Source organism: Celerinatantimonas sediminis (assembly GCF_046054195.1).
Lineage (GTDB): Bacteria > Pseudomonadota > Gammaproteobacteria > Enterobacterales > Celerinatantimonadaceae > Celerinatantimonas.
Genome location: NZ_JBEQCS010000020.1, coordinates 1 through 92,114, shown reverse-complemented (window position 1 = coordinate 92,114; position 92,114 = coordinate 1). Strand labels below are relative to the sequence as shown.

At 44.7% G+C, this 92,114-nt stretch carries 86 protein-coding genes; 45 read left to right on the top strand and 41 right to left on the bottom strand.

The window, feature by feature from the left end:
• From ABTQ23_RS18330 to argH, 12 genes are all read left to right on the top strand, one after another.
• On the top strand, nt 1-1,827 hold a 1,827-nt coding region (locus tag ABTQ23_RS18330; protein ID WP_408617208.1), incomplete at its 5' end, for a beta strand repeat-containing protein.
• 154 nt (nt 1,828-1,981) lie between these two features.
• Complete coding sequence (locus ABTQ23_RS18325; protein ID WP_408617207.1) at nt 1,982-2,224, top strand: hypothetical protein; 243 nt, start codon at nt 1,982-1,984, stop codon at nt 2,222-2,224.
• A gap of 630 nt (nt 2,225-2,854) precedes the next feature.
• Nucleotides 2,855-3,073, top strand: a complete 219-nt coding sequence (locus ABTQ23_RS18320; RefSeq protein WP_408617206.1) for a hypothetical protein — start codon at nt 2,855-2,857, stop codon at nt 3,071-3,073.
• A 302-nt stretch (nt 3,074-3,375) separates the two neighbouring features.
• A complete protein-coding gene (locus ABTQ23_RS18315) occupies nt 3,376-4,323 on the top strand; it encodes a zinc-binding dehydrogenase (protein WP_408617205.1) in 948 nt (315 codons plus the stop codon).
• 119 nt (nt 4,324-4,442) lie between these two features.
• Nucleotides 4,443-4,757 carry a hypothetical protein gene (locus ABTQ23_RS18310; RefSeq protein ID WP_408617204.1) on the top strand — a complete coding sequence of 105 codons (315 nt, stop codon included), beginning with the start codon at nt 4,443-4,445 and terminating at the stop codon, nt 4,755-4,757.
• A 416-nt stretch (nt 4,758-5,173) separates the two neighbouring features.
• On the top strand, nt 5,174-6,055 hold the full coding sequence (locus ABTQ23_RS18305) for an amino acid ABC transporter permease (protein ID WP_408617203.1): 882 nt from the start codon (nt 5,174-5,176) through the stop codon (nt 6,053-6,055).
• Between the two features lie 2 nt (nt 6,056-6,057).
• The gene (locus tag ABTQ23_RS18300; protein ID WP_408617202.1) at nt 6,058-6,819 is read left to right on the top strand and encodes an amino acid ABC transporter ATP-binding protein; all 762 of its coding nucleotides are present in this window, start codon (nt 6,058-6,060) and stop codon (nt 6,817-6,819) included.
• A 21-nt stretch (nt 6,820-6,840) separates the two neighbouring features.
• Nucleotides 6,841-7,677, top strand: a complete 837-nt coding sequence (locus ABTQ23_RS18295) for an ABC transporter substrate-binding protein (protein WP_408617201.1) — start codon at nt 6,841-6,843, stop codon at nt 7,675-7,677.
• Nucleotides 7,678-7,731: 54 nt separating this feature from the next.
• Entirely contained in the window at nt 7,732-8,580 is an 849-nt protein-coding gene (locus tag ABTQ23_RS18290) for a polysaccharide deacetylase family protein (protein ID WP_408617214.1), read from the top strand.
• The gene (locus ABTQ23_RS18285) at nt 8,570-9,463 is read left to right on the top strand and encodes a polysaccharide deacetylase family protein (protein ID WP_408617200.1); all 894 of its coding nucleotides are present in this window, start codon (nt 8,570-8,572) and stop codon (nt 9,461-9,463) included. The genes ABTQ23_RS18290 and ABTQ23_RS18285 overlap by 11 nt, the downstream gene beginning before the upstream one ends.
• A complete protein-coding gene (locus ABTQ23_RS18280; RefSeq protein WP_408617199.1) occupies nt 9,450-10,832 on the top strand; it encodes an MmgE/PrpD family protein in 1,383 nt (460 codons plus the stop codon). Before ABTQ23_RS18285 ends, ABTQ23_RS18280 begins: the two co-directional genes overlap by 14 nt.
• Nucleotides 10,833-10,853: 21 nt before the next feature.
• Complete coding sequence (gene argH / locus ABTQ23_RS18275) at nt 10,854-12,254, top strand: argininosuccinate lyase (protein WP_408617198.1); 1,401 nt, start codon at nt 10,854-10,856, stop codon at nt 12,252-12,254.
• Here the strand turns inward: argH and ABTQ23_RS18270 are convergent.
• Complete coding sequence (locus ABTQ23_RS18270; RefSeq protein WP_408617197.1) at nt 12,249-13,220, bottom strand: LysR substrate-binding domain-containing protein; 972 nt, start codon at nt 13,218-13,220, stop codon at nt 12,249-12,251. The two genes, argH and ABTQ23_RS18270, sit on opposite strands and share 6 nt — an antisense overlap.
• A 450-nt stretch (nt 13,221-13,670) precedes the next feature.
• Between ABTQ23_RS18270 and ABTQ23_RS18265 the strand changes: the two genes are divergently transcribed.
• Together ABTQ23_RS18265 and ABTQ23_RS18260 are read left to right on the top strand one after the other, a co-directional pair.
• Nucleotides 13,671-14,312, top strand: a complete 642-nt coding sequence (locus ABTQ23_RS18265) for a glutathione S-transferase family protein (RefSeq protein WP_408617196.1) — start codon at nt 13,671-13,673, stop codon at nt 14,310-14,312.
• Nucleotides 14,313-14,356: 44 nt separating this feature from the next.
• On the top strand, nt 14,357-14,710 hold the full coding sequence (locus ABTQ23_RS18260; protein WP_408617195.1) for a DHCW motif cupin fold protein: 354 nt from the start codon (nt 14,357-14,359) through the stop codon (nt 14,708-14,710).
• A gap of 97 nt (nt 14,711-14,807) precedes the next feature.
• On the opposite strand, the gene ABTQ23_RS18255 is transcribed toward ABTQ23_RS18260, so the two are convergent.
• The gene (locus tag ABTQ23_RS18255) at nt 14,808-15,458 is read right to left on the bottom strand and encodes a glutathione S-transferase family protein (RefSeq protein WP_408617194.1); all 651 of its coding nucleotides are present in this window, start codon (nt 15,456-15,458) and stop codon (nt 14,808-14,810) included.
• Nucleotides 15,459-15,855: 397 nt separating this feature from the next.
• Between ABTQ23_RS18255 and rbsK the strand changes: the two genes are divergently transcribed.
• From rbsK to ABTQ23_RS18235, 4 genes are all read left to right on the top strand, one after another.
• Nucleotides 15,856-17,085 (top strand): ribokinase, encoded by a 1,230-nt coding sequence (gene rbsK, locus ABTQ23_RS18250; RefSeq protein WP_408617193.1) that lies wholly within the window; start codon nt 15,856-15,858, stop codon nt 17,083-17,085.
• 23 nt (nt 17,086-17,108) lie between these two features.
• The gene (locus tag ABTQ23_RS18245) at nt 17,109-18,041 is read left to right on the top strand and encodes a dihydrodipicolinate synthase family protein (RefSeq protein ID WP_408617192.1); all 933 of its coding nucleotides are present in this window, start codon (nt 17,109-17,111) and stop codon (nt 18,039-18,041) included.
• A 106-nt stretch (nt 18,042-18,147) separates the two neighbouring features.
• The gene (locus tag ABTQ23_RS18240; protein ID WP_408617191.1) at nt 18,148-19,437 is read left to right on the top strand and encodes an MFS transporter; all 1,290 of its coding nucleotides are present in this window, start codon (nt 18,148-18,150) and stop codon (nt 19,435-19,437) included.
• Nucleotides 19,438-19,569: 132 nt separating this feature from the next.
• A complete protein-coding gene (locus tag ABTQ23_RS18235; protein WP_408617190.1) occupies nt 19,570-20,403 on the top strand; it encodes a LysR family transcriptional regulator in 834 nt (277 codons plus the stop codon).
• A gap of 184 nt (nt 20,404-20,587) precedes the next feature.
• On the opposite strand, the gene hydA is transcribed toward ABTQ23_RS18235, so the two are convergent.
• The 10 genes from hydA to ABTQ23_RS18185 form a co-directional block, all read right to left on the bottom strand.
• A complete protein-coding gene (gene hydA, locus ABTQ23_RS18230) occupies nt 20,588-21,955 on the bottom strand; it encodes a dihydropyrimidinase (RefSeq protein ID WP_408617189.1) in 1,368 nt (455 codons plus the stop codon).
• 9 nt (nt 21,956-21,964) lie between these two features.
• The gene (locus ABTQ23_RS18225) at nt 21,965-23,227 is read right to left on the bottom strand and encodes a Zn-dependent hydrolase (RefSeq protein WP_408617188.1); all 1,263 of its coding nucleotides are present in this window, start codon (nt 23,225-23,227) and stop codon (nt 21,965-21,967) included.
• A 178-nt stretch (nt 23,228-23,405) separates the two neighbouring features.
• The gene (preA, locus tag ABTQ23_RS18220) at nt 23,406-24,731 is read right to left on the bottom strand and encodes an NAD-dependent dihydropyrimidine dehydrogenase subunit PreA (RefSeq protein ID WP_408617187.1); all 1,326 of its coding nucleotides are present in this window, start codon (nt 24,729-24,731) and stop codon (nt 23,406-23,408) included.
• Nucleotides 24,724-26,115 (bottom strand): NAD(P)-dependent oxidoreductase, encoded by a 1,392-nt coding sequence (locus tag ABTQ23_RS18215; RefSeq protein WP_408617186.1) that lies wholly within the window; start codon nt 26,113-26,115, stop codon nt 24,724-24,726. Before ABTQ23_RS18215 ends, preA begins: the two co-directional genes overlap by 8 nt.
• Before the next feature lie 249 nt (nt 26,116-26,364).
• The gene (locus ABTQ23_RS18210) at nt 26,365-27,051 is read right to left on the bottom strand and encodes a TetR family transcriptional regulator C-terminal domain-containing protein (protein ID WP_408617185.1); all 687 of its coding nucleotides are present in this window, start codon (nt 27,049-27,051) and stop codon (nt 26,365-26,367) included.
• Between the two features lie 174 nt (nt 27,052-27,225).
• Entirely contained in the window at nt 27,226-28,245 is a 1,020-nt protein-coding gene (locus ABTQ23_RS18205) for an ABC transporter substrate-binding protein (protein WP_408617184.1), read from the bottom strand.
• Between the two features lie 117 nt (nt 28,246-28,362).
• Nucleotides 28,363-29,475 carry an ABC transporter permease gene (locus tag ABTQ23_RS18200; RefSeq protein WP_408617183.1) on the bottom strand — a complete coding sequence of 371 codons (1,113 nt, stop codon included), beginning with the start codon at nt 29,473-29,475 and terminating at the stop codon, nt 28,363-28,365.
• Entirely contained in the window at nt 29,472-30,350 is an 879-nt protein-coding gene (locus ABTQ23_RS18195) for an ABC transporter permease (RefSeq protein ID WP_408617182.1), read from the bottom strand. Before ABTQ23_RS18195 ends, ABTQ23_RS18200 begins: the two co-directional genes overlap by 4 nt.
• Nucleotides 30,340-31,191 carry an ABC transporter ATP-binding protein gene (locus ABTQ23_RS18190; protein ID WP_408617181.1) on the bottom strand — a complete coding sequence of 284 codons (852 nt, stop codon included), beginning with the start codon at nt 31,189-31,191 and terminating at the stop codon, nt 30,340-30,342. Before ABTQ23_RS18190 ends, ABTQ23_RS18195 begins: the two co-directional genes overlap by 11 nt.
• 291 nt (nt 31,192-31,482) lie before the next feature.
• Nucleotides 31,483-32,364, bottom strand: coding sequence for a LysR family transcriptional regulator (locus tag ABTQ23_RS18185; RefSeq protein ID WP_408617180.1), 882 nt, complete (start codon nt 32,362-32,364; stop codon nt 31,483-31,485).
• A 95-nt stretch (nt 32,365-32,459) separates the two neighbouring features.
• Between ABTQ23_RS18185 and ABTQ23_RS18180 the strand changes: the two genes are divergently transcribed.
• Nucleotides 32,460-33,431: an NAD-dependent epimerase/dehydratase family protein gene (locus tag ABTQ23_RS18180; protein WP_408617179.1), complete on the top strand. Its 972-nt coding sequence runs from the start codon at nt 32,460-32,462 to the stop codon at nt 33,429-33,431.
• A gap of 206 nt (nt 33,432-33,637) precedes the next feature.
• Here the strand turns inward: ABTQ23_RS18180 and ABTQ23_RS18175 are convergent, their stop codons facing one another.
• Both ABTQ23_RS18175 and ABTQ23_RS18170 read right to left on the bottom strand, forming a co-directional pair.
• Nucleotides 33,638-34,696, bottom strand: coding sequence for an SDR family oxidoreductase (locus ABTQ23_RS18175; RefSeq protein WP_408617178.1), 1,059 nt, complete (start codon nt 34,694-34,696; stop codon nt 33,638-33,640).
• An 81-nt stretch (nt 34,697-34,777) separates the two neighbouring features.
• Nucleotides 34,778-35,533, bottom strand: coding sequence for an SDR family oxidoreductase (locus ABTQ23_RS18170; protein WP_408617177.1), 756 nt, complete (start codon nt 35,531-35,533; stop codon nt 34,778-34,780).
• Between the two features lie 98 nt (nt 35,534-35,631).
• Between ABTQ23_RS18170 and ABTQ23_RS18165 the strand changes: the two genes are divergently transcribed.
• The 12 genes from ABTQ23_RS18165 (at nt 35,632) to ABTQ23_RS18110 (ending at nt 47,320) form a co-directional block, all read left to right on the top strand.
• Nucleotides 35,632-36,525 (top strand): LysR family transcriptional regulator, encoded by an 894-nt coding sequence (locus ABTQ23_RS18165; RefSeq protein ID WP_408617176.1) that lies wholly within the window; start codon nt 35,632-35,634, stop codon nt 36,523-36,525.
• Nucleotides 36,526-36,637: 112 nt separating this feature from the next.
• Complete coding sequence (treA, locus tag ABTQ23_RS18160; RefSeq protein ID WP_408617175.1) at nt 36,638-38,308, top strand: alpha,alpha-trehalase TreA; 1,671 nt, start codon at nt 36,638-36,640, stop codon at nt 38,306-38,308.
• Nucleotides 38,309-38,443: 135 nt separating this feature from the next.
• The gene (locus ABTQ23_RS18155) at nt 38,444-39,250 is read left to right on the top strand and encodes a PhzF family phenazine biosynthesis protein (RefSeq protein ID WP_408617174.1); all 807 of its coding nucleotides are present in this window, start codon (nt 38,444-38,446) and stop codon (nt 39,248-39,250) included.
• Between the two features lie 185 nt (nt 39,251-39,435).
• Nucleotides 39,436-40,257 (top strand): XAC2610-related protein, encoded by an 822-nt coding sequence (locus ABTQ23_RS18150; protein ID WP_408617173.1) that lies wholly within the window; start codon nt 39,436-39,438, stop codon nt 40,255-40,257.
• A 287-nt stretch (nt 40,258-40,544) separates the two neighbouring features.
• Nucleotides 40,545-40,895, top strand: a complete 351-nt coding sequence (locus ABTQ23_RS18145) for a DsrE family protein (RefSeq protein WP_408617172.1) — start codon at nt 40,545-40,547, stop codon at nt 40,893-40,895.
• Between the two features lie 197 nt (nt 40,896-41,092).
• Nucleotides 41,093-41,683, top strand: a complete 591-nt coding sequence (locus tag ABTQ23_RS18140; protein ID WP_408617171.1) for a thermostable hemolysin — start codon at nt 41,093-41,095, stop codon at nt 41,681-41,683.
• A complete protein-coding gene (locus tag ABTQ23_RS18135) occupies nt 41,676-43,139 on the top strand; it encodes an AMP-binding protein (RefSeq protein WP_408617170.1) in 1,464 nt (487 codons plus the stop codon). The genes ABTQ23_RS18140 and ABTQ23_RS18135 overlap by 8 nt, the downstream gene beginning before the upstream one ends.
• Nucleotides 43,123-43,803, top strand: coding sequence for an iron-containing redox enzyme family protein (locus ABTQ23_RS18130; protein WP_408617169.1), 681 nt, complete (start codon nt 43,123-43,125; stop codon nt 43,801-43,803). Before ABTQ23_RS18135 ends, ABTQ23_RS18130 begins: the two co-directional genes overlap by 17 nt.
• Nucleotides 43,804-43,813: 10 nt before the next feature.
• A complete protein-coding gene (locus tag ABTQ23_RS18125; protein ID WP_408617168.1) occupies nt 43,814-44,617 on the top strand; it encodes an SDR family oxidoreductase in 804 nt (267 codons plus the stop codon).
• Between the two features lie 17 nt (nt 44,618-44,634).
• Entirely contained in the window at nt 44,635-45,237 is a 603-nt protein-coding gene (locus ABTQ23_RS18120; RefSeq protein WP_408617213.1) for a hypothetical protein, read from the top strand.
• A gap of 6 nt (nt 45,238-45,243) precedes the next feature.
• Entirely contained in the window at nt 45,244-45,909 is a 666-nt protein-coding gene (locus tag ABTQ23_RS18115; RefSeq protein ID WP_408617167.1) for a response regulator, read from the top strand.
• Entirely contained in the window at nt 45,884-47,320 is a 1,437-nt protein-coding gene (locus ABTQ23_RS18110) for a sensor histidine kinase (protein ID WP_408617166.1), read from the top strand. The genes ABTQ23_RS18115 and ABTQ23_RS18110 overlap by 26 nt, the downstream gene beginning before the upstream one ends.
• Nucleotides 47,321-47,335: 15 nt before the next feature.
• On the opposite strand, the gene ABTQ23_RS18105 is transcribed toward ABTQ23_RS18110, so the two are convergent.
• Both ABTQ23_RS18105 and nfsA read right to left on the bottom strand, forming a co-directional pair.
• Complete coding sequence (locus ABTQ23_RS18105) at nt 47,336-48,280, bottom strand: AEC family transporter (RefSeq protein WP_408617165.1); 945 nt, start codon at nt 48,278-48,280, stop codon at nt 47,336-47,338.
• 172 nt (nt 48,281-48,452) lie between these two features.
• Nucleotides 48,453-49,181 (bottom strand): oxygen-insensitive NADPH nitroreductase, encoded by a 729-nt coding sequence (nfsA, locus tag ABTQ23_RS18100; RefSeq protein WP_408617164.1) that lies wholly within the window; start codon nt 49,179-49,181, stop codon nt 48,453-48,455.
• Nucleotides 49,182-49,472: 291 nt separating this feature from the next.
• Here nfsA and ABTQ23_RS18095 point away from each other — a divergent pair, with 291 nt between their 5' ends.
• Together ABTQ23_RS18095 and ABTQ23_RS18090 are read left to right on the top strand one after the other, a co-directional pair.
• Nucleotides 49,473-50,801, top strand: coding sequence for an MFS transporter (locus ABTQ23_RS18095; RefSeq protein ID WP_408617163.1), 1,329 nt, complete (start codon nt 49,473-49,475; stop codon nt 50,799-50,801).
• Between the two features lie 208 nt (nt 50,802-51,009).
• The gene (locus ABTQ23_RS18090; RefSeq protein WP_408617162.1) at nt 51,010-51,387 is read left to right on the top strand and encodes a hypothetical protein; all 378 of its coding nucleotides are present in this window, start codon (nt 51,010-51,012) and stop codon (nt 51,385-51,387) included.
• Between the two features lie 12 nt (nt 51,388-51,399).
• On the opposite strand, the gene hutC is transcribed toward ABTQ23_RS18090, so the two are convergent.
• Nucleotides 51,400-52,161 (bottom strand): histidine utilization transcriptional repressor HutC, encoded by a 762-nt coding sequence (gene hutC, locus ABTQ23_RS18085; protein ID WP_408617161.1) that lies wholly within the window; start codon nt 52,159-52,161, stop codon nt 51,400-51,402.
• Nucleotides 52,162-52,399: 238 nt separating this feature from the next.
• On the opposite strand from hutC, the gene ABTQ23_RS18080 reads away from it, so the two are divergent.
• The gene (locus ABTQ23_RS18080; protein WP_408617160.1) at nt 52,400-53,536 is read left to right on the top strand and encodes an alpha-hydroxy acid oxidase; all 1,137 of its coding nucleotides are present in this window, start codon (nt 52,400-52,402) and stop codon (nt 53,534-53,536) included.
• 136 nt (nt 53,537-53,672) lie between these two features.
• Here ABTQ23_RS18080 and ABTQ23_RS18075 read toward each other — a convergent pair whose 3' ends face one another.
• From ABTQ23_RS18075 to ABTQ23_RS18000, 16 genes are all read right to left on the bottom strand, one after another.
• Nucleotides 53,673-54,425 (bottom strand): SDR family NAD(P)-dependent oxidoreductase, encoded by a 753-nt coding sequence (locus ABTQ23_RS18075; protein WP_408617159.1) that lies wholly within the window; start codon nt 54,423-54,425, stop codon nt 53,673-53,675.
• Between the two features lie 17 nt (nt 54,426-54,442).
• A complete protein-coding gene (locus ABTQ23_RS18070) occupies nt 54,443-55,423 on the bottom strand; it encodes a zinc-dependent alcohol dehydrogenase (protein WP_408617158.1) in 981 nt (326 codons plus the stop codon).
• Between the two features lie 16 nt (nt 55,424-55,439).
• A complete protein-coding gene (locus tag ABTQ23_RS18065; RefSeq protein ID WP_408617157.1) occupies nt 55,440-56,723 on the bottom strand; it encodes a hypothetical protein in 1,284 nt (427 codons plus the stop codon).
• Nucleotides 56,713-58,038, bottom strand: a complete 1,326-nt coding sequence (gene hisD / locus ABTQ23_RS18060; protein WP_408617156.1) for a histidinol dehydrogenase — start codon at nt 58,036-58,038, stop codon at nt 56,713-56,715. Before hisD ends, ABTQ23_RS18065 begins: the two co-directional genes overlap by 11 nt.
• A gap of 20 nt (nt 58,039-58,058) precedes the next feature.
• The gene (locus ABTQ23_RS18055; RefSeq protein WP_408617212.1) at nt 58,059-58,823 is read right to left on the bottom strand and encodes an ABC transporter ATP-binding protein; all 765 of its coding nucleotides are present in this window, start codon (nt 58,821-58,823) and stop codon (nt 58,059-58,061) included.
• Between the two features lie 2 nt (nt 58,824-58,825).
• A complete protein-coding gene (locus ABTQ23_RS18050) occupies nt 58,826-59,650 on the bottom strand; it encodes an ABC transporter permease (protein ID WP_408617211.1) in 825 nt (274 codons plus the stop codon).
• Nucleotides 59,651-59,695: 45 nt separating this feature from the next.
• Entirely contained in the window at nt 59,696-60,682 is a 987-nt protein-coding gene (locus ABTQ23_RS18045; RefSeq protein WP_408617155.1) for an ABC transporter substrate-binding protein, read from the bottom strand.
• A gap of 347 nt (nt 60,683-61,029) precedes the next feature.
• On the bottom strand, nt 61,030-62,154 hold the full coding sequence (hisC, locus tag ABTQ23_RS18040) for a histidinol-phosphate transaminase (protein WP_408617154.1): 1,125 nt from the start codon (nt 62,152-62,154) through the stop codon (nt 61,030-61,032).
• 123 nt (nt 62,155-62,277) lie between these two features.
• Nucleotides 62,278-62,748, bottom strand: a complete 471-nt coding sequence (locus ABTQ23_RS18035) for a GNAT family N-acetyltransferase (RefSeq protein WP_408617153.1) — start codon at nt 62,746-62,748, stop codon at nt 62,278-62,280.
• A 34-nt stretch (nt 62,749-62,782) separates the two neighbouring features.
• The gene (locus tag ABTQ23_RS18030; RefSeq protein WP_408617152.1) at nt 62,783-63,160 is read right to left on the bottom strand and encodes a hypothetical protein; all 378 of its coding nucleotides are present in this window, start codon (nt 63,158-63,160) and stop codon (nt 62,783-62,785) included.
• A 275-nt stretch (nt 63,161-63,435) separates the two neighbouring features.
• A complete protein-coding gene (locus ABTQ23_RS18025) occupies nt 63,436-64,884 on the bottom strand; it encodes an ABC transporter substrate-binding protein (protein ID WP_408617210.1) in 1,449 nt (482 codons plus the stop codon).
• 69 nt (nt 64,885-64,953) lie between these two features.
• Nucleotides 64,954-65,946, bottom strand: coding sequence for an ABC transporter ATP-binding protein (locus ABTQ23_RS18020; RefSeq protein ID WP_408617151.1), 993 nt, complete (start codon nt 65,944-65,946; stop codon nt 64,954-64,956).
• Nucleotides 65,939-66,931: an ABC transporter ATP-binding protein gene (locus ABTQ23_RS18015; protein ID WP_408617150.1), complete on the bottom strand. Its 993-nt coding sequence runs from the start codon at nt 66,929-66,931 to the stop codon at nt 65,939-65,941. Before ABTQ23_RS18015 ends, ABTQ23_RS18020 begins: the two co-directional genes overlap by 8 nt.
• A 5-nt stretch (nt 66,932-66,936) precedes the next feature.
• Nucleotides 66,937-67,815: an ABC transporter permease gene (locus ABTQ23_RS18010; RefSeq protein ID WP_408617149.1), complete on the bottom strand. Its 879-nt coding sequence runs from the start codon at nt 67,813-67,815 to the stop codon at nt 66,937-66,939.
• Nucleotides 67,812-68,750, bottom strand: a complete 939-nt coding sequence (locus ABTQ23_RS18005; protein ID WP_408617148.1) for an ABC transporter permease — start codon at nt 68,748-68,750, stop codon at nt 67,812-67,814. Before ABTQ23_RS18005 ends, ABTQ23_RS18010 begins: the two co-directional genes overlap by 4 nt.
• Nucleotides 68,751-68,760: 10 nt before the next feature.
• Nucleotides 68,761-69,663: a proline iminopeptidase-family hydrolase gene (locus tag ABTQ23_RS18000; RefSeq protein ID WP_408617147.1), complete on the bottom strand. Its 903-nt coding sequence runs from the start codon at nt 69,661-69,663 to the stop codon at nt 68,761-68,763.
• 269 nt (nt 69,664-69,932) lie between these two features.
• On the opposite strand from ABTQ23_RS18000, the gene ABTQ23_RS17995 reads away from it, so the two are divergent.
• The 4 genes from ABTQ23_RS17995 (at nt 69,933) to ABTQ23_RS17980 (ending at nt 73,310) form a co-directional block, all read left to right on the top strand.
• Nucleotides 69,933-70,667, top strand: a complete 735-nt coding sequence (locus ABTQ23_RS17995; protein ID WP_408617146.1) for a LuxR family transcriptional regulator — start codon at nt 69,933-69,935, stop codon at nt 70,665-70,667.
• 111 nt (nt 70,668-70,778) lie between these two features.
• Nucleotides 70,779-71,678: a proline iminopeptidase-family hydrolase gene (locus tag ABTQ23_RS17990; protein WP_408617145.1), complete on the top strand. Its 900-nt coding sequence runs from the start codon at nt 70,779-70,781 to the stop codon at nt 71,676-71,678.
• A gap of 119 nt (nt 71,679-71,797) precedes the next feature.
• Nucleotides 71,798-72,859, top strand: a complete 1,062-nt coding sequence (locus ABTQ23_RS17985) for an FAD:protein FMN transferase (RefSeq protein ID WP_408617144.1) — start codon at nt 71,798-71,800, stop codon at nt 72,857-72,859.
• 160 nt (nt 72,860-73,019) lie between these two features.
• Nucleotides 73,020-73,310 (top strand): encapsulin-associated ferritin-like protein, encoded by a 291-nt coding sequence (locus ABTQ23_RS17980; protein ID WP_408617143.1) that lies wholly within the window; start codon nt 73,020-73,022, stop codon nt 73,308-73,310.
• A 190-nt stretch (nt 73,311-73,500) separates the two neighbouring features.
• Here ABTQ23_RS17980 and ABTQ23_RS17975 read toward each other — a convergent pair whose 3' ends face one another.
• From ABTQ23_RS17975 to ABTQ23_RS17965, 3 genes are read right to left on the bottom strand one after another with little or no spacing between them, the layout of a single operon-like run.
• Nucleotides 73,501-74,472, bottom strand: a complete 972-nt coding sequence (locus ABTQ23_RS17975) for a TRAP transporter substrate-binding protein (protein WP_408617142.1) — start codon at nt 74,470-74,472, stop codon at nt 73,501-73,503.
• Nucleotides 74,473-74,491: 19 nt separating this feature from the next.
• A complete protein-coding gene (locus ABTQ23_RS17970) occupies nt 74,492-75,850 on the bottom strand; it encodes a TRAP transporter large permease (protein WP_408617141.1) in 1,359 nt (452 codons plus the stop codon).
• The gene (locus ABTQ23_RS17965) at nt 75,850-76,386 is read right to left on the bottom strand and encodes a TRAP transporter small permease (protein WP_408617140.1); all 537 of its coding nucleotides are present in this window, start codon (nt 76,384-76,386) and stop codon (nt 75,850-75,852) included. Before ABTQ23_RS17965 ends, ABTQ23_RS17970 begins: the two co-directional genes overlap by 1 nt.
• Nucleotides 76,387-76,887: 501 nt before the next feature.
• Between ABTQ23_RS17965 and ABTQ23_RS17960 the strand changes: the two genes are divergently transcribed.
• Together ABTQ23_RS17960 and ABTQ23_RS17955 are read left to right on the top strand one after the other, a co-directional pair.
• Nucleotides 76,888-78,318, top strand: a complete 1,431-nt coding sequence (locus tag ABTQ23_RS17960; RefSeq protein ID WP_408617139.1) for a glycoside-pentoside-hexuronide (GPH):cation symporter — start codon at nt 76,888-76,890, stop codon at nt 78,316-78,318.
• Between the two features lie 12 nt (nt 78,319-78,330).
• Nucleotides 78,331-79,923: a glycoside hydrolase family 43 protein gene (locus ABTQ23_RS17955; RefSeq protein ID WP_408617138.1), complete on the top strand. Its 1,593-nt coding sequence runs from the start codon at nt 78,331-78,333 to the stop codon at nt 79,921-79,923.
• On the opposite strand, the gene ABTQ23_RS17950 is transcribed toward ABTQ23_RS17955, so the two are convergent.
• The 5 genes from ABTQ23_RS17950 to ABTQ23_RS17930 form a co-directional block, all read right to left on the bottom strand.
• Complete coding sequence (locus ABTQ23_RS17950) at nt 79,901-80,626, bottom strand: phosphatase PAP2 family protein (protein ID WP_408617137.1); 726 nt, start codon at nt 80,624-80,626, stop codon at nt 79,901-79,903. The two genes, ABTQ23_RS17955 and ABTQ23_RS17950, sit on opposite strands and share 23 nt — an antisense overlap.
• On the bottom strand, nt 80,607-82,097 hold the full coding sequence (locus tag ABTQ23_RS17945; RefSeq protein WP_408617136.1) for an ArnT family glycosyltransferase: 1,491 nt from the start codon (nt 82,095-82,097) through the stop codon (nt 80,607-80,609). The genes ABTQ23_RS17950 and ABTQ23_RS17945 overlap by 20 nt, the downstream gene beginning before the upstream one ends.
• 350 nt (nt 82,098-82,447) lie before the next feature.
• Nucleotides 82,448-84,067: a glycoside hydrolase family 43 protein gene (locus ABTQ23_RS17940; RefSeq protein WP_408617135.1), complete on the bottom strand. Its 1,620-nt coding sequence runs from the start codon at nt 84,065-84,067 to the stop codon at nt 82,448-82,450.
• A 10-nt stretch (nt 84,068-84,077) separates the two neighbouring features.
• Nucleotides 84,078-85,538, bottom strand: coding sequence for an MFS transporter (locus ABTQ23_RS17935; RefSeq protein WP_408617134.1), 1,461 nt, complete (start codon nt 85,536-85,538; stop codon nt 84,078-84,080).
• Nucleotides 85,539-85,841: 303 nt separating this feature from the next.
• Nucleotides 85,842-86,717 carry an NAD(P)-dependent oxidoreductase gene (locus ABTQ23_RS17930; RefSeq protein ID WP_408617133.1) on the bottom strand — a complete coding sequence of 292 codons (876 nt, stop codon included), beginning with the start codon at nt 86,715-86,717 and terminating at the stop codon, nt 85,842-85,844.
• Between the two features lie 201 nt (nt 86,718-86,918).
• On the opposite strand from ABTQ23_RS17930, the gene ABTQ23_RS17925 reads away from it, so the two are divergent.
• The 5 genes from ABTQ23_RS17925 (at nt 86,919) to fos (ending at nt 92,014) form a co-directional block, all read left to right on the top strand.
• Complete coding sequence (locus ABTQ23_RS17925) at nt 86,919-88,100, top strand: M20 aminoacylase family protein (RefSeq protein WP_408617132.1); 1,182 nt, start codon at nt 86,919-86,921, stop codon at nt 88,098-88,100.
• A gap of 31 nt (nt 88,101-88,131) precedes the next feature.
• Entirely contained in the window at nt 88,132-88,905 is a 774-nt protein-coding gene (locus ABTQ23_RS17920; RefSeq protein ID WP_408617131.1) for a transporter substrate-binding domain-containing protein, read from the top strand.
• Between the two features lie 162 nt (nt 88,906-89,067).
• Nucleotides 89,068-89,979: a lactate/malate family dehydrogenase gene (locus tag ABTQ23_RS17915; RefSeq protein WP_408617130.1), complete on the top strand. Its 912-nt coding sequence runs from the start codon at nt 89,068-89,070 to the stop codon at nt 89,977-89,979.
• 171 nt (nt 89,980-90,150) lie between these two features.
• Entirely contained in the window at nt 90,151-91,380 is a 1,230-nt protein-coding gene (locus ABTQ23_RS17910) for a putative acyl-CoA thioester hydrolase (RefSeq protein ID WP_408617129.1), read from the top strand.
• A 235-nt stretch (nt 91,381-91,615) separates the two neighbouring features.
• Nucleotides 91,616-92,014 (top strand): fosfomycin resistance glutathione transferase, encoded by a 399-nt coding sequence (gene fos / locus ABTQ23_RS17905; protein WP_408617209.1) that lies wholly within the window; start codon nt 91,616-91,618, stop codon nt 92,012-92,014.
• Nucleotides 92,015-92,114 lie beyond the last annotated feature (100 nt).

The following is a 92,114-nucleotide window of genomic DNA, read 5'->3' as shown; positions in this document are numbered from 1 at the left end:
GAGTATACAGATTCGGTCACGGTTGATTATAACACCCCTGAAATTATTGACGTAGACACGACTAGTTCAACGTTTACCGCGACCGTCAGTAGTGATGTTGCGATTACAGCAGTATATGCTGTGAGTTCGAGTAAGGTAAGCGACCCAGACTCCATCACAACACTGGCTGAGTTGACGGCTGTAACGACCAACTATAAAGACGAAAGCTGGGTAACAGACAATGAAGACGGCACTTATTCGTTGACGTGGACCGGTGTATCATCAGGCACATGGTATATATGGGCGGTGGATGCAGATGGTAATATCACTGGCTATGCGACTGTGACGCCTGGAAGCGATAGTACAGCCCCTGAGATATCATCTGTCTCGGTGACCGATGACAGTATTACAGTGACGACAGATACGGATGAGAGTAGTTATACCCTGTATATTGTGGACGCCAGTTCAGGTTCAACGGCATATACAAGTGAGAGCGATATTGCTGCTGCGGCTGAGGCATCAGTTATAGTGAATGATGGTACAGGGACGATTAGCGGGTTAGATGAAGGCAGTACCTACGATGTGTATGTGGTGGATGCAGCGGGGAATGTGACGGAGTATACAGATTCGGTCACGATCAGTGCTCCTGACATTATTGATGTAGACACGACTAGTTCAACGTTTACCGCGACCGTCAGTAGTGATGTTGCGATTACAGCAGTATATGCTGCGAGTTCGAGTAGTGTAAGCGACCCAGACTCCATCACAACACTGGCTGAGTTGACGGCTGTAACGACTAACTACAAAAGCAATGTAACAGACAATGCCGACGGCACTTATTCGTTGACGTGGACCGGTGTATCATCAGGCTCATGGTATATATGGGCGGTGGATGAAGATGGTAGCATCACTGGCTATGCTATCGTGACACCAGGAAGCGATAGTACAGCCCCTGAGATATCAGATGTTACTGTGACCGATGACAGTATTACAGTGACGACAGATACGGATAACAGTAGTTATACCCTGTATATTGTGGACGCCAGTTCAGGTTCAACGGCATATACAAGTGAGAGCGATATTGCTGCTGCGGCTGAGGCATCAGTTATAGTGAATGATGGTACAGGGACGATTAGCGGGTTAGCTGATGGGACCTACGATGTGTATGTGGTGGATGCAGCGGGGAATGTGACGGAGTATACAGATTCGGTCACAGTTAGTAATTCATCTAATGGGGCATTAGTATCTGAATCTTCAGTGTTGGAATTGACCACCGTTGTTGATGACTTGACCGCCCCATCAGAAATCGTCGATGTCAGTGATAACGATGTGACGGTAACAAGTGATGAAGCAGGCACTGTCTATGTGGTGGTGTCAGGGACTGATATTGACAGCTCTACTGACTTTACCGATGGCAGTGTAGAATTAATAGGTAGTGATACGGTTAGCGAAAACGGTAGTACAACGCTGAGCGATATTGCTGATGGTAGTTATGATGTTTATACGGTTGATGCATCGGGTAATATCAGTTCTGCTACAACCGTAACCATTAACTCAGATGATAGTCCAAGTTCAGCGGTTTCTGTCTCTGATAATGATGTGTCAGTAACCAGTGATGAAGATGGTGATGTGTATATTATTTCTTCATCCACTACGGTTACCTCCAGCACTGTTTTATCAGATGTTGCAGCAGAAAGTGCTGAGCTAACAGCTGATACAACAACTACAGTGGGCGTGGATAATCTTAGTGATGGCTCTTACGATATTTATGTCGCGGATGATGATAATAATGTCACAGAAGTTGCAACGATCACCATTGATGATGATACAACTACGATGAACGGTTAGTTGCTGATTGATAAATAATTTAAAGCGGGCTTATTTAATGCCCGCTTTTTTATTGATTTGCCAATGTCATAATTTAAATAATATTTATAGTGATTTCATCATTGAGTGATAGCTAATAGTTTATAAATAACTGTTAGATCAAATGTGTATTATTATGAAGTTATTTTATCTTTTAGCGATTTTATCGTTGCCGGTTATGGCTAGTTGGCATGTTACTGTGCTTGGGGATGGCACGAAAGGCTCAATCGTTAAACATGATGTGGTTGCATCTTCACTTCACCAGGCTAGAAAGTTAGCTTTAAAAGACTGTAAACATAAAGAGCGATTTTCTAACCATTCTTGCTTTATTAAGAAAGTTAAATGTATCGCAGATGGTGATCCTTGCCTGATTCCTTAATCAATTAAAATAGATCAATAGATTGGTGTGATTAACAGATGAGTTAAGTATGAAAAAAGAGCGAAGGCAAGGGTAAGTTGGCTAATCGAAAAACTCCCTGTAAGCCTTCGCTATTAATATCATATAAAATGTCAGAACATATACAATTATTATATATATTATATAGATTAAGAAAGAGGTTAATAATTTTTATATTGATAGATTGTTCTCATTAAATTGGCTATATAAATAGAGGTGCCTATTAACATAATGGCTAATAATTGTCGGCTGCACAGAGGTTGATGGTTTATTAGTTATTATTAAAATAGGTTTTTTCTAAACCAATAAGTGGGAGGTGCTAACTAATTAGTTTGAATCACGTCTCTATCCCATTTTTCTGGCACAGCCATGAATGTTGTGCCAGCTTTTTATTTAAGATATAAGTTTTATTTTTTATCCTCTAGATTGCCTTGCTAAATACAACATGTATTATACATATGCTTGTTATTTATTTACTTGTTCTCCCGTGACAAGAGCCAGCGTTATTTTAACGCTGGTTTTATTTTATTTACGGTTATTAAAATATGTATTTAATTTAATACGATTGGCTTTGTATCTATTATGCGAAAAATAGTTTTAATGATATTATTCTTGAGCTTTTCTTATTCGGCTTGCGCCAGTTGGCATATGGTCGCGATATCAAGAAATATTTCCGATCATTATGCGCGTGGTGATGGTTATTCTGTTTCGCATACTCAAGCAATTCAATCGGCGATGCAGCAGTGTCAAAAAGAGGAAGATGCACCAGGAATGCTATGCTATTTAGTCGGCGAAGAGTGTTTGCATAACGGGACGCCTTGTTTACATTAATTTGTGAGTCTCACCGATATTTAAATTCTTATGAAATAGTTCTTCATCGACATCTCGTTAAATTCCCCCGCTGTTAGTAAGAGCTATAATCATCACATTTTATATTTTAACCCGATCTCTAATAGCACATGGCTGTTCGTTCATGGCGCTAAAAAACCAGCTAGATATGCGAGTGGCTTCATAAGTCAAAACTTGGCGCAGTGGTATGCTGGTTTTTAGGCATCAATATTGGTGGTTACTTACCGGGTGTATTGCCTTGCCCTTTTGATGCTAAAGCAGAATCAGCGTAAGGAGGTGGTTTGATGAAAGGTTGGCTATTTACCAAAACCCATGTGGCGCCCAAGTTAATCGAAAAAGAAGACCCTAAAGCGGCTCCCGATGAAGTCATTTTAGATATTAAAGCCGCAGGGCTTTGTCACTCTGATGTTGGTGCGTTAGAAGACCCAATCTGGATGCCATATTATCCAAAGCCTGTGATCTTTGGTCATGAATGTGCCGGTGTTATTCGTGAAGTCGGCGCCGCTGTAACGGGATTTAAAGTCGGCGATCGAGTTGGTGTTTGTCCTATTAATACCCAAACGAACATGACGATTGGGTATGGTCGTGATGGCGGCTATGCCAACAAACTTGCCGTTCCGGCCATTCAGCTCATCGCACTGCCCGATGAGGTCAGCTATATTCAAGGCGCTGCGGCAACCGATGCCGGGATGACTTCTTATCATGCACTGTTTAGCGAAGGTGGCGCTAAAAAAGGGATGAAAGTTGGGATCATTGGTATTGGTGGGTTAGGGCAGTTCGCCACCCAGATGGCTTTAATTGAAGGCTGCGAAGTTTATGCGGTTGATTTAAATCCAGACGCTCGGGCGTTGGCAAAAGAGCTGGGGTGTAAAAAGGTGTACGAAAACGTTCTTGATTTAAAAGCAGATGCCCCAGAGGTGATTGTCGATTACGCAGGGTTTGGCCAAACAACTGCCGATGCTATAGAAGCTGTCGCATTTAAAGGGAAAGTGATTCTCGTTGGAATGGGCAAATTAGAAACAACCTTGAATGTGATGACGATGATCCAAAAACAGGTAACGATCAAGGGCAGCAATGGTGGGACCAATGCGGATATCGCAGGTGTTTATGAATACTTTCGCACTGGGCGCTTAAACCCAACTTTATCGACCATTAAGTTTGATGAGATAGCACAAGGATTAGAGCGTTTGAAAAGTGGCAAAGTCAAAGGCCGATTAGTCGCTGAGCTTTAACTTTGGATTTGGTGCGCTGATGAGCATGCTTTATCTTTCCTTAAAAGCCTGCGTGATGACGATTTGGCTAAATTGTGTAAAATTAATTGTCATCACTATTTATTGAAAAGGATTTCATCATGACTGCTGAAGAGTTTGTATTGGAGTTTAAAGAGTTGAAAAACTCTTTAGAGCATCTTTATTTTTCTGAAAAATCATCCGTTTCACGCATTCCCGAGATGATTCAAAGTGGCATGAATCAACAGCAGATTAATCTCGTTCAAGCGATTTTGTCTGATGCTTTGACTGACTCGATGTACACCATTTTATTGGGGCTTGCTGGCGAAGGGGCGATTGGTACTCAGCAAGTGAGTTATCAGTTGGCCGATGAAAACGGCAAATCGTTAAATGGTGATATTGAATCGGTGGCCTGGGAGCAATTCCATGGTGAGTAGTTGATTTATTTATCAATAATGCAAATTTAGCATAGAAGGGTTATTGGCTTTTGCTGATTATGTGAGTGACGAATTAACTATAAATAATTAACTTTCAATTATAACCCTAGATTATCAAGTTTTATCAAAATGCATAATTGTTAGTTATTTAAGTATTTTGTGCAGATAAGTAATAGAAGATAGTCAAATCAATTTTTAAAGTACTCAATTAAATACTATACTGTCGTTTCACCCAGCAGTTTTTAATAAAAATTGTACAGCCTGCATAGTTAATTCATTTAATTAATTAACTATTCATCGTTTCATGCGTGTTTTGCATGGAAGCCATGTTTATAATTCGTTTGTCGCCTATTTATTCCCTCCATATGATGAATTAATCGATCTGAATTTATCAGCTAAGTGGAATAGTGCAGCCAATGAGTGGTCTTTCTTCATCAGAATTTATCTATGTAAAACCCTCCCATAATGGACAAAAAGTAACAGCTGTTTGTCTTATCCTCGCGTTACTCTATGTGGCTCATGCATTTTGGAAAGGGCAGATTGCATGGGAATATGTTGAAGACAACTTATTTACTTCTAGCGTATTAAACGGCGTCCTTAATATGATTATTATGACGTTCCTTTCAATGGTTTTAGGGATTGCCCTTGGGACAATAACGGCCGTTGTAAGAATGTCTGATAATAAAGTGCTCCGCGCTGCCGCTGGTTTTTATATTTGGTTGTTCCGCGGAACCCCTGCGCTTTTGCAGTTATTACTGTGGTTTAACTTAGCACTTATCTTCCCCACGATTAGCCTCTTTGGTTTTTTCCCGATTCAAACCGTTGATGTGATGACGCCATTTGTGGCCGCGTTGGTCGGCTTAGGTGTACAGCAAGGCGCCTACACAGCCGAAGTGGTTCGTGCGGGTATTTTATCTATCGATAAAGGTCAGCTTGAAGCTGCGCAGTCAATCGGAATGACGCGCTCTCGGGCAATGTTACGCATTATTTTGCCACAGGCGATGCGGGTGATTGTGCCACCGATTGGTAATGAAACCATCGGCATGGTGAAGTTAACTTCGCTGGCCAGTGTGATTCAGTATGCTGAAGTGCTGCGCAGTGTTGAAAATATTTACTACGCCAACTCGCGAGTCATCGAACTGTTGATAGTGGCGGCAATCTGGTACTTGGTGGTGGTCACGGTTCTTAATATTGGTCAGTTTTATCTCGAACGTTATTTCTCCCGAGGTTGGGGGATCCGCAAGGTCAAAGTCTCAGCGCCCAAGACAGCCAGCACCGAATTAGTTAAAGAGGATTGATCATGGCGGTAATTATCTCTGCTGAAAAAGTGAATAAATATTTCGATACGCTGCATGTACTTAAAGATATCTCCATCGATATTCACGAAGGGGAAGTGGTGTGTGTAATTGGGCCTTCAGGTTCTGGCAAAAGCACCTTTTTGCGCTGCATTAACCAGTTAGAAAGTACCTCAAGCGGTGTGATTCGAATTAACGATGAGATCATCGGTTTTCGCCAGCAAGGCAATAAGCTGCATCCATTAAAAGATAAACAGATTGCCAAACAGCGCTCTAAAGTCGGCATGGTCTTTCAGCGCTTTAATCTATTCCCGCATAAAACGGTTCTGGAAAACATCATTGAAGGACCGGTTTATGTGCAAAAACGCCCTGCTGCGGAGCTCAAAAAAGAAGCAATGGAGCTACTTAAAAAAGTAGGTTTGGCAGAAAAAGCCAATAGCTATCCTAATGAGCTCTCTGGTGGACAGCAGCAGCGTGTCGCGATTGCCCGAACATTGGCAATGCGGCCACAGGCGATTTTATTTGATGAGCCAACCTCGGCACTTGACCCGGAACTAGTTGGGGATGTGCTAGCGGTCATGAAAGAGCTGGCTCAATCAGGAATGACCATGATTGTGGTGACTCACGAAATTGGTTTTTGCCGCGAAGTGGCAGACAAAGTTCTATTCATGGAGTCGGGGGCCATCGTTGCCAGCGATACGCCCGATAACATGCTAATTAACCCTAAACACCCGCGTGTGCGTGAGTTTATATCAGCCGTTCTCTAGATTTTAAGACAAGGATATTCTATGAAATTTAAACATATTGCGTTATGTCTTGCGTTAGCCGAGTTTGTTCCGGTGCTCTCGCATGCTGCGACTAATGATCTGAACCTTATCAGCGCATCAAAGATGCATTTTCTGATGAACCCAATCTATCCGCCAATGGAATATCACGATGCCAAAACGGGCAAAATCGTGGGTTTCGATGTGGATATCAGTCAAGAGATTGCTCATCGTTTAGGTAAAAAACCAATGTATGTGAGCACGGCTTTTAGCCAGTTGCAAAGCAGCTTGCTGACCCATCGTGGCGATCTGATTATCTCTGGGATGAGCGATAATCCAAAACGTGAAAAAACCATGGATTTCGTTGACTACGTGACCAGTGGTCCGGTGTTCTTCACGCTGAAAAAGAATGCGGGTAAATATGCCAGCGAGTTAGCCTTGTGTGGCAAAACTGTTGCCGCCAGCCGCTCAACCACATTTGGCCAAAGCATCATGACTTGGAGCAAAGCTAACTGTGATGCAAACGGCAAAACAGCGATTCATTTTGAAGGAACTGAAGACTCAAGCGCTGCACGTCTTGGCATGAAACAGGGCCGTTATGACGCGGTTGTGCAGGGTATTGAAACGATGGCTTATCAGATGAAACTTGAGCCAAACGAATACAAAATGATCGGCAAGCCAATGAAATCAAACGATATCTATGGCATCGGTATTCCTAAAAACAACCCAGAATTGCGTGCTGCAGTGGTTAAAACGCTGAATGCGATGATTGCCGACGGCACTTATACCAAAATCCTCGACAAATGGGGACTGACTACTAACGGCGTTAAAACTGCTCAAGTAAACGGCGCCGGCAAATAAGCTCGCAACAGCGAGCATGAAATCTCTCAAGGAACATTTGTGTCTGATTTAACTATGGCGCGCCACCTGTCGGCGCGCCCCGCTTGGCCTGAAGGGTATCAAAGTGCGGTGGCATTAGCCTTTGATTTAGATGGGCCAACCGGTGATGCCATGCTCAATAAATCCCTCAAAGATAACATGCGTTATTTCACCGAAGGCTCTTATGGCCCGTTTCGGGCATTGCCTCGATTGTTGGATTTATTAAAAAAATATCAACTGAGCGCGACGTTTTTCATTCCGACTTGGGTGCTAGAACATTGGCCTGAGCGCTGTGAGCGGATCATCGAAGACGGCCACGAGGTTGCTTATCACGGCCATCGCCACGAAGTGTTTATTAACTGTAATAGCGAGCAACAGCTTGAGATTATGGAACACTCCAAAGCGATTTTTAAACAGCGTCTCGGCGTGCAACCGGTTGGATTTCGTACGCCATCAGGGGATTGGAATAGCGACACAGCCAAGCTGTTATTTGAGTTTGGGGTGCAATATTCAAGCTCCATGCGCGGTGACGATCGCCCCTATTTCCACCTCAATGAAGGCAAAGTTGGCTTAGTTGAGATCCCAGGTCGCTGGGACATTGATGATTATTCTGCATTGGCGTTATTTGAGTTACCAAGTTTCCCATCAGGAGGCGATCGCATCTCGCCTTATCAGCAGGTCGCCTCAAATTGGTGTCATGAATTTGAAGGCTATCACCAACAAGGACTTTGCTGGACAACCATTTTGCACCCGAAAGTGAGTGCTAAACCGGGACGGTTGAAGATTTTAGACACGCTCTTTAAACAGATTCGCTCGCACGATGATGTCTGGGTGAGTCATTGTTCGCAGATTGCTAAGTGGTGGCGGAGTAACTATGACAACTAATTCATATCAATGGCCAAAAGGCAAACGCTGCGCCGTGATGTTGTCGATTATCTACGATGATGGCCGAGATGCCTTGGCAATCGCCCCTGATTTGGCGCAGCGCAGTAAGAGTCGCTCCGTATGGGAATATGGCACGACCCGTGGTGTTGAGCGTTTATGCGAGCAGCTTTTTGCCCGAGATCTGCCAACGACTTGGTTTGTCCCAGCAGCTGTCGCTAGTGAGCGAGCCTCTTTTATCGCCGAGCTCAGTGCCAAAGGCCATGAGATTGCCGGTCGCGGCATCAACTTTGAACAATACTGCGAGCAGTCTGATGCGCAAAATATTGATTGCCTCAAACGCACTCGTGAGACTCTTGCAACGATTACCGGACAAGCGCCGAAAGGTTTTCGTCTGCCAAGCGGACTGTGGCCAAATGGCTTTGATAGCTTATTAAAAGCGCAGGGCTTTGAGTGGTCATCGACGCTTAACGGTGATGATTTTCCCTATCAGCATCAAAGTGGCTTGATTGAGCTGCCAGTGCAGGTAGAGCTTGAAGATCGCCCTTATTTTCAATTTAACTTTACGCCAGCCTTTCCCAAAGGGCATAGCCGCATGGCCGGTTATGATGCCGTCTTAGATAACTGGCGTAGTGAATTTGCAGCCTACCATGAATATGGTTTGTGCTTTAATTTGCAGCTTCGCCCGGAGATCATTGCTACTCCCGGGCGCTCTTTTATTGTCGATGAACTGCTTGATTATATCGCTCAGTTTGATGATGTTTGGTTCGCAACTGGCTCACAGTTAGCCGCTTGGCACCAGCAAAGTAATCAGCAAAATGAAGCGGAACATCCGGTTGCAGTTTTCGCTGAGTATTTGCAGGAGTTCGCCGATGGCCGCCAGTGAATTTTATGCCGAGCGTCTGGCAAAGTTAGTGACCAGTACGCGTTTTAGCGATTTTGATTTAGCAACACTTGATAAAACCCGCATTCATATTCTCGACACCCTCGGGGTGATGCTAGCTGGCGCTGATTCTGACGAAACGACTCTGGCGCTGCGTGCGATGGCGGGGGAGCTGAGTATCGGTCAAGCGCTCATCGTCGGCCATGACCGTTATTGCAGTGGTCGTGATGCGGCCATGATCAATGGTATTTCCGCTCATGCGCTGGAGTTGGATGATTCTGGCGGCTGCGATCACTCAGGCGCGGTGGTGTTGCCAGCGGTGCTCGCTGCACTGGCGAAAGTTGAGAGCGCTGTTAATGGTAAGCTGTTTTTACAGGCCGTAATTTTAGGCTACGAAGTCGGGCGCCGCGTGCTTGAAGCAACCGGCGGCTATGAATCGCATAATGCTCAAGGCTGGCATTCAACGGGAACCTGCGGCGTGTTCGGGGCAGCCGTTGCCTGCGCCGTTCTCCTCGAGTTGGACACCAAGCAAGTGCAAGCGGCATTGGGCATCGCAGCCTCTTTTGCCGGTGGTACTTGGTCGTTTATCCATGATGGCAGCCAGACCAAAAAACTACACGCCGGAAGAGCGGCTGAAGGTGGTTATATGGCGGCACATCTCGCTAAAGCTGGGATGAGCGGCCCAAATCAAATCTTTGAAAATGACTCGTGGGGCAGTTTTTTAAGCTCATTTAATCAAAGCGAGCATCACGCAGATGACCTGATTACGGAATTTGGTCAGTACTGGCGCGTGAATCGCTGCTCGATTAAACCGTATGCAACCTGTCGCGGAACTCATTCTGCCATTGATTCATTGCGCTATATCCAAAGCGAACACGGCATTAAAACCTCAGAAATTGCTGATATTACTGTGGTGATTTGCCCGTTCCAGGCGGGTATGTGTGCCGGTACACAGATTAACTCACGCGCTCAAGCGCAGATGAGTATTGCTTATGCGCTGTGCAGCTGGCTTGAGTTTAATGAAGTTGGCCTGAGCCAGCTTGAAGCTCAAACCTGGCAGGGAGATTGGTGGAGCCACTGGATGGCGAAGGTTAGTTTTCAGCTGGATGATTCAATGGCTGATAACGAAGAGCCCGTTATTCAGGTCACCGACATTCACGGCAATGTCTTTAGCCACTCACAGCGGCCATTAGGCAGCCCGCAAAATCCACTGTCGATGGCTCAAATTATTGAAAAATTTCAAAGTGTCACGTCGCATTGTTTAGATGCGTCACTAAGCCAACAACTGATTGATTGCGTTCGCTCAATTGAGCAAGCAGATGATGTCCACTCGCTATTGCCATTGGTTGCAAAGCGCTCTGAACGCACTTAATTGACTGATTTAGGAAATAAAATGGAAAACAAACCACAACAAACCTGGTCGCCACTGTTTGCTCAAGCAACGTCAGTGGACTTTCAACGGTTTCATACCTGCATCGGCTCTGACAAAAACTTTGCTGAGTATGACATTATCGGCTCTAAAGCACATGCCGCAATGCTAACCAAAGCAAATATTCTGACTCAAGAAGAGCATGACCTTATTGTTAAAGGGCTGACTCAGATTGATGAAGAGATGAAAAACGGCCAGTTTGATTGGCGCGTTGAGTTTGAAGATGTGCATATGAACGTTGAGCACCGTCTGGTTGAAATTATCGGTAGTGTCGGTAAAAAACTGCATACCGCTCGCTCTCGTAATGACCAGGTTGCTACTGACCTGCGGTTATATTCGCGCGCTGAATTGACTAAGTTGAGCACGGCTCTAACGCAACTGATTGAAGCATTGGCTAAACTTGCCAGCGAGCACGTTGATACCATCATGCCAGGTTTCACTCATCTGCAGATTGCTCAGCCGGTTACCTTTGGCCACCATCTGATGGCGTACGTTGAGATGTTCCTGCGTGACTTGCAGCGTGCCCATCAAGCAAAAGAGCGCTTAAGCGTTTTGCCGTTAGGCTGCGCGGCGCTAGCCGGGACTAGTTTCCCAATTTTGCCAGAGTACACCGCAGAACTTCTTGGTTTTGAAAAATTGTGTGCAAACTCACTCGACGCCGTCTCTGATCGTGATTTCGTTGTGGATGTTTGCCATGTTGGTGCACTTATTATGGCGCACATGTCACGCTTTTCTGAAGAGCTGATCTTATGGTGTACGCCGATGGTTGGTTTTGTTGAGTTAGGCGATCAGTTCTGTACTGGTTCTTCTATTATGCCGCAGAAGAAAAACCCTGATTTGGCTGAATTGCTGCGTGGCCGTGCCGCTCGCATCCAAGGAAACTTGTCATTTGCCGTCAGCTTGCTTAAAGGCCTGCCGCTTGCCTATAACAAAGACTTGATGGAGTCTAAACCGCCGCTCATCGATACGTTCCAAAACGTTTTGGCAGCTGTTCAGGTTTGCACCGCGATGGTTCCAACTATTCAAGTGAAAAAAGACAAAATGCGTGAAGCTGCATCACTTGGTTACTCAACTGCAACTGACTTAGCCGATTATTTGGTTCGTCAGGGTGAAGCGTTTCGTGATGCGCACCACCATGTTGCAGCGATGGTTCGCTATGCCAAAGAACACGATATTGTGCATTTGTCAGAGCTGCCACTTGATGTGATGCAAAGCTTTAGTGACTCAATTAAAGAAGATGTTTATGAAGTACTAACGCTGGAAGGCTCGGTTGGTTGCCGTACCAATCCAGGCGGTACCTCACCTGTGCAAGTTAAAAAAGCAATTGCAGCGCTTGGCGAGCGTCTAGCCGCTTTAAACTCATAACACCGCTCGGCGCAAAAACCCCGGGGCTGGCCATGTTGTTTGGCTAGCCCTTTTTGGTATTGGCGCAATGGCTGAGTGCTTTTTCTGCACCGGTTCTGCCGTTATCCAGTTAATAAAGGTTTTTACTTTAGGGATATTGACCGAGTTGGTTGGAAATATTGCGTAGTAGCCATAACCTGTCTCAATCGTATGTTCAAATGGACAGATTAATTTGTTACTTTCAAGCTCTGGCTTAATGAGCGCTAAATCGCCCATGGCAATGCCATAGCCGCACTCGGCAGCGGTAAGCGCATAATCCTGCGTATCAAAAATTTGATTTTTATAGGTCGTGGCTTGGTGCAGTTGTTGATCCTCAAGCCATAATGACCAGTCAGAATGTTCCCGATTGTTATGCAATAAAACGGCTCGGCGGAGAATTTCTTCTTGGCTTAGGTTTTGTTTTAGCAGTGGGTAGCGCGGCGAGCACACGGGGGTAATTGACTCTTTAAGTAGCGGGACCACTTGCATTCCCGGCCAATGGCCATGACCATAACTGATGACCACATCGACCTCTCCGAGCGCAAATTGCGGCTCTAAAAACCAAGCAGTATCGACATTCACATCAAGCTCTGGCAGTACTTCTAAAAGCTCAGGCAACTGCGGAAGGAACCAGCGCCGGGCAAGCGTTGGTGCCATTCGAACCGTGATTTGATGATCGTTGGCCAGTGAGCTTTCCAAAGAGTTTTTAAATGATGCGACCGCTTTTTCTATCTGAGGCAGCAGAGCTTCACCATGCGCGGTTAATGTGAGCTTTCGTGAGCTACGATTGAATAGATTTTTACCCAAGTAATGTTCGAGCTGTTGGATCTGGCGGCTGACCGCACTTTGACTTAAATGCAGCTCTTTACTGGCCGCAGTAAAACTATTCGACGCGGCAACCACTGAAAAGGTTTGGAGAATTTGTAGGGGCGGTAATTTTTTACTCATATTCAATCTGTACTCAAGGCGGCTCACAAAATATTCTGCTAGAAGAATGGTTATGCAAAGAATAAGCCGATTGTTTTGAATACAACCGCTGAATAAGTATGCATAAGAAAATCCATTTCAATAATATTAATGCACTACTACTGCATACAATATACATAAAAGTTATAGAACTACAAGCTTTTGCCCAATAATTGCCCCAATAGAGTGCATTAAGTCACTTGTAACAACCTACCAAGGAACAATTTGTCCAAAGCTGTCATTGCTACAGATATTATTTGATCGCCGATTATTTATATAAAACAGATAGATAAACTGAATATTGCTTATCTGGCAGTTGAAGATAGCGTGATTAATAAATACGTTTTTTGACCATTATTGCCAGGGGGAAAATGATATGATCAACGCTTGTTAATCGGTTTTGTGTGTCAGATGACTTAGAAGGAAAATAGCGTGAAGTTATATGGTCGAACCACCTCATTTAATGTGCAAAAAGTCTTGTGGTTATTAGAAGAGCTCAATATCGATTATCAACATATTCAGCTCGGTGGCCGCTTTAAGGGTTTGGATGACCCTGAATTTGTTAAATTAAATCCAATGCGCAAAGTTCCTGTATTAGTCGATGGCGAAAAAGCAATTTGGGAATCACACTCGATTTTGCGTTACTTAGTGGCAAGTTTCGCCGATGAAAGCTGGTATAGCGAAGACCCATATCAGCGCTCACTTTATGAACGTTGGATGGATTGGTCACAGCTTATTTTTCAAAACGCGTTTATGGGAACATTCTGGGGTTATTACCGGATGAGTGCGGCAAAGCGCGATATGAAAACGGTGAATGCAGAACTTGAAAAATGCGTTCAGTGCTTAAGTGTTCTGGATAAACAGCTCTCGTTAAGCGACTATCTTGCTGGTGAGTCCATCACGCTAGCTGACATCTGTGCGGGGGCGATTATCTATCGGCTCACAACTCAAGGGCTGAGTATTTCGCTGCCTATCCATGTTGCGCGTTGGTATGAAAAATTAAAAACGCGTCCTGGCTATCAAAAATGGGTGATGAGCGATTACAGCGAGCTTAAAGCGCGCGAAGACTACTAGCCCCAGCCATTAAAGTCCTTTTATAACTGCTTTGGAGAGCACTCATGGATGACAAAAATATTCCATTTCAAACGATTGATTGGTCACAAATACCTCGCAGTGAACATACCGGCGAAACGGGTATTGCCTATTGGCAGACCATGCAGTTTCCTGGACTACGGGTGCGTGTCGTTGAGTATTCAGCAGGTTATGTGGCCGATCACTGGTGTGAAAAAGGCCATATTGTTTATTGTTTAGAAGGTGAGGTGATTAATGAGCTTAAAGATGGCACGCAGAATTGTTTAACACCGGGAATGTCATACATCGTCTCTGATCAATTAAGCTCACATCGCTCGATTACCAAGACAGGCGTGAAGCTGTTAATTATCGATGGCGACTTTCTTAAGTTGAAAGAATAATGATTGATTGTCAGATAAATATCACCTCCAATGGAGGTGATATTCGTTGAGTTGATGCCATGTAATGGCCTGTAGAAGATAACCGTTTTAGTGCTGATTAGTTTAATGGCTCGCCTAATTCATCTTCGATAATGATATCGCTCTCTTGTTGTGATTGCTTTAACCAAAGTTGTAACGCCGGACTGTTAAGCTGTTTCTCTATATATTGTTGAGCCGTCGTGTTTAGAGTCATTCCATAGCTCTGAAGTCTTAACACCACTGGTGCGTACATCGCATCGGCAATTGACCACTGACCAAATAGCCATCCTGTGGGATATTGATTCATCTGCTCAGTGAACATGCTCTCAATTCGAGCCAGATCTTTGTGGCCTTGTTCGCTGAGCTGTATTTTGCGCTTTGCTCTAATATTCATCGGCATTTCAGCGCGAAGGGCGGAAAATCCCGAGTGCATTTCAGCGGCGAGCGCACGGGCTTTGGCTTTTTGAACTTGATCGCTAGGCCACGCTTTAGCATCTAAATAGGCTTCATTGATATATTCTAAAATGGCTAGAGATTCCCAAACCGTCACCGGGCCATCCACCAATACCGGAACTTTCGCTGTTGGGGTGATAGGCTCAAGGGTTTGATAAAACTCATCAGAGAACAGCTTAAGCTTGGTGATTTGTGCTTCTAGATTGAACTGCTTGATAATTAGCCAAGCTCTAAGTGACCAAGTTGAGTAGTTTTGATTCCCAATATACAGTTGCATCGTTTGTCCCATCCGCGTCAGTTGTGATGAATTGAGCTTAAGTGATCTCATTGAGCTTAACTAACGAATAGTTTCGATAATACCTATTAACAATACCGATGAATTAATTTGAGTTGTTAACTATTGCATTAATTATTGCCAATGAAAATTTATTATTAATATGAATAAGTTAAAATAAAAAACTCGCAGGAGGTATTTAAATTTATTACCTGAGTAAAGTATTTTATTCATCGATCACCCTACCAATTTTATATTTAGCTATTTTTCATTTATTCAACTTGCCGCTTAATTTTAGTTCTTTCCGTTTGTTTCCGTTTGGCTAGAGAAACTCCGAGCTGCATCACTAAAAAATTTTGTCAGAAATTTAATCTGTATACAGTCAGATTGAGAGGGGCCTATGTTTACAGAAGAACGACGCCGATTAATTTTGGAATTTTTGAATCAGCACGATAGAGCAACGGTTAATGAATTAGCAGAGATGTTTCATGTTTCTACTAAGACTATCCGCAATGACTTTAATTTCTTTTCTAAAAATAACGTAGTTTCTCGTTGTTATGGTGGCGCTATTTTAATCCGACGCAAAATGCAGGATCAGGTTATTAAACGATATGGCAGCGAAATTAATTCGATATTTAAAACAAATATAGAGCCAAAACCAAATCAAAGCAGAGGAGCTGTTATGACCGGCAATGTGTGTGTAATGGGGTCATTTAACGTTGATATCGTCGCGAAGGTACAGCGATTCCCGCAAAAAGGGGAAACTTTAAAGGCCTTAGATAGTATTTTAGGCCCTGGTGGTAAAGGTGCTAATCAAGCTTTGGCTGCAAGTAAAGCTGGTGCCAAAGTCCATTTTGTGGCGAAAGTTGGCAAAGATCATTTTAGCAATGTGGCGTTCGAGCATTTAGAAAATTCTGGGATCCATTCATTCACATTATATCAATCAGATAGTGATCCAACGGGCAATGCGCTGATTTATGTCTCGCAGAACGATGGCGAAAATATGATTGCTATCTGCCCAGGAGCGAATCAGACCATCACTGATGAAGAAGTTCAGGCCATTAAACCACAATTGGCAGAAGCTGATGTGCTGGTGGTGCAACTAGAAAACAATATCTCAGCAACGTTAACGATACTCAAACTAGCAAAACAGCTTGGTGTGTTTACCATTTTAAATCCAGCGCCGTATTCACGCGAAGTTGAGTTGTGTCTGCCTTATGTCGATTTAATTACTCCCAATGAAACGGAAGCCAGTGAAATCTCTGGTATCACGATTACCGATAAAACCTCTGCCATTGCAGCATCCGAGCAGATTTTGGCTAAAGGTGTTTCTCAGGCTGTGATTACCTTAGGTGCGAACGGTGTTGTCAGTAATGACAACGGCAAAACTCAGTACTGGCCAGCATTTAAGGCCGTCAGTGTGGATACTACAGGTGCTGGTGATTCTTTTAATGGCGCGTTAGCAGCAGCTTTAAGCGCCGGGCAACGGTTGTCGCAAGCAGTTAAATTCGCAGCAGCTTTTGCATCCCTTGCGGTTGAACAAGAAGGGGCTTCGGCCATGCCTGATAAAGAGCAGGCGCTGAGTCGAATGAATTCTCAAAATCCAACTATTTCTGCTGCATTTGCTTAATACATGTTTTTAAAGAGGTTGTTATGAAATCTATTGAAGGTGTGATTCCAGTGATGCTGACGCCATTTGCAAGTGACGGCAGTGTGGATTATGCAGCGCTAAAACGGCTCGTCAATTGGTATATCGACCATCAGGTTGATGGCCTGTTTGCCGTGTGCCAATCCAGTGAGATGCAGTATTTAACGCTACAAGAGCGTGTGAACATTACTCGCTGTGTGGTTGATGAAGTTGCTGGACGTGTTCCGGTGATGACCTCGGGCCATATCAGTGATGATCTTGATGCTCAGGTTAACGAACTACAGTCGATGGCTGAAACTGGTGCGGATGTATTGGTTTTAGTCACCAATCATCTGGATCCCAAACAACAGGGGAGCGCTACGTTTTATGAGTCACTCAATACTATTTTAGCAAGCTTGCCTGAATCTTTGGCCTTGGGGCTTTATGAATGTCCAGCTCCTTATCGGCGCTTACTCAGTGATGATGAGTTGCAGTACTGCGCCAATAGCGGGCGATTTGTGGCTTTAAAAGATGTGAGCTGTGACTTGGCTACGGTGACGCATCGGGTCAAATTGGTTGCCAATACACCGCTGCATATCATTAATGCTAATGCGGCTATTGCCTATCCAGCGATGCAAGCCGGCTCTACCGGATTTTGTGGCGTATTTACCAATTTCCATCCAGAGCTCTATCACTGGTTATATCACCAGCGTGATGAAGACTTATCACTGGCTGATGAATTATCGATTTTTCTTTCATTAAGTGCGGTTGTGGAAAATTTAGGATATCCCAAAAATGCCAAAATTTATCATCAACTGCTAAATAACCATAATTTTGAAAGTGATTATTGCCGTGTGATTAAAGATGATGTGGTTGCTAAATACTGGGCCCTCGATGTGTTATTAAAACAGATTAAAGATGGCACTGAACTTTATCTAAATAAAATTAAGAATATTTAAAGAATTTTAATACTTACTAGGGCGATTAAATATCGCCCCATGCTATCGCTATGTCTCAAGCATGCTTCGGAGTGCACTTTGCGTTTAATTTAAAAAAGGCTTTGTTATGAAAACATCTGCATCTCTACAAGATATTAATACAATAGAAAATAATTATTCAAAAACTAGCAGTAATTTTCGATGGGGGATTGTTACTTTAATTTTAATCGCGGCCGTTATTAACTATTTTGATCGAGCCAATTTAAGTATTGCTAATTCAACTATTGCTAAAGAGTTTGGATTAAGTTCGACTCAAATGGGCTTTTTGTTATCGGCTTTTCTCTGGCCTTATGCAATTGCGAATTTGCCTGCTGGATGGCTCGTTGACCGATTCGGACCGAAGAAAATATTTTCAATTGGTTTAACGCTTTGGTCTGCGGTTACCGTTATTGCTGGTTTCACCTCTGGGTATGGCACGTTGTATGCGCTGCGTGTGTTGCTTGGCGTTGCTGAATCACCATTTTTTACCACGGGTATTAAAGTCACCGATATGTGGTTCTCAGATAAAGAGCGCGGCTTGCCAACTTCAATTATCAACACTGGCTCGCAGATAGCGAATGCCGTTGCCCCACCACTGTTAACTATTTTGCTGCTGACTCTGGGGTGGCGTGGCATGTTTGTGGTGATTGGCGTGATGAGTATTCCGGTTATCTTGGTTTGGCTTAAATTTTTCCGCGCGCCAAATCGAGCCGAGTACGCAGCAATTCATCGCGAAGATAATGCACAGATCCATCAGCAAAGTTCAGATTCAGTCAAAGTCGATTGGGGCTCATTATTTAAACGTCGTTCGACTTGGTTCATGATTATTGGCAATTTTTCGATTATGTTCACCATTTGGGTATATCTGACTTGGTTGCCGAGTTATCTAGAAAACAGCATGGGAATGAGCATTAAAGAAACCGGCTGGGTGGCATCACTTCCCTTTATCGCAGGGATTTTAGGTGTACTTTGTGGTGGTAGTTTATCTGATTTTCTGGTGCGCAAAGGCGTTAATGCGGTAACTTCTAGAAAAGTGCCAATTGTAGCAGGTGCGGCATTTGCAGCTTGTGCTGTAGCCCCAGTTGCTTTTGTTCATAGTTATGGTTTGAGTATTGCTCTGTTGAGTCTTGGCTATTTCTTCTCACAATTACCTCAAGGCGCTATTTGGACATTAGCATCAGATATTGCCCCAAGTGATCAGGTGTCATCATTAGGCTCAATTCAAAACTTTGGTGGCTTCTTGGGCGCGGCTTGTGCCCCGATTGTGGCCGGTATGGTGCTTGATGCAACAGGCAACTTTACGGATGTCTTCATGCTTGGTGCTGGATTGCTGCTTATTGGCGCGATTAGTTATGCCTTTTTTGTCCGCAAAGATTAATTTCCTTTAAGGCCAGCCTCTGCTGGCCTTCCCCTTATCCAAACTAGTTCGCTCAATGGCAAATGATTGCTTTGGTGCCGATTAATCGATAGTTTTAAAGCACTCTGATTTTAATTGTACGAGCGATTCACCATGGACATGGATGCCTTAAAAGGGTTTCTGGCGTTTGTAGATACGGGCAGTTTTACCCGAGCGGCGAAACAAATTCACCGAACTCAATCAGCATTTAGTGCCCAGATGCATAAATTAGAAAGTGAACTGAATGTGCAGCTATTTGAAAAACAGGGCCGAAATCTCGTTTTAAGTGAAGCTGGATTAGCGCTTCGCAGTTATGCACAGCAGTTGACGGGGCTGCATAATCAGGCGCTCAAACAGGTGCGTCGCTACGAGAATAAACGGCCTCTCAATTTGGGTTGCCCTGATGATTATAATCAGGTGATTTTACCGCAGTTGGTTGCACTTTTGCGTCGCATGCAACCAACCTGTTCGATTCAAGTGTTTTGCCATCCAAGTGCCACATTAAGAACTTGGCTTGATGATGGAAAGCTTGATGCGGCGATTGTCACTCGAGCCAGTGATTCTGATGAAGGTTATTATCTCGCTCGCGACCAAGGCGTGTGGGTAAGTGCACCAGAGTTTCAGTGCAATGATAATGAACCGCTGCCTTTGGCGTTATTTCAAAACGATTGTAAATATCATGCATCGGCTATCGATAGCCTGACAAAACAAGGGCGAGCTTATCAGTTGGTCACTTGTTGCGATAGCGCTTCTGCGCAGTGTGCAATTGTTCGCCAAGGCTTGGCCATTAGTGCTATGGGCCAGCTTAGTGTGAGTACCGATTTAAAAATATTAACGGATATGCCAGTGCTGCCATCTGTTGAGATTGCCCTGGTTTTGGGGGCCGCTTCTCATCCACTGTTCGATGAGAAGCTGTTAAGCGAGCTTATCCATTGTGTAAAAATATAAGGTGGCCTCTGGACTGCTTGAAAAGCTTTGAGAGTAGCGCATGAAAACGTTATTGCATTATTGAGCAGTTTTTCAATTGTGATTAAATTTCAATGAAAGCTGAAATAAATAAACCCTCTGAGTCAAAAATGAATCAGAGGGTTTAATGGCTGGCGTTATTCATACTTGGGATTAAGTGGTGCGGTTATGCGCGTTTTTCTCGTTTCACAAAGTTACCCCAACCCGGTTGGCCAACAAAATCACCGTGGTCGTAAACTAAGCGGCCCCGTGAATAGGTTTGTACCGGATACCCTTTGACCTGAATGCCTTCCCAGATGGTATGGTCGTAGTCTGAGTGCATGTTATCAACAGAGATGGTGAAATCGATACTCGGGTCATAAATCACGATATCTGCATCTTTTCCTACTGCGATACTGCCTTTATCGGCACAGCCAAAAATTTTCGCTGGATTGCTCGCGCATAACGCAACGACTTGATTATAAGAAAGCTTACCTTGGTTGGCAGCCGATAACATATAAGGGTAGAGGTTTTCGATACCGGCGCAGCCATTGGGAATTTTCGTGAAGTCATTGATGCCCCAATCTTTTTCATGTGATTGGAACGGACAGTGGTCGGTTGCCACAACATCAATGCCGCCATTTTTGATGGCCTTCCACAATGCATCCTGACTTTCCTGGCCTTTTATCGGTGGTGAACAAACGAAGTTTCGACCATCGTCGCGTTTATACACGTCACTGGTAAATTCTAAATATTGTGGGCATGTTTCAATATAGATATTGCTGTTTTCTTTTTTCGCTTCAATCGCCGCTTCAAGGCCTTCTTTATCAGCCATATGCACCAAATATAGCGGCGCTTCTAAATGTTTTGCCCAATGCACGGCCCGTTTATCCGCTTCGGCTTCGACATATTCTGGGCGGCTTAAGTAATGGTACCAAGCTGAGGTTTTTCCTTCGGCTAAAAACTTCTCAACGTTGTAATCAATCAGATCGGGGTTTTCCGCATGTAGATTGAGCATCGCGCCTACTTCTTTGGCCTTGAGAAGTAGCCTTGCAAAGACGCCATCATCCACCATCATGCCTTCTTTTTTATAGACAAAAAAGCATTTAAAACTGGTGATCCCAGATGCTACTGCTGATTCCATCTCATCTAAAATCGCACCATCATTTAAGTCAGTAATAATGCAGTGATAGGCATAATCAATACAGGCTTCTTTTTCACAGATGGCCTTTTTCGAATCAATCACCTGTTTGATAGTCATGCCTTTGCGCTGCATGGGATAATCAAAAACTGTCGTTACCCCGCCGCAGGCCGCCGCTCGAGTCCCTGCAAAATAGCCATCAGCAGAGGTTGTGCCGCCAAACGGCATCGCCAAATGGGTATGCACATCAAGCGCGCCTGGCAGGACTAATTTACCAGCTGCATCAACGACTTTGGCACCATCAAGCGGCAAATCAGCACCTATTGCGACAATCTTGCCATCACGAACGGCGACATCGGCTTTGACGGTATCAGTGGCGGTGACCACAGTCCCGTTTTTAATGATTAAATCCATGAGATCTCCTTATTCGGCATCGGCTTTTAATACGGCGTTTAACAGAACTGTTGCACCACAAGTGCACTGCTCTGGTGAGGAGTATTCCTGTTCACAATGAGATAAACCGTCTTTTGATTGCACAAAAATCATCGTGGTCGGCATCATATAAGCGGCAAACTGAGCATCGTGTCCGGCGCCTGAGTGCAACACCTGATGCGATACCCCGGTTTCTTCTGCCGCGGCTTTGACAAAACTGACTAAGGTGTCATTCCAGTAGACTGTATCGCGGTTCCACATTTTATCGACTTTGCAGCTGCATCCAGCCCACTGTTTTTCACTACAGGATTGAACGACAGCCAACACTTTGGCGCGAACTTCGGCACTCTCATGGCGGACATCAATACTAAAATCAACTTCATCGGGCACGCAGGTATGGACGTTCGGATGACATTCAATTTCACCAGTTGTATAGACCAAATCGCTGTAACCCAACTTGTCGATTTCATCATGCAGATAACACAATGCCTGTGATGCTGCGTAGAGCGCATCGCGCCGTTTCGGCATAGGGAAGGTTCCGGCATGCACTGTTTGTCCATAAAACCGTAAGCGGTAATTAAACATTCCCAGAACACAGTCAACCACGCCGATGTCATTGCCTGCATCTTCTAAAATCGGGCCTTGCTCGATGTGAATTTCAAACATGCATTTGTAGTTATCAGGGCTGAGTCGGTTGGCAACATCGCCTTTAAACTCAGATGCGTCGAGTGCTTGGCCAAACGTGGTCTGTTTATCCAACACACTTTTTGATTGCATCATGTCTTCGTATTTAAATTTACCTCTGACATCTTCTGGTAAATAGTCGTAACACACCACTCCTGAGATCATCATCGCTGGTGGATAAAGAGAGCCTTCTTCATTGGTCCAAATCATCGCGGTCAGTGGATGCTTGTGGGCAATATTGTTCTGGGCGACGGTTTCTAAAACTTCCATCGCGGACATAACGCCTAAAATGCCATCGTAATTTCCGCCATTTTTAACCGAATCAGAGTGAGATCCCATGACGATCCGTTTGGCACTAGCATCACTGCCGGGCAGCGTCGCGTAAATATTGGCAACATCATCGATTTCGATGGTTGCACCAATCGCTTGCATTCTTTTGATAAACTCGTTTCTGGCCAAAACATCTTCGCCAGAGAGCGTATAGCGAGTAATTCCGCCATGTCCGGCATCACCAAATTGACTAAACGTATTTATCTTATTGGTCATTCTCTCTAAGCTACATTCGTACATTTTGCACCTCCAATCCGTCTATAAAGTTCCATCAGCCGCCGTAAACCCACTCTGACTTGCCGTCACCACAGTGCGTTTTATTGGACTGTTCCGTTTGAAGTATCGATTGCCTGATAATTGGTAGTCGGTACTGACTAAAGCTTTTCCTTTCACTGATTGTGTTTTCATAACCCAATCCTTATTCAACAACCGGTGTGGCAGGTTCAGTGCTGGCCAGCGGGTTGTTGGGATGTTGCGTCCAGTTGGCATAATCGGCGCGAACGACTTCACCGGTGCGCTGATCCACTTCCCCTGGCGCAAGAGCGCGCATCGTGATGCAGTTTTCAATCGGACAGATAGAGACGCACAAATTACAGCCCACACAATCTTGTTCTTTGACCTGATAATGCCGCTTCCCATCAAGGGTATGCGTGATGGCTTGATGTGAGGTGTCTTCACAGGCAATGTGGCATTTACCGCATTTGATACAAAGGTTCTGATCAATCACCGCTTTATTCACATGATTTAAATTCAAATAGCGCCAGTCGGTGACAGAGGGCAGTGCTTTGCCTCGAAAATCTTCGATGGTGTTATAACCCGCTTCATCCATAAAGTTAGACAGGCCGCTTATCATATCTTCCACAATGCGAAAGCCATGCACCATCACTGCGGTACAAACCTGCACATTGGAGCAGCCAAGGGCGATAAATTCGGCGGCATCTTTCCACGTTGAAATACCACCAATCCCTGAAATTAAAAGATCACTTGTTTCGGGCGCGCGGCCAATTTCACTGACCATATTTAAGGCAATAGGTTTGACAGCTGGGCCGCAATAGCCACCGTGTGAACCTTTATTTTCGGTATGTGGAGTCATCAACATCTGGTCGAGATCGACTCCCATCACAGAGTTAATGGTGTTTATCAGTGACACCGCGTCAGCACCGCCTCGTTTGGCTGCTTGGGCTGGGTAGCGAATATCGGTGATGTTAGGGGTTAATTTGACGATAACGGGAATTGAGCAATACATCTTGCACCAGCGGGTGACCATCTCGATATATTCTGGAACTTGCCCAACAGCGGCGCCCATGCCACGCTCACTCATGCCATGAGGGCATCCAAAATTAAGCTCAATGCCATCTGCGCCAGTTTGTTCAACCAATGGCAAAATGAATTTCCAAGACTCTTCATCGCACGGCACCATAATGGAAACTACAAGCGCGCGATCCGGCCAGTTGCGTTTAACGCGGGCAATCTCTTCTAAGTTTATATCGAGGGTGCGGTCAGTAATCAGCTCAATGTTGTTAAGCCCAATTATCTTTCTGTTCGATGAGCGAAACGTGCTATAACGAGGCCCTTTGACGTTGACGACATGTGGGTCGAGCCCGAGTGTTTTCCAAACAACTCCGCCCCAGCCAGCTTCATAAGCTCGTACTACGTTATATTCTTTATCGGTTGGCGGAGCCGAAGCCAGCCAAAACGGATTAGGGCTATGGATGCCCAAAAAGTTCGATGTTAAATCAGCCATTGGACACCTCTTTTTCTAAAATTGGGCTCATCTGAGCATTCAAGCGCATCGCTCTATCCATCGATTGTGCAGCAAGTTTGCCAAGGCGTACGGCATCAACAGTTAGATCTTGGCCACCATTAACACAGTCACCACCGGCCCAAACCCCAGCGATTGATGTGCGGCATTCATCGTCAATGGCGATTCGGCCATTTTTAAGTGTTGGTTGCAGCGTTTCTGACCATGGTTGATAACGTTGGCCAATCGCTTTAAGCAACATGTCTGTTGCAATCGTAAAATGTTCATCAGTCTCTACCAGACGACCATGCTGAGTGGCTGTTTTAACAAAGCTCACCGCGGTTAAGCCATCCTCGTTATGAATCGCTTCGGGTTTAGCCCAACATTGGATGGTGACGCCATTTTCGCGAGCCCAATTAATTTCGTGTGCTGAGGCTTTAAAATCCGCTTCGCCGCGCCGATAGGCCATCGTAACCTCAGTTGCACCAAGCTTTTTAGCTTGTACAGCAGCATCAACAGCGGTCATCCCGCCACCAATGACGAGCACTTTATTACCCACGTGCACTGTGCTTAGGTCATCTGCTTGGCGAAGCTGCGAGATAAACTCAACTGCTTCTCGGATCTCAGGTAGAGCCGGCTCTTCAATACCGAGCGAATTGACCGATCCGAGCCCGAGTCCTAAGAAAACGGCATCGTATTGAGCCGTTAAATCGCCAAGTTGAAAGTCTTGGCCTAACTTACTATTGGTACGTACTTCAATGCCGCCAATTGACAACAGCCTGTTGATCTCTTGCTGGGCAAATTCACTCGAAGTTTTATAGCGCGCTAACCCATATTCATTGAGACCGCCCAATTTAGAATTAGCATCAAAGAGCACCACATCATGGCCTTGGCGCGCTAAACGATGCGCCACCGTTAACCCTGCAGGACCCGCGCCAACTACAGCCGCTTTACAGCCACTATTTGGCGCGCGTTTAAATAATGGCTTGCCTGGATTGGCAAAGTACTGATCGGTTGCAAAGCGCTGCAGGCGACCGATTTCCACGGGTTTAGCTTCTTGCGCTTGGCGCACGCAAGCTTGTTCGCAGAGCACTTCAGTTGGGCAAACTCGGGCACACATGCCGCCCAGTTCATTTGCGCTAAGAATCGTTTCAGCTGCGCCGCGAATGTTGTGCTCTGCTATTCGATGAATAAATTGCGGAACATTAATCTCAGCAGGACATGCTTTCATGCATGGCGCGTCATAGCAGTAGTAACAGCGATCAGTTTCGGCCATCGCCGCAACGGCAGAAAGTGGTGCAGGAAAATCGCAAAATGCGGATTTGCAACCTCCTGACGTTGGATATTGCTCCGTCACCTTCGGCGAAGGAGGATTTCGATGAGTCATACATTGCCCCTTGGTCATTATTTGGCACAAAATCCTGACCAATTGGTTAGGATTGTTTATTAAGAAAGCGATTTATGTGCCAACTTGACCAGTTGGTCAGAAATGTTTAAAAAACCAGCTATTATGGGGAAATTAGTGATAAATCAGAGATCAAGAAATTGTGGAAAGTCACAAGAATGCACAAATACTGTGCTTTTTTGCTTAGATAATGTGCAATAACCACACTTTGGCTATGGAAAAGATAAAGGCTTAGTCATCTAAGCCACAGCTGCGAAAAACCATTGTCAGTACGTGTTCAATTGCGCGTTCTTGCTGATCGTGTTGGTGGATAGATTGACCAAGGACGGCATTAATCTGCACGTCGAAATCTGCATAGGTTTGGGTCATTGCCCACATCGAGAAAAAGAGTTGAACGCTATCGATAGGTTTTATCTTCCCTTCGCTAATCCATTGTTCAATCACCGCTGATTTTTGAGCGACTAGCTGTTTTAAGGTGGTGTGTAATAGGCCATTGACAACTTTTGCACCTTGGAGCAGCTCATTGGCAAACAATTTTGATGCTTGGGGGCGATCAAATACCAAGTGCATTTTTTGCCGGACATAGGCTTCTAACGCGATTTTTGGGTCAGCATCGGGATGGATCTCCGACATGGGATCTAACCACTGCGTCAAAATACGGTTGAGTAGATGCAGATATAGGTTCTTTTTACTGGAAAAGTAATAGTGTAGGTTGGCTTTCGGTAGGCCTGCTTCTTCGGCTATTTGCGCCATCGTCGTGCCTTTAAATCCATATTGGGAAAAGGCGCGTTCGGCTGCAGCTAAAATTAGATTTTCATTACTTTTGCGGATCCGTCCTTTATTCATTGCGCTGTTTTCCCCTTCAGCTTGCAAATGCAATAGATTAGCCACGTCATCTGGCTTGAAAATACCACTCATGATTTGATTTAGCCTATTTGAATAAAACAATGATTAGAGGTTGGCCCACAGTATAGTGATCGTTGTGATATTTGACAAAGTGCCTGTTTTCATGCTGGTTTAAGCAGAAAATTACGGCCCACTTTATTCATTGAGTGAGCCGTTTTTTAACACAACGAGTTTAAAGCTAACTGACTATTTCTTCATCGCTTGTTCCCAGACAACATGTGTCATAGCACTGTCGCCAGGGTCTTTTTTGATGACGGCTTGTTGGCCGCTGTTGAGTAGCATTTTTATGGTGCGGTGATACGCATCAGGTTCAAGGTAACCCATCTTATCGGTATTGGCATAAGTGATAAGTTTGGCAACGTTTTGCATCTGTCGGGTTTGCACTTTGAGTGTTGCCGCACCTGACATATCTTGTGCAACAACAATTTTGGCTGCTTCTTTAGGATGTTTCACCGCATAGTTCCAACCTTCGAATGTTCCGGCTAAAAATTTCGCCATTTTGGCGACAAACGCAGGGTCTTTAAGGTTAGGCGATAACACATATAAACCATCTTCTAAGGTTGAAACACCTTCATCTTCATATGGGAATGAGATCAGTTGATCTTTTTTCATCCCGGCATCGATGAGCTGCCAGTACTCGTTGTAGTTCATCGCAGAGATACAATCAGCCTGACCATTGAGGAGCGGATCAACGTTGAAGCCTTGTTTTAGAACATGAATATCTTTGCCCGGTGTTAAATGAAGTTTAGCCATCCAGTTAAAAAATGGATATTCATTCCCGCCGTACCAAACCCCTAATGTTTTACCTTTCAGATCGCTCGGGGTTTTAATTCCAGAAGACTTTTTACAAGTGAGCATCATGCCTGAACGGTTATAGATCTGAGCTACGTTTACCAGCGGTACGCCAGATTCGCGAGCGGCGAGGGCATCTGGCATCCAGTCCACAATCACATCCGCTGAATGGCCTGCGATAACCTGAACAGGGGATATATCTGTGCCACCGGGTTTAATGGTGACATCAACGCCATGGTCTTTATAAAACCCTTTTTCTTTGGCAACGTAGTAGCCAGCAAATTGCGCTTGAGGCACCCATTTTAGCTGCAGAGTGACCTTATCCATGGCATAAGCAGTGGTGGTGATTGATGCCACAACCATCGCAGCACACGCACTACGCAGCAGGCCCTTCAACTTCGTTTTTTTCATCATCCATTCTTCCCTTATGTAGTAACACTTTCAAAAGATGCGTCCAAGCAACTAAGACGCTCTTACGTTTGGTTTAGTTTTACCGTGTTCTCACAGCCATCGAGCTTGGCTATGAGTGAATTACGCTTTGCGAATCGCGGGATGCCAAAAAGTCACCCGCCGCTCTAAATACACCAGCAGTGCATAAAGTAGTGAGCCTGCCACAGAGGCAACCACAATTGCCGACCAGACTATCGGCATATGCATGCGTGCGGCTTCAACCGAAATTCGAAATCCTAAGCCCATGGTTGGTGAGCCAAAATATTCCGCAACAATCGCCGTGATAAGCGCTAAAGCTGAGTTCACTTTAAGGGCGTTGAAGATAAATGGCATGGCCGCTGGCAGCCGCAGCATTTTGAGAGTGAGCCAATAGCTGGCGGCGTAGGAGTGCATTAATTCTTGCTCAAGCTTATTGGTCGATTGTAGGCCCGCTAAAGCTGACACCAGCGCTGGGAAATAAGTGACTAAGACAATCACGGCCGCTTTTGATGGCCAATCAAATCCAAACCACATCACTGCAATGGGGGCAACACCAACCAGTGGGACGGTACTGGTGAGATTTGCCAGTGGCAAAAAGCCGCGTCGTAAAAAGCTGGAGCGTTCAATAATGATGGCACTTAAAATCCCCAGTCCATTGCCTAAAAGGTAGCCAATGATGACTGATTTGATGACGGTTTGGACAAAATCACCCCATAGCATCAAGGTATTGCTAATGAGCGCATGACCAATCGCTACCGGTGTTGGCAGTAAAACTTGCGGCACTTGTAATACAGTTACAATCAGTTGCCACAGATACAAACACCAAAACCCAAATAGCGCCGCAATAATTAATTGCGCAACAGCCACATCCGTTTGTTCAACGAAATACTTAAGGCAAAGGTTGGCCGATAATATTAAAGAAATCGTGATCAACCAAAATGGAACAATATTGGACGCTTCATGCTCAGCGCTTTTTAATAAAAAGTAACTGGCGAGCAAAGTCAGCGCTTGAATGATAAGAACATGCTTAAAGCGAACGGCTGTAAAACAGCTCCAACCCGCGACTACAATTAAGCAAAGGCTGGCAATGCATGGCATGTAATCAATGGTTAAATTTGCTGCAGTAAAGTCAATATGAATGAATTGAGTCAGTCCTAACAGCGCAAAGACTAGAGTGAAAACAATCAGTAGAGCACCTGATTTATAATGCTTCATGCTATTCTCCTATTTCGCATCACCCAATATTCAATGACACTGACAACGCCCGTTAAAAACAGCCCTAATAACGAAGCCACCACCAGCGCTGACCAGATCATCAACGTGTTTCCGTAATAGGAACCAACGAGTAATCTTGCACCTAAACCGGCCTGAGCTCCGGTTGGTAATTCTGCAACCATCGTTCCTACAAGCCCTGCGGCAATTGCAACTCGACAGGCGGGAAATAAAAACGGCAAAGCTGAAGGAAAGCGCAGCATTTTCAACGTATCAAGGTTGGTTACGCCATAGGTATAAAAAAGCTCCATCTGCATTTTGGCTGGCGAGCGAAGCCCCTGAACCATGGCAATCGTAATGGGGAAAAAGCACAAGTACATGGCGATCACCGCTTTGGGAAATAACCCGGTGATATTCAGGCTCCCCAAGATGACCAATACAATCGGTGCAATCGCTAACACCGGAATGGTCTGCGAGGCGACAATCCACGGTAACAAGGCTCTATCGAGCATCTTGGAGTGAACAATGATGATTGCCAGAACAATCCCTAACACCGTGCCCATGGCAAATCCGGTTAATGCTGCACTGGCCGTTACCCAAGCGTGATAGAGCAAGTTTCGCGGGGAAGTAACCGGCCATTGAGTGATACTGTTATACACATCAATGATGATTTGATGCGGAGTTGGTAATACTGGTCGAGACATATTCCAAGTAGCGGCAAGCAGCTGCTGCCAGCTCCAGTCGCTTGGCAAAACTCGCGCTATCACCCCTGATGCGTTCATCGCAATAGCTAGTGCATACCAAAGCACAATAAATACAGCGAGTACGACGCCTATCGGAATACTGTGGCGACGCGCAAGGCTTAAACTAATGTTCATGATGCCCCTCCGATAGCGCATCACGCACTCGTTGGGTCAGTTGAATAAATTCTTCGCTATCGCGGATGGCGGCGGTTCGCTCACGTGGCAGTGGCGAGTCAATAATATCGACAATACGTCCTGGCCGCGGCGACATCACCACAATTTTGGTGGACAGATAAACCGCTTCGGAGATGGAGTGGGTCACAAACACTACGGTGCGCTGTTGTTCGCGCCACAGCTGTTGTAACTGTTGGTTAAGATTATTGCGGGTGATTTCATCTAAAGCGCCAAATGGTTCATCCATCATTAAGATTTTTGGCTCAAAGCCTAGTGCTCGAGCGATGGACACACGTTGCTGCATCCCTCCTGAAAGCTGCCATGGATATTTATCTTCAAAACCACTTAAGCCCACTTTAGCCAGTTGTTCGCGGGCAATGCGCTGCGCTTCTTGTTCTGGACGGCGCTGAATAATCAGCGGTAACATGACATTTGCCAGCACGGTGCGCCACATCAGCAACGTGGCCGCCTGAAACACATAGCCATAGGCTCGCTCTTGGCGCGCTTCACTGGGTGTCATATCATTGACCAAGACATTGCCAGAGGTGATCGGTTCTAAGTCTGCAATGACTCGCAATAAAGTGGTTTTACCACACCCAGAGGGACCAATTAGCGAGACAAATTCACCCTTGCGAATTAATAAGTCGACATCGGCCAGCGCATGCACGGGTTGGTCGGCGGACGGATAGATCACATTGAGTTTTTCGGTGCTTACCACGGGGCGAGATGGTTGTTGTGGTTGGGCCTCTGGCTCGGGTTCAGCGACAGACTCAGAGGTAAGAACCTGAAATCGTTGATTCATGCAGCGCTCCTTCAATTCGCATTTAAAATTCCTGACCATTTGGTTAGTTTTTTACAAGCACAATATATGCCACATAAATAAAATGGTTATTTTGTGGTGATAAAGTCGCTGATTAAAATAAATACGATGGCGTTATTTAAATTATTTTGCAGTCATTGGTCGGGAAAATTTCACTGATGGTGCACCATCTTGAACAATCTGCGCTATTGCAGCGCATTTTTTGAGCAGTTATTTTTTAGTCACTATTTTGCTTGGATCGATAAAATTGCGATAACTGAGCATGGGGGAGCTTTATCTCTTAAGCCCCTCACAGAGCGCATCAAACACAGCACGACACGCTTTGTTATATCTTAAGTCCTCATGCATCACTATCCACAGTTCAAGATTGACACAAAAAGAGTCAGCCAAAATAGGGATAAGTTGGTAGCGCTGGGCGAGTTGAGTTTGGCAAGCACCGATGCCCATTCCTGCTTTAATCATTGCTAATTGCGCTACGTTAGAGTCAGCTGCTAGGGAAAAATTTGTACGTTCAAATACGTTTGAGTTGAGTTTCTTAGTTGTTTCTCGAATAAATGGTGTGATGTGGTCGTAACCTATCAGTGCATGTTCTGATAGCTGTTCTAATGCAACCGGCAGCTTGTGGCTTTGAGCATAATCTTGACTGGCATAAAGGCCTATCGAAACATTCCCAACTTTTCGCGCAATGAGCTGTTGCTGGGTGGGACGAAACATACGAACGGCAATATCTGCTTGGCGATGGAGTAAATCAAGCGGTTGGTCAGAGAGGGTTAACTCCAGTTTTAGCATGGCATGTTTAGCGCGCAATTTACTAAAAATCGGCGGAAGTAGTTCAATGCCGATAATATCGCTGGCGGTAATTCGCACAACACCTTGGATATGGCTGCTCTGACAACTGGCAACGCGATTTAATGCCGCTACGGTCGTGCCGATTTGCTGGGCATATGGCAGAAGTGATTGCGCCTCTTTGCTGGCAACTAATCCACCTTGGGCTCGCGTAAAAAGCACAATCCCCAAATGTTGTTCCAACGCTGCTATATGTCGGCCAATGGTAGGCTGAGTGCTACCTAGTTCGCGCGCAGCAGCTGACAGTGAGCCAAATTGCATCACCGCTAAAAACGAGCGATATAATTCCCAGCTAATTTTAGTATCCATGCATAAATGTATAGCTGACTGGTTATTTTAGTCAATTCTATTTATCTCAATCACATCTTAATCTATATGCAACTATCAATTTAGAGGCAAAACAGATGAATGATAATCGGGTACTAATTTTGGGGGCCACTGGCGGTATTGGTTCTGAATTGGCAAAGCAGCTGGTGAACGATGGCTGGGATGTCAGCGCTCTGTCTCGTCACCCAAAACTGTCAGCGCGAGCGGCAATTACCTACAAACATGGCGATGCGATGGATGCTCAAGCAGTGGTTGATGCAGCCCAAAACGTTAATGTGATTTTTCATGGCGTTAACCCTGTGGGATACAAAAACTGGGCAGGATTAGCCTTACCCATGCTTAAAAATACACTTTTGGCGGCTAAAGCAAATCAGGCAACAGTGGTGTTACCAGGCACTCTGTATAACTATGGGCCGGATAGTTTCCCTTTAATTAAAGAAGATTCCCCACAGCATCCAAAGACTCGAAAGGGGGCTATTCGAGTACAAATGGAGCAATTATTGGCTGAGTATGCTGCCAGCGGCGGCCAGGTTATTATCATCAGAGCGGGGGATTTCTTTGGACCCAGTGCCAAAAACACTTGGTTTACCCAATTAGTAAAACCTGGCCGGACCATCACCAAAATAGTACAGCTCGGCCATGTTGGTCATCAATGGGCTTATCTGCCGGATTTAGCAAAAACCATGGCGCTAGTGTTAGCTAAACGAGCACAGCTGCCCGCTTTTTCTAATTTTCATTTTGCCGGATATTGGGATGATGATGGCAAGCAGCTGATAAATGCAATCGCTGATATTGCCTTTCAAGATAGAGGCAAGCGACCCAAATTAGGCCATTTTCCCTGGTGGCTTGTCCCTTCGTTGGGGTTATTTAATGAAACCATTTATGAAGTTGCTGAAATGCGCTATCTGTGGCAGGAATCCGTTCGAATGGATAATCACCAGTTATTAGAGTTGCTTGGAACGGAGCCACATACGCCGCTTAGACAGGCTATTGAGCAAACATTAAGTGGCTTAGGTTGCCTTAGCCAAATCAACCAATCGAAGGCTTAAGAATAATTTAGAGTCAGTGGGGCTTTATGTTCATTAAATGATTTTGTGTTCTGAAGCTCACTCATCACGATGAGTCTGGTCAATGCAGCGCTATTTTATTGATTAATAACGTAAATCTATAACTAAGACGCTGTCGATTGCAGGTCAATATAGACTAAAGCCAGAGCTGGCAAATAAGTCTGGCTTTAGTCTTTATTATGGAAGGTTTATAACGTGTTTGGATTTGGAATTAATCCTCGTTTAACCATCTGCTCTAAATGATTAATGATGTCGTCATCCGAGCGCAGCGTCATCTCATTAAATCCGGCTTGGCGGGCCTTAGTCACATCGAATATCGCATCCGTTTCAACATGAAAGATAAAATCACCAAAGCTGCCTTGAGCCAGCTGGTTAATGTCTGATTGTGCTAATCCATAATCTGCCGCCAGTTGTTGCCAAGTATCACTGGCAAAGTTGTTGAGCCGTTGTTGCAGATTTATCGGTTGTGGTTGGCCAACCTCCAAGCCAAACCATTGGGCGATGCGTGGCCAGACATGTTTCCAGCGAAACTGATCGCCGTTGGTGATGTTATAGGCGCCGTCTTTGTTATTTTCACAAGCCCAAACTAGTGCTTTGCCTAGCAGGTTGGCGTTAGTCACATTCACTAACACATTATAAGCGGCTTCGCTGCCAGGAAATTGCATTGCTACCCCAAAGTGTTTACACAAGGTGCCATAAATGCCAATGACATTTCCTAGATTCATCGCTGAGGCTAGTGAGTGACCGATGATAATATCAGGCCGTAGCGCGGTCCATTTCACGCCTTTTTGGCTTAATGTCCGTGCATAGTTTTCGTGCTCAAAATATAAGTTCGGTGGAAAATGTTGACTATCATCTTCGCGGGCAGGACTTTTATAAACCCCTAAGTGCGCGCCATAAACTTTCCCACCCTGTAAAAATGTGACCCGTTGAAGCGGGGCATTGGCTTTTAAGACTGTCTCTATGACATTTTTAAACATTGCTCCATTTTCTTGAGCTTCAACGCTTGCATCAGCGGATGGTTTTAACGCGGCATAGAAAATATGTGTAATTGTTTTAAGTGCATTCAGATGCTTTTCAAGTGCGTCTTTATCGAGTAAATCAGCCGATAAGTGCGGTTGGTCATAGGGACTCTGTTGGGTGCGAGAAAGAGTGGTGATTTGCCAGTTAGAATCTTGTAGCGCGGCAATGGCTCCGCGACCTGTTACTCCGGAGCCGCCCACAACGAGCATATGTGGTTGCATCATTTCTCCTTATATTTACGTGAGATTTATCTTCATCAGCGCTAACCACTGATACGATTAGCTCTGATGTTCTTAAGCGTTTTATCAAACGATGCGGCCACCACCATCAACGTTCACCACTGTGCCATCGATAAAGCCATTTTCTAGTACTGCCAGTGCTGCATGCGCTAAATCATTGGCTTGACCAACCCGGCCGACTGGCAGTGTTTCACTAAGAGCGCTAAACATCGCAGTTCTATCTTCATCACTGAGAATATCCCACGTCGCAGTATCGACAACGCCCGGTGAGATAACGTTAAATCGTTTGGGTTTCATCTCAATTGCAAGGTTCGCCACGAGGCTTTCTAACGCCATGTTGACCGCTCCCACAAGTGAAGATCCTTCACCTTGGCGATAAGCGGCTAAACCAGAGAAGAACAATACTGAGCCTGTTTGCTGAAGGTGTTTATCCGCGCTACGAGCTAAATTGATTGGGCCATAAAGTTTGCTCGCAACCATGGCTTGAATTTCTGCATCCGTCAGTTTTAAAAAAGGTTTAAAAGTTAAATCAGCGGCAGTTGAAACAATATGATCATATGGCCCCTGTTCACTTAGGGCTGCATCAAGTTGGGATGCATCTGAAATATCAAGTGAATAGGTTCCAAGCACATTAGGACCTAATTGCTCGGCCACTTTCGCTAGTTTATCTAAGCTTCGACCCGCTAACGCGACTTTTGCTCCGCGCGCGACAGCCATTGCCGCAAGTGCTGCCCCCATTCCTGAACCCGCTCCGACAATAAATAGTTTGCTGCCAATCAAGCTACCTTGTCCGTCGCCACCTCGAGTTATCATCGTTGCCATTGTTTGTCCTCCTTTATTTTAATTGGGTTCAGTCTACAATGATAAAAATTGCGAATAATTAATCTATTTATAAAGGCTTTATTCAAATATGGTGAATAATGGATAGAATTGAGTTGATGCAAATTTATCTCGATATCAATGATATTGGCTCGCTGGCAGGAGTCGCTAGGCAACGAAATATCGCACCTTCTGCTGTTACCCAAGCGTTGCAGCAATTAGAGCACTTGGTTGGAACCAATTTAATCGTGCGCACCACCAGACGAATGTCTTTCACACCTGAAGGCGAGCAGTTCTTAGAACATTGCCGGTTTATCGTTGATGAGTTTGAAAACGCCATTGATCATCTTAACCAGCAAGGTCCACTGCGCGGGACGATTCGTTTAACAACGACCAATGATTTCGGACGGATGCGATTACCGGGATTAATTGATGCATTTTTAGAACAACACCCTCAGGTTAAAGTCGAACTGCATTTGTCTGATGGGTTGGTGGATTTAGTCGCCGAGCGATTTGATTTTGCGATTCGCACAGGTCCTTTGGTTGATTCTCGCTTTAAAGCCCGGTTGCTTGCTAGCCAGCGTCGGCTGGTTTGTGCATCCCCGCGCTATTGGCAAAAATGGGGAAAACCTGTTCATCCGCGCGATCTTAAAGAACATAATTGTTTAGTGCTCGCAAGACCGCATTCACCGCAGTCAGAATGGCATTTTGTTGATGGTAACCGCTCATTTACGGTGAAGGTTTCTGGCAATCGAGTTGCCAATGACGGTGGGGCTCTTCGGCAATGGGCGATTCGAGGCGCTGGAGTGGTATTAAAATCTCAAATTGATGTGCATGATGATTTAAAAGCAGAGCGCTTGCAGAGCGTTCTTAGTGAATATACGGATAAACCCATTAACATTTATGCCGTTTATCCGGCTCTGCATCGGCCGCCACGGCGGGTTAGTGCCTTAATTGATTTTATCACCACACATATAAACATCGAGCTTGCCTAATGCAGGGGCTTAGTAGAACTTTATTTCTGTGTGATTTGTCAATTTAAAATATCGGTTTGCACTCTAGGATCAGCTAATTGAGCTTTATTTACGATAGTAAAGGAGTTTGCTGATGGTTAAATCGAGTGATTCATCATGGATACTTTGTAAACGCTGGAGCAATTTTTTAAGCCTTGGCTTATTGGCTTTCATGCTGGTTTGTCAAAGCTCATTTGCTCGCCAGAGTGCGCCGCAGTCACCAGATATTCTGTTTGGGCCACTGTTTGATGCCGTGCAAAGAGCGCAGCTGTTTGACGACCAGAAAACCTTCGCTGATGCGGTTGCTAAACGAGCGCCCCAATTGATTGTTGCCGACTGGCAAAAACAAAAATCACAGCAGGGTTTTGATTTAAAAAAATTCGTCTTAGCTAATTTCACTCTACCAGCGACTCATTCTGATTATGTGCCGCCAGCGAATCAATCGTTGCGCGAGCACATTGATGGTCTATGGAGCGAGCTGACTCGAAGCGCTAAAAAATCGGGTCAATATGACTCGTTATTACAGATTCCTAAACCTTATGTCGTTCCTGGTGGACGTTTTCGGGAGGTCTATTATTGGGACAGCTATTTTACCATGTTAGGGCTTGGTGAAAGTGGCCGTTGGCAGTTGGTTGAAAATATGCTCGATAACTTTGCATGGGAACTCGATCGATATGGGCTGATTCCAAATGGCAATCGCAGTTATTATTTAAGCCGCTCTCAGCCGCCATTTTTTAGTTTGATGGTGTCACTTTATGCTAAGCATCAAGGCGACCAGGTTTACGTTCATTATCTCACTCAATTGCAAAAAGAATACGATTACTGGATGGCGGGCAGTGCAAGTTTGGCTAAAGGCCAAGCGGTAAATCGAGTGGTTAAACTTAGTGATGGTACAGTACTTAATCGTTATTGGGACGCGCGGGATGTGCCGCGGCCAGAATCGTGGCTTGCTGATATACACACCGCTTCGAATCTATCGATAAAAGACAAACCTGCGCTTTATCGGCAATTACGCTCAGGCGCAGCCTCTGGGTGGGATTACAGCTCGAGATGGTTCGCTGACTATCAGCATTTAAATACGATTGAAATTACCCATATTATTCCAGTGGATCTCAATAGCTTGATGTATCACCTCGAAGCGGTGCTAGCCAAAGGCTATCAGCTTAAAGGAGATGCGAAGTTGGCCGCTCATTATCGTCATCAGGCTGACGTTCGCGCCAAAGCTATCAATACGTACCTGTATAACAAAACGCAAGGTTGGTATAGCGATTATGATTGGCAAAAAGCTCAGGTCCGTGAGCAACTTACTGCCGCGGCATTGTTTCCGTTATTTTTCAATATCGCAAGTGATAAGCAAGCCGATGCCACCGCTAAAGCTGTGATGTTGCAACTGGTTCATCCAGGAGGCCTTGCCACGACCACGATTGAAACTGGCCAACAATGGGATGCGCCAAACGGCTGGGCTCCGCTGCAATGGGTCGGTGTGGTTGGGCTTAATAATTATCAGCATCAAGCGCTAGCCAAACGCATCGCCATGGGCTTTTTGAAAAATGTGCAGGCAACTTATGATAGTGAACATAAGCTGGTGGAAAAATACATAGTGCAAGGCCGCGCCCTCGGTGGTGGCGGCGGCGGGGAATATCCTTTGCAGGATGGTTTTGGTTGGACTAACGGCGTCACCATTATGTTGTTAGATAAATATTGCCCGGCACATAAAACTTGTCAAAGTGTCCACGACTTACCAGCGGTGGCAGCTGGCGACTAAAGATATCTTATTGCTTTAACCAAAATCTGCCAGATGTTGGTTTGTCAGTATGGCCGATGCGCTTTGCTTTAGGTTATATTAACTAACTTATTGATTAGAGCGTTAACTGGCAGATTTTATAGGGATTTTAGCAATATGGACTTAAGTATATATCAAGTCGATGCGTTTACCTGTGAGCTATTTAAAGGCAATCCGGCGGGCGTTTGTATCACCCCGTCGGCATTAGATGAGCCGTTGATGCTGAACATCGCCCGCGAAATGGCCGTTTCTGAAACGGCTTTTTTAGCGCTCGATACGATGCGTCTGCGCTGGTTTACACCGAAAACTGAAGTAAAATTATGCGGTCATGCCACCCTTTCGACTGCGCATATTCTCAAACAGCAGGGCTGGTTAAATGATGGGAGCGAGGTTGTGTTTCACACCTTATCTGGCGATCTTATTGCTCGGGCTAAAAATGATGCGATTGAATTGATCTTTCCAGCTCCTAAGCTTATTAAAACCCAAGTCTGTAATGAGCTACTGACAGCTCTTGGCATTAGTGCTTCACAACTAATCGATTATCTACAATTTAATGATAAAGAGCTGATAGTCGTCGATGATGAAGCCATCGTTAGCGCTTTGTCGCCTGATTTTAGTCGCTTAAATCAAATCCCTGGGCGAGGCGTTGTCGTCACCGCTAAAGCTAAGACTCAAAACGCTGATTTTATCTCTCGTTATTTTGCGCCATGGGTCGGTATTGATGAAGACCCAGTGACGGGGTCGGCGCACTGCGCGCTGGCAGTTTATTGGTTTGAACAATTGGCCAAAGACGATTTATTCGGTTATCAGGCTTCAGCTCGCGGCGGTTATGTTCGCGTGAGTCGCCAAAGCGAACAAGCAATCACGCTTTGTGGTCAAGCGGTCAGCGTTCTTAAAGGTAGCTTGTGTTTGCCCGCTCTCTAAATAGTGAGCTATTGGGATGAGATTCGTCATTATTGCTGCCCATCAGCTAAATCTTAAGAGCTGTCTGGAAGATATTCAGATAACAGAGAAAATTCCACTGCCATTTAAATCATCATCTCGATTATTCCTAAATGATCATCGAGTTATGTAATGGCTATTTTGTATTTTTTAACGATGGATTGACTATGAAATTGCGTTTGTGGATAAGCACATTGGTTTTATTGTTAACAAGCACCTGCGCGCTGGGCGCTCAATATAGTGGCACATTAGGTAAATCAGCGATTAGCTTTGAACTGGCTAATGATTCTGCGCTGTATTTTTATAATCACTATCGCACGCCGATTGATCTCAGTGCTGGAGCAAGTAGCGATAAAAACACCTTAATCTTCATTGAAAGAAACGCCAAAAATAAACCCATTGGCGAGTTTCATCTGCAAATCAAGGATTCTAAATTAGATGGTTATTGGTTGAATGTGAAAACGCATGCCAAGCTTGCGGTGCATCTGATTCAAAGTACTGACCTGCGCGGGGTCATGCAATCTGCATCGTCTAAAAATCGTTATATTCGCGTGAAGTGCCTTAACAATGGCACAAGAGTGACGATGATTGATAAAGCAACGGATAAGACTGTGCAAAAATTAATGGTTGAAAGTAGCAGTTGCTCTTTGTTTACCGTCTCGATTGGTGATTACAACTTTGACGGTTTTGCGGATTTTTCGACTGCAGGAGAGAGTTTCGCAGGCCCGAACACTTCGCGTAATTACTATATTTATCAGCCTAAAAAGCATAACTTTCAGTTTAATGAGCAGCTCTCAAGCTTGGTAACCTTAAGATTTAACCAGCAAAGTAAAATCATTACCTCAACCAACCAATGCTGCGCAGGAAGCTCGATTAGTGTTGATAGCTACCGTTGGCAAAAAAATGTGTTAAAACAAATTGAGGGTGTGTGTTATAAGCGCAATGATAATGGCGATTTGGTCGCTAAAGAGCGTAAAGCCTGTTATTAGGGGCTGTTGACCTTTTGCAATTAGTTTTGCAGCAATCGGAGAGAAATTTAGGCAGATAAACGTTGTGCCGTGTAGGTCTGCACAAAGAACGTTTAACGCTGTATAAATTCCTCTCAGATACTGCCCTTCGGGTTCATTTAAACGTATCCTGAACTTTGTTGCACCCTGCTTTCTTAACTCATTAAGCGACACAGGATGCGCCGCGTTCAAAATGCGTTTAATTTGAACAAAATTCAACCGCCAAAGATCAACAACCCCTAATAATCCCTAAAACTCAGGAGTCATAGATGTCGATGCCAATCGTTCAAGTCATCTTTCATATCGACGAAATTGCCAAATGGCCAATGGCTTTGGCGAATATCAACAATTTGCTTAAAGTGGTTGATAAACAAAACTCTAAAATCGTTGTGCTCGCAAACGCTAAGGCCGTGTCAGCCTACACCACTGCCGATGGTGAATATTTATCAGCGATGCAGGCTCTTAGCCAGGATGGGGTTATCTTTGAGGCGTGTAAAAACTCATTAACGGGTCTTAAGATTGAACCTCATTTGTTAAGTAATTTTGTGACGGTGGTAAACGTTGGTGTGCTAGAGCTTATCGAAAAACAAACCGCTGGATATGCCTATATCCGCCCTTAATCTTTATTAAGCAATCAGCGCGTTGTGTCAGCGCGCTTTTCTTTCTTTTTATCCTTTCACTTTCCTTTCTTTTTATCCTTTCATTTGTATAACCAATCTTTAATTTTCAATTTTTTTAAGAAAATTTCTCAGCTTAAGAATTTCTTAAGATTACTTTTCTACTCTGCTATGCGTAACTTGTAAAAGTATGGAGTCCCATGATGCACAGACTTCAATGGGTTGATGCTGCTCATCCGCAGAGCAATGCAGTTCGCCAGTATGTTTATCGGCGTTACAAAAGGGCGTTTAACGCTCAGCTTGATGAATTTATGCCGGTGTTTTTAACTTTGTTTGAAACAGAGCAAATTGTTTCTGTTTGCGGTATTCGAGCTGCAAATGGCGATGAGTTGTTTTTAGAGCAATACCTTGATGAGAGCGCTGAAGTTCTGGTTCGCAAAGCACTTGGTGCTCATGTTGAACGCTCGCAACTGATTGAGTTTGGTCAGTTGGCATCATTTTCTATGGGATTTTCCAAAGCACATTTTCACTTAATGGCGCAGATGCTGATTGAAAAGGGCTATCACTACTGCATTTTCACTGCAACTCAACCGTTAATGGCACTGATGAAGCGGATGGGTCTAAGCTTAAATATAGTGCATGCAGCCGATGATTCGCGTGTCATTAATTCTTCTCGTTGGGGAACTTATTATCAATATCAGCCCCAAATTGTCGTGGGGCGTCTTCAGGATGGCATTCAGGTTCTATCTCCCCAATCCACTGTTTCTCCTATAGGAGTCATGTATGAGTAGTCGTATTATTCAATCCATTTGTCACTTCGCACAAGTGCAGCCGGATGCTATCGCATTAGTTGGGGCTGATCCTCAAGGTGAGTTGTGTCAGCTGAGCTATCGTGAGCTATGGGAGAAAATTCAAACTCGCCAACGAGAATTTGAATCTCTGAAACCCTATTGCATTGCCATGCGCGGGGAAAACTGCTTGGGTTGGGTGATTAATGACTTAGCCGCGCTTGCCGGTGATATTCCACTGTTGCCGGTGCCGACTTTTTTCACGCCCGAACAGGCGATTCATAGCATTGAGCAAAGCGGTGCGGATCATCTGTTTGGTGATTGGGACTTTTTAGGTATGCAGCCTGAGCTTGAGTTATCTGAATCGCTGTTATTTCAGACCGCTAAGGTGACGTTCACCTCGGGTTCAACCGGAACGCCTAAAGGTGTTTGTTTAAGCGCTGAACAGCTTGATGAGGTGAGTGCCCAATTAGCACAGGTTGTTGCTCAAGACGTCGCTATTGAGCGTCATCTCGTAATGCTGCCGTTGTCAACGTTGCTTGAAAACATCACCGGGGTTTATGTGCCGCTCATGCTGGGTAAAACCAGTATCGTTCTTGCCGGTGAAGATGTAGGGCTGATTGGTTCTAGCCACTTTGAACCGGCGCGTTTTATTCAGGCTTTGAGCCGCTTTGAGCCAAACTCATTGGTGTTAACACCGGCGTTATTAGAGGCGCTGGTGAATGTAGTTGAATATCATCACGGGCTAAAACAAAGCCTTAAATTTATTGCTGTGGGTGGCGCCTCTGTTCCTCGGTTACTTCTTGAGCGTGCTCGCGCGTTAGAGCTACCCGTTTATGAAGGCTATGGCTTGTCTGAATGCGCTTCGGTTGTTGCGGTTAATACTCCAACAACTTATCGCCTTGGCAGTTGTGGCAAGGTGTTAAATCATCAACGCGTCAAAATCGGTGAACGCTCTGAGATTTTTGTGCGTGGCGATATGGCGCTCGGTTACGTCGGTCAGCCATTTCATAACCAGTGGTTTGCCACAGGGGATATCGGCTCTATTGATGCAGATGGTTTTTTAACGATTCAAGGTCGATTAAAAAACCTGATAGTCACTAGTTATGGCCGCAATATATCGCCCGAATGGATAGAAACACTTGCCAAGGATTATGTCGCGCTTAAGCAATTAGTCGTAATGGGCGATGGTGAAGATTATTTAAGCGCTTTTGTCATTCATCCCGATAAAAAAGCGGTGCTTGAAGCGCTCTCTGCACTCAATCAGCATCTACCTGATTATGCGCAAATTGCGCAGTTAATCTGGTGTGAGCACAAACCCAGCCAGGTTCTATTTACCTTTAATGCCCGGCCAATTCGTTCATCTATTCATCAATTTAGCCAAACTTGCGAGCATATCTTACTACAGCCAAAGAAGTCTCAGAGCACTTCGGGGGAGAATTATGAGCCAATTTTTTAATGAGCTTAAGCGGCAAACTGAATCGGCCCGCGCTCAGATGCTTCAGGCAAAAATTTTTGCAGCATGCCAAAAAGGGCAAATTGACCGGCAAACATATCGCGCCTTTTTAACGCAGGCCTATCACCATGTGAAGCATACGGTTCCTTTACTCATGGCGTGCGGCGGGCGTTTACCTGAGCGCTATGAAGGGCTGCGAGTTGCTCTTGGACACTACATTGAAGAAGAAAGCAGCCATCAAGAGTGGATTTTAAATGACATAAATGCGCTTGGGTTTGATGCCCAATTGGTTCGCGCAGGCCTTGGCGAAGGTGAAGTTGACTGGCCTATTGAGCTGATGGTTTCTTATCTTTATCACCAGATTGACCGAGCCAATCCGCTGGCCTTGTTTGGCATGGTTTGGGTTCTTGAGGGAACGAGTGTTTCAGTCGGTGGGTCGATGGCGAAAATGGTGCAACAAACGCTTGATTTACCCAACCGTGCCATGACTTATCTGCTCTCGCATAGTGAATTAGATACGCAACATATTCAGTTTTTTGAACAGTTAATGAATCAGATTGAATCGCCAGAAGATAAACAGGCTATTATCAACAGCGCCCGCCACGTGTTTCGTTTATATAGCGCGATGCTAGAGCATTTGCCATTGCCTGTAATGCAAGTGGCGTAAGGAGTGTGTGATGAAAATTCGAGGAACGACATGGTTGGTCACCGGAGCCAGCGGTGGTATCGGTTCAGCTATCGCCAAAGCTTTAAGTGACCGAGGTGCTTGTTTAGTGCTGGTGGGGCGTGACGCTCATAAACTCGAGGCTCTTAAAGCGCAGCTGCCACAGAGCGACAGCCATCGTGTATTGGCGGTTGATTTATTAGCTGCTGATGGCATTGATTTGCTCATGCAACACTTAGATGGTCAGCCTATTGATGGACTGGTAAACAATGCCGGGTGTAATCAGTTTGGCTGGTTTGCAAAGCGTACCCATAATTCGCTGAGCGATGAGATCACGTTGAACTTATTGCGTCCTATCGAGCTTTGTCATCGCTTGCTCAGTGAGAAAATTCAACCGTGTTGGATTGTAAATATCGGCTCCACATTTGGTGCGATTGGTTATCCAGGCTATGCCAGTTATTGCGCGGCAAAAGCGGGGCTGCAGCGTTTTTCTGAAGCTTTGGATCGAGAGCTCAGTGCCAAAGGCATTCGGGTGTTGCATCTTGCTCCGCGTGCTACCCAAACTCAGCTTAATCCATCGGTGGTTGAAGAATTAAATCAAAAGCTGGGAAATCACAGCGACAGTCCAGAGTTAGTCGCCGAACAATTTATCGACCTGTTGTTACATGAGCAGCGTTCGCGCTTTATTGGTTGGCCAGAAAAACTGTTTGCTCGGCTCAATCAACTCTTACCCGGGGTGGTTGGCTCGGCGATTCGCCGTCAATATCCGCTGATTGCCGCAGCGCTTGATAAAACGAATGTGGAGCATCCACAATGAAAAAGTCCCTCTTGTTTATGGCTCTGGCGGCGGTATATAGCTTAGCTCAGGCTCAAACCACGTTATCGCTTGCTCAAATTCAGCAGCAATGGGCGCACTGTCAGTATCAACAATCTTCGAAAAAGGCCAGAGAGAGCTGCTTTGAAAAATTAGTCGCCGATAATAATGATGCCCTTAAAGCTCATCCAAAGGATGAACAGTTGCGAGTGTGGTTGGGAATTAATTTAAGCTCTCAAGCCGGTGCAAAAGGTGGCCTTGGCGCGCTGTCATTAGTTAAAGAAGCGAAAGTAAACTTTGAGCAAGTGATAAAAAATGCGCCCAATACTCTCGATGGTTCGGCGTATACCAGCCTTGGCGCTCTATACTATCAAGTACCCGGCTGGCCAATTGGTTTTGGCAGTGATAAAAAGGCTAAAGCCATGCTCAAAAAAGGCTTAGCAATTAATCCCAACGGGTTGGACTCTAACTATTTTTATGCTGATTTTTTATGTGATCAAGGCGATAAAAAAGCCGCTAAGCAATATTTTGAAAAGGCCTTAGCTGCCCCTAAACGGCCAAATCGGCCATTGGCTGATGAAGGCAGAAGAAAAGAGATCTTGGCAAAACTTAAGGAGCTATAAGCGCTCATGCGTGTACTGATGATAGAAGATGACCAGATGCTGGGCCCATCAATGGTGACTTCGTTAAATCGTAATGGATATACAGTCGATTGGCTACAAAAGGGAAATGGAACGCTTAGTGCTCTGAAAACCGACCAATTTGCTTGCGTCATTTTAGATTTGATGTTGCCCGATATTGATGGTCTAGACCTGCTTGGCAAAATCCGTAAAGCTGGATTTGACTTGCCTGTGCTGATTTTAACCGCTCGAGATGAACTCTCTGATCGGGTTCGCGGCCTTGATGGTGGGGCTGATGATTATCTGGTGAAACCCTTTGCACTTGAAGAGCTTTTAGCGCGCTTGCGGGTGTTGATTCGTCGCCGTGGCGGCTACAGCGAGTCTATTTTAGAACATGGCCCGATTCGCTTGTCGTTAGCTGAGCAAAAAGTCACGGTAGCGGGAGAAACGGTCACTTTAACTCGTCATGAGTTTAAGCTATTGTCGAGCTTAATGACTCAGCCAGGACGCGTTCTAAGTAAAGAGCAGTTGCATCAGGCAATGTATGGCTGGGATGAAGGCGGCAGTGATAATTCGCTTGAAGTGCATATTCATAATCTGCGCAAAAAGCTGCCAGCAAGTTTTATCCGAACCATTCGTGGCGTGGGGTATGTCTTTGCCAAAGACTCAGCATAAAAAACTTTATTCGATTAAAAATCGCCTGATTGTTTCGGTGATTTCATTGGCGCTATTTGCCATTTTGATTGCGTTGGTCATTAGTTATTTGGCTGCGCGCCATGAAATTAAAGAAGTTTATGACGCCAGATTAGGCCAGACCGCCAAGCAGCTATTATTAACTATTCCCACCCGCCAAACTCAGCTCGACAAACAACAGAAGCTTTTTAATCAGTGGATGCAGCAGTTAGTGTCGCGCTCACATCGCGATAACGATGTGGAAAGTAAATTAGGCCATCCTTATGAGCTTAAAGAACTCGTTCAATATTATCGTGATGGCAAAATGTTCTGGAATACGCATAGCAGTTTTGGCAGTGTTGCCCATCTGATAGCGCATCCCGGTTATGGCTATTTTAAAGTGAATGGCCAAAAATGGCGCTATTTTCAGTATGTCGCGCCCAAAGTTAATGGCCATCAAGATATGATTGTGGTGGCCGAAAGCGAGGCGGTACGCAGCGATATTATGGGTAAGCTGGCGATGTCTAGCGGCTTTCCTTTGCTGATTATTATTCCGCTGTTGGCGCTAATTATGGTGGTATTAATTAACCGCCAGTTTCGACCATTGGTTGAATTGCGCCGAGCTATTGGCAAGTTAGATGTCCATCAGTTAACGCCAGTTGCTATTAGTGAGTTAACGCTTGAGCTTGAACCTTTGGTGAGTACTTTAAACCGCTTGCTTCGCCAGCTTGATGAAGCCTGGCAGCGAGAACGCCGTTTTACGCGCACCGCAGCCCATGAGCTAAAAACGCCGTTAGCTATATTGCGGATTAACGCTGAAAATGCCATGAGTAGCGAAAATGAAGAGCAGCTGAAAGAGGATCTCAAGCGCATTTTGGCTGGCATTGAGCGCTCCGATAGGCTGATTCATCAGTTGCTTGTGCTAGCGCGTGTGGAAAGCCTTAAGCCATCTGAGCAAAAATTTACCAAGGTCGCGCTGCATTCACTGTTACAAAATGTGATTGCCCAATTAGTGCCTTTGGCGCTACAAAACGATCAGGAAATTGGTCTTGATAGCGAGCAGACGGCCACCATTGAGGGTGATGAGTTACTGCTCGAGGTGTTGTTTTCAAACTTAGTGGACAATGCGATTCGTTATTCTGGTAAGCAAAGCCATATCAGTGTGGATTTAAGCGTTGAAGAGCAGTTTATTCATGTTGATATCAGCGATGATGGTTCGCCAATTAGTGACCAGGCCCGAGAGCATTTATTTGAAAACTTCTATCGAGAAAATCCAGAAAAAGGTGATGGCGCGGGTTTAGGGATGGCTATCTGCCGCGATATTGTCACCATTCACGATGCGAGCCTAACTCTGTTACCCTTTCATGGTTTGAACTGCTTTCGGGTCAGTTTTTTAAAAAGCAAAGTCGGTTAGCTCAGCTAAATTAACTTAAAATGCCCATTCGGCTAACGCTATCATCATTGGAATGGTAATCACCGAAAGGGCATTGGCCACCAATTGCGATGAGCTGCACAAGGCCTGCTTGCCGTATATGTCCCCAATCACTGAATAGATGCTGAACATTGGCATAGCGGTGATAATCACCAGAGCGAGTTTTAAATCATGTGCGCCCGTCAATAGGAGGCTGAGCATGATAATGGCTAGCAATGGATGCAAAATTAATTTGCCAAACGTAATGGCTAAAATATGCTTCATATTAGCTTGGCGAATGCGGATCCCGGCAAGCACGCCACCGATGACAAACAGCGCTACTGCAACCGCGGATGGGGCGAGTATATCTAAAGTGGTGTTAATCGTTTTAGGTATTTTTACATGCAGTAAGTTGCCAATCACGCTAATCACAATCGCAATTAATAATGGGTTTTTAACAATGCGTAGCAACAGCGTTTTTAACTTAGTTTTTAGCGTTTGTTGGCTATCTATCGAGCTGTAATCCATCAGTAGAAAACAAAGTGGCATAACAAAAATATTCTCTACCAATAGCGCCATGGCAAAGGCATTAACTGGCGGGTTATCAATAAGCTGTAAAATGACTGGATAGCCGATAAATGAGCTGTTTGGAACCACCATGCCTGTTACTGAAACAGAGGCATCGAGTCGCGTGAGCTTAAAAACCTTCAGATAAAAAATCACACCCACAATGGTTAATGACAAAGAGCAGAGCAGGTACGCTAACAGGTAACGATAATTCAGCATGGTCTGAATATCGATATGCAGAACGGTTTTGATAATGACAGCAGGAAGCGCCACATTAATAACAAAACGGCCCATATCAGAGAGCGATTTCTGGCCCAATAGCCCCATCCGGGTCGCTATGTAGCCCACTAACATGACTAAGAAAATAGGTAAAATGATCAAGAAGATGGTCAGCATAACGCTCCCTGCGTACAGTGATGACTCTAAGTAAAACAGAGTCATCATCGTACACGGATTTTTATGATGATATCGCCATTGAAATCAATAATTTTTCATAGATTCCAAGATGCTGCACTTCTTTACCTATCTTTGAGCTTAAGCAAAAGTGTCATTTGGCAAAGCGCTAACGCTATTTAATATCAAAGCCCTGTTCATTTAAGAACGCTTTAATATGTGGGCGAGACTCTTTACTCAGCGTGGCACTTATCTGTTCGCTCCAACTGGCTACTTTGGCATTGGCACCAGCGCGCGCGCTGTAATATTCGACAACGTGCCTGTCATATTCAGCTAATAATTCTTTATCGAGCGTTTTATTGTAGGTGTTTTCATGAACGACTAGCGCTTGGGGCAGGCGCGGACGAATGCTGGGTTCCTGCGCAGGATAGCCTAAACACATGCCAAATAATGGCAGGACATTTTTTGGCAGTTCTAGCAGCTGGGCGACCTGTTTGGGATCGTTTCTAATGCCACCAATAAACACGCCGCCAAGGCCCATCGACTCTGCTGCAACAAGTGCGTTTTCAGCCATTAATGCTACATCAATTGAACCTATCAGCAATTGTTCACTAAACCCTAGTTTGGCTTCAGGAGCGATTTGTTGATGACGATGAAAATCCGCGCACCAAACTAAAAATTCTGCCGCTTCACTAATCCAAGTTTGCCCTCCGGCCAGGGCTGCAAATTTTTCCCGAAGCTGTGGGTCAGTGACCCGAACAATTGAGCCTGTTTGCATAAAGCTAGAGGTTGAGGCCATCTGTGCTGACTCAAAGATAGCGTTGAGCTGATCGCTGCTAATGGGTTCGCCGGTAAATTTACGAACAGATGTATGATGGCGCAGGAGATCAATTGTTGGGTTCATAGACTTATCTTCCAAATAATATAAAAGGATTGGTTCCCATCGTAGCACAGGATACTAGATCTATTTCAAGTTGAGTGAGTTTTACTCAAATGTAGGGCTAACAGAGGTGAAAAATTGCCGATAAAATCAGCAAAAATAGCTTTATTTTCTATATCAGTGTCAGTATTATCGTGGTTCATATAAATAAAAATTTCTTATTTCTGCTTTTTTTTAATAAAAAAGTTTAAAATCGCAGGAAATAAAGGTTTATTTTTAACTGTAATAGCATGAAATGAGCAATGATGGATTATCATGAACACGGAAACTCGTAATATTCAGGGCAACACCCAACCTAAACATCGGCATTTGAATTGGAATGATGGCAAAACCTTAAGTCTATCGGCTCTTGGCGGAGCGCTAGAATTTTATGATTTTGTCATTTTTGTCTATTTTGCCAATGTCGTGGGTAGTTTGTTTTTCCCAGCAGAAATGCCTGATTGGCTGCGTCAGGTTCAAACTTACGGTATTTTTGCCGCAGGTTACCTAGCTCGCCCGCTTGGGGGCATTATTATGGCGCACTTTGGCGATATGCTGGGGCGTAAACGGATGTTTATGCTGAGTATTTTCCTGATGGCTGTGCCAACTATGGCCATCGGCTTGATGCCAACTTATCAAAGTGTTGGTATTTTAGCGCCGCTGTTGCTGCTGTTATGCCGAGTGTTGCAAGGTGCGGCAATTGGTGGGGAAGCCCCTGGCGCTTGGGTGTTTGTAACAGAGCACGTTTCTAAACGCCACATTGGCTTGGCTTGTGGGACATTATCGGCAGGCTTGGTCGCTGGTATCTTAATCGGCTCATTGGTTGCAACTGGCATTCACTCATCAATGACAGGCGAACAGATCCACCAGTATGGCTGGCGTTTACCATTTTTGTTGGGCGGCGTGTTTGGCTTTATCACTATGTATCTGCGTCGTTGGTTACATGAAACCCCAATCTTTAAAGAGATGCAGGAACATAAAGAGCTCTCGCAAGAGTTACCTATTAAATCGGTATTAAAAGATCATACCCCATCGGTTTTGGTTTCAATGGCGGTGACTTGGGTGTTAACCGCAGCGATTGTGGTTACAATTTTGATGACGCCTTCACTGTTGCAAAAATTGGTTCATCTTGACCCGCAAACTTCGCTTGAAGCCAATAGTGTTGCCATTATCTGTATTTTAGTCGGTTGCTTGGTCTCAGGTGCATTAGCAGATCGTTTTGGTAATGGTCCAATTATGGCAATCTTTAGTATTGGTCTGGGCGTGAGTTACTGGGCGTTCTATTCAACGATGCTGCAGGACACGACTTATCTGTTCCCAATGTATGCGGTAGTAGGCTTCTTTGTGGGGATTGTTGGTGTGGTTCCGGCCATTGCTGTGAAAAGTTTTCCAGCGCCGATTCGATTCTCAGGCTTGTCGTTCTCATATAATGTCGCTTACGCTATCTTTGGCGGGACAACACCGATGTTTGTCAGTGCGATGATCATGGAAGATGCTCAAGCTCCGATGTATTACGTCGCTGGGGTTTGTGTTGTTGGTGTCTTGGCAAGCCTTGCGGTAATGCGTTTTCGTCCTCGTTTAGACCTTGCTGTATCAGCGGTTTAATATTCGATTCTTTTTGATAAAAGGCGAGCTCGATGCTCGCCTTTTTATTTTAAATCATTAAGTTACGTGCTTTTGTAGACATTTTGCTATTGGTGAATTTCAACTCATTGCTCCCTCTACTATACTTTTAGTGAACGTTGCAGTTGTGAAAAGAAAACGAGTTTGGTTTTCGTTGTAATATCTTTTATGGCGTGATGGGTGGCGAACGATGAGCATCAGACTACCGGAATATTATAAGCAATGGGTAAAAACGTTAGATGTCAGCAAACCGGTACTTTATCGGGGCCAGTTATGGCATATCTATGGGGAAGATGAGCTTGAAGACAATGTTCTTATTGCTCATTCTACCGTTAAAGTTTGCGACCAACTGTATGCCTATATAAAAGAGCTTGTTGAAATATCCCGTTCGCCCATTACCCTTGAGCATAGCAAGCGCTGCGTGACCATTGCGCATTGTCAGGGGCAACTATTGTATTTTGATATCACCAAACACCAACAGCTATTTGGCTATACGTTAAGCTCTGGTGCTATTGAGGCGCTTGGTGATCTACAGAACTTTGTACAAGAGGCCCAAACCCATAGTTGAAGGCCTTGCGTTTTACGGATGTTGGCGACCTTTAAAGCTACCAAACAGTTTATATCGTGAGCCAGGGTAGAGCAGTTTAGAGTAGGTGACGATTGTATGCTCGCTCCAAGTCTGGCGACGAATTAACAAACAGGGTTCAAATTCATCAATCTGCAAATTAGCTCTTTGGCGAGGGGTTGGCATCACCGCTTCAACAATGTGCTCTCCTGCGGTTAATGGCGCAATATTCATCAGATAAGTATACGGTGGCTGCGCTTCGTAATCTTGCTTTAGATAATCAGGTGCCATATCTGGGTTGACGAGCCTTTGTTCAATCTGTACTGGAATATCATTTTCATAGTGAATGATATGCGAGTAGAAAATACTGTCGCCCGTGCTGCGCCCTAACATGGCTGCTTGCTCTGGGTCTGCTCGGCGCTCGCTCAACTCAAGCACCTTACTGGTATGAATATGGCCTCGTAGGGCAATCTCTTCGGCAATGTTGTGAACTTCCAACATGGCCGTATAACCTTGTGTTTTGGCAATGAAGGTTCCAACGCCCTGCATACGGATTAAATAACCTTCACTGGTAAGCTCTCGCAGTGCTCGGTTAATCGTCATGCGACTGACTCCGAGCTCTTTGACTAAATTACTTTCTGATGGGATCTTCTGGTTGGCTTGCCACACGCCTTCGGTTATTTGTTTAATAATCGCTTTTTTAACGCGTTGGTAGATCGGCTGAGGACTATCTTCCATAGCGCTGGATAATTGAGCTGCGAGAATGTGTTCAGCCATGGTGATTAATCCTTTTGTTGGGTCTTTTCCATGAGAAAGTAATGAATTTAGGGATATATACATGATTATATCATGTTAAAACCCGATTCGTTTTGGTTATTAATTATTTGAAGGTTCTTATTAATTTATTTATAGAAATTAATCAACCGTTATCGTTTTAATTGTATAGACAATCATAGATAACTCTCTAGAATGAATGATTATCGTAATGAAATCTAGTCGCTATAGGGATATTAAGATGTTATTGAACCTAAATGATTACCGACAAGCAGCCCAGCGCAAGTTACCTAAGTTTGCATTCGATTATGTCGATGGTGGCGCTGAAGATGAGATTACAATGGCCAACAACCAATCGGTGTTTTCCCGTTGGCAATTTATTCCGCCAGTGCTTAAAGCTTCACCAAAACGCGACTTGGGGGTCAATTGGTTCGGGAAAAATTATCAGATGCCAGTGGCGGTTGCTCCAACTGGTTATAACGGAATGTTGCGTAATCGAGCCGATGAACTGTTGGCTTGTGCTGCTGCCAAGGCTGGAATTCCCTATATTCAAAGTACGGTTTCAACGAGCTCAATTGAACAGATTGGTTGCCATGGCAATGATAATCATTGGTTCCAGCTTTATGTTTTAAAAGATAAACATGTCACAGAAGATTTACTCAAACGCGCCAAAGACAATGGTTGCAAAGCCTTGGTCGTTTCTGTTGATGCGGTTCATTTTGGTAATCGCGAACGCGATAAACGCAACTATGCACGGCCGATGAAGCTATCGCTTAAAAGCTACTTCAATATCGCAACTAAGCCAAATTGGGTGCGCCGCGTGATCCTCCCTCAAGGGATCCCCGGATTTGGCAACTTGAAACCTTACCTGCCTGAGCAGTATCAAAAAGGTGTGGGTGGGGCGACCTATTTTGCTGAGCAGATGGAAACCGAATTAGACTGGGATTCTCTGGCATGGATCCGCTCCATCTGGGATGGCCCACTGCTTTTAAAAGGGCTTATTGCCCCGGATGATTGTCGCAAAGCGATTGAAGTTGGATGTGATGGGGTGATGCTGTCAAATCATGGTGGTCGTCAGCTCGATGGAACCATTAGCCCGATTTTATTGTTAGCTGAAATTCGCCGATTGATTGGTCCTGAGCCATTAATCTTTATCGACAGTGGTTTTCGTCGTGGTACTGATATTGTTAAAGCGTTGGCTCTTGGCGCTAATGGCGTGCTGTTAGGTCGGCCACTATTGTATGCAATGGCAACCGCTGGCGAACAAGGTGCTCTTGATGCGATGAACTTGATCCGCGGTGAAATCGACCGAACTATCGCCCAGCTTGGTTGTTGTTCAATCGCTGATTTGAAAAGTGAGCTGCTCTTTGAAGTGTAATTGGGTGACTGGCTCTACTGTATCTTTAGCAATACGCATTAAAACCTGATGGTTCAAGGTAGAAAAATCCGATACCAGCTCTGATATCGGATTTTAAAAGAACCTGAAAGGCCGTATTTAAGAGGAATTTATCTAGCTAGATAGAAGCGAGATAGCCACCATCTACATATAATACCTGACCTGTCATGTACGCTGAGGCGTCACTGGCAAGAAAGATTGCACTGCCGATTAAATCATCTAATTGGCCAAACCGTTGCAGCGGAATTTTCTCGAGCATTGACTCACGCCATTGGGCGTCTTGATAAAACACATCGGTCATTTCGGTTTGAAAATAGCCCGGACCAATGGCATTGACCCGAATATTATACTTGGCCCATTCGCTACTTAAGGCCCTAGTGACTCCCAGCAAACCGCTTTTGGACGCGCCATAAGGCACCGCGCCTGGAACCCCGACCGCGCTGGTTAGTGAGCACATATTAATGATGGCGCCTTTGCCCTGAGATTTCATCGCCTCGGCCGCGGCTCGAGCGCAGAAAAAACTTCCCTTTAAGTTTGTATCTACGACTTTATCCCAAATCGCTTCGCTCATATTAAGCGACTCACAAACGTGCTCAACTCCGGCATTGTTAATGAGCACATCTATCGGGTTGGCCTTAAAAAAAGTGCGGATAGCATCATCATCAGTGACATCTAATACCTGTGCACTGGCGCGCTTATCAATTGCCAGCAGCGCTTGATGGGCTTCTTTTAGTTGTGCTTGATTGCGGGCCGTTATCGTGACATTGGCTCCAGCTTTACAAAAGCCTTGGGCCAGAGCAAAGCCAATACCTTTGCTGCCACCTGTTATTACAACGTGTTTATCAAAGACCGAAAATCGTGTATCTGACATATCGTTGTTCCTTGAATTTAATGTTGATTAGGATGAATCACCGCCTTGAGGTAATCCACACCACCCTGACAGAGCTTGGCATAAGTTTGGGGAATGTCATCTAAGCTTAAAGGCTCAGAAATCAGTGATTTAAGCTTATCTTTTAGCGGTGCTAAATAGGCGATAGCCTCATGCTGCTCGCCATCAAAAACACTACATCCAACCAAGGTTATTTCTTTTTCTACAACGCTTAGAATATCAATGCTGTTATTATGATGTGGCAGCCCGACCAGCGCGATGCGCCCACCTGGTTCAATTTGCGCAATCAACTGGTTAATGACACTGGGAATACCAGTGGCATCAATCGCGAAGTGAAACGGCTGCGGTTGCTGCGATAAATTCATGAGTGCACTGAGTTTGTCAAAGCGGGTCTGATTTGGCTCGCTTAACTGAACCGGATGCTTAAAGATATCTTGCAGCATCAATGCCGCAAAGCCGCCAATGGTGCCCCCGCCAGCAACGTAAACCAGCTCGCCTGTTGTCGCTTGAAGCTGTTTTATGACTCGCAGAGAAACGCCTAAAGGTTCACTTAAAACTCGAATATCCGCGTCTAAATCGCTGGGGACTTTAAGCAGCTGGTGCTCGTGCAGCACAACTTGCTCGCTCATTCCGCCGGCAAAGGCTTCCCCTACAAAAGCCAACGCCTGACAATGGTTATAGCGCTGCTGCTGACAGGCCGGGCATTCACCACACCAAACGCGAGAATCTGCAACCACTTTATCGCCAATGGCCAATGTTTGAACGTCACTTCCGAGTTCGATGACGGTCGCTGTCATTTCGTGCCCTGGTACCATCGGCAGCTTGCTCATCCATTGGCCAGTTCGAAAATTATGAAGATCTGAGCCACAAATACCGACCGCATCGACTTTAAGACGAACTTGGTGGGGATCGAGTATTTCTGGCATTGCGATATCTTCAACTCGAATATCGTCAATACCATACAATTGAGCTGCTTTCATAAATCTCCTCAATGATTTACATCAATTCACTGATCCATTGGCCTGGCCCTTTGCCGCCATTGCCAAGTGCAACAGCAATTGCCCAGCCTAATGCAGAACTTTGCGCATTATGTTGTCCATAACCGTTGGCGGTTAAGTCCAATACCAATGTCGGGCAACAAAATAGTGCTAGTTGAATAATCTGCTGATAATTCTCAGGTAAAAGTTGCTCAGCTTTGAGCCGTGCAATGAGAGGGCGCCAGTAGTCGTTAATTTTGCTCTGTAAAAAAGCTTTGCGTAGGTCAGTCAATTGCCAGTTGTGTTGCACGACAATCTGCTGCGCTTGATGGTCGATGCTAACGTCTACTTGGTAGTGCGTTTGGGCAATATCCGGTTCATAGAGCCAATAAGGGTGCGCAAAAATATTGTGAAATGTTGCTTTGACCTCAGCGAGCAGTGCTGGAATATTCTCCCCTGCAAATGCTGGATCAAATAGGGTTAGATAAGTGCTTTGCTCATCTTCAAACCAAACATTGGCATTGTGCGCATCGCCATGGGCGACCACTGCCCCGTGGTTGGCAAGTGCTTGAGGAGCTAACACCTGTGCTGATTGGGCAAATAGCTCAGCGACAGTTAACGGATAGTCAATGCCGTTTATCTGCCAGTGATAACGACTAAACTGTGACCAATCGATACTCTGATTGCCAAGCTTCATCGTTTTATCTAAATAAAATTTAGCGACGCGAGCGCCAAAACCTGGTGGATGTTCATCATCAATTAGGCGGTTATAAAAAAGCTGATGAATGGCTTCATTTTTGACTAGCTGTGCACTTGCGCGATGCAAACTATTGTTGGCTTTGGTAAAGGTGAGCTCGTCTAATTGCTGCTGCGCTTGGGTAAGTTTTGCTAAGGTCGCGGCATCACCTTGCTCTTCCCAGCGCCGACAAACATCGGCAAAGCGCTGTGTGTTGCGTTTGCGATAGAGTAGTAATTGTCGGCCCGGTTCTTTACAGGCATACAATGGCAAATCAACGGGGAAACCATGATTTTTAAGCAGTTCGGCTCGGTAATATTCCTCAATTGATTTTTCTTCACCCTCTTCATGATGGTATTTGAAAAATAACTCTTCGCTTGTATCGAGTTGCGTAAATCCATTGAGAGAGTTGAGGCTGTATTGGTCGCGGTTGATTTGAATGGTTTGCACTGCGTGGCCGGTGATCTGGGCAATCAACAGAGCGAGCTTATCACTCGCTTGTTGCCACTGGCCTTGTTTGGCCAGTGTGTTTGCCTGTGCAGCCAATGGCGCCAGGTTATCCATCATGTTCGCCCTTGAGAATTTCATCACGCAGCTCAGATACAGCTAAGGCATGCCCGCTAAAACCTTCATAATGAGCGAAGCGATTCGCATTTTTTGCCAGCTCAGAATAACCAGCCTGAGTGACATAACCAACCGAGATCCGTTTCATGTAGTCAAATACCGACAATGGGCCTGCTGTTTTTGCATTAGAGTTGGTTGGTAGGACGGCATTTGGTCCCAACACAAAGTTACCGATAGAAATAGGGGTGTAGTTGCCAAGTAAAATCTCACCAGCATTGGTGATTCGTGGCATCACTGCCATTGGTTCTTTGGCCAGAATTTCTAGATGTTCTGGCGCGTATTGATTCACAAATTCGATGGCTTTATCAAAGCTGTCAGTGAGTACTACACCACCGTGGTTGCCACATAAAACAGCCTGTGAGAACTCAGCTCGTTGTGGCGTGATTTTCTGCCAGTAGCCAGAGAGAGCTTCGATTGCTGCATCTGCAACTGCTTTGGAGTTTGTGACTAAATAAGCCGATGAATCTGGGCCATGTTCTGACTCGATTAACAAATCCAGCGCCGCCAGACGACCATCCACTGTTTCATCAGCCAAAATGACGCTTTCACTTGGGCCTGCTGGAACCCCTGGGTCTAATAGATGAGTCAGCTGCTGTTTAGCGGCAACTACCCAAGGGCTTCCCGGGCCGACAATTTTTAAGCATTTTGGCACTGATTCAGTCCCAAAGGCCACGGCTGCAACGCCTTGTGCACCGCCGCATTTATACACATCTTCAATTCCAACCAGACGCGCTGCAACAAGCGTTGCATCATCTACTGTGCCATCAGGGCCTGGAGGGGTAATTACGATTGGTTTTGGCACACCAGCAACAACTGCCGGAACTGCGGTCATAATCAATACGCTTGGAAATGAGCCTTTACCGCGTGGCACATAACAGGCTACCGCCTCAATTGGTACGTGGCGGTCACCAGCGAAGGCGCCGGGTTTCATCTCTTTGAGCCACATCTCTTCAGGTTTTTGGGCCTGATGAAACGCGCGCACATTCTCAACTGAGTAACGAATGGTTTCGATGACTTCAGGATCGAGGCGTGCAAAGGCGGCTTCAAATTCGCTTTCTTGGGCTTTAACGCTGAAGGTATCGACTTCCACTTTGTCGAATTTTTTGGCGAAATCAATCAGTGCTGCATCGCCGTTAGTGCGAACCGCTTCGATAATCGGAGTCACTTTTTCGCTAAAAAAGGATAAATCCGATTCGGTTCGCTGTAACAGCTCTGCTGGAATGGATTTTCCGCTAAGGTCATAGAATGAGACTTCCATGGTTAAAAACTCCTCAAAAGTTAAGCGTGTTCTAATGGTTTGCTAATTCGTTCAAAAATCTCGCTCTGAATATTCATAAACTCAGGGCTGCGGGTTACGGCGATATCTCGTGGCCGTTCAATCGGAATATCAATACACTGATCAATCGCTCCGGGTTTCATTACGACAACTCGGTCTGAGAGATAAACCGCTTCTTCAATATCGTGGGTAACAAACATCACGGTTAGGCGATGAACTTCCCAAATTTCTAAAAGTAATTGCTGCATCTGGCGGCGGGTCATGGCATCAAGAGCACCAAAGGGCTCATCCATTAGCAGAATTTTTGGCCGATAGGAAAGCGCGCGAGCAATTGCCACACGCTGTTTCATACCGCCAGAAAGCTCTGATGGCCATTTATCAGCAGCGTGGGAGAGCTTGACTAACTCTAAGTGTTCTTTGGCAATTTCAACGCGCTCTGCATGTGAATAGCCGGCAGATTTAAGTGCAAATTCGATGTTTTGTTGGGCGGTTAACCAAGGTAAAAGAGTGTAGCTTTGAAATACAACTCCTCGGTCAATCCCTGGTCCTTGAATCGGGTGGTTGTCGACTAGAACATCACCACTATCAAAATCTTCAAGGCCTGCTGCAATGGACAATAGGGTACTTTTACCGCATCCAGAGGCGCCTACAATCGAGACAAATTCATTGTTGTGTAAGGTGAGATCAATTTTATTAAGCACCTGATTACGCTGCCGTTTAGCCAGCGGATAGCTTTTATCTAATTGGCGAATCGTTAAGCTGGCCATCATTAACCTCGTTTATTGTATTTAAAGAGAACTTTTTCGGCGCCGCGCATGATCTGATCGCTAATCAGCCCAAGTATGCCTAGTAACAAGATGTAGCCGATGATGGTATCGGTCTGAAAATAGCGCTGGGAGACCACAATTCGATAACCCAGCCCTGATGTTGACGCAACAAGCTCAGCCAACACCAGCCAGGTCCAAGCCCAACCGAGGCTAATGCGAAGGGCATCCCAGATATTGGGCAGGGCCGCGGGCAGCACGATGCGCAGTAAAATACTGCTATCGGACATACCAAGTGTCCGCCCCAGGCCGATATAATCTTTCGGGACACGCTTAACCGCATCAATCATCATCAGCACTTGTTGGAAAAAGGTGCCGATCCAGATCACTAAAAATTTTTGAATGTCACCGGTTCCGACCCACAAAATAGTCAGAGGGACGAAGGCAACAACTGGCATATAACGAATGAAGTCAACGAGCGGCTCAACGACGGATTTGAAAAAGCCATAACAGCCCGCCAAGATCCCGATGACGATAGACATCACTGAGGAAATCGCAAATGCGATGGCAATCCGATATAAGCTGCTTTGAATATCGGACCACAACATGCCATTTTCAGTCAGCGTTATCATGCGGCTGAAAACATGGCTTAATCCGGGCAAAAAGATTGGCTTAACCCGTCCGGTTGCGGTGGCAAACCACCATCCCAACAACAGTACAATAAATGTTGCTAGACCTAAGCTGATGGCTTGCCATTTGGTTGGTGACTGGCCAATGGTAAATAGTGACCAACGCTTTTTCGCTCTTTTCTCTTTCGTCTTTGTGTTCATAACCGTTTGACTCTGCGCAGTTGTTGCCGGCATTCGTGCTCCTTTCTACTTCGCTTTTTTGACAAAAGAATCATCGAAAACTTGGGTAAATTTCACATCAGTTGGTATCAAAGATGCGCTTTTCGCAGCTTTTAAGATGTGAGGGAACGTTTTGCTACGAAAGTCGCCTTCGAGCATCGTTTTATTCGTTTTGATATCGATATATTTGATGCCATCAAACGCAGTTTTTAGATCTTCTGGCGACGCTCCAACTGCTTTTGCGATGATTGCGCGATCGCGCTGCGTATGTTGGCGGTAGTTCGCGAGTGATTTTTTCCAAACAGCAATCAGTGCTGCAACTTGTTCTGGATGTCTGTCGATAACTGACTGGCGAACGACTAATACATCACTAATTAGGCCTGGATCTGAAGCGCCGCTGTAGAGCATTTTTAATGTTGGGTCGTTTTTCTTAGCAACACTGATATAAGGCTCATAAGTAACAGCCACTGGAACTTGCCCAGCGATTAAGGCGCTACCTGCGTTTGAGGCTGGCATTGGCACTGGAACGATATCAGCATCAGTCATATGCACGGAGCTTAAAGCGCTGTGCAGTAAAATATCGCTGGTGGTGCCTTGTTCATAAGCGACTTTTTTACCTTTGAGATCTTTAAGCGATTTAATTTTGGGGGATGCAAGCATCGCATCGGCGGTATTACTTTGATCAAGTAGCAAGACTGCTTTCACTGGCAATCCTGCACCAATCATGCCCATTGCCGTGTGGGTTGCAATATTAGCAGCATCAATCTGGCCACTTGCCAAGGCGGCATTAATATCTTTATCTTCGGTGAAGTTAACGATATCAACTTTATTAAATCCCTGTTGTTTAAATAAGCCGTCTTTAGCTGCGACAAACCACTGGCCATAGCCCAACCAAGGTTCAACGCCCATTTTTAAAGTGCCAATATGGTTCGCTCCTTGGGCGGCCATTGAGCCTAATAACGCGATCAAACAGGTTGCCTTTCTTGCTTTACTGGAAAAATTGGTCAACTTCATCTCGTATACTCCCTGGGTAATGCTGGTTAATTGCCATATGAATATATATGTATATACATTCAACAATTGTGCCATCCCGAAAATATATTTAACTAATTGATTTTAAATATAAATATTATTTATGAGGTGATTTTAAATATTACCAATGCGTTAAAAGTGTGCATAATTAGTTAAATTCTATGCTTAATTGCATCAAAATGGTGCTTTTTTGTGCTTGTCGTTGTAGCGCTATTTTGACGGGGGCGGCGCGCGGTGAAATCGCACGATGGGTTGCATAGGATAAAGTGTCAGGGGAAAGGTTTTAGAGCGAATCGAGCCGGGCGCTTAAGGTGCGCCCAGCCTGTATTTTAGGCGTTTATGATAGTTTTTAATGCTGCTAGAAAATGTTCGTTTTCATCTTGCGTACCAATGGATACGCGCAGGTAGTTTTCATAACCTTTTTCAAGCCAAGGCTTAATAATAACACCATGCTTTAAGAGCTCCTCAGCCAGCTCAGTTGCTGGAAAATCTGTTTTAAAAAAGAGAAAATTGCCGTGCGATGGGGCAGCACTAATTCCCAATTCATTGAGTTGCTCTAAGAGCGTTGGGCGAGCTTGCGTATTCCACGTTAAGGTTTTTTCTAAGTGAGTCGTGTCATTTAATGCCGCTACTGCTGCCTTTTGGGCGATACGATTCACGTTAAACGGCGTGCGCAGTTTGTCAATGTAGCCAGCGATGCTTGGCTCGGAGCAAATGCCATAACCAACTCGAAGCCCTGCCAGTGAATAGGCTTTGGATAACGTGCGCAGCAGAATGTAAGGTTTGCCTGAGTGCTCAAGAATTTGTTGAACATCTGGGTAATCTGCATCTGTTTGTGCATATTCATAATAGGCTTCATCAAAGACTAAGAGCGTTTTGTCGCTCAAGGCATCAAGAATGGTTTGAATTTGCCCACCGTTGAGCGCTGTGCCAACCGGGTTACTGGGGCTTGCGATAAAAAATAGTTTAGGTTGGTGAGATTGTAACAGCTGGACAATTTTTTCGATGTCAAATTCAAGCGAATCAGTCATTTCGGCAATCAACACATTCGCGCCACATGACTGCGGATATAAAATATGCAGACCAAATGAGGGCACGATGGTGAGTACATTATCACCTGCTTCTAAAAACACTCGGCAGAGAATGCTGATGATGTCTTCTGAGCCATTACCAAAGACCAATGATTGTGCATCAACGTTAAATTTTTGCGCTAATAGCTCGCGAAGTTCGGTGCAGTTTGGGTCTGGATAATAGGCCAAGTTTCCAGCATCATTTAGCACATTGGCAACGGCTTCGGGTGTGCCAAAAGGGTTCTCATTACTGGCAAGTTTGGCAATTTTAGTGACGTTATAGCGCTTTTTCAGTTCTTCTAAAGAGAGTCCGGCGTTGTAGTTTGCAAGTGGCTGGACATGCTGACTGACCAGTGAGTGGATAGATGGGGATGCGTTAGGCATGAACTCTCCTTGGGTATGCACTGTTTTGGTTTAAATCGATTATTCAAAATTAGTATATACAGGTAAATATAACTGAATCGAGAGTCGAATCAATCATTATTTATGACGTAACAAGGCAAGGCATTAATCTATTGACGGCTCATCTTGAGCTGTTGCAGGACATTGGCATTTCATATGAAATTCAAATTGATTCTCACTAACGGCGACAAACCCCAATCGTTCATACAAGCGTTTAGCCGGATTTGTTTTGAGAACATTCAAACTCACGCCAACACCGCTTGCGTGAGCTTTATCAATCAGGTCGCTAATTAAGCCGTTGGCAATCTGCCGGTTTTGATAATCGGGATGGATTTGAATTTGCGCTAAATACCATTCATGACTTTGTTCATCAAATTTAGCTTTAAATAACCCAGCATTTTGCCCATCAACGGTTACAATCTTGGCGTGCTCAAATTCATATAAAACTCGGCTTAAGTAAGCTTCTTGTGTCACTGGCATACCAACTTGCTTAAGGTATTTGGTCATGGTGAGTTTGCGTAAATGAATCAGAAAGTCGAGATCTGAGTCTTGTGCTTGGCGAAGGGCGTAGTTCATTCAACATCCTTGTTCGTTTCTTTTTATGTATCGGCTAGTAAGCGCGGTTGAGTGAACTTAGCTGACCGGTTTGTGGGTCGATAGCATAAAACCAGTCGAGTTTTTGCTTTGCACGGTTAATACAAACAACAGCTGTTTCAAAGCGAACATGAGCACTTAAGTAGTAAAACTCGTAGTCATCGGGAGCGGCTATTTCAAAGCGAATATTACCATTATGATTAAGGCCAACCAGTTGATTACAGGTTTGCGTCATAGGTTGTCGGGTTAACAATAAAATGAGTTGATGCGACAAACTTATCGCACTATCGCAAATCTCATTTTTGCAGTGAAATGAGCGAGTGCTACCCTCATCAGGCCAACTGAAAACATGTTTATCGGCACTAATTTGACCAAAATTGGTGACTAAACTCATCGCGTGTTCCTTGTAATCCTTGTCGTGCATTTTGCTTATTAACTTAACTCTTTGAAATAGCGCTTGTAGCGAACATTTTCAATAAATCCTAAGCTTTGATATAGAGACTGAGCAATTTGATTATCAATCAGACGAACCTGTAGCTTATCTGATTTGTATAACGACTGGCAGGGATTTATTGGGCGTATTAATTGGATGATATGGTGACAAAAAGGCCCATCCGAGACTGCGTAAGATCTCGAATAGGCCTTATATTGAAATGGTTAAACCGTTAATTAATCAGCAATGTAAGTGTCTTCTAAGAAGAAGCGTCCCAGAGGGTTCTGGAAGAAATTTTTCACAGTTTTCTTAGAAACGTTGCGATATGGGCTGTAATACAAATCAATCCAGTTGACGTCTGATTTGGCCATTTTCTGCAGCTGATAGTACATTTTTTTACGTTTAGCTGGGTCTGTTTCAAGACGGGCTTTGGCTACTAATTCGGTCACTTTTGGATTGTTGTAACGAGTCATGTAGTTCATGTTGGCATCGTTACCCAAGACAAAGGTGGTTTTTTGGTCTGGGTCTAGAATATCGTTGGTCCAGTAGTTCACCGAAATATCGTAATCACCATCGACTAACATGCCCCAGCTCTGGCTTGGATCAACTTTTACTAAATTGGCTTTAATCCCGACTTTGGCAAGCTGCTGCTGAAGTAGTACCGCAATTTGCTCGTCTACTTCATTGCCGGCGTTAACCAGATATTTCAGGGTTAAGTGGCTAACCCCCGCTTCTTTTAGCAGCTCTTTAGCTTTGGCAGGATCGTATGGGCGGTTTTTATTGCGGTGGTTGTAATAAAGAGCGCCTTTAGGAATATATGAATTAGCGACAGTGCCGTAACCAAAAGTAATGGCGTTAATAATGGATTCTTTATTAATGGCATAGTCAATCGCGCGGCGGACTTTGACATCGTTTAATGGTTTGTGAGCATGGTTGATCAACAGGTGATCTTCGCGTGTTGAAGCATCCAAATGTACTGTTAGATTAGGATCGTTTTCTAATGATTTAATCCGAGAGAATGGAACGTTAATTGCCGCATCGAGTTCGCCGGCCTGCATTTTCAACATCCGGGTATTACTGTCAGGAATAGTCAGCCAGTTGACCCCATCCAGTTTGACACGATTTTTTTCCCAGTAGTAAGGGTTTTTACGCAAGATAACCGCTTCGCCGCGACTCCACTGTTTAACCACAAAAGCGCCTGAACCAATAGGTTTTTGAGCAAATGTTTCTTCGCCTACTTTTTTAAAATAAGCTTCTGGAATGACTGATGCATTAGGCAGCGCTAAAGACGATAAAAATGGAACAGATGGCGCTTTTAGCTCAATAACCAGCGTGTGTTCATCCGCTGCTGTGATTTTTTGCATGATTTTATAGCTGTCTTGCCATAGTGATTTTTTATCATCACGAATACGGCGCAGACTAAATGCGGCATCTTCTGCGGTAACTGGTTCACCATTTGAAAACTTAGCATCGCGCAGTGTGAAGGTGTAAGTTTTGCCATCTTTGGAAATTTTCCAGCTTTTGGCGATGCCTGGGAGCAGTTTGGTCCCTGATTTATCAACGCGAACCAGTGGATCAAAGACATTGGAAAAGATCCAGTTGTCATTATTTTGCGTTGAGTTAATCGGGTCAAAAGTGGTGCTATCAGCGCCGCGGCCAATGGTTAACACCGCTGATTGTGCCATGGCGCTAAATGCCAGCACGCTGAGCGACAGGTACTTTAATAGGTTGTGCTTTAAATGATGCAACATGGTTTATTCCTCATTCGGTAAGCTGTTTGCCGCTTCCATGGGCAAGATACAGGCATAGCTTTGATGATTGTTTATTTGCATTTGTGGTGGGAGAGCTTTGCCACACTCAGCGGTTGCTTTATGACAGCGAGTATGAAAAGCGCAGCCCGATGGTAAATTTAATGGGCTTGGTGGCTCTCCCATTAAGCTAACTTGCTCTAGCGAGTTATCTGGATTGATGTCTGGAATGGCACTTAATAGTGCAGCGGTGTATGGGTGTCGAGGGCTGTCAAAAATTACATCTGTTGGCCCTGTTTCGACAATCCGCCCCAGATACATAATGGCGATTGCATCGCATAAATGCCGGACAATGGCCAAATCATGGGCGATAAATAAAATTGTTAAGCCCATCTTTTTACTCAAATCATCGAGTAAATTGACAATCTGTGCCTGAATTGAAACATCTAGTGCTGCCACACATTCATCGGCCACAATGAGCCTTGGTTCAATGGCCAAAGAGCGAGCAATAGCGGCTCGTTGACACTGACCGCCACTGAGCTGGGATGGATATCGGTCTTTATAATCGCGGCTTAAACCAGTGAGCGTTAAGAGCTCATCGACCCGTGCATCAATGAGCTCTTTGGGACGTTTGTTATGCACTCTAAGCACTTCGCTGATAGCTTGGCCGATTGTTTGCCGAGGGTTAAATGAGCTAAATGGGTCTTGAAAGATCATGGCAGTCTGTTGGCGCAGCGCTCGTAAATCAGCAAAGGTTGCGGCGCTTAAATCTAAGCCATCAAAATAAATTGTACCGCCAGAGCTTTTCTCAAGCTGTAATAAGGCGCGCCCTAGTGTACTTTTGCCGCTACCGGATTCCCCAACTAGCCCAACGATTGACCCAGGTTCAATGCTCAATGACACATCATTAACAGCATGCAGCTGCTGCTTTTTAAAAAGGCCGGTGCTTAGTGAAAATGTGACATTGAGATTAGTAATCTCAACTAACGCGTTACTCATGATGACAAACCTTTTGTGCATTCAGCGGGAAATGGCATGCCAGAGAATGCTCATGGCTGTGGCTGGTTTTGCAAAGTTTTGGAACTTGACTCTCACAGATCTTTTGCTCGTTCGGGCAGCGCGGATGAAAGCGACATCCTTGAGGCATATGGCTGGCAACCGGTGGTGTTCCTGCAATTGTTTTAAGTGCCCCAGTTGCGCTTTGATTCGCCGATGGTTGGCAGCTAATCAGCCCTTGCGTGTAAGGATGGTTAGGCTGACTTAATAATGCGCGTGTCGGGGCGGTTTCACATAATCTGCCACCGTATAACACGGCGGTTTGATCGCAAGTTTGTGCAACCACGCCTAAGTCGTGGGTGATCATAATAATTGCGAGTTGGTGTTGCTGTTGCAGCTCATTGAGTAGCTTAAGTATTTGGGCCTGAACCGTTACATCCAATGCGGTCGTTGGTTCATCGGCAATTAACACTTGTGGGTTGCACGAAAGCGCAATAGCGATCATCGCTCGCTGGCGCATGCCGCCTGAAAACTCATGAGCGTAGTTATTTAATCGTTCTTTAGGCGATGGGATCCCGACCTGAGTTAACAGCTCTACAGCGCGTTGGCGAGCATCGGCGCGTTTGAGTTTTTGGCTTTGTTTGAGTCCTTCCATCATCTGCTGACCAATGCTCATCAGCGGATCGATGTGAGTGGCCGGATTTTGAAAAATCATGCCAATGCCTTGACCGCGAACGCGGCGCATCTGACGCTCCGATAGTTTTAAAATATCTTGTCCTTGAAAGAGCACTTCGCCAGAGCTGATATGAAGCGATGGATTGGGCAATAGCCGCATAATGGCGCGGCAAGTGAGCGTTTTCCCTGAGCCACTTTCACCGACTAAACCAAGCATTTGTCCTTGATTGAGTGAAAACGAAACATCATCGACTAATTTTACCCCGTCGCTGTTGGTAATCGTGAGATGGTTAACTTGCAATAATGGCTGCATCTTTTTCAGACTCCCTTGCGTCGGTCACTTAAACCGTCGGCAATAAAACTAAATCCGATGGCGAGTAAAACAATGGCGATTCCGGGGAATGCGGTGAGCCACCAATTGGTGGTGATAAATCCCTGACCTTCGGTGACCATCACACCCCATTCCGGAACAGGAGGCTGCACGCCAAGTCCGAGGTAGCTGATGGCCGCGCCGTTGAGCAAAACGAGTACGGCATCAGACATGGAAAAGACGATGGCATCGGCAATGACATTAGGTAAGACATGAATGAAGATAATGCGGGTATGGCTATAACCGAGGCTTTTCACGGCCATGATGAAATCACTTTGTTTTAACACCAGGACCCGAGCACGCACAATACGGGCATAGGAAACCCAACCAACTAGCGCCATTGCAATATAAAAGCTACTTAATCCGGGGCCCAAAATGGTAATGATCGCCAACATTAGTACCAAAAATGGAAAGGCCAATACCACATCAATGATGCGCATCAGTACGCTATCAACCCAGCCACCAAAGTAGCCGCTTAACGCGCCAAGAATGGTGCCGATCATAAAAGGGAAAATGACCCCTAAGATACAGATTTGAATATCAACTCGAGCGCTAAATAAAATGCGCGAGAGAATATCTCGGCCAAAGTTATCGGTGCCCAGCCAGTGGTGCCAGCTCATCGGTGCTAACTGCGCGGTTAAATCTTGAGTGATTGGGTCGTAAGGGGCTATCCAGGGGGCAAAGATAGCTAAGAAAACCCAACCCAAAACAATGCACAAGCCAATGGTTAACGTAGTGCTTTGGGGAAGATGTAATAATTTGTGACAGAGATTGTTTAAAAACTTAAGGTAGTTTTTTTCAACTGCAATGGTCGTATCGTGACTCATAATTTAATCCTCGAGTCGATGGCGACAGTTAGCATATCGGCAATCAGGTTGACGATGACGGTCGATATTGCAAACAGTAAAACAACGCCTTCGATCACCATGTAATCGCGGCTAAAAATGGCTTTGACCAGTAATCGCCCAAGCCCCGGAAGACCAAAGACCGATTCGATGACGACCGAACCACCGATAAGCCAGCTAATATTGACCGCTAACAGATTGATGATGGGCACAATGGAGTTAGGGAGCACATGGCGCCAGAAAATACGCCGTTCTGATTGGCCGCGAGCTCTGGCGGCAGTGGCGTAATCAGAGGCCATTTCACGGATGAAAGCCGCGCGCAGGCTGCGAATTAAAATAGCTGCTAAAGATAGCGCGGCGGTCAAACAAGGAAGCACCAGATGGGCAAGTTTCTCGCCCCAGTCCCAACCGTAGCCTGAAACTGGGAACAGGTGCCAGCTAACACTTAAGACAATAATCAACATGATGCCGAGCCAAAAAGGCGGAAATCCAAGCCCGGCGGTTGAAAACAGGCGAATAGTGGTGTCAGCTAATTTCCCCTGTTTGCGAGCAGCAAGGGATGCCAGTGGCAGCGCCATAAAAATAGCCAGCAGCACACTGCCCAATACCAACATGAAGGTAGGCTCAAAGCGGTCGGCAAGCAGGCTCAGTGTATCGGTTTTGTAGATAATTGAGCGGCCTAACTCACCTTGGAGCAGATGTTTTAAAAAGTAGACATATTGCACGGGCAGGGGTTTATCAAGCCCATATTCGGCATGAATTTGAGCAATTGCCGCAGGTGTTGAGCGAGTTCCTAACAATACTCGGGCCGGATCGCCCGGGATGGCATGAATGATTGCGAAAGTGATGATGCTGATCCCAAATAAGACAGGGATCAGCTGAAAGGGTCGCAAGAGTAAAAATCGGTAACGATGCATATTCGAGCTCTCAGTTAACGGCGCTGATGCGATGACGATTTAAGAAATCTAGAACCACGGGATAGTACGATTGCGGTTCTTCATAAAAAGGCATGTGGCTGGCGTTGGCAAAAACCGTCAATTCACTGTGAGGAAGCCCTTCTTTAATACGAGCGGCACAAGCAGGGGTTAATTCATCATATTGCCCGGTCGTAATCAGTGCTGGGGTTTGCACCTGTTTGAGCTGTTCAACGCGACACCAATCTTTTAAATTGCCAGTGTATAAAAATTCATTCGCGCCCTGCATGGTTTGGTAGGGCCCCATATTCCAGTCGCCAAGCGAGCGCTCAAGCGGCGCTGGCCAAGTATCAAGCCGACAGACATGCTGGTAGGTTAAAAGCGTCACGGCAGCTTGATACGCGGGATGCTCAAGGGTTCCTTGAGCTTCATGACGTAGCATCATAGCAACGGTTTGCTCACCTAAAGCCGCTTTTAGGCGTAAGAGTTCCTGTTTGAGATGAGGAATATCCGCGACGGTATTTTCCAGTAATAAGCTGGCCACTTGTTCGGGGTAGGTCAGTACATATTCAATGGCCAACCAGCCTCCCCAGGAATGGCCCAGCAGATGAACTTTTTTAAGCCCAAAATAGTCACAGACCGTGCGTACCTCTTCAACGTAACGATCAATTTGCCAAAGCGTTGCATCCTCTGGCCTATCGGATGCCCCGGTGCCTAACTGATCAAAGGCAATGACGCGATAGCCATGTTCTTTTAAAGGTGAGTGGGCCTCACGCAGATAGTCACAGGGTAATCCGGGGCCGCCATTAAGGCACAAGATAACGTCATCACCTTGACCAAATTCATAGGCTATCACCTGATAACTATCGACGGTTATTCGGTGGGTTTTATCCGGCTTTAACTCCTGATACTGCATCCGTGTCCCTTTATCTTTTGAGCTTTGTAAGCAGATTACGCAAACAAAGGTCCATTAAGGAACTAGTAAAATTGATAGTTTTTGTTTGAAGAGGGGTAAATGAACTCGCTTGCACTAAATGAGTGCATTTTTTGCTTAAATTATGGGTGATTTGCACTGCTCTGGGCGTAGCTGTGCCATTTGTGCTAAGTCGCTGCTAATAGCTGCTACCTTCCTAAAATGGCGCTTTTTTTGCATTTATTCGTTCAGGATCTAGGTCAGAGGAGGCAATGATGCCACAAATGAACGCTGAGTTATCTCTTGATAGCTGTTTCGATAGTCTTAATACGCAAATTCAGCATATGGGCTTTGAGGCGGTTATTTATGACTTTACTCCGGTGCCATTGTCTCTTGAGGGTGAGCTAATTACCCCTTCGCTATTGCGTATGCAGCAGGCTCCAGAGGATATGCAGACGCTGTGGAGTGAGCATGGTTATTATCAGATTGATCCGGTACAACGTTTTGCTCTGAATCGCTGCGCACCGTTTGTTTGGTCGTATCGAAATCCAGAACGAACCTTACTTCGTTCAATTTTAAACGAAACCCGCTCGCCTGTTGGCGATTACCTTAATGATAACGATATGGCCAGTGGCATTACCGTGCCGTTGCACTTACCAGAAGGTGGGTTTGCGACACTGACGGCAATGATGCGGGGCATTGATAAAGAAAACGATCTCACTGGCCAGCTGGCTCAATTTGGGTTGCTCGCAATGCAGTTTCAAGAGCAGATCTACCCATTTTTTGATGGCAAGACCCGCCGCTGTTCGCTTATTGAGTTAACGCCGCGAGAGCGCGAATGTCTGTCTTATGCCGCCCAAGGGTTAACCGCTAAAGAGATAGCCGCGCAAATTTATCGCTCGGTCGCAACCGTCACGCTGCATTTAAATACGGCCGTGCATAAGTTGGGCGCGACTAACCGAGTCGAAGCAGTTGTGCGGGCGATGCATTATCGCTTGCTTGATTAACTTAAATGGGCAAGCTGAGTAAATTTCTAATTATTTCTATCAATTTTGCTAGGTTCCACAATCGGTTGGTTTCGTTACGCTTGCGAAGTCATTTATCGATTTGGAGAACTTATGGTAACTCAGAGCGAAGGACGAGTGCCTTTTGGTGAATATCAGACTTGGTATCGGATTACCGGCTCGCTGGCAGACTCATCGCTGACCCCACTGGTGGTGGTGCATGGTGGACCGGGATGCACACATGACTATATCGATTCTTTTGCAGATTTAGCCGCCAGCGGCCGGCCAATCATTCACTATGATCAACTTGGTAACGGCAACTCAACTCACCTTCGGGATAAACCCAGCGAGTTCTGGCAGGTCGAACTGTTTCAACAGGAGATGGATAATTTATTATCGCACCTTGGCATTGCTGATAACTTTCTGTTACTTGGTCAATCATGGGGCGGCATGCTTTGCGCTGAACAAGCGGTGCGTCGATTGCCTGGTTTGAAAGGCGTTATTATTGCCAACTCCCCTGCCTCGATGCAGTTATGGCTGGAAGCGGCAGCTGGGCTGCGCGCGCAATTACCCGAAGATGTGCAGCAGACATTACTTGCCCATGAGCAAGCTGGCACCATCGATTCACCCGAGTATAAAGCTGCAAGTGATGTATTTTATCAGCGCCATGTTTGTCGCCTTGACCCTTGGCCTGAGGAAGTGCGGCGTACGTTTGATGCGATGGACGATGATCCAAGTGTTTATCATGCCATGAATGGCCCAACTGAGTTTCATGTGATTGGCTCGATGAAAGACTGGAGCATCATTGAGCGGGTTGCACGCATTAATGTTCCGGTGCTGCTTATCTCTGGCTTTTATGATGAAGCGACCAAAGAAGCGGTGCAACCTTATTTCGATCTAATCCCAACGGTTGAGTGGGAAGTTTTTGCCAATTCCAGCCATATGCCTCATGTTGAAGAACGTGAGCTGTGTATGGCTCGAATTAATCGCTTTTTTAGCGATTATCAACTCTAGAGCGAGCAAGCGTTGTTCGCCGATAAGCTCTTGGCCCATCATCAAGGGCTTATCGCTCTAGCGCAGTGTCCGGTGCGCTGGTAGACTTTGCTTATTTATGTCGATGGATAAAATCGTTCATGTTTAAGCGCAATTTGTTTCGCTCAGGCATTGTATGCCTGTTGGTGGGCTTATTAGCTTTGCTTTTAAGCAGCTGTTCAAAGCCGATTAAGATCGAAAAATTATCAGGATATGCCCAAGGCACAACCTACCACATTAGCTGGTGGAGCCAAAAGCTGGTATCTAAAGATAAAGTTCAAGAGCAGTTTTCCAACAAATTAGCCAGTATTGATAAAGAGTTATCGACTTGGCGTGATGATTCATACATTTCTCAGTTTAATCACAGTTCATCAACTAAATGGCAAAAAGCCTCAAAAGATTTCATCAATCTGATTGAGCTTGCCAAAGATATCAATGCCAAGACTCAAGGGTGTTATGACCCAACCATTGGGCCGCTGTTTAGCTTGTGGGGATTTCATAAAGATGTGTTGCATGTTCCAAGCAAAAGTCAGATAGCTGCGGTAAAACATGATTTGGGCATCGATAAAGTTGAAGTGGATAAAGCCCGCGGCATGATCCGTAAAACGTTGCCTGGCGTGCAACTGGATTTCTCATCAATGGGAGAAGGTTACACCATCGGCAAGCTGAGTCAGATTTTGCAAAATGATGGGATTCATAACTACATCGTCGAATTCGGCGGCGATATGAAAGTCAAAGGCCATAAACCCGGTGGTGAAAAATGGCGTATTGCGATTGAGCGTCCGATTCCGACCAAAGATGGCATTGTTCCGTATCGTATTGTGACCATTAACGATGAAAGTGGCGTCACCATCGATACATCAGGGACCTATCACCATTCATTTGATGAAAAAGGTAAAGAGTATTCACATATTCTCGATCCGCGCACGGGGGCACCGATTACCCATGACTTGGTGTCCGCTTCAGTCTTTGGCCATGAAGCTAAAGTCAGTGATGCATGGGCGACAGCAATGCTGTGTTTAGGGCCAAAAGAAGGCATGGCAGTTGCAAAAAGCCAGCACTTGTCAGTCTTTTTTATTCGCAAGGATAAAAAGACGTTAACGCCATTTGAAAGTCCTGCGTTAGAGTCCTCTAAACGCGTTACTTTTAATGCTAAAAATTAAAGCAAAAGGGCGTTTTTATAAACGCCCTTGGTTTTTTAACGTGTTATATGTTGGCATCTAATAGTTTTATTAAAGGTGTTGATCAAGCGTACTTTGTTGGCGTATGGTAATTAACTCGTAAGTTCAGTTCGACTAATTTTCAATAATATGAGGAAAATATATGTCTAGTGAATCATTACACGAGCCACGTGAAAAACTATCCCAGCAAACGTTGGAATTACATCGCGGTTTAATGTCGCTACAAGAAGAGCTAGAAGCCGTTGATTGGTATGCTCAGCGTGTGGATGCCAGTGATAACAAAGAACTTAAAGCGATTATGGCACATAACCGTGATGAAGAGATTGAACATGCGGCGATGATGATCGAATGGCTGCGACGCAATAATTCCGTTTTTGATAAACAGCTAAAAGAATTTTTGTTTACAGATAAACCTATTTCTGACCACGAATAATATTAATTGAGAATAATTCTCAACTAATAGATAGATAATCGTATTTAAGAAATATTATCTCTGTTGAATATCTAATTTGATAGCATCAATAATCGATGATATTCATTCTTGAACAAAACCGAGCCAGTAACTGCTCGGTTTTGTTAATTAATTTAATAAGTTTTACTGTCAGTGTAGTGGATATTTAATTTTATTTTTCGCTTGCTTGAATTTCATTTAACAGTGGAACTAGATCTGGGTTTTCTTTTTTAAATTTTGCATAGACAGGCTGCACCGCTTGTTGGAATTTTGGAATATCACTTTGGACAAATTTAATGTGGTATTTTTTAAGTTCCACTAACGCTTTATCCACATAGGCATCCCAGTTTTTACGTTGTACTGCAACTGTTTCTTTGGCGACTTTGCGAATAATTTGCTGTTGTTTAGGTGTTAATCCATCCCAAACACTTGCTGATACAACCAGTACATCAGGGATCATGGTGTGATGATCATAGGAAAATACTTTTTTTACTTCGTAGTGGCGAGATGAAAAATAGGATGGAATATTGTTTTCAGCACCATCTACAACGCCTTGTTGCAATGCAGAATAGAGTTCTCCATAAGGCAGTGGTACAGCGGTTGCTCCCAATGCTTTGATGGTATCGATTGAAATAGCCGAGTTTTGTACGCGGATTTTTAGCCCATTTAAATCGCTAGGTTCAACAATGGGTTTATCGGTATAAAAGTTACGAGAACCAGCATCTAGAAATGCTAACCCAATAAACCCAGATGCGTGGGATGACGCTAAGATCTGATCGCCAATTTTGCCTTGCAGGATTTGGTCATATTGTTCTCGGTTTTTGTACAGATATGGCAGTGAGAGTACTTTGTAATCTGGTGCAAAGGCCGTTAGGGGCGCTGCGCTAACTTTGGTAAAAGCGATGGTCCCATTTTGTACCATTTGCAGTAGGCTCGTTTCATTGCCAAGGGTACCATTTGGATAGACTTTAACCCGGATCTTTGCTTGTTTTCGTACTTGATTGGCAAACCAGGTTAACGATGCATGAACTGGATGTTCTGTTGGCAGGGCATGCGCTAGTTTCAATGTCTGTGCCATACCCGTTTGGGTGCCTAATAAGACGGTTATGGCACTTGCTAACAACAATTTAGGCAGAATCTTCATTATCTTTTCCTTACTAATCTTAGAATTGATAGCCCAATAAACCGGGCAGCCATAAAGAGATGGCAGGAATTAGCGTCACAATGACTAAGGTGATTACCATAATCACAAATAGTGGCACTAGTTTAGGAACCACCTGACCGAGCTTCATATCGCTGACACTGCAACCGACAAACAACGCCGTACCAACAGGTGGTGTACAAATACCAATACAGAGGTTAAAGACCAAAATGATGCCAAAATGGATCGGGTCAAAGCCTAACTGTGTGGCGATGGGTAAAAATATGGGAGTGAAAATCAGAACCGCTGGCGTCATATCCATAAAGGTGCCAACGATCAGCAAAATAACGTTCATCAGTAAGATAACGACAATCGGGTTTTGCGATGTCTGAAGGATAAAATCAGAGATGAACGCTGGAATATCGGCATTGGCCATCGCCCATGACATCGCCGATGAGGTGGCAACCATCAGCAGCACAATCGAGGTGGTTACACAGCTTTCCACTAGGACTGGCATCAAATCCGATATTTTTAATTCGCGATAAGCAAACCCCAGAATGAGCGCATAAACCACGGCAATGGCTGAGGCTTCGGTTGCGGTAAAAATCCCAGCTAAAATCCCGCCCATGATAATAACGACTAGGCTAAGACTTGGAATCGCATCAAGAATGACTTTGCTGACATTCCCCGTAAATACAATTTTTTCATGGGGAATGTGGTAGCGTTTGCCAAGCAGTAGAATGCCTATCATGATGCCAAGTCCCATTAATATTCCTGGGAAATATCCGGCGATAAATAGATATTGCACGGATGTGCTGCTAACCAGCGCATAGAGGATCAGAATATTGGATGGGGGGATCAATAACCCTGATGGACAAGAGGCTACATTAACGGCCGTTGAGAAATCCATGGGATATTTATGCTCTTTTTGCAACGGCTTCATAATCCCACCGACCGCCGCTGCGGAAGCTGCAGCTGAACCAGAAAGCGAACCAAATAGCATATTCGCCATGACATTCACATGCGCAAGTGAGCCATTTAAGCGGCCACCAAAAAGCATCGCAAAGTTAATTAACCGAGCGGCCAAACCACCTCGATTCATCAAATTACCGGCGACAATAAAAAATGGCAGAGCTAATAGGCCAAAATTATCCAATCCATTAGCAAGTTTTTGTGAAACTAGAACTGTTGATTTATCGATGGGAAAATCAATAAATACAGTAAATAAAGCAGCAATGCCAATGGAAAACGCAATCGGCACACCAATAATGAGTAAGATCCCAAGGATGCCAAATAAAACGATGACTGGGAAAAAGTCATAGAAAAAATCCGGCGCATTCGCAAGGAAGTGCTGGCTAAAAAGAAGGTCAATTAAAGTCATTAGATTTGCCCGGTCGATGAAAGTGGATGATTACCTTTAAATAGCTCAAGCAAGTCACTAATAATCTCGACAATGCCAAAATAACTAATGAGTACTCCTGCAAGGGGAACGACTAAATAAACGTATCCAATGAGCAGGTGGTGTGAACCAAATGCAATTCCCGGTGAAATTTGACCGTGCATCAGCGTATCGCTGACTAAATACCAGCCGCCATAAATAAAAGTGATCGTTGAAAAAGCCACTACGATGGCATTGATTAAAATGCTCATCAGCAACTGCCCGCGGCGTTGGCAATGCGGAATAATGAGCTCTAGTGCCAGATGGCGTTTGATGGCAAACGTATATGCGCCACCTAAGATCCCTATCCAAATTAGTAGGTATCTTGAGAGTTCATCGGTAAAACTGGCTGGGTCATGCAGCACAAAACGAGTGAAGACCTGCCAGACCACAGCAATGATCATCACACTCATAAACATTGCTAAAGCCCAACAGAGAAATTTATTAATATAGCGATTAATCGTTTGAATCAACATCATAGAACACCTTTGTTGGTTAACTGACTGTTACCCTAAATAAAACTTTCGTAATAATATTTTGGTTATTTATAAGTTATATTTATGATGATTTTTAAATGCTCGGTTGTGGTGTTGTACGACTTTTCAACGAATTCAAGTATGACGCATAAAATTTAAATATGAGAGGTGTTCGACTTAACTATTGAACGAAGCTCTCACATCTATTTTTTCACATTAATTTTTTTAGAGAATGATCACATTTAAATTTAAAAATAGTTAATTCTGCTAGGGTGTGAACAGTGTTTTAATTTTTATTAAATAATTTAAATTTGTGATGGTCATAATAGATTTATTAAACCTATATGGTATGTGCAAATAGTACTAATTCAATTGGCTGATCTGTTTGTGATTCTTATCAAAAATAATAAAAACCGTAATATTCTTGTGAAATATGAGAATACCTATTTGTAGATGAGTTGTTTCTAATAGCTAGGTGTGATTTATATCTTTAAGGAACAACTCATGTCTTTGCAATTAACCGTCAGTCAGAAAATAGGATATGGTGTCGGTGATGCAGCGTGTGGCATCGTCTATACCTCAGTAACGATGTTTTTGACTTACTTTTATACTGATATTTATGGGCTTTCAGCTGCGGCTGTTGGGACCATGTTTTTATTAACTCGTATCTTTGATGCAATTACAGACCCTCTCACTGGGATCTTAGCCGATCGCACGAATACTCGTTGGGGACATTTTCGCCCTTGGCTAATGTGGTTTGCGATTCCGTATGCGGTGCTCGGTGTATTAGCTTTTACCACGCCATCTATGGCTGATGGCGGCAAGCTTGTTTATGCCTATGTGACCTATTCACTATTGATGCTCTGTTACACCTTCATCAATATTCCGTATTGTGCCTTAGGCGGTGTAATTTCAAGTGATGAAAAACAGCGTCTGTCGGCGCAATCTTATCGATTTGCTATTTCATCGATTGCTGGCTTATTTGTCTCAATTAGTACGCTATATCTGGTGAACTGGTTAGGCCAAGGAGATAAACAATTAGGCTATCAATATACCGCGGCAGTAATGGGGGTATTGGCGATTGTGATGCTCTTTTATTGCTTTTTCGCGACCCATGAAGAGCTAACTCCAAAACAAGAAAATGAGTCAGTTTCGATTAAACGAGATTTAAAACTGTTATTTGGTAATGGTCAGTGGCGATTAGTGGCGGTGATTACCTTCTTTTCTAGCATGGCGGGCGTCATGCGTTATGCTGCCACCATGTACTACGCAACCTACCTGATGACCGGCGGGTTAGATGAAGCTGGCACTGGCATGAAATCAGCATTTATTACCACTGGCGTAGTTGGTACCGTATTTGGGCCGATGCTCGCGAACTACTTGGGTAAAAAATATAGTTCTATCAAAGTATTTCGGGCGATAAACCTTATTTTAACGGCGCTTGGCGTAGTGATGTTTTTTGTTCCATCGCAGCTGCTGGTTGTGGTCTTCCCACTGTTTTTCTTAATTGGCTTTTTCCATCAAGGTTATCAACCATTTAAATGGAATATGATGGCTAATGCTGCTGACTATGGTGAGTGGAAAACGGGACGGCGAATTACCGGGTTATCATTCTCTGGCAACCTATTTTGTTTAAAAATGGGGATGGCTGTTGCTGGTGCGCTCGTTGGCTTTATTCTTGGATGGGTCGGTTATCAGGCTGGAGTTCCGAATCAAAACCCAATGGCGGTGACTGGGATTATTGGGTTGCTGACCATTGGCCCGTCACTGTCATATTTCATTCTGTATCTATTGTCGAAGTTTTATACCTTAGACGATGCCATGATGCTTAAAATTACTGATGATTTGCGCCAACGTCACCAGATCCGTCAGAGTGCTCAACCTCACTCACATGGGCAGCCTTTGCCAGACGATGGCTTAGCTACCGCTCACTAATAGGAGCTAATAATGCAATCCAAACAGACGAATGTGTGGGATCCGATGGTTGATAGTGACCATTATCGTAATCCGATTATCAGCGCTGATTATTCCGACCCTGATGTGCTTGCCATCGATGATGATTACTATATGGTCGCTTCCAGTTTTAACCATATTCCTGGGTTACCACTGTTACATTCAAACGATCTGGTGCATTGGCAGTTAATCAATCATGTCATTGAAAATTATGCCAATCAAGATTATACGCAGCCGCAATTTGGTTGTGGAGCTTGGGCACCAAGCATTCGGTTTCACGATGGTCTGTTTTGGGTGTTTTTTGCCATTGTTGATGAGGGGATATTTCAGTGTCATAGCTCCACTATTGAAGGGCGATGGAGCGAGCCACATTGTGTAGTTCAAGCTAAAGGCTGGATAGATCCTTGCCCGTTTTGGGATGATGATGGGCGCGCTTGGTTAGTGCATGCGTTCGCCCACAGCCGTAGTGGTATCAAGCATCGCTTACAGTTGTGCGAGATGGCACCCGATGCAACGCAGCTCTATGAGTTTAAATCCATTGTTTATGATGGCGCTGTTGATGCGCCAACTATTGAAGGGCCAAAAGTCTACAAACGCCAAGGGGATTACTATATCTTTGCGCCCGCTGGCGGCGTTGAAAGCGGATGGCAGTGTGTGCTGCGCGCGAAAGCCATTACCGGCCCATATCAGCTAAAAATTGCGTTACAACAGGCAGATAGCAATACCAATGGACCTCATCAAGGGGGCTGGGTTCATACTTGTTTTGGAGAAGATTGGTTTATCCATTTTCAAGATAAAGGTTATCTGGGCCGGGTTGTTCATCTTGAACCGATGCACTGGGACAATGATGGATGGCCAGTGATTGGCCAGAGCGTCACATATTACGGGATGCCAACGGGGCAGCCTGTCAGCTGTTATCGCAAACCAAAAAGCGATTACGCTGTCGAAGGTGACTTACTTGCGTTAGATGATGACTTTAAAAGCCATTCGCTTAATTTACTTTGGCAGTGGCAGGCAAATGTGCAGCTAAACTGGTATCGGCTTAATGGCGATGGTTTGCAGCTGAATGTACAAAGGATGCCATTAAGAGATGGGCAATTTTCCATCTATGACGCGAGTAATTTGTTGCTGGCGAAGTTTCCTGCTCCGCAGTTCGTGGCAACCACAGCGTTATATGAAAACTTTAGTGAAAACTCGGATATGGCTGGGTTAATTGTTTATGGCCTGCGCTACGCCGCTTTAGCTCTTCAGCAAATTCATGGTCGCCGGACTTTGGTTTTTCTAAGTGGTTGGCTGAGTGATAGCAACGTTCTGCATACCCGTATTCAAGAAATTATGCCTTGGCCTGATAAATCTATCTCTTTATGTGTCAGACAGGTTGATAGCCTATGCTGGTTTGGTTATCGCAAAGTTGGCGAACCAGATTATCAATTTTTAGACAACCCATTTGCCTGCAGTGCCGGCAAATGGGTTGGTGCCAAATTAGGGCTGTTTGCGCTTAGCGAAGCGCCTAATTCTCAAGGATATGGTCTATTTGAGCACTTTCGCATATCGAGAATAACCGCTAATAGATTGAACGAAAGTTAAACTCAAACGCAATAGGTGGTATTAGGCTTGGATAATGAAAGGCGTTTGCCAATATTGCGCAGGTTAAGTAATCGACCCAGAAGGCAAAGATTACATCGCTTAAAAAATGCCCTCCTTGAATGATTCGAACAAAGCCAACCATCAAACCTAAGGCGATGCCTGCGTAAAGCAGGCGGCGCTTACCTAAAGCCCAAGCGAGTGCGATTAAATAAAATGCTAGTGCTGCATGTCCACTGACAAATGAACAATTTCGGTGACACTGGCCTGAATAATGAAGTGCTGGGCTAAACTGGTCGCGGCCTCCAAACTCGCTAACTTGAATCGGCCTCGGTCGTCCAAATGAGTGGTCTTTAAGAATGATGTTGGTGATAAGCCCTGGCCCTATAGCGAGAACTAATGCTAAAAATAATAATCGTTTGCGCCAGAACCGCTGTTGATGGCTGGCGCGTAATTTACGCCGGTATAACCAAATTAATGGGCACAATAGTATGGGGATTAACAGATATTTCAGATACAAAAAGAGTTTGTAAATGATCATTGAAAATATAGCGCTAGCCCAATAAAAGTGCCCGTTTGCATAAAATAGAGCACTCACTTTTAGATCAAGCGCTGGAAATAGTACAAAGGGCGCTGTACTGAGAATAAAAATCCAGAATTCCCAGCGATGCAATAGCTTATCTAAACTAGTGGTGACAATGTTCATAGCCTTTAAACCCGCTGACCTGATATAAATACACACGGCGTTTTAGGGCCGGATATTCGTTTTGAGTGATTTGTGTAAGTAGTTTGCTATGGGCAAAACAACCGTCAAAACCACGAGGTCGTTGGCTTATAAACATAAATTGGCTAAGCGGTGGGGCACTGGCAACATCGTAAGCTAAATCATATTCATCACTAATCTCTCTTGATGGGTTGAAGCTAAAGACATTTGCGCTCTGTTTTGGCCAATCACTTAAGTAATAGTGGGCATAAGATAGCAGCATTCGTGAACTACTTAGCCAGTTTAATTGGCTAGCATCAGGGTACTGGCGCTTGATGTTTTGCATCACCTCTTTATAGCCTAGTAATCGCCAGTAAGGGGTATTGTGCCGGGTTTGTTCAATGCCTAGCGCTTTTTGTGCAAGTGGATAACTAAACAGAACGAGCGCCATGACAATATTTATGGCAACGAGTACTTGTAGTATGCGTTGATGGTGATGACGGAGCAGACCAAGAGCCACAATCAAGCTCGAGCCTAAATAAGCGGGCGCTGCCCAGTTGGCATTGGCATGTGATAAAAAGGCTTGAGCACAAATCATCACCAATAGTGGCCAACTAAACAAGGCTAGAAAAAGGCCGTGTTCACAACGTCTTAACTCTTTGATATAGACAAATAGCACAATAAAAGCGATAGGCCCAAACACGAGTAACTGACCGCCTAAAAACTCAAATAACTTATTAAAGTGGAAAAGCTTATCTGATAGCTTTGAAATCTGGGCGGTATGGACAAAGCTGATAAATCCATATTGGGCGTTCCACCATAAGTTCGGAGCGAAGATGGCCAAAACGATAACGAGCGCTACAATCGATATTAACCGTTTAGGATATTGGCGCTGAATGAGGTAATACGCCGCCAACGAGACAATCAGTACCGCCATGGTATATTTCGACATTAGACCTAGGCCGCAGCTTATCCCACATAAAACCCACCAAAGCCAATGTGCCGAATGCAGCGCTTTGATAAACGACCAACCCGCTAACGCCCAGAAAAATAACAACGGTGCGTCGGTGGTGATAAACAAGCTGTTAAATGTCACTAATGGCGAGCTATAGAAGATAAGAGCGCTCCATAGTGCAATTTTCTTATCAAATAACTTGCGAGCCAGTAGGTAGGTTAAGACAGCCGCACCAGCATAAAGAAACGGAGAGGCCAGCCGCACTGCCCATTCACTGTGACCAAAGATAAAGGTAGTTATGGCAATGAGCCAAGCCACTAACGGTGGTTTGGAGTAATAGCCCCAATCTGGATGAACCGACCAAAAATGGTAGTAGGCTTCATCATAAAAAAGAGCGAGATGTAGTGTGCTGAATGTAATCATTCTGGCAATAAAAAAAGCAATGAGTATTGCCGCAATCGTATTAAAGGCGCGTTGTTCCGTTTGCGCGTCTGATATCAACAGTCCGGTTGACTTCATAACTTGCTCGTTTGTTGTGTTTATGCCCACGATGATGGTGCATCAATCTGATAAATTTATAATTATTAGTTTGTTTGAAAGCTTATTATTTAAATTATAGTCACTTTTATAATGAATTTTGTGGATGACAAATAAATGGCAAAAATAGAGTGTTATCAGATAAATATATTTAAATTTTTGTGACATGTGCCAAATTGCCGCAAAGGCTGATAAGAGCTTGAAAAAGAGCAGATAAGAGCGTCTATCAGCTCTAATTTGGCTGATAAGTTTTGTGAAAAACCATAAAAAGTGTTGTCTGTGAAGAACATCCATCACTGATAATCTCGATGGATGTTCTGTAACTTGTTCAGTTAATCGATTTCTTTGTAATCAAAATAATTAAACAAAGCACTGCATTCATATCCTGAATAATCAACTGCTGCTAATCCAACGAAGGCGCCAGTAAAAAATCCCCCGGAGCTTTGCAAAACATAATCATCAGAAAGCAGTGCTGCATCTAATTTAATGGGAATATCGTTCCAGCTAATACCATCGAATGAGTAGGCGTAACTGTAAAATTGTTGGCGAATTTGGGTCTTAAGCCAAATGTAATCTAGGTTTTCTGGAACGACAATCGCTTCTTTTTGCAAAAAACTGGTGTAATGGTTGTTATCATTTTGAGCAATTTCTATGATGCGACCTTTTACTTCATCCCAGCCGATATGGATCCACGACCAATGTTTGTCATTATAAAAATTAACTAGGCCGGCCATTTGCTGATAGTTTTCAGGGAAAAAGCTAACCTTGGTTTGTGCGTCAAAGTAAAAACTCTGCCAGCGCTGTGCGAGCATTGAAACCTCAAATGTATTCGCTAAAGAGCCACGACCAATCAGTTTGAGTTGGTTATTTTGAACACATCCAAAGTAATTACCGAATGGGACTCGCAGCGTATTCCACTCGGGATGTAGCTGTGGCGAGCTAAATTCATCTCGGCGTGAGTGGTTTAATGGCTCGTCACTAAATTTTGCATCTTTAGGCGGTGCAACTTCAAGCTGACCACCATGCCCACCTTCGATATATGGCCAGCCATCATCATTCCAATTTACTTTTTGAATGGCGGTTTCGCGCCCTAATGTGCACCACCCCCGTGGATCATGACTTGGTTCATGGCTGTGATGCCAGGGCCTAGAAACTAAAGATGCGTAATACCATTCACCACTTGGTGTTTGAACGAGTGAGCCATGGCCTTGTTTCTGTAGGGGAAAATCAGCTGTATCAAAATTGCTGATGAAAGGCCCGTTGGGTTGTGTGACAAATGAGCAAGCAGTCAGAGAGTTAGAGCGAGCCACAATTTCTTGATGGGCATAGACTGTTCCGCCTTGCGCTGCAAACAGATAATACTGGTTATTAATTTTATAAATATGTGGCCCTTCAACAAGTTTTACATCTGTTCCTTTATAAATAGTTCGTGCAGTTTTGGGCTTGAGCCGCATGGTTTCACTATCAAATTCAGTGAGGGTGATGCCATGAAATGGATGGTTATATTCGCGATGGTCCCAAGTTTGTTGGACGAGATATTTTTTGCCGTCATCATCATGAAAAAGTGATGCATCGAAACCAACCCCATTGATTTTAATTGGTTTTGTCCATGGTCCCGTAATATTGGGGGCACAGGTCAGGTAGTTGGTCATATCCTTAAAGGGACCCTCGGTGATTTTTACATCGGTAAAAATGAGCCAGAATTGTCCATCGGCAAAGCTTAAATCGGGAGCCCAAATACCACCTGATGAAGGATTTCCCTTCATCTCTAATAATTCTGAGCTATTAAGCGGCGAGGGAAGAATTTGCCAGTGCACTAAATCTTGTGACTGATGTAACCGAACACCAGGAAACCACTCGAAGGTTGAATTGGCAATGTAGTAAGTATCTTCGACACGAATAATACTAGGATCAGCGTTAAAACCGGGTAGAACAGGATTGCTAATTTTCATGGTTCATCCCTTAAATATGTTGTGTTTTAGCGGCACTGATGTCGGTATTAATTTGGATGACATCACTGTCTGAGAGCGGGTAGCGGCTCATGATATACATCGCAACAAGTGCCAAGATGATTGGAACCCAGATCATTGACCACTGAATTCCAAGCAATGCTAGTGGGTTTTGTTGTTTGGCTGTTCCATCAAAATGTAAAAAGGCGTTGATATATCCTGGAATAATGCCACCTAGCGCCAAACCTATTTTGAAGAATAAGCCCATTAGGGAATTGATAATCCCTGCCACTCGTTTTTTTGAGTGAAATTCACCATAAGAAACCACTTCGGGAACAAGTGACCACATATAGCCAGTTGCGGCGGTAATGCCCCATTGCATTAAAAATCGGCCGATATATCCAAGTGCGATATTGTTTCTAAATTGCGGTAGCGACCACACATAGAGAATGAGTTGCCCGACAATGAATAACCACAGGAAAATATAGAAGAACTGTTTTTTGCCAATTTTTTTACGCACAATTGGCCAGAGAAAAACTAAAAAGATCCCAGGAATAGCTCCGATCAGATTAATAAAAGCCATCCATTCGGGATGTCCGACATTGTATTGCATATAAAAAGGCCAGACGGTATTGCCAAAAAACATGAACGTAAAACTAATTAAAAAGAACATGCCGAGCACTCGTAGCGGTTTATTCTCTTTTAATTCAAAGAACAGATCCGAATAGTGAACATTTTCACTTTCTTGTTGGGTGGGCAGTACTCGTTCTTTGATGCCAAAGAACGTAACCATTAATAATAAAAAGCCAATAATCATATAGCCGCTCATGACCCAAAAGTAAGCTTTGGCAGCACTTGGGTCAGTAAAGTCACCAAGATTTAGATGGATCCCGAAAAATCCAATATCTTTAGATTCTTTGTTAGGAGAGGCAAGCTGAACGAGCAATGGCAAAAAGGTATAGACCATTAAATTGCCAATGTTGGCTTCAGTCATGCGCACCGTCGTGAGTTTTGATACTTCATCATTGTCACGTGTTAGTGATGCATTCAGCGCACCATATGGAATATTAACCAGTGAATAGATTAAAGCGGTTGCCATATATGAGATAAATGCGTAGCCAATATTGCCTCGCAGTGACTCAAAAGGCAGAAAAAGCATCGCTGAGCACAGCGTTAACGGAATGCCAAAATACAATAGATAGGGGCGATATTTACCGAATCGTCCGCGACCTAAATTACTTTTATCAACGACGGTTCCAACCCAAGGGTCCCAAAACACGCTAATCCAGCGCACAATAAGAAAAATTGTTGCACCAGCTGCTGCTGAAACGCCATAAACGGTGGTGAGATAAAACAGCAGCATAGAACCAATGGTGCCGAAGATTAAATTCTGTGCCAAATCGCCAGCACCATAACTTATCTTTTCTTTCCAAGATAATTTTGCAAATTCACCCGTCGCAATATTTGAGCTCATCTAAGTCGTTTCCTTATTGAGAGTCATGCTGAGCCTTGAGGGCCTCACTAACGAGTTAGCGACAACAAAGTCCTCTGTGTCAGAGGCAAAGTGTTTTACGCAGACATAGTTATGGTAATAGGGCGGGGAAAAAGCGAAATTGCGATAATTTATATTGCGTTTATGTGATTTCGTTAGTGTGATTCGTCGCTAGAAATAAGCGCTGAACGTCATTGGGCTTTTGTGACAAGCTTCAATTTAGCGCTCCTGACAGTCAGTAATTTTATAAATAGGCGCTGGGGCCAAAAGACCCTAGCGCATTCACTATGAAGATTTATGTTGTTGAGCCAATAGCAGCGCGCTGAGGTCGTATTTACCTAATCCTGCTTGTATCGCGCTATCTAAGCATTGACTGACCTGGTTCGATAAAGGCAGCTCTAAGCCGTGCTCATCGGCAAGTTTTAGCGCCAGGTTAATATCTTTGGCACCCATATCCAGTGCAAATGCGGCGGGTTGAAAATGTTCCTGACTCATTGCATCGGCATAGGTTTTATAGGCTGGGGCTGAAAACATAGTGTGAGTAATGAGCTCGGCGAACTGCTCTTTGGCTATGCCTGCTTGTTCGGTTAGCGTAAATGATTCAGCCAATGCTTGAACCGCATTATTTAATAATAGATTCACCGCTAATTTGGCCGTATTCGCTTGTTTTGGCTCTGTGCCCAGATTGCGAAATGAACTGCCGAGTGCTCGTAAAATCGGCTCGGCTTTGTTCAGTGCTTCGATTTCTCCACTAGCTAACACATGCACTTTACCCGCTTGGGCAAGTTTAGAGTTCCCCAGCACGGGGGCCGCGACATAATGTAAACCACGTTGGGTGTGTTGCTGGGCAAAGTTTTGAGCAAAATCAGGTGAAATGGTTGCCATCACGACATGAACTTTGCCTTCAGGAATCTCATCAAGCAGACCACTTTTAATAAATAGCTCTTCATGGGATGCATCATCAGCGAGCATTGATAAAACAACGTCGGCCGCAAATACGTCTTGCACTCTGTTTACAAGTGTAATGCCAGCTGCATTGAGAAGTTCTGTATTTGATGGTTGGTGGCGGTTCCATGCCAGCAGTTGATACCCCGATTTAGCCAGTTGACTTGCAAAGGCGCTTCCCATCAACCCCAAGCCGATCATGCCAACTTTTTGCATGTTACCTCCTCATTTTGACTCATTCGTGTCATTGATCATACACGTGGTGCCTTTTAGCTTAACGAACAGAGCAAGTAACTCTCAAGTGGTTCTTAAAAAGATGGTTAGTTTTTAAATTAGTCTATTGAAATTATTAGTTTTTTGGATGACCATCACTGGTATGACCGAGGATTGGTCAGATGTTGGAGGAGCAACAAGCACATGAATAGGCAAAAAATATTGCCAAGCATTGCCGCTATCCGTGATGAGATGGTCGCATTGCGCAGAGAGATTCACACCTATCCAGAAATTAGTTTTGAGGAACATCGTACCAGTGATTTAGTGGCTCGGTTGCTCGAATCATGGGGATACGATGTCCATCGCGGACTGGCTAAAACCGGAGTTGTCGGTACGCTGAAAAAGGGCAATGGGAGCCGTATTATTGCTCTTCGAGCAGATATGGATGCGCTGCCTATTTGCGAGCAAACCGGCTTAGAATATGCCAGTTTAAATCAGGGAACGATGCATGCCTGTGGTCACGATGGCCATACTGCATCTCTATTAGCAAGTGCGAAGGCTCTGGCGTTAAGCCATGATTTTAATGGTACGTTACGCGTTATTTTTCAGCCAGCCGAAGAGGGCATTGGCGGCGGTGGCGCTGATGTGATGATTCGTGAAGGGTTGTTTGAGAAATTCCCATGTGATGCGGTTTATGGTTTTCACAACATGCCGGGCTATCCAGTTGGACAACTGGGATTTTATCCCGGTGCGTTGATGGCATCGGCGGACACGGTGTTTATCACCTTTTCGGGAAAAGGCGGCCATGGCGCGATGCCTCATAAAACGCCAGATCCAATTGTCGCTGCAAGCTCTTTGGTGATGGCACTACAGACCATCGTGGCGCGTAATGTCGACCCGTTTGAACCGGCTGTTGTCAGTATCGGGAGTTTTCGAAGTGGTGATATTTCCAATGTGATCCCTGCCGAGGCCAAATTAGACTTAACCGTTCGTGCTATGAACCCAGAGGTTCGAAAACTGCTTAATCAGCGCATTGAAGAGCTGACCTTAGAGCATGCCAAAATGTATGGTCTTGAAGCCAGTATCTCCTTTGAAGAGCCATATCCGGTATTGATTAACTCGCCAGAGCAAACTGAATTTGCCCGACAGGTCGCACAAGACTGGGTGGGCGATGAAGGGATTATTGACTCACTCAAACCAATTATGAGTAGTGAAGATTTTTCTTACATGCTGGAAAAAGTCCCTGGATGTTATCTGATTATCGGTAATGACGGCCCGGATAATCCGAACCATTCACTGCACCACCCACAGTACAATTTTAACGATGATTTATTGCCGATAGCCGCTAGTTACTGGATTAAATTGGTCGAAGCGTATTTGCGTTAATGGATGAATAAGAAATAGATAAGGACATTTTATGAAAAAAACGATGTTGGCTTTGTTGTTTGGCTTAACTGCTCCAGCGGTTTATTCGCAGACTCTGGCATTTGGTGTCGCGCCCACTTTTCCGCCTTTTGAATCGGTGGCAACTGATGGCTCGTTAAAAGGGTTTGATATCGATTTGGGTAACGCCATCTGCAAGCATTTAAATAGCGATTGTAAGTGGGTTAATACTAGTTTCGATGGGATTATCCCCGCGCTAAAAGCTCGCAAATTTGATGCGATTTTATCAGCGATGTACGTCAATAGTGCTCGCCTAAAACAGATTGATTTTACCAATAAACTTTATTCTATCGACTCATATCTGGTGGCTAAAAAGTCAAGTCCACTGGATGCGACTAAGCTCAGCACGCTTAAAGGTAAATTGATTGGGGTGGAAGCGGGTTCTGCTCAAGAAGCGTTTGTCAAAGCGCATTGGCAAAATAAGGGTGTTGACGTGCACTCGTATAAAGATGTCGCGCAAGTTTATCTAGATTTGCAAAATGGCCGTTTAGATGGGGCTGTGCTCTCTGGCGTCAGTGCTGATTTAAGCTTTTTAAGTCAGCCGCGCGGTCAGTCATTTGCGATGAAAGGCAAACCTCTTGAAGATAAAAAAATCTTCGGTGTTGGTTCGGCTATCGGTGTGCGCAAAGGCGATAAACAGCTCCAAGCTAAGCTTAATCAAGCCATTGCGCAGATGCTTAAAGATGGAAGCTATCAAAAAATTGCCCAGAAATATTTCTCATTTGATATTTATGGTTCAAAGCGGTAATTCTTTAGAAAAATATTGCTAACTAACTGCCCGCTATGCGTAAATTTGTTATGGTGGGCATGATTGCCGGATGCGACATCTATCCGTCACGTTCAATGCAGCGTTCTCGCCTGATGCCAGCACAAACGGTAAGTTTACTGTCATTGCAAGGAGGATTTACCATTGAGTCGTCATGTTTCGATCATCGGTTGTGGTCATGTCGGAGCCGATGTTGCTTTTAGCATCGCTACCCAGAACTTAGCCGATCACATCAGTCTGTTTGATAAAAAAGAAGATAAAGCGTTTTCGGAAATGCTTGAGCTTAAGGATATGAGCTCATTGATTAACTCTCATGTACTCTTTGATTGTAACGATGAAAGTCAGTTGGCCACAACTGATGTGGTCGTCGTTGCTATCGGCCCCAAAGTTACAGAAACTTCCAACCGCCTCAATGAGTTGTTTGATACCAGTACATCAGTCGCGCAGTGGGTTCCAAAACTTAAAGCTGCAAACTTTGATGGTGTCGTCATTAACATCACCAACCCGTGTGATGTGATTACCGCTCATCTGGCTAAACTGTTGGAATTGCCTAAAGGCCGCGTGTTTGGAACAGGCACATCGCTCGATAGTGCGCGGATGCGCCGTTTGGTTGGGGATACACTAGGCGTTGATACCGCCTCTGTGTATGGTTATGTCATGGGTGAACATGGTGATTCACAGTTTATTCCATGGAGCACTATTCGTGTCGGTGGCGTTGCATTTACAAGTTGGCCAGCTGCGCAAGATGTGGATTTGATGGCGCTTGAGCAACATGTTCGTCATGGTGGTTGGGATGTCTTTGCTGGAAAAGGCTGGACAAGCTTTGGTATTGCATCAGCTGCTGCACGGCTGGTGGACGCGGTGTTTAGTGATGCACACAGTGTGTTTGCTGTCTCAGCATTTGATGAAGCGCTGCAAACTCAGATTGGTCAACCTGCCATTATTGGTGCTCAAGGCGTTGTGCAGCCTGTTCCTGTTGAACTTAGTGCTCAAGAGCGTAAACGTTTTGAAGACTCAGCCGCGGTGATTAAAAAGGCTTTTGCTTCATTAGCCTAGATTGATTGCTGCAATGGATAAAGCCGCTTTTATTCAGTATTAAGCGGCTTTATTATATATAAAACTGAAACAGTGGTTTAAAATTGTCATTTTCATGATAAAGCTATCAGTTTCAATTGTTCTTTCTCGCTACGGTAAGACTTCTTCGTCCGAGCAGACCAGGAGTCCAACGTGTATAAATCGCTAAGTTTCTTATTATCTACCGCTATTTTGTGTGGCTGTAGTTCATTACCTATGACCTCTCATGGGGTTAAAAATAATGCCCAGCATCCAGTATTGACGAGCTCTGAAGCGCGCCATTTTACGATTGCAAATTATTTTGCCCAAGGCCACACCGATAGCTGGCAGCCTGAAGGTGTCACCTTTGCCAAAACCTCATATGTGGTTGGGCCCGCAGGACAAGCGCCTTTCCAAGATATTCAACAGGCGATTAATAGTGCTCTAATTCATGACCATGACAGTGCATCTATCGCTATTAAACTGTTGCCTGGGCGTTATGAAGGGGTCGTTTATATTCCTAGTGATGCGCCTAAATTAACGCTCTATGGCGCTGGTAAAAGCGCCAAAGATACCGTGATTGCGTTTGCTATCGATTCAAAAATCTCCCCTGCACAGTATCGTAAATTGGTGAATCATCATCATCGCTATCAAGCTGGCGACCCTGCTTGGTATATGTATCAAGTTTGTGCCAATAAAGATAAATCAACTATTGCGACCATTTGCTCAGCGGTGCTTTGGAGCCAGAGTAATCAGTTTTCACTGGCTAATGTTACGGTCGAAAACTCGATGTTAGATGCTGTTGGCTCTGGTACTCATCAGGGCGTTGCACTGCGCACTGATGGCGATAAAGTGCAGATCGAAAATGTGCGCCTTTTGGGGCGTCAGGACACTTTCTTTGTGAACAATGCCGGCCAAGATAACCAATACAATGTGGCGCGCCAAAGCCGCGTATATATAAAAAATAGCTACATTGAAGGGGATGTTGATTATGTCTTTGGTCGAGCTCAGGCGGTATTTGATGGCGTACATTTTAATACCGTTTCTACTCGTCATCCGTCATCGGCTTACGTATTTGCACCAGATACACCAGCATGGCTCCCGTATGGCTTTTTGGTGGTGAATAGCAAACTAAGCTGTGATAAAGGATTTAAAGACTTTTCGCCTAAATTAGGACGGGCTTGGGATCAAGGCGCGAGCCATACCGGCTATATCCCAGGTCATACAGCTAATGGCCAGTTGGTGATTGCTAACTCTACCATCCAGTCATGCTACGACTTAAGCAAGCCGTGGGGAAAAGCCGCAACTACCGGGCGGCCATTTCGTGGCAATGCTTTGATGAGTCGAACTTTAAATAGCCAAAATTTTAACCGGTTATGGTTGTTTAACGATACGGTTTTATAGTTAACTTTCGGGCTAAAAACCGGTTCGACTGAACTGGTTTTTGGCCCGTAACTCATTAAGGCTCCGCGTTTACAATGCGTTTGATTTGGCCCGATGCAACCTCAAGCGCTCAACGGCCCCTAGTATTAGAGAGTGATAACTTTTATTCTCGTTATGCAATTGAGCGGTTAGTCCTTGGGATACGCCCCGATAAACTGAAAGCATACGCATCCGTATGCAATCGCGAGGTAACATGATAATCACCGGGTTAAATCACATTACTCTTGCTGTCTTAGAACTTGAGCGCTCCCTTCATTTTTATCAGCACCTATTAGGTTTTAAAGGCCATGTGAAATGGCAAAATGGCGCATATTTATCAGCAGGTGATCTGTGGCTTTGTTTAAGTGTGGATGAGCCTTGTCCTAAAACCGATTACAGCCACATTGCTTTGAGTGTTGAATCAGGAACATTTCATCAGGTTTGTGAGCGACTTAAAGCGCATCCTGTCGTTCAGTGGAAAAATAACTCCAGCGAAGGTGAATCGCTTTATCTACTTGACCCCGATGGCCATAAATTGGAAGTGCATGTTGGCAGTTTAGCCAGTCGGCTCAATGCGCTTAAATCACACCCGTATCAAGGGCTTGAATGGTTATAGATGCGCGATTGGGTAAGTTTTGAACTAGGCAGTGTTGATCTTTGTTGATTTATTCATCGCAATACATCGGTAGCCACATCATAACCATTGCCAGAGCTAC

Bases quoted from the DNA above. Each gene is read 5' to 3' on its own strand.
- ABTQ23_RS18325 (WP_408617207.1), top strand. From the start codon at position 1,982: ATGAAGTTATTTTATCTTTTAGCGATTTTATCGTTGCCGGTTATGGCT.
- ABTQ23_RS18315 (WP_408617205.1), top strand. From the start codon at position 3,376: ATGAAAGGTTGGCTATTTACCAAAACCCATGTGGCGCCCAAGTTAATC.
- ABTQ23_RS18310 (WP_408617204.1), top strand. From the start codon at position 4,443: ATGACTGCTGAAGAGTTTGTATTGGAGTTTAAAGAGTTGAAAAACTCT.
- ABTQ23_RS18305 (WP_408617203.1), top strand. From the start codon at position 5,174: ATGAGTGGTCTTTCTTCATCAGAATTTATCTATGTAAAACCCTCCCAT.
- ABTQ23_RS18300 (WP_408617202.1), top strand. From the start codon at position 6,058: ATGGCGGTAATTATCTCTGCTGAAAAAGTGAATAAATATTTCGATACG.
- ABTQ23_RS18295 (WP_408617201.1), top strand. From the start codon at position 6,841: ATGAAATTTAAACATATTGCGTTATGTCTTGCGTTAGCCGAGTTTGTT.
- ABTQ23_RS18290 (WP_408617214.1), top strand. From the start codon at position 7,732: ATGGCGCGCCACCTGTCGGCGCGCCCCGCTTGGCCTGAAGGGTATCAA.
- ABTQ23_RS18285 (WP_408617200.1), top strand. From the start codon at position 8,570: ATGACAACTAATTCATATCAATGGCCAAAAGGCAAACGCTGCGCCGTG.
- ABTQ23_RS18280 (WP_408617199.1), top strand. From the start codon at position 9,450: ATGGCCGCCAGTGAATTTTATGCCGAGCGTCTGGCAAAGTTAGTGACC.
- argH (WP_408617198.1), top strand. From the start codon at position 10,854: ATGGAAAACAAACCACAACAAACCTGGTCGCCACTGTTTGCTCAAGCA.
- ABTQ23_RS18270 (WP_408617197.1), bottom strand. From the start codon at position 13,220: ATGAGTAAAAAATTACCGCCCCTACAAATTCTCCAAACCTTTTCAGTG.
- ABTQ23_RS18260 (WP_408617195.1), top strand. From the start codon at position 14,357: ATGGATGACAAAAATATTCCATTTCAAACGATTGATTGGTCACAAATA.
- ABTQ23_RS18255 (WP_408617194.1), bottom strand. From the start codon at position 15,458: ATGCAACTGTATATTGGGAATCAAAACTACTCAACTTGGTCACTTAGA.
- rbsK (WP_408617193.1), top strand. From the start codon at position 15,856: ATGTTTACAGAAGAACGACGCCGATTAATTTTGGAATTTTTGAATCAG.
- ABTQ23_RS18245 (WP_408617192.1), top strand. From the start codon at position 17,109: ATGAAATCTATTGAAGGTGTGATTCCAGTGATGCTGACGCCATTTGCA.
- ABTQ23_RS18240 (WP_408617191.1), top strand. From the start codon at position 18,148: ATGAAAACATCTGCATCTCTACAAGATATTAATACAATAGAAAATAAT.
- ABTQ23_RS18235 (WP_408617190.1), top strand. From the start codon at position 19,570: ATGGACATGGATGCCTTAAAAGGGTTTCTGGCGTTTGTAGATACGGGC.
- hydA (WP_408617189.1), bottom strand. From the start codon at position 21,955: ATGGATTTAATCATTAAAAACGGGACTGTGGTCACCGCCACTGATACC.
- ABTQ23_RS18225 (WP_408617188.1), bottom strand. From the start codon at position 23,227: ATGTACGAATGTAGCTTAGAGAGAATGACCAATAAGATAAATACGTTT.
- preA (WP_408617187.1), bottom strand. From the start codon at position 24,731: ATGGCTGATTTAACATCGAACTTTTTGGGCATCCATAGCCCTAATCCG.
- ABTQ23_RS18215 (WP_408617186.1), bottom strand. From the start codon at position 26,115: ATGACTCATCGAAATCCTCCTTCGCCGAAGGTGACGGAGCAATATCCA.
- ABTQ23_RS18210 (WP_408617185.1), bottom strand. From the start codon at position 27,051: ATGAGTGGTATTTTCAAGCCAGATGACGTGGCTAATCTATTGCATTTG.
- ABTQ23_RS18205 (WP_408617184.1), bottom strand. From the start codon at position 28,245: ATGATGAAAAAAACGAAGTTGAAGGGCCTGCTGCGTAGTGCGTGTGCT.
- ABTQ23_RS18200 (WP_408617183.1), bottom strand. From the start codon at position 29,475: ATGAAGCATTATAAATCAGGTGCTCTACTGATTGTTTTCACTCTAGTC.
- ABTQ23_RS18195 (WP_408617182.1), bottom strand. From the start codon at position 30,350: ATGAACATTAGTTTAAGCCTTGCGCGTCGCCACAGTATTCCGATAGGC.
- ABTQ23_RS18190 (WP_408617181.1), bottom strand. From the start codon at position 31,191: ATGAATCAACGATTTCAGGTTCTTACCTCTGAGTCTGTCGCTGAACCC.
- ABTQ23_RS18185 (WP_408617180.1), bottom strand. From the start codon at position 32,364: ATGGATACTAAAATTAGCTGGGAATTATATCGCTCGTTTTTAGCGGTG.
- ABTQ23_RS18180 (WP_408617179.1), top strand. From the start codon at position 32,460: ATGAATGATAATCGGGTACTAATTTTGGGGGCCACTGGCGGTATTGGT.
- ABTQ23_RS18175 (WP_408617178.1), bottom strand. From the start codon at position 34,696: ATGATGCAACCACATATGCTCGTTGTGGGCGGCTCCGGAGTAACAGGT.
- ABTQ23_RS18170 (WP_408617177.1), bottom strand. From the start codon at position 35,533: ATGGCAACGATGATAACTCGAGGTGGCGACGGACAAGGTAGCTTGATT.
- ABTQ23_RS18165 (WP_408617176.1), top strand. From the start codon at position 35,632: ATGGATAGAATTGAGTTGATGCAAATTTATCTCGATATCAATGATATT.
- treA (WP_408617175.1), top strand. From the start codon at position 36,638: ATGGTTAAATCGAGTGATTCATCATGGATACTTTGTAAACGCTGGAGC.
- ABTQ23_RS18155 (WP_408617174.1), top strand. From the start codon at position 38,444: ATGGACTTAAGTATATATCAAGTCGATGCGTTTACCTGTGAGCTATTT.
- ABTQ23_RS18150 (WP_408617173.1), top strand. From the start codon at position 39,436: ATGAAATTGCGTTTGTGGATAAGCACATTGGTTTTATTGTTAACAAGC.
- ABTQ23_RS18145 (WP_408617172.1), top strand. From the start codon at position 40,545: ATGTCGATGCCAATCGTTCAAGTCATCTTTCATATCGACGAAATTGCC.
- ABTQ23_RS18140 (WP_408617171.1), top strand. From the start codon at position 41,093: ATGATGCACAGACTTCAATGGGTTGATGCTGCTCATCCGCAGAGCAAT.
- ABTQ23_RS18135 (WP_408617170.1), top strand. From the start codon at position 41,676: ATGAGTAGTCGTATTATTCAATCCATTTGTCACTTCGCACAAGTGCAG.
- ABTQ23_RS18130 (WP_408617169.1), top strand. From the start codon at position 43,123: ATGAGCCAATTTTTTAATGAGCTTAAGCGGCAAACTGAATCGGCCCGC.
- ABTQ23_RS18125 (WP_408617168.1), top strand. From the start codon at position 43,814: ATGAAAATTCGAGGAACGACATGGTTGGTCACCGGAGCCAGCGGTGGT.
- ABTQ23_RS18120 (WP_408617213.1), top strand. From the start codon at position 44,635: ATGGCTCTGGCGGCGGTATATAGCTTAGCTCAGGCTCAAACCACGTTA.
- ABTQ23_RS18115 (WP_408617167.1), top strand. From the start codon at position 45,244: ATGCGTGTACTGATGATAGAAGATGACCAGATGCTGGGCCCATCAATG.
- ABTQ23_RS18110 (WP_408617166.1), top strand. From the start codon at position 45,884: ATGTCTTTGCCAAAGACTCAGCATAAAAAACTTTATTCGATTAAAAAT.
- ABTQ23_RS18105 (WP_408617165.1), bottom strand. From the start codon at position 48,280: ATGCTGACCATCTTCTTGATCATTTTACCTATTTTCTTAGTCATGTTA.
- nfsA (WP_408617164.1), bottom strand. From the start codon at position 49,181: ATGAACCCAACAATTGATCTCCTGCGCCATCATACATCTGTTCGTAAA.
- ABTQ23_RS18095 (WP_408617163.1), top strand. From the start codon at position 49,473: ATGAACACGGAAACTCGTAATATTCAGGGCAACACCCAACCTAAACAT.
- ABTQ23_RS18090 (WP_408617162.1), top strand. From the start codon at position 51,010: ATGAGCATCAGACTACCGGAATATTATAAGCAATGGGTAAAAACGTTA.
- hutC (WP_408617161.1), bottom strand. From the start codon at position 52,161: ATGGCTGAACACATTCTCGCAGCTCAATTATCCAGCGCTATGGAAGAT.
- ABTQ23_RS18080 (WP_408617160.1), top strand. From the start codon at position 52,400: ATGTTATTGAACCTAAATGATTACCGACAAGCAGCCCAGCGCAAGTTA.
- ABTQ23_RS18075 (WP_408617159.1), bottom strand. From the start codon at position 54,425: ATGTCAGATACACGATTTTCGGTCTTTGATAAACACGTTGTAATAACA.
- ABTQ23_RS18070 (WP_408617158.1), bottom strand. From the start codon at position 55,423: ATGAAAGCAGCTCAATTGTATGGTATTGACGATATTCGAGTTGAAGAT.
- ABTQ23_RS18065 (WP_408617157.1), bottom strand. From the start codon at position 56,723: ATGATGGATAACCTGGCGCCATTGGCTGCACAGGCAAACACACTGGCC.
- hisD (WP_408617156.1), bottom strand. From the start codon at position 58,038: ATGGAAGTCTCATTCTATGACCTTAGCGGAAAATCCATTCCAGCAGAG.
- ABTQ23_RS18055 (WP_408617212.1), bottom strand. From the start codon at position 58,823: ATGGCCAGCTTAACGATTCGCCAATTAGATAAAAGCTATCCGCTGGCT.
- ABTQ23_RS18050 (WP_408617211.1), bottom strand. From the start codon at position 59,650: ATGAACACAAAGACGAAAGAGAAAAGAGCGAAAAAGCGTTGGTCACTA.
- ABTQ23_RS18045 (WP_408617155.1), bottom strand. From the start codon at position 60,682: ATGAAGTTGACCAATTTTTCCAGTAAAGCAAGAAAGGCAACCTGTTTG.
- hisC (WP_408617154.1), bottom strand. From the start codon at position 62,154: ATGCCTAACGCATCCCCATCTATCCACTCACTGGTCAGTCAGCATGTC.
- ABTQ23_RS18035 (WP_408617153.1), bottom strand. From the start codon at position 62,748: ATGAACTACGCCCTTCGCCAAGCACAAGACTCAGATCTCGACTTTCTG.
- ABTQ23_RS18030 (WP_408617152.1), bottom strand. From the start codon at position 63,160: ATGAGTTTAGTCACCAATTTTGGTCAAATTAGTGCCGATAAACATGTT.
- ABTQ23_RS18025 (WP_408617210.1), bottom strand. From the start codon at position 64,884: ATGGCACAATCAGCGGTGTTAACCATTGGCCGCGGCGCTGATAGCACC.
- ABTQ23_RS18020 (WP_408617151.1), bottom strand. From the start codon at position 65,946: ATGAGTAACGCGTTAGTTGAGATTACTAATCTCAATGTCACATTTTCA.
- ABTQ23_RS18015 (WP_408617150.1), bottom strand. From the start codon at position 66,931: ATGCAGCCATTATTGCAAGTTAACCATCTCACGATTACCAACAGCGAC.
- ABTQ23_RS18010 (WP_408617149.1), bottom strand. From the start codon at position 67,815: ATGAGTCACGATACGACCATTGCAGTTGAAAAAAACTACCTTAAGTTT.
- ABTQ23_RS18005 (WP_408617148.1), bottom strand. From the start codon at position 68,750: ATGCATCGTTACCGATTTTTACTCTTGCGACCCTTTCAGCTGATCCCT.
- ABTQ23_RS18000 (WP_408617147.1), bottom strand. From the start codon at position 69,663: ATGCAGTATCAGGAGTTAAAGCCGGATAAAACCCACCGAATAACCGTC.
- ABTQ23_RS17995 (WP_408617146.1), top strand. From the start codon at position 69,933: ATGATGCCACAAATGAACGCTGAGTTATCTCTTGATAGCTGTTTCGAT.
- ABTQ23_RS17990 (WP_408617145.1), top strand. From the start codon at position 70,779: ATGGTAACTCAGAGCGAAGGACGAGTGCCTTTTGGTGAATATCAGACT.
- ABTQ23_RS17985 (WP_408617144.1), top strand. From the start codon at position 71,798: ATGTTTAAGCGCAATTTGTTTCGCTCAGGCATTGTATGCCTGTTGGTG.
- ABTQ23_RS17980 (WP_408617143.1), top strand. From the start codon at position 73,020: ATGTCTAGTGAATCATTACACGAGCCACGTGAAAAACTATCCCAGCAA.
- ABTQ23_RS17975 (WP_408617142.1), bottom strand. From the start codon at position 74,472: ATGAAGATTCTGCCTAAATTGTTGTTAGCAAGTGCCATAACCGTCTTA.
- ABTQ23_RS17970 (WP_408617141.1), bottom strand. From the start codon at position 75,850: ATGACTTTAATTGACCTTCTTTTTAGCCAGCACTTCCTTGCGAATGCG.
- ABTQ23_RS17965 (WP_408617140.1), bottom strand. From the start codon at position 76,386: ATGATGTTGATTCAAACGATTAATCGCTATATTAATAAATTTCTCTGT.
- ABTQ23_RS17960 (WP_408617139.1), top strand. From the start codon at position 76,888: ATGTCTTTGCAATTAACCGTCAGTCAGAAAATAGGATATGGTGTCGGT.
- ABTQ23_RS17955 (WP_408617138.1), top strand. From the start codon at position 78,331: ATGCAATCCAAACAGACGAATGTGTGGGATCCGATGGTTGATAGTGAC.
- ABTQ23_RS17950 (WP_408617137.1), bottom strand. From the start codon at position 80,626: ATGAACATTGTCACCACTAGTTTAGATAAGCTATTGCATCGCTGGGAA.
- ABTQ23_RS17945 (WP_408617136.1), bottom strand. From the start codon at position 82,097: ATGAAGTCAACCGGACTGTTGATATCAGACGCGCAAACGGAACAACGC.
- ABTQ23_RS17940 (WP_408617135.1), bottom strand. From the start codon at position 84,067: ATGAAAATTAGCAATCCTGTTCTACCCGGTTTTAACGCTGATCCTAGT.
- ABTQ23_RS17935 (WP_408617134.1), bottom strand. From the start codon at position 85,538: ATGAGCTCAAATATTGCGACGGGTGAATTTGCAAAATTATCTTGGAAA.
- ABTQ23_RS17930 (WP_408617133.1), bottom strand. From the start codon at position 86,717: ATGCAAAAAGTTGGCATGATCGGCTTGGGGTTGATGGGAAGCGCCTTT.
- ABTQ23_RS17925 (WP_408617132.1), top strand. From the start codon at position 86,919: ATGAATAGGCAAAAAATATTGCCAAGCATTGCCGCTATCCGTGATGAG.
- ABTQ23_RS17920 (WP_408617131.1), top strand. From the start codon at position 88,132: ATGAAAAAAACGATGTTGGCTTTGTTGTTTGGCTTAACTGCTCCAGCG.